Source organism: Bacillus arachidis (assembly GCF_030285945.1).
GTDB classification, from domain to species: domain Bacteria; phylum Bacillota; class Bacilli; order Bacillales; family Bacillaceae_G; genus Bacillus_A; species Bacillus_A arachidis.
The window spans coordinates 982,057-1,097,399 of record NZ_CP127376.1; the positions used below are offsets into that span (position 1 = coordinate 982,057).

Sequence of the window (115,343 nt, forward strand, 5' to 3'; positions counted from 1 at the left end):
GAAGGAGAACTGATTAAGGAGTGCCGCTTGACTGAGCAGCACTTTTCTACGGCTGTGCACCGAGCTATATTCAAGGTGATTCGGGAAGTAGAGGAAGATATGCAGCCGCTTGATCTTGTTACGCTTGTTTCAAGAATGGATGCTGCTTTTTTGGCGCAAATTGGGGGGATGGAATACTTAGTTAATATGATTGAGGGTGTGCCTACTACTACCAACTTCTCTTATTATGAGGGGCTTGTTCGGAATGCTTGGAAAATGAACCAGGCGGGAAGTGTGGCACACAGCATGTGCGAACGGCTTCTTGCGGAGAAGGATGAGAAAGTAATTGGAGAAACGATTACGAGACTTTGTGAACTGGAAGAGGTGGATTGCACACTCGATTTTGATTTGAAGGATACGTTAGTCGATCTTTATGAGGAGCTTTATCAAGATACAGAAGAACTTACTGGCATTGAGACTGGTTTTCCAGCTTTAAATAAGATGACGTGTGGCTTGCAGGAAGGGGATTTTGTTGTGATTGGGGCGCGGCCTTCGATGGGAAAGACGGCGTTTGCTTTAAATATTGCGCTTCATGCAGCAAAATCGGATGCGGCAGTTGGGTTGTTTTCCCTGGAGATGAGCGATAAGCAACTTTTGAAACGAATGGTTTCTTGTTTAGGTGAGGTATCTGGAAGACGGCTGAAAAACCCGAAGCATCGTTTTACGATAGAGGACTGGGGAAAAACGAGCCGCGCATTTGCGGAAATTGGGGATCTGCCGCTAGAGATTTATGATAAGGCAGGCGTTACAACGCAGGAGATTTGGGTGCAAGTGAGGAAGCTGAAACGAAAGCATGGGGATAAGAAATTGCTTGTTATTGTTGATTACTTGCAGCTTATTACAGGCGATTCGAAATATCGGGGAAATAGGTTTCAGGAAATGAGTGAAATTTCTCGTAAGCTGAAGCTGCTAGCGCGTGATTTAAATGTGTGCGTCGTAGCGCTTTCGCAATTGTCTCGCGGGGTAGAGTCGCGTCATGATAAGCGCCCGCTACTTTCTGATTTAAGAGAGACAGGACAGATTGAGCAGGATGCGGATGTGATTATGCTGATGTATCGGGAGGATTATTATGATAAGGAGACGGAGCATAAAGATATAACAGAAATTCAGATAGCGAAGCATCGGAATGGACCTGTTGGGATGCTGAATCTGCGGTTTCTAAAGGAATTTGGGAGGTTTGTGGAGAGGTAAGGGTTAAAAAAAGACTAGTAAGTCCCCCGCCTAAAATGATCTTGATTCTTTTTTCAGACAGTCTGGATAAGACTAAGGAGCTGCTAATCGAAAATTTCTTCAAGCAGTAGGGAATAGAATCGAATTGAGGTCTACATTAGGAGTATAAAAAAAGGCACTTCGCCGAGTGTCTTTTTTATTTCAGGTTAATTCGTTATAAAATAGTGGCGATGACTGCTCATACCAGTGTTACAAGAGATGTGTAGGTACTTGCGTCTAATCATTCTTTTGTACCTGCACGGCTAAAAGTGTATAAAATACTTGGAAAACTCATTGTTGGTAATGCAACTGAAATTGCATCAATAACATACGCAACAAAAGAAGAATGTATATATTCTTGCATAAAGCTTTTAAAAGAGAAGAAAATCAAATCCTTGATGAATATGAATACTCCCCCACTTATCAAAAGTTTTGTTAGACAAGTATACAAACAAAAAAATATTTGTTTAATAAAATATACTATACTCTATTAAATGAAAGGAGAGAAAAATGTTTGGGACTAAAAAAATTTGTTGATTCCCTTCCGATTCCTTCCATAATCAAACCAAAAGGAACATATAAAGGAAAGCCGTTTTATGATGTACGCATGATTGAAACACTACACAAGTTTCATAGAGATTTACCTAAAACGAAGGTATGGGGTTATAACGGGTTAGTACCTGGTCCAACATTTGATGTTGAAAAAAATCATCCTATATATGTGAGATGGACAAACGATTTACCTAAAAAACACTTTTTACCAGTTGATAAAACCGTTCACGGAGCCCATGATAATCCAGAAGTACGCACTGTTGTTCATCTACATGGAAGCCCGAGTGAACCAGATAGTGATGGTCATCCTGAAGCATGGTTTACGAGAAAGTTTCAACAAACAGGCCCGAAATTCGTGAAAGAGATTTATTATTATACGAATCGAGAACGAGCAACTGCCCTTTGGTATCATGACCATGCGATTGGGATTACTCGTCTGAATGTGTATGCAGGTCTTGCAGGTCTTTACTTGATTCGCGATAAGGAAGAAAGATCACTTCCGCTTCCGAGGGGGAAATACGAGATACCGCTTATCGTTCAAGATAGATCCTTTAATCCAGACGGGTCCCTCTTTTATCCTGCTCAACCAGATAATCCATCCCCTAATTTACCATGTCCTTCTATTGTTCCTCTGTTTTTAGGAAATACAATTACAGTTAACGGAAAAGTATGGCCATTTTTAAAAGTAGAGCCCCGCAAATACAGATTTCGTTTATTAAACGCTTCTAATACTCGAACATATCAGTTTCAATTTAGTGACCTTAGTTCATTCTTTTTAATCGGAACTGATGGTGGTCTTCTTAAACGGCCAATTAGAGTACAAAGTTTGGATGTTTCACCTGCTGAACGTATGGACATCATTGTTGACTTCTCAGGTTTAGAGGGGAAGAAAGTAGTATTACAAAATGGAAGTGATTTAGAAAATCCAACTGGCGAGGTAATGGAGTTCCAAGTAACTAAGCCGTTGTCTTGCCCTGATAAAAGCGAAATTCCATGCCTCTTAAGCAACATTGAATTTATCCCATTAAAGGAAGTTGAGGTAAGAAAAGTAAGACGGTTAACACTAAGTGACTCAGAAGATGAATTTGGGCGTCCTATGCTTTTATTAGATGATAAAGAATGGGACGATCCAGTGACAGAAACACCATTACTTGATTCTATCGAAATATGGGAGTTAGTGAATTTAACCGTTGGAATTCATCCTATCCATATACATCTTGTTAATTTTCGTGTCCTTGATCGCCACAATCTGAATGGGCAATTGTTAGATCCTCTCCCGGCCGATTTCGGTTTAAAAGACACCGTTCTAGTAGGGGGTGAACAAATCGTTCGAATTATAATGAAGTTTGAACCGTATTCTGGAGACTATGTATGGCATTGTCATCGTTTAGAGCATGAAGACCATGACATGATGAGACCATTAAAAATCATACCTTCCAATCCCAATAGGCACAAATTAAAATGATAGTTAAAATGAATTGAAAAAGAACTTCCAATAACGCTGATGATATGAATGAAAAGTCCCTTCATTTCTGAAAGGGACTCTTCGAGGTTCTGGGGTACTTATTATTTTTGCACATCTACGACTGTTTTTTACCAGTTTAATACTCTTTTCTATAGTCTAAAACATTTTTATCTTATGAATTATTGTGCCTTAAATTCAATCACCTGATCTTGATTGATTGTTTTTCCATCTAAAAGGCCTTTTGCTGTTATATAAATAATTGTTTTTTTGGAGTCTTCAAGTTGACCAATTGCATACGTTGCGGTGAAGCTACCTGTGCTTAGTTTCCACTGCTCACCATTCCATCTGCCAGTTATTTTTTGGGCATCGGAAGCTTCGACTTTACCATCGTAATTTAGTGTACCAAACTCTGTTTTTAATGTATTGCTAGCAAAATCAATTTGAACTTTGTTTAATAATTTGATTGGAGAGTTAGCTTGAATCTCGTATACATTGTTATTGATCTTTTTGAAGTGAATTTTTCCTTCTTGTCCTTTAACAAGTTTCATATATTGATCTGATGATAGGAACAATTCATATTCTTCCTGTGTAATTCCCATATTTTCATGATATGCTAATCTTTCTCCAGGCTGTGCTGCTTTTATATACTCCATGTACCATGTATAGTTTTTTTGAAGACTCGCTTTCATTTTTTTATTAATTTCCTCAAGTTTTTGCTTCATATCTTCTTGTATTTGTATTGTCATAATATCAGCAGGTGTTTCTGATTTTACTAATAATGGTGTGATGAAATCTTTTGTACTCTGATTGGTAGGTGATAAAACTTCTTCATCTTTTTTCGGATTCGTATCCTGTTTATCCTCATTTTTTGTAGATTTCGTTTCTTCTTCTGCCGCGGTCTTTTTTGAATCAGCTGGTTTACTTTCAGTAGAATTATTACATCCAGCCAATAACAAGAACGTTGTAAGTGTCCCTAGTATGATTTTTTTCATTAAAAATTCCCCCGTATTATTTTCGTAAAAACAAACAATACCATAATTATACATTGGAAATCTTACCATAACAATTTGCTGTTTTTGAAAGCATGTTACATTCTTCAATTTTTAGTTATTCGTATTGATTGTTTGCATATTACTACAGGTAATTCAAAATATAGAGGAAACAGGTTTCAAGAAATGGGTGAAACCTCTCGTGAATGGAAGCATATATGGTGAACGAGTTGGTCCGCCATGCTCAAATTATTGCAATTACAAGAGAAAGTGATCGGTTGAGATATGTGTTTTCTTCTGATACTTCGGACGTAAATCTTTAAGGAAAAGAAAATGGTAAGCGTATACACCTTTTGCTTGCAAAAAAGATCTATCTGCAAGAAAATAAAAGAGGTGAGAGTTATAAATAATGGTATAAAACCCAATTATTCTCTTTTTAGTAAAAAACCCCTTGTAAATAAGGTTTACATATTACTGTATAAAAAGGTGGGTTTTTATACTTCCTGCTTAGGTGAGATCATATCAGTTCATAGAGAATGTATGGCGGTCTTTTAATCTCGTTTCATGACTGTGTTAATACTTGAGGCTATTGACGACAACAGTAGAGTATTCATATATAACGAACCAAAGAAAGGAAACTAAATATGGGGATGAGTACGATGAAAAAAATAATTGGTTTAATCTTCTTAGGTATAGTACTAATTGTTTTTGTTATTTACTATCAGAATCATTCTAATTCAGATCGAAAAGAGAAGATATATGTTGAGGATTTTAAAGGAACAAGTGATTCTGATAAAATTCAATCAGCTATTAATAAAGCAAAGGATAGTAAAATAAAGACGGTTTTGCTTGATGACAAAAAGTATAAGATTACTTCACCTATCGTTGTGAAGCAAGGTGTTAAGTTATTATTCGGGTATGGAACACAGTTTATTGTGAATGGTAACTTCAGGGTAATTGAACTTGAGAAGAATGCTTCAATGGAAGGGGCCTATATTGCCATTGATGATGCGAATTTTAATTCGGAAGTGATCTATTTAGATGGTAAACATAAATATTATAACACTTGGAACAAAACACATATAAAGGATATAAATATTATCAATTGGTCTGAAACGAACAAGGGTACAGGGATATCGTTATACGCTGGTGGAAAAGAGCATGAGATTTCTTTTGTTAACTTCGAAAACGTTAAGGTAGTAGGAATGAAGAATGGAGTAAAGTTAAAAGTGGATAAACCGAATTCTGGATATGCGTGGATCAATGCTAATCGGTTTCTGAATTTTTCTTTAGAGGATTGTGTAAACATGATTTACATGGATAGTCATTCAACGATACCGAATGAGGCTAGTGGGAATCAATTTACCAATTTACAGATACAACCTTCAAGTAAAACAAAAAGTGTTTTGAAGGTGAGCGGACAACATAATGAGTTTCATGGGATGTTGTGGGATTTGAACCAAATCAATCATGGAAACACGATTGTTGAGCTTACGGATAAGAGTGTGGATACGACTATTGATATTTCTTCTGTGCCTATGAGCAGAATCTCCGATAGTGGACAAGCAAATAAAGTGAAACAGTAACTGTAAGGTTCTCTCAATCGGACGTGGCTTTCTTAGGAGAAGCCCCTAGATTCATGTAGAGAAGGGGACAATTATTACGTATAAGTTGAAATTGATCTTCTAGGGGCATGATGATACAAGTGGAATTGTTAGAGTATTTTGTTTTTTTGTATGGTTAACATTTGAAGATATCGAAGGGGAGCATTTTAGTATTTACTAATGGAAGTAAATGAATCTTAATTTGTATGATTTTCATAGTTTAGATGTGCTAATTTGCCCTTGATCATTTATACTCAATCTCCATTTTGTTCCATTTGGGGAAGTTAACGTCACAGCATTTCCTTTTTGAAATTCTAAATCTCCATATAAAGTACCACCAGTAGTTGGTAACCATGAGGAGCCATGTTGCAGAGATGACCTTGCGAATATTCGATTTATCCGAAAGCGTTTGTGATCTTGTGTATATCCGCTTAGTGTGAACTTAACTTTATACAATATAGTTGACCTTACTTCTGAAAGCACAGTATTTCCGGCATTAAACGGAAGATCTTTAGCAACCTGCCATGGTCCGTTTAGGCTCTGTTGATATTCAATTAAAATGCGACTTGGGCTTTCATTCCATCCAAAATAGATACCAATACAATTCAGCATGTTAATAGGCTGCTTAGAAAAATCTAACTCGATTACAATTGGCTGCGTACTCGGAACATCCACGTAATTTACACTTTGCTCATCAAGCAAGTTAAAACAATTATTAATATGTCCTCCGTAGGGGGCTTTTCCAGAAAGTTGGCGCACTGCGTAACGGATATTTGCATTTACTAATATATCATCTTGATTCCCAACTATCTGTGCTTTTCCTAATGCTAGAGGAGGGTATACAGGAAGTGATTCTTCATGTGGTGAGGTATACCGATTGTATAGGCCACGATCGATAACCGATGTGGAGACTTGATTTGAGAATAGGTAGTTATGATGAGAGGTGGAAGAGAATTCGATAACGAGGGGAGCGGCATCCATACGAAAGACGTCCCATATGATTCCTTCAAATATATTATAGGCACCTGAACAGCGGATTACTTTTTTTGTTTGTTTCCGGCATTGAACTTGGATTCCCGTAAAGGTGTTTCCTGAAATTTCGTAAGGTAATTCACCATTTCCTATAATCTCGATACCATACTGACAACCATCTATAAAAATAGAATGGAAGGAGTTTGCATTAATCCAACAAGGATTGTTTATATCCTCAAGCTTTTCTGTTTTTAAATAGATAGCCGTATTAAAGTTTGTGATTTGGATGGAGTATGCTTTAAAGAAGCTTATGAAATCCCATGCCTTCTTACAGGATAAATGAATTGCGATACCTTGGTAAGTTGTTGTACGGTTTATAATATTAATATTTGATATAGAAGTATGATTATGAATTTCTATTTGATTGGCACCAGAAAGAAAAAGAACGGATGAGTTAAAGCTATTATCCACGATTTCAATCGAACCACCAGAGATGGAAGTGTTTTTTTGAAGCTCAAACACTTGGAAATTTCCTTTAACGATTAATGTTACAGTCGGGTCCATTTCAAGATGTACATTGGACTTCATAACAATAGGGGAGGAGATCGTATATTGTTTCTTCCCGGTGATAACAACTTTGGAATAATTGTTGACCACGCAGTAGTTAATGGCTTCTTGAATGGCTTGGGAATTATCGAGTAAATCTGGACTGGCACCAAAACAATCAATATTAACAACATTTTGATTTTGGCAGTCTTCAGTAAAATTAAGAGGTTCTGTCAACTTATAACACTCCTTATATGTGAGATATTATATAATATGCATGTTTGAAAAAATGCATATATATAAAAGAAAAAACAAACGAGATCATCGTTTGTTTTTTAATATTGATAGGTTTCAAGTGTAGAATGAATCATATTTGAGAGGGAAAAGGATTTTTCTACTTTTTCCCTTGCCGCTTTTCCTAAACATTTTCTTAGGTTTTGATTGTCATGAAGTAACTGGATTTTCTTTGCGAATTCTTTTTCAGAATGATGGGAAACGAGAATTCCGGTTTCATCATCTATGATGGCTTCTTTGATACCGCCAACATCTACAGAAATAATAGGTGTTCCAGAAGCCATTGCTTCAATGACTACCATTGGAAACACTTCTCTAAGGGACGTTAGAAGCAGCAAGTCCATACTGCAAATAAATTCATATGGATTAGATGTATTACCTAGAAGTTTCACCTTATGATTTAACTTGAAATCATGAATCATTTTTTCAATAAAGTCCCGTTCAGGTCCATCCCCAGCAATATAAAACATTACGTTACGTACATATTTTAACTCATTTGCAATTTTTAAAAAAAGTTCATGGTTTTTCTCTTTTGATAACCGGGCTAAAATCCCGATATTGAGGGTTTCTTTAGGTTGTATTTGTTGAAATGAAAAATGCTTTACATCGACACCATTGTAAATCGTTCGAATAAGGTCCTTTCTTATACCCAATTGCAGTAAGCTCTCTTTCTCGAAGTTACTCACTGCGATAATTTGATGAACATGTTGATTTAACACTTTTTTAAATAGCGCGGGAAACTTATTTTCAAGTATTGTAACATTATGTTTTGTATAAATGAGCTTCATTCTTTTTTTCGTGATTTTTTTAATTGCGATAGAATACAGCAACATTCTGAGACTATTTGCATGGATAACATCAATGTCCAATTTCATCACTTGTTTACTTAATGTATAGAGGTTAGCAGGATGATTTTTTAAACTTAAAGGAATAAAATGATGCTTATTATGAATTTGATGATACAACTCACCTGTGGCAGCTGCTGAATAAAACGTCATGTTTTCATCTTTGAGATGGTTTTCTAGTTTGCAAAAATACATCTCAGCGCCGCCCGTTATGAGTTTATCGGTTAATAGTAGAATATTGTTCATTTTTTATTTCCCTCCACTGGTCATAGAAGAAGGTCGATCTCCTCTGTTTTTCTTGTACGCATGATAGGCATATTGACTAAAATAAAAGTTGGTTTTGACAAAGGTTAACTTTTCTTGGTTTCGTAATAGTTTCCAATATCGGTAGGCAGCTTTTAATTTATTCCTTGAAGTAGAGTTACTTACAATACGATATTTAGATAAACTCTTTTGTAAGCCATATGCTTGATATCCTAACCGTAATAATACTAACCATAGGGCAGTATCTTCAGGCTGGATAACGGGCATTTCAATTTGTTTAAATTGATGCCTATCTAACATCACGGTTAAACAGCCAATCGTCGTATTTCCCAGCAGATATTTATAATCGACAACTTTCGGTGCATGAACTTTAATATTCATTGCATTTCCTTGTTCGTCAATTAAAGAATAAGAGGTAAAAGAAAAAGCAAGATTATCTTTTTGCATAAAAGCGACTTGTTCTTCTAGTTTGGTAGGTAACCAGAGGTCATCGCTGTCTAAAAAGGCAATATAATCTCCTTGAGCTTCTTTTAATGCTATATTTCTAGCTCTAGCAGCACCAGCATTTTGAGTTAAGGTAATCAGTTTAATTCGCGGGTCTTTATCTATATATTGTTTGATGACATGAACGGAGTCATCTCTCGACTTATCATCAACGATAATCATTTCCCAGTTAGCATATGATTGGGCCTGAACGGATTCAATGGTTTCTTTTATAAAAGGGGAGCTGTTATACGAGGGGGTTATCACAGAAACCAATGATTCGCTATCTTTTTTCATGTATATCATAAAAACCAGCCTCTTTTCTTTCATATACAGAAATATATTTTAAAGCAATTGCTAAAAAGGAGAAAAGCGCTTCATTAATCATGAGAGAAAGGGATACCATCTGCAATAAAAAAGCAAAAAGTGTAAGAATAATAAAAGGTTTTTCAATATGTAATTTAGTCTTAAATAGCTTGATAATGAACAGTAACAAAAAAGAAAAGTAAAACAGAAAACCAATAATTCCAGCTTCTACTAAGATTTCTAGATATGTATTATGAACATATAGTTTTTCATTATGTTCAAATGCGTAATAATCCGAAAAATTAAAGGCGCCGATTCCCAAAAGGGGATGAGACATAAAATAGGTAATGGCCTGTTTCCATAATTCAAATCGACCACTTCCTTTATCAGAAGAAAAGTCATTGATACGGCTGGAAATAATCTGATTCAAATCGATTTGAATAAAAGAACTTGCGGCGTACATTATAACTAGGCATAACAGAGCAACAAGTATCATTTTTACCTTTTTTTGAAAATCCGCTAATATTATATACAAAATGATAACGAGTATTAGGGCAACAATACCGCCTCGAGAAAAAGTAAGAAGGTTAGTAATTATACATAAGATAAATCCAAAGGAGTTTTTAAATCCTTTTAAGTGTGTTAAATAATACGAAAAAAACAATGTATTATAAAAAATGAAGATGTTTGGGTCATCAAGTAGTCCAATTAACCTTGGATAATCTCTATCTAATAATAATCCGTAAGAAGTAATCTCAACGCCTGTTGGGGATCCCCCGATTATTTGTAGTCCAATTATGTATAGTAATAAACTAATCACGTTAAATAGTATCCCGACATTTGCAATGGAAGTTTCAATAGAATGAATGGAAGCTTGCTCCAGCATATACCTCATGATGAAATAGCAGATAAGGACAAGGATTACTCCTAGAATGACGCGAATACTTGCTTCTGGATACTGTGAAAAAGCACCGCTTAGACAATAGGTAAAATAAAATAAAAGCAATAAAATTTCATAATGATAAAGGGGACGAAAGTAAAAGTCTCGAAAATAAATACAGAAAAAAACGGCTAGAAAAATCATGTAAATTTTTAATGAAAAACCGATGGACACATTATATTTACTAAGTGTAATAAAAAATAACAAAAGAAAGACTTCTAAAGTAGAAGTATTTCTTTTAATTTGTAATCTTTCCATTCCCTCGTTGTCTCCCGTCTTTTAAATGGTTGATATTCTGTTGTTTTTTCTTTCTTATAAAATCTTTAATCAAGTCCCGAGTAGCTTGATCAAATAGTAAAACCATCGTAGACATTAAGATAATGGTAGAAAACATGGCGATAAAAGGAAACTTATATAATAAGTAGTGTAATAGGATAAAGCTTATTGAAAAGTAGGATCCGTATGGAATAACGACTTTGGTTAATACGGTTCTTCTGATTGGATTCGCTAATACATAACCAATAAATGATACGATTTCCATCGCTAAAGCAGAAAAAGCTGCCCCCGCTATTGCATAAGTAACACTGAGATAATAAAAAGACAGTAAGCCAATAGAGATGGTTATAAACTGAACAATCGTACGGCGATTTTGCAGTCCTTTTGTTGTGAGCCCGTCAGCGATAGCGATGTTAAATCCTTGTAAGACAATAATAAAGGATAATATTTTTAAAGGTTCAACCGCGGATTCCCATTTATCTCCAAATAAAATCGTGATCAGATAGGGGGATAAATAGAATAAAGCTATTGTCATACACATTCCAATTAAGGACATAAATTTCATTTGCAGGATATTTAATTCTGTATGTTTCTTTATTTCCCCATGACTATAATGCTTAAATAACAGTGGGAAAAATGCACCTGCAATAACCCCTGGTATTTGATAGAGAGCTGAGGGGATTCGGTAAGCTACTGCAAAGAGACCAACAAGCCCTAAAGGAAGTGTTTTTTCTAATACTAATGGACCTAGTTGAGGGGTTAATATAATAAATAACCCACTAATTAAGAACGGGCTAATATTGATCAATAATTCTTTTTGAAAAGGGACTTTCCATTTGAATTCCACGTTTTTTCTGAGTAAATACAGGGAGTAAAGGCCTCCAGCTAAATAAGAAAAACCATATAAAAAAGCTGTTACATGTATATCCACTTGTAAGGTTATACACAAAATGGTTAAGGTGACTAATACAATGGCCGAGAAGATTCTTATGGATGCAATAAATTGCATTCTTTCAGATAATTGAAAGTAGGTTATGCCTATACTTTGCAGCACTAGGCCGATGATTAAAGGAATCATTAAACTATACATCATATAAAGAATTTGTTGTTCATGATAGAAGATATGGATACCGAAAGAAAAGATAATAAATGTGAAAAGTAAACATATGACTCGAACTTTTATATAAGAAAAGAATGTAGCGCTTGAGTTTTCTTTTTTTGCTCCTTCTCGAAGGAACGTATTACTGACTCCTAAATCTGTAAAAAAGTGCATGACCATGGAAAGAGCTAGTGCTACACTAAATATTCCATAGTTCTTTGAGTTAAAGTAATTTGCCAATAGTATGAGCGTACCTGCATTTAAAACATTAGCTAGAATCGTGCTGTAAAGTAAGTGGAATATATTTTTAATAATTGAGTTTGTTTTCTTATTCACTTATTTCTCTCCCAATTCACAACTGTAAAGTCACTTAAATACAGATGTAGTTTCTTTTTGCTTCAGGTAATAATCATATGTATTCGCAAGACCTTTTTCCAATGCATATACAGGTTGCCAGCCTAATTGTTGAATGCTCTTTTTATTGCAGAGCAAACTTTCTTTGACGTCACCGTCTTTTGCAGGTTGGTAAATGGGGGGGATATTTTGTTTCCCAATCGATTGAATCATCGAGAATACTTCATTGATACTTGTACAAGTTGCTGATGATATATTGAAAGTACCACTTCCATTGTAGTTCAATGCCTTAAGATTGGCGCTTGCTACATCGTCTACATAGATAAAATCTCTTGTTTGTAAACCATCCCCATAAATAATAGATTGCTCCTGTTTAATGAAATGATTTATGAAGATTGAAATAACTCCGCCTTCACCGCTTGCTGTTTGCCTTGGACCATAGACATTGCTGTAACGAAGAATGACATAGTCTATATCATATAATTCTTTTGCGAGTTTTAAATAATCCTCAGCTGTTTTTTTGGAGACGCCATAAGGTGATAAGGGGCGAGAAGGATGTGAGACTGAAATAGGCATGACTTTAGAATCGCCATATACAGCTGCTGAAGAAGCAAATATGATTTTTTTAACACCATATTTCTGAGAGAGTTTTATGATATTTGTTGACCCTATTATATTGATTAGCGCATCATTTGTTATATTTGAAATGGAGTTTTGTACACTAATTTGCGCAGCTTGGTGAACTACAAAGTCAGGTTGAAACGCCTCCATCGCTTTTTCTAATGATCTTTCATCTTCTACATTATCAAAGAAAGCTATACCTTTCGAATGGACATTATTTACGGATCCAGTGGATAAGTTATCATACACAGCCACTTCATAATTATTATGAATTAATTTTTCTACAATATGGGATCCGATAAATCCGAAGCCTCCCGTTACTAGCACTTTCTTCATTTTTTATTCTTCCCTTCAATATTTATCTAGCACCATTTCCAGTAAATACAATGGCCAATGTTCGACATAAAATCTTGATTTCCATAGCGAATGATCTGTGCTGGATATAGTATAAATCGAATGCTAATTTTTCTTCGGGAGTTAGATCATATCCACCATTCACTTGCGCCAATCCTGTTATTCCAGGCGTTACAAGTAAACGATGTTTAAAATTAGGCAATGACTTATCAAACTTTTTATAGAAATATTCTCTTTCAGGTCTAGGGCCAATGAGTGACATATCTCCTTTTAGCACGTTAATAACTTGAGGGATTTCATCAATTCTAGTTTTTCTTATAAAGTTACCTATTCTTGTAACCCTAGGATCCTCTTTACTTGCCCATTGAGGACCATTTTTTTCGGCATCTAAAAACATGGAGCGTAACTTTATTAATTTGAAATCTTTTCCGTTTTTCCCCAAGCGCTGTTGATAAAAGAAGGGAGAACCGGTTGATTCGATTGGGATAAGAATGCAAAAAAGAACTAAGATGGGTGATAAAAGTAACAGCATGAAAAGCGAAAAAATAAAATCTATAAGTCGTTTAACAAGAAGGTAGGATGAAGTTGATAGAGGCGTTACTTGTAGTTCTACCTGTCTATCAATCTTTATTTTTGGGTCCAAAAGTTACTCCCCCTTTATGAAATAATGACTGTACCGATTATTTCATGTTTGCTATGTTCTAGTTGTTTTTTTACATTCGCAATCTTATCTAACTTATCACGGCCTTCCTGTATCATTAAAACAGTGCCATCACAATGTTTTGTGAGGATCTGTGCATCTGGTGTGTTTAGGAAATCGGATGTGTGAAATAGAATGATATCAAAATGCTCTTTCCAATCCTCAATTAGAATTGGGAAGGTCTCTAATGTTAACAATGTCACTGGCTCATAAAGATCTTCGCCTGTAGGTAAACAAGATAGATAATCTGTTATTTTTATTGGAGTATCCTTATTTTTCTCTCTTAAGAGTAAGCTGGTTAGGCCAAATGAATGATCGATATGAAACACATGATGTAAAGAAGGTTGACGCAGATTTGCATCCACTATCAACACTCGTTTTCGTTGTTCTGAAAAGGCTAGGGCCAAATAAGCAGTAGCATGGGTTATATTTTGTGTTTGTGCAAGAGAAGTAATCATTAATATTGACGTTTCCTTTTGAAGGCTCGGTTCAATATGGTTACATATGCTATAAAATCGTTCTTTGATGGTGATATCGTCTGGATTAAAGAAATATTTCCTCTTAAATTTAATAGCCATTATGTTCACCTCGTTTCATAGAAGGTAAGCTCTTATAAGCTGCTTTTTGCTTGTTGTTTCTTTTTTTTGTATGTAACTTCACTCTTCCTAATAACGGGAGACCAAGGTGTTCGAGCTCTCGACTGTTGTAAGTTGAATTATCAAAGTGTTCTCGTAGAATTGCTAAACCAATTCCGGCAAAAAAGCTGATTATGATTGAAATGGCTATAATGAATTTTGGTTTTGGAAAAAGTAATTCGGCTTCTTCCATTACCTCGGAAGCATTAAGAATATTAAGTCGGTTTACATTTGCATAGTCTTTAAATTTAGATATGGATTGCTTTGCGACAGATTGTGCAATTTTTTTAGCTAATTGTGGGTCAGAGTCTTTCACTGAAATCGTAATAATCTGTGAATCATTTCTATTAGTAACGGAAACTTGTTTCAGCAAATCATAGTTTGAACGAGTTAGGTGTAACTCTTCTTTTACGCCTATCATGATATATGGGCTTTTTATAATATCCATATATGAAAGAGCTAGCTGTCTGTTATCTTGTACCTTATTTACTGGATTTTCCTCTTTTTCTACACCTAAAGATCCAGCAAGAACTTGGGTGGAGTACTGGTAAATCGGTTTCATAAGGTACAGGGATGAAATAATAATGAACCCGCTTGTACAAATTGTCGTAAGTATAATGATTAAGAGTCGCCTTTTTAAAATTTGTATAAACTCTTTTATCTTTACTTTTTCATTCATCTCGTTCACCACTTTTTCAATTTAATAGTAGAGTTTTGGCGTGATTTTCCGACTAGGAATTATCACCCTTGATTTAGAAAAAATCCTTATAACATTTATACTGGGGTGGAAAAATTATAAACCTAGCATCTGAACAGAATGCTTCTTCCTAAATTTTTACTATGTAGGGAATAGCCACATCATCATTAAGTTAAGAGTGCCAGGAGAGTATATGTGAGTATGTTTTTTGAAATTTCTATGACTACAAGAAAGGTGTGCATAACAAATATATGAATAGGACGGATATTTAAATGAAGAAGTTAATAATTGTGTGATTGTTCTTATAAATCTAAATAATAAGTGTTTTTTCTGAAAATTTATGGTAATATTTTGATGTTAATTGTATTTTCTTGAAAATAATAGAATTTTTAGGTATATTTAACTCTTCATAAATCTATTTATAAATCCACAAATGTATTACATAAATGTATGAATTAAAATGTTTGGTTTTTTATATGAAGCTTTATAATCTTATCTAGTTAAAAGGAGACTATAATGAATCATTCTATGGATATACAATATTTGTGTGATATTTTATATAAAACATTTCAAGTATCTATTCAATTTTTATCTGCAGATGAAAAAATCTTATATAAATCTACTTCTAATGATATTTGCAGTCCTTTTTATTCTTCTAGGGAAGAACAACTGAGTGAGCTTTTTCAAGAAAATGATCTCTATAATTTTCCGCTTATGAGGGGAAACAGTTATCTAGAAAATTTCGTTTTCATTCGCATAGTAGATCATGAATCTATAAAAGGAACCTTTTTTATTGGACCTTCTACATATCCCAAGGTATCAGAAGACATGGCCATTAGACTTATGGATGAATTTGGAGAAAATGCTAGAATCCAAGATGGAATTGAATACTATCATTCCGTACCTGTGATAAAAAAAATAACTTTAATTGATATAGGGATTTTATTGCATTACATAATTTTTAAAGAAAAGTTAGATGTAGGTGCTGTTTGGAGAGAAAATAAATTATTAGAGAAAACCGCCTATGAAATTGCGAATCCTGACTTATATATTTCAGCCCGTCGTCAAAATAATCCTGATCATTACGATATATTATTGGAACGGAATTTTTTCACATGCATTAAAGAAGGGGACAAAGAAAAATTAATAAAATATGCATATGCATTCCCGCAAGAAGATGCTGCAATTTCATCAAAAAGAAATCAGCTAAGAAATCAAAAAAATAATGGGATAATGGCCATTACTTTAGCTACTCGTTATGCAATAGAGGGGAATCTTCCGCCAGAAATTGCTTTTTCGCTTAGTTCTCTCTATATGGGAACCATTGAACAACTAGATAATATGTATTCCGTCAATAGATTAATTGAGGACGCTTTATGTGCTTTTGCTGATCGTGTTAAAGAATATAGCGTTCAAAGCTATTCGAATACAATTACTACATGTTTAAATCATATTAGCAAAAACATTTACCATGAAATAACTCTCAATAATCTCGCTACGCTGCTTGATATTAATCCTACTTATTTATCTAAATTGTTTAAAAAAGAAGTAGGAATTCCTTTAAGTGAATATATTCAAAGGGAACGAGTAGAAGAAGCAAAAAAACTATTAACATTAACTACATATCCATTATCAGATATTTGTGCTTGGCTTAACTTTTATGATCAAAGTTATTTCACAAGAGTTTTCAAAAAAATATGTAACATGACTCCTAAGCAATATCGTGAAAAGTATACCGTGATATAGGTTCGATATCTTAACAGTTAGGTGAGATATGTGTAATACTTAGTCACATATAAATGCATCGATTCAATTTACCCCAGTATTTATGAGTAATAATATTCTTACCTCAAAAAATTTCTCTGTTTACCTTTTTAGCTTGGATGAAATGAATGTTCGAAATAAAAAAGAATCCCACGGGATTCTTTTTTTACTTTATTTTCCTATTAAAGAATAATCATTTCGTATTTTCATTTTTTACCAACGCGTGTTATATTTGGTAGCATAAAATATTTTGTGTAAATACATCTGTCTTATGAATAGGGGAAATATAGGAGATTCTTAAGTTTGCGACGAAACAAATTAAGAGAGGAGTACCTTCCTTGATGAATGAAGGTGTACTACAAATGAACTTATATAAGCAGCTAGGAAAAAGTATCACAATTTCTTTCGCGTGAGTAGGAAGACATAGCGAATAATCGATATAAAATATGGGGAAATGTAAGCTTTCTCTGTTCCTTGTAATCGAAACGGAGCCTTTCAAACGCAATCATTCGCTCCATATCATCGTAGAAATGGATGGCTAGTATTCGTATGTATCAAAGGGAAATAAGTATATATAGAACGCATTTTAAAACTTTATTATTCTCCTGCAACTGTAAGTAACATGATAATTTTGTAAACAAAAAGATTGAAGTCAACTTGTATTTTAATAAAAACCTTTTTAGTAGGTGTAATATGATGAAAAGATATGAGGAGTTTGACTCTCTAAGAGGATTAGCAGCACTTCTTGTAATGATCGGGCATCATATGATGCTATTGCCTGCGTACGAAAATTATCGATATGAGTTAAATAGTCCTTTCATAGTTTATTTATTCAAGGAAACTCCTTTACGCCTTTTTTTTAGTAGCGGCAACGAATCTGTTATTCTCTTTTTTGTATTGAGTGGTTTTGTTTTGTATTTATCTATTCATAATGAGAAATTTCATTATGATACATACATAATAAAACGGATTTGCCGAATTTATATACCATATGTAGTAGCAATCAGCATTGCTATTATTACTAAAATGCTTTTTATTCGTAATGATATGTCATATATTAGTGATTGGTTTAGTAAATCATGGACCACTACAGATACGCTAACTTTATTATTACAACATTTTGTTTTTATCGGTGAGTATAACACGGACGCATATAACAATGTTATATGGTCTCTTGTTCATGAAATGAGAATTTCGCTTGTATTTCCATTTCTGACTTTCTTTTTTATACGCAAAAGGCTCAGATATTCCTTATTGTGGTTTATTGTTTTAAGTTTTTCTTCGACTATAGGTTTGTATTTCTTTGATCCTAGTGGAAGCATAACTAGTGTTTTTTTAAGTTTTCACTACATCACTCTTTTTTTTATGGGAGCTCTATTAGCCAAGTATCGTTCTTTGATTTTTCATTACGCTTTCAATATGAAAAAAGTAGTGAAAATTGCATTGCTACTGATTGCGATTATTTGTTTTATGTATGAGGGAATGATTGGCGAAGTAGATTTTTTGAACAATTATATATTGAGGGACTACGTTGTCTCATTTGGGGTTTGTATAGTAATGATTATGAGTGTCGCTTCATGGACATTTAGTGCGTTATTAAGAAGAAAAGTATTTGTTTTTCTTGGAAAGATTTCTTATAGCCTTTATTTATATCATCTTATTTCTTTATTCTCAGTTATGCATTTATTTTATGATAAACTACCTACCATATTAATAGTGTTTCTTTCCTTTTCTCTTTCTTTTTTACTATCTTCATTCGGGTATCTATTTATTGAAAAACCTTGCATAAACCTTGGGCGGCATTTAACTAGGGAAGGTGAAGAAAAATATAGTCGTTCTTTATAAGATTCTTCAGTAAAATGTTTCTTATGTTTATCCCGCTATTTGCGGGCAGTAATACCACCTCAAAATTCAGCGAAAGTATTGTCCAGTTCCGGTGGCTTCGCTTCTTCCTGCGAGGTAAAAAACACCTCTACGTCAGAAGCTCCATCCCCCTCACATTCTGGACGAGCCACGTTAAGAAGTTAGGTAGGGGATGAACTGCCTGTAAAAGCTCGATTGGTCGTGCTAATAATCAGTGGGGGATGAAGAAAACTCCCACTGATTCAAGTTTCACCTTATTGCACACCACTCTCCAAAATCGAAAATGTCTTCCTCTCACAATCTATCTCCGCCATCACGCCATAAGGTAAAATAAACTTAGGTTCGGTATGACCGAAATTTAAATTATAAAGAATCGGTAAATCCTCTAAACCATATTCTTTCATGACTGTTACAATTTCTTGTTTATATTCTTCATAATACTTCTCGTCTTTCGGTTTGCCGAAAATGATTCCATTTGTGTTTTGTAAAATGCCCTGCGCTGCATAATTTCGTAACCAATATTTGATATAAGTTGGATCTGGTTTGTCTTCAGATGTTTCAAAGAACAGAATGCTGTTTTCCCAATATTTTTTCTCAGGCCAAAGCTCTGTTCCTTTTGCGAATTCCAGTACCTCTATGCAACCTCCGATTAAACGGCCTTGTCTGATACCTGAGCCTTGAAGTAGTTCATATCCAGTATTTTGCTGCATGGTACGTCGTTTATTTTTGTTCGATTCAATCCATAGTAATCGTTCACTCGTCCATTCTGTAGCCGGCTCAATTTCACCAATCATTTCATTTGAAAAGAGCGTTCGATTCACCATTTCAATTGTATATGGATCCATCTCAACGTTTTCAGCAAAATCAGTCAAAATAGCTGGACCGTAAAAAGAAGAAATACCAGCTTTATGACAAAATAAATGTGGAATGGTCACATCAGAGTACCCCATAAAAACTTTTGGATTTTCACGTATGACATCAAAATCAATATAAGGAAGTAAGCGAATGCTATCTTGTCCGCCAATATTCGCAAAGATCCCTTTAATGCTTTTATCTTGAAATGCTGTCATGATATCTATCGCACGGGCCTCTGGATTCTCATAAATATAATCAGAGCCTTTCAAACTATTTGGCATAGGCACAACCACAAGACCAAACACTTCTTCTAATCTTTTTACCCCTTGTTCATAACGCCATCTTAGTTCAGGATCGCCTGCGCCTCCCCAAGAAGGACTAATTGTTGCAACGCGATCACCTGGTTGTAATCTTTCTGGTTTTCTTAACACCCTAACTCCCACCCTTATATCATTCGATTCACTATATGATTCGCATAGCTGGAAAATATAGCATATGACTTTTTTCTACATCATCAAGAAATTCCCTGCTATTCTGCTAGAGAGGGGAATTCAATTGTTTGTCTTTTTTCCTATTTTTCACCTGGATTGTGAAACGGAAAAATATTATGTAATTCAAGTAACAGTCGCCCTGTCCGTTCTACATTCATTGGATTTCCGTTATGTGGTGAGTATTCTTCTAGTCTCCAAGAGGGTAGCTCTTCTCCTTCATTTGGTAAATCATAATCTCCGCCGCCTGCATCTGATAGACGATATAAAATTTCATTCATAGCGGACCTAGCTATCCAGTACGCAAATAATCCAATCTTTTCAGGTGGGATTCCTGCTTGCACCATTTCTTTTATAATCAAGTTGTTTGTATCGGGTGTTGCTTGTTCATTCGCACGCTGAATCGAGTTTTGAACCCAGCTTTCATGATTATATAAATACATATCCAATATTTCTTGGAATGGCCTTAAAAAACGAAAGCTGGCAAGAACAGCTTCTTTACCTTCTATCTCACCTTTAGCCCAATGTTCAGGGTACTGTACGCCGAATTCCTTTAATATTTCGGTTACATTTTCTTTCGTTGGTTCTTTTTTAAAGTCGTCTAAAAGGGGCATTAAATTATCCTTCATATAATCCATATGTTTTCTCCTTTGTCTGTATTTTCTGGTAATCCTGTATTCATTATAATATTTAAAATTAAGATTCGGTTAAAAGAGTAACAGTAATTCCTGTAAAAACTTTTGCAAATACTTGGCTGCCAAGGGAACGGGTTATCCCGCTATTTTAGGACAGTAACATTCCCACCTCAAAATTCAGCGAAAGCGAAGAATTTAGGTGGGAGATGAACTGTCCGTAAAAGCCCGATTGGTGAGGGCTAATAATCAGTGGGGGATGGAGAAAACCCCCACTGATTCAAGTTTCACTTTATTGTTAGCTTCGTGACAATAGGGTACTACTAAATAAGAAGAAACAGCTTGTTTACATACGAATGTTAGAGTGGGGATGCCGAAAACAACTTATGGAGGGACAACAATGACTAATTTTCGGAAAAAGATGATGGGGCCAACATTAGCGGGAACAATAGTGCTAGGTTTATTAGGTGCAGGAAGCATGATGAATGATAACGAGGTAAAAGCTGAGGTGAAAAAAGCAAGGCAGCAACCCAAAAACGTAATTATGATGGTTATGGATGGGACAAGCTCTTCAGCAACAACGTTGGCCCGATGGTATAAAGGTGCACCTCTTGCGCTAGATCAAATTGTATCAGGAGGGGTTCGTACTTATTCGGCGGAATCAGCTATTACGGAATCAGCGCCGGCAGCAACAGCTTTAGCGACAGGAAATAAATCAAATTCGAGCTATGTGGGCGTATTACCTTCTGTTGTGAATTCACCTGGCTTAGAACCAATCAAAGAAGAAGACAGGTTTCGTCCAGTTGCCAACGTCTTAGAAGGCGCAGAACGTTCAGGCCGCGCAACAGGAATTATTGCTACATCAGAAATTCAGCATGCCACTCCGGCTGCTTTCTCTGCTCATCATACGAACCGCAAAGATTTTGAAGTACTTGGTGAACAACAGGTTTATCAAAATATGGAAATTGTATTAGGCGGAGGAAAGGCAGCGCTGCAACCTGTGGGAAACAATGGAATCCGTAAAGACAACGAAGATTTAATAAAAGTGATCCAAGACAAAGGGTACGACTTTGTGGAAACGAAGGATGCCTTATTACACTCTAAATCCGATAAAATTTGGGGCTCTTTCTCAAATACTGCACTTGCGTTTGATATGGATCGTGAAGCAACCAATCCCAAGCAGCCAACACTTTCCCAGATGACGGGGAAAGCAATTCAAACATTATCAAAAGATAAAGATGGATTCTTCTTATTTGTAGAAGGCAGTAAGCCCGATTGGGCAGCGCATGTCAATGACCCAATCGGGATGATTAGCGATATATTAGCATTCGATGCTGCAGTTGCAGAAGCGTTAAAGTTTGCGGAAAAAGATGGGAACACGATGGTCATTGCTGTAACGGACCATGGTAACAGTGGTATTTCCATCGGTAACAAAAATACCACAAAAGGATATGATACCACACCGGTATCTGCCTACATCGCTCCACTGAAAAAGGCAAAAATGACACTTGAAGGTGCTACAAATAAACTAAAAGATGATTTATCTAATGTAAAAGAGATAGCTGCACTTTATGGTTTAGGAGATTTAACTAATGATGAAAAAGCAAAGTTAAAAGCTGCACAAAAGAAAACGGATGTAGGTCCAATACTTACTAAGTTATTGGCCAACCGTGCGAACATTGGTTTTACAACGGGGGGGCATACGGGTGAAGATGTATTCTTATACTCTTACGGCCTTGGGAAGCCATATGGTTTCGTCCAAAATACAGATATTGCGAAGGTAATGGCCAAAGCAATGGGCTTTCACTTAGAAGAGTTAACAAACAAATTATTTTTAGATGCTGAATCAGCCTTTAAACAAATTGGTGCAACTGTAAAAATCGATAAAACAGATGTAGCAAACCCGGTGCTCGTAGTAAAACACAATAAAGGGGAAGCTCAATTGTTTGTTAATAAGAATATAATCCGTATCGATGGAAGAGCTTATGAGTTAGGGAGTATCGTTGTAGAGAGTAATGGGAAATTTTATATACCTGAAAAGGCAGTTCATCTATTTACAAAGCATTCTCGGTGAATGCTTTATAAATAGCATTAGCCGGGGGAGGAAACAACCTCACCCGGCTTTTATTGTGGCTTTATTTCGGTAATGTGAATTTCACTTGTTTCCCTTTTGAAATATCTTTTGCGTCTTTATTTCTCATAGGTCCTAATTCGATCTCGAAGCTTTTGTCTTTCCAAATCTTTTCATACTGCTCCTGATCTAAGGTGAAAACCTGTAATAACTCGCCAGATGTTCCGGCTTTAATCAAATCATTATATTTATAATTCAGCAACATGCCTTCGCTTAGCGTATACTGCGCACCATCATTCACTCTTAGTGTAGAACTTAATGAAGACAACCCAATATCTTCAGGCTCTTTGTTATCGAGTTTAAATTTGACTGTCATTAAAACAATGCCATTTTTGAAATTTTTAAATCGAGGAGCTTCAACGGAATTTGGCGTGAATTTGGTGAATTGGTATCCCTCTAATGTAACATTGGTATTACCTAATTGTTCACTTTTATTAATGTTTGATTTCTCACTTAGCATTGTTTTCTCGCCCATGTTATCAACAGTTACTTTATCTTGATAAAAAGCTTTATCTGCTGCAGTCTTTTCACTACCTTGTTGATTTAAACTTAACGCAAATTTCCCCGGACTTCCGATTGGAGCATCAAATTTTCCTTTATTAGCCTGCGCTTCAGGAACCATTACTGATACCGTTGATAGCCCTAAAATTTTTGTTAAATCATCTTTACTAAATGGGTAAGCAACATAACCAGAAACGCTTTTCCCTGCTTCTACTAAATAATTATTCTTTGGAGACAATTTCTCAGTTAATTGTTCTTCTGTTGGAATTAAATCTTTATAGTTACTGTAATCCTTTGTAGCGCCTGTAAATGTTATGTTTAAAGTTGGCATATAATAAGCATCTTTATTTGAACTGTTCTTTACAGTATAGTGTGCAAGAATAACCCCACCATTTGTCTGCCTGTTAAAAGGAATATCAAAATTGGTATGAAAATCATTCAATTCAACTAATGTGTAGTTATCAAGTGATACGGAAACATCTTGTAATTTATGTAATTGCGGTTCTTTGTTTTCATAAAGAACTTTCGTTTTACCTTGTGTTTCTTTCTCCATATAGGAGATAAGCTTTGAATAATCACTTGCGTTAGCTGCCGTATCTTTCGTGTTTGTATCTTTAGATTCTTTCTCTTTTGACGTATCCGTTTTTTCTTCTTTCTTTTCTTTTTGTGTATCTTTTTTCTCTTCTTTATTTTCTTTTGTCACATTCTCTTTTTGTTCATTATTTGCTTTATCACTTTGACCACAGCCAGTTATCATAAGGGCTGCAACCATCATGACAGAAAATAAAGACATTAATTTTTTTGACATTTTTCTTCCCCCTGTTTTTTCCCTTTTAAACGTTTAATCTAGGCAATCAAATAGTTGAATATAACCCATCCTGATCGCCTCTACGTTTTATTATAGAAAAAAAAATTATCGTTTACCAGCTTTTTCTATTTCTCTATAATGTTTAAAGAAAAATGATGTATGAGGTCCAGTTGTAATTCCAAAATCTCAATAAAAGCGGAACTGAAATGAAAGGACATTATGTAGAAAGAGAAATTAACAATTTAGGCAGTTAATTTTGGGAATAAGTTTGATGCAAAAAGGCAATATACAAAAAGTATCTCGTGTATTTTATATATCATCCTACTATTCTAGTTTCATTTATAAACATTTGGTATAATTATACTGATATTATTAAATTTTTATATATTAAGATTTGAACGTAAAAACTTATTGCTCATGAAAGAAGAGAGGTACAAAATGATGAGTACTAAAAAAACAGTAGCGATATCCACACTAGCTTTAGCGATGATAACAGGAGCTGATACCATTAATGCTCAAGTTCCTGATACCATCAAAATACATGATTCTATCAAGCAAGATGTAGAAGAGAAGTTATCCGAATTAAAGCAAGCGAAACAACATGCAGAAGAGAGAGTATCTGAATTAAAACAGACGCAGCAAAATGTGGAAGAGAAAGTATCTAAAGCGAAACAACATGCAGAAGAGAGAGTATCTGAATTAAAACAGACGCAGCAAAATGCAGAAGAGAAGGTATCTGAATTAAAACAGTCGAGGCAACATGTAGAAGAGAAAGTATCTGAAGCGAAGCAACATGCAGAAGAGAGAGTATCTGAATTAAAACAGACGAAGCAAGATGCAGAAGAGAAGGTATCTGAATTAAAACAGTCGGGGCAACATGTGGAAGAGACAGTATCTGAATTAAAGCAGGTCAAGCAAAATGCAGAAGAGAAATTAACTGAATTAAAACAGTCGGGGCAAAATGCAGAAGAGAAGTTATCTGAATTAAAGCAGATCAAGCAAAATGCAGAAGAGAAACTAACTGAATTAAAACAGTCGAAACAAAGTGCAGAAGAGAAATTATCTGAGTTAAAACAGATCAAGCAAAATATAGAAAATAAATTAACTGAATTAGCACGTACGCAGCAAACGATAGAAGAAAAAATATCTGAGTTAAAACAGATCAAGCAAACGATAGAAAATAAATTGATTGAATTAACAGGTACGAAGCAAAATGTAGAAAAGAAAGTAACTGAATTGAGACAGACGAAGCAAAATATAGAAAATAAATTAATTGAATTAACAGGTACGAAGCAAAATGTAGAAAAGAAAGTAACTGAATTGAAACAGACGAAGCAAAATGTAGAAAAGAAAGTATCTGAATTAGAACAGACTAACAAGGCTCTTCAAATGAAAAACGATAACAGAGAACTTCCTAACGCTGGAGGTATAGAATCCAATACAATGCCTCTAGGGGTGTTATCAATCTTAGGTGGAATGATATTAATCGTACGAAATAGAATGAAAAAGGCATTTGATTGATTATTACGAAACACCCGAAGAACTCATATTCCTATTTAAACACACACCGATCCTACCAAGATTTGATGGGGAAATTCATCATAATAAAACGGAAAAAGGAGTTCGTACAAATTCAAACCGTTTTATGATAATAGCTAATAATGCTTAATCCTTGTTACATGAACAGGGGATTCAGGAAAAGTCGTTCTCCATCATTTATAGGAGAACGGCTTTTTTTGCATGGTACTTGTGATTAGGATTTCACTAAACGAATTTATACATAAGAATGTCATCTACATATTCATTATCATTCATTTTAAATTCTTTCATTTTACGCCCTTCCTCAATGAACCCCATCTTTTTGTACAAAGATATTGCGCTATGGTTTGTTGAAAAAACTCCTAAACTTACTTTCTCGATGAAAGGATTTTTCTCTGCCCAGTCTAATAAAGCTTGGAGTAGCATTTTTCCAATTCCTATTCCTCTGTAATTTTTACTAATCATTATTCCAAAGGAACCTGTATGAGACAATCGCTTTTTATTCTCGTTCATAAATACAATCCACCCAACAACTTCACCATCTTTTTCAGCTACAATTAATGTTTCTCTTTCATTCTCCAATACGCTCTGCGCCCATTCTCTTTGCTCGGATGATGTTTTTTTAAACTCTTCTGGTAATGAAATAAGAAAGTGGCCTTCGGAAACAATTGATTTCTGTATGTCTAAAGTTGCTTCTGCATCTTCTATTTTTCCAGTACGAATCATGTAACTAGCAGTATCTTTTGAAATTGGCAAGGATATTCCTCCCTTATAAAATATTTTGATAATATTCTATCTTCCCTTCATAATCTCCTACCTAAACGAAAAAGCTTCATTCTTTTTAGAAGGAAGTTTTCAGTTATTGTCGTATTTATTAAGTTGTCGCTAGGGTATCAGAAACTTTGGCGATGGAAAGGGTTAGGCATTTATTTGTATAGAGGAGTGGAAAGTCTATGATTCATAAAGTCGGTCAAATTATGTTGTATGTAAATAACCAAGATGAGGCAGTGAGTTTTTGGACAGAAAAAGTAGGATTTCGTGTAGTTTCTGAAGAAGATAACGGTCAAGGAATGCGATGGATTGAAATTGCTCCGGCAAAGGGTGCAGAAACAAGCATTATTTTGCACAATAAGGAATTCGTTGCGAAAATGTCACCGGGATTAAATCTTGGTACACCTTCTTTAATGTTTTTCACGGAAAATCTCGATGCATTCCGTGGCGACCTAGTAAATAAAAATATCACAGTCGGAGAAATTGTAAATATGCCTTCCGGTAGAGTGTTTAACTTTGCGGATCATGAAGAGAATTACTTTGCTGTGATGGAGAAAAAATAAGTTATCAGGAACAGAGGTTAAAAAGGAATTCGAATGTTTCATAGAAGATAATTTGAATAAAATATTAATTTTCTCAATACAAATTATGTTGAAGTGTAGTAGAATGTAATTGGATGAGAATCCAAATGCAATTATATTATTAAAATTAAAGTGGTTATCAAGTCGGGGAAAAAGCACTCATAAGAGTGCTTTTTCTCTTTATATCATATGAATACTTTAAAGCTAAGTATTCTCCGTACTTTGCTAATCCGACGAGTCCCCACCATCGAATGAATCATTATGGCTTGCTGAATCTGAGACATGGCTGTCATTTCCTAAATCATGATCGATATTTGAATCTTCATGGGCACTTTTCATAGCTGCAACAACAAAAGATGTTGTCATTACCGCATTCATCCACTCTGCTTCAGCATCTTTGGTAGTGATTTCTGAATCTTTATATTGCCCTGTGTCTTTTGCCGGAGAATGTACTTTTCGTTCTTTTTCAATAGAACGACGATGATTCGTTTTCTTCCCAGAAAGCTTCATGAATACTGATAAAATTAAACATATGATGGATATGATGATGATAAACAAAATGGAGTATAAAGCTAAATTCACTATATCTGTCATATTTATACCTTCTTTCCTATCTTAAGTGATCATTCATGTTCTAAACAAAATATCATCTTAAATATTTCGATATCTATGTCATCACCGCTTATTTACTATGTAAAGTTAAACAATAACAAAAAATTCGTCACGATGAAACACCAAATATATAAACAAACAGGAATGAAATCGATTTTGAACACAATACAAAAAGCCTCAGATGTATTTATAGGTCCACATTTGAGGCTAATCCTATCTACTAATGAAGTCGATGTCTTTAGACAAATCGTTCATTTTGTCCATTTACTATAAAACGCTTTCATTTTACTATAGTTAGTGAGAATATGCTTTCAAATATATCATAATTCAGAAGGGCATGTGTCATGTCAGCTAGGTGGAAGTGTGGATACGAATAGGCATATAAAGAATGTAACAAAACGTGTAGAGGAGAAATAAGAAATGAAAAAAATTATAAATCAACCTGAAACTCTCGTTATGGAGATGTGCAATGGAATGGTTATGGCTCATCCAGAACTGGAGTTGTTAAAGAAGTACAAGGTAATTAAGAAGAAAGAAATGAACGAAAATAAGGTCACTTTAATTAGTGGTGGCGGTAGTGGACACGAACCAGCGCATGCGGGGTTAGTCGGAAAAGGAATGCTAGATGCGGCGGTATGCGGAGATGTGTTTGCGTCTCCTTCACAAATTCAAGTATATCAAGCGATTAAAGCAACAGCTAGCAAAAAAGGTACGCTTCTTATTATTAAGAATTACAGTGGAGATATCATGAATTTTAAAAATGGTGCTCACTTAGCTACTGAAGACGGCACTCAAGTTGAATATGTCCGTGTAGATGATGATATCGCAGTAGAAGATAGTCTGTATACAGTAGGGCGCCGCGGCGTTGCGGGGGTTTTGTTAGTACACAAAATAGCTGGTGCCGCAGCGGAAGAAGGTATGGATTTAATGCAGGTGAAAGATGTAGCAGAAAAAGCAGCGGCGAATGTTCGTACAATTGGTCTCGCATTAACTTCTTGTACGGTTCCGGCCAGTGGATCGCCTACTTTTAAACTGGGTGAAGATGAGATGGAATATGGTGTTGGTATTCATGGAGAGCCAGGTAGAAAACGTGAAAAAATTGCGACTGCAGACGAACTAGCTTTACGCATGACAAATGACCTTGTGAAGGATTTAGGGCTAGAAGACGATGCTGAAATTGCTGTTTTAGTAAATGGTTTCGGCGGTACACCGCTTCAAGAACTGTATCTATTTAACAATGCTGTTACGAGAGAGTTAAGTAAAAGAAATATAAGAATTAATAGAACGTTTGTCGGTAATTACATGACAAGTATTGATATGGCTGGGGTTTCTCTAACTGTAATGAAACTAGATGATGAGCTGAAAACATTACTATCGAAAGAATGTAATACACCTGCGTTTAAGGTAGATGGGCCAATTGAGAGTGTGGAATACATTGATATTAACAACGATGTAGAAGAGAAGCCAGTTTTCTTTGAGATGGAAACAGCGGAAGAACACGCTATTATCAAGGATGAGGTACTTACATTAAATAATATGATTTATCTTGTAGATAAAATGAGCGAGGTTATTATTAAGAACGAAGTACCATTCTGCGAATTAGATACGCATGCAGGCGATGGTGACTTTGGAATGAGTGTCGCGAAAGGATTTAAACAATTAAAGCGTGAATGGAGCTCGATTTTAGATCAAGAATATTTAAATATTGGGACTTTCCTTGATGCGTGCTCTATGGTGATTATGGAACATTGCGGAGGAGCTTCTGGTCCCATTTGGGGCGGGGCTTTCCGTGCTGCAGGTAAGGCGATTGAAGGAAAAGTGGAATTAACAGTTGCAGAGTTTGCCGAAATGCTAGAGGCTGCACTTAAAGGGATACAGTCTATTGGTGAGCGATCTTTCGGAAGAGGAGCAGAGGTAGGAGATAAAACGCTTGTGGATGCGCTTGTACCTTGTGTAAACGCTTGGTCAGAAAGTGCTGCAGCTGGTACAGACTTTAAGACTGCTTTTGAAAAAGGAGCAGAGGCTGCTGTTAAAGGAGCAGAATATACAAAAGAGATCGTTGCTCGAATGGGCCGCGCTGGTACGGTTGGTGAAAGAAGCTTAGGTTATCCAGATGCAGGTGCTTATGCACTAGGGGTTATCTTTACAGAGCTTTCTCGTAGTTTAAAATAATGGTAGTTTGGTGTTTCTGGATACTGGAAATTCCGCGGTGTGTAGATGAATAGAGGGAAATGAGAAAGAAGCAGCGTTCAATACACGTTGCTTCTTTTTCACTTTTTTTGCATGCAAGAGCAAAAGGTGTTTCGCCGTGGTATTTAATTTTCAAATCGGCTCCAGGTGCGGGAATACAAAATTGGATGTCTAATTGGGAAAATAATGATCCTATAAATCAAGTATGAAAAGCTCTTGGTAAACAAGCTTCATATAAACAATTTGACAATAGAATAGGCATAAACTTTCATAATTTAGAAATAATATCAGGGTCCGTAGTAATTACTAAATGAAAGAGGAGAGATCAATATGCCTACTAATAAATCAAATAATCCAAAAGAAAGCTTAGCGCTTCAAAAAAATAAAAATATGGATGGATTGATTAATGCAGAAGATGCAAGTGAAGAGATTCAAGCTGCAGTAGAGCCAAAGGTAAGTATGCAAGAAGGAGATAGAGTTTCAATATATTGGGGTGATGAATGGAATATAGAAAAAGGAGAAAAGAGAAAAAAATAATATAACATGTTTTTAAAATAAGGAATATCAAGGATAAAAAAGCTAATTTCAAACAACAAGAAAAGGTTTATTCAGTGGCTTTTCTTGTTGTTATTCTAAAGATCTCGCTTTTTATCTCGCATGAACTGTCTGTAAAAGCACGATTGGTGAGGGCTAATAATCAGTGGGGATGAAGAAGACCCCTACTGATTAAAGTTTCACTTTATATATTGTATTTAAATAAAATGTCGAATTTATAAGAAATTTGAGATTTTTTGTTGATTTATATTATTTTTCATGTTAAACTCATAACAACAAAGAAAGAGTAAACAAAAACCCTTAGCGAATAAATTTTCTGAATTTTTAGTCTTATTGGTCGGTTTACTCCATTTGATTTACATGTTTGAGTATTGTTTTTCCACTCTTTCTTTGTTATACCCTATAAAAGAAAGCAACTTGTTTTTATCCAAGTTGTTTTCTTTACAAAAGTTACTATAGTTTACAGGGGGGATTTTCAACAGCTAATAGATTGGACATTTCATGTAGAGTTTACATTACAATGGCGTGGAGCCAGAAAGGGGCGAAAACCAAGAAATTTGAATGTCAGTTTTTTAATTTTAGAAAAGGAAGAATAGAAATATAGTGGACATACAATTAAAATAAGGGAATGCAGTATAGATTAGTCTATAGGCATTCCCTTTCTAATATCCTGCAATATAAAAGTTATACCAAATTTCCACTTATGTTTTCAGGTGAAACGAATCCCCAATGATATTTGTAATGACTCCCTTTTTCCGCATATGTATTCGCTCCTAATCTGTTGACGTTTTATAGTTTTTCTTGATGATATCTCGCATGTCTCTGACAAAGAATAGAAGGAACATTATACCTATGATGCCACTAATCCAAAAATATGTATTTCCGGCTGTGAATTTATTATAGAAGGTATAGGCATTCCAAATAATAAGGATTACTGAACATATAGTAGAGGTTACTAATGAACCTAAACTTCTCATAATTGTCACCTCGATTCAAAATGTTATAACTTTTATATAATTATACATTTAAATAAAAGGATTTAGAAGGAGATCAGGTTACATTGGCTAGGATAATTGTTAGAAAAATATGCTTAACGTTGTAAAAGCGCAGAATCCTGACGCTACCCCATGCCCATCAACTTAAGAATTTAGAATTACCCCAAACGAAAAAAATATGTATCGTAACATATATGTTTTTTACCTGTATTTATGAATAACTTTAGATACTTACATGATAAGCATCCAAATAGGATGCTTTTATTATGAGCTAAACATGCACTTACAATTGAGTTTATTTTAATGCGTAAAGACGGTACTACAGCTGGTTCATGGAAACTAGAAAGATTCTTTGTCTTCGCCGATCCTCTTTAGAGCTGTCGCTTTGGTTAGGGCTTTTTGTTCATTTGAATAAAAGGATATTTATGGTTTTAGTTGAATGAATAGATTGGGAGAGGTGGAGAAATTATGCAATATGGAGAAATGTTGAAAGAATTAGCGGTAGGGGGAATATATATCGAAAAACAAATTTCTAATTTGTTATGCAATAATAGAAAAGAATTAACTATTTTATGCGATTCTGTAACAAAATTCGGTGAATCTGAAACAGAAAGATTTCAAGTGATAGGTAAATATGAAATGTATGTTCATAAAAATCAAGGTTACTCTTATCATGCACCATCAAAAAAGACAATGGTTTATGTTATAGAAAAGATTTAAAAGCATCCAAAACGGGTGTTTTTTTCTTTGTTATATAGAAATTACACATTAAACTAGTAAAACATTGAATGAGACGGGCATATATTAAAATATGACACAACGCATTCATTTTTTATAATCGTATTGGGCGAGCACATTGTAGTGCTCTTTTTTATTGAACCAAATGGACATTTGAAGAGATAGTACTTATACTTCCTTTTCTTAAAATATCCTTAAATGTATCTAGATTTAAGGGTATAAAAAAAGAAAATGGTATAATTTTCTAAAACAGACTAAATAAAGTTGATTTTAGAAAAGGGGTAGAGAGAAAATGTTTCAAAAATTTAAATTTTATTTAATCAGCATTGTGGTCAGTTCGATATTAGGGGGAATTATCTTAGGAGCTAATTTCTTGTTCCAAAACATATACGGATTAATTACAGGTAAAGGATTCTATTTTAATATGTGGCCCTCTGTTATTATATTTTGCATAGTGTTTATTTCTAGTTTTGCATATATGTTGAGGAAGGGTCCAAATATACTTATTAATGATTAATTCTATAGTTACTTCGTTAGGCGCTGCCGAGATCGGTTTAGCGTCTTATTTGTTGTTAAGGGGTGATAAAAAGGTAACAAAACAAACGAACACAACGAACGAAAATAGAGATAGTTAACAAATGTCTGTTTTTATAGTTTATAGGTGGGCATAAATATACTTTCAGTTTGTATGTATAAATTATTGTTGAATATAAATATATGTTTCTCTTTAAGAATGCTCATTCTTCTCGATTTATCTATGCATATATTTTTTATAATTTATTATCATATCGATGTTGATTTTATGTGAAATGAAAGATTGGAATTTTTAAGAATAAAAAATACAATTAATTGTTTTGTTTAATGAATTCACACAATTCTCAAAATTTAAATCTTTAGTTGTTAATATTTGTTATATAATGAAATTGTCAAATCAGTCATTAAATAGTGTCCCTTATGTTTCTGTTGAAACAGTTTGATTGTCCCGTGTATTAACCTTTTAAGTTACAACGCACATGCGTATATATGATTTTCGGTCTATCCATGAATGTATATAAATAGCTAAAAGAATGATAAAGGATTAAAATTATTTTACTTTTGTTTATTGATTCTTGTACAAGAATCAATAAACAAAATATCATAACATAAAAAAAGAATTGCAAGTCATGTATTCTCTGAATATAATGAATATAAAATATACTAAATCTTTCAAAAATAAAGACGGGTGTTTTGTGAAGGTAAATTGTATAGAAAAAACATTCATTTAATAGGCGGATTGTTAAATTTATTTATGTTTAAATACATAGATTTAAATTCTGAAAATTGATTTTTCGAATTAGTTTTTAATAGTATAGAATAATATTTACGCCCGTACAGTTAGTTAAGTAAGTAGTGCTTTTAACAAACATTGTAAATCTAATTAAACGATAAAGATTATAAGAAAATATTAAATTATAACACAAGCATTATTTATACCTATAAATATCTGAAAAATCAAACTAATATTCTTTTACAGCAAATACAATCAGCATGTAAGGTTTTTCCTAAAAATTTGATGAATGGTGGGAATGAAATGAAACGCAGGATATTAACAAAATGGTTTGGAATTATAAGTTTAATCATTATACTGCTAGGGGTTTCTATTCCGCAGGCAGCAGCCGAGGTAATACATCAAGAAAAGTTTCAAATGAACTGGAATTATATTAAATTCAAAGGTAATAAAGTAAAGATAAAGGCAGACTTACTAAGAACGTCATCAAAAGATGTTGCATATTGTTTATCACCTGATCTGGATTCACCTAACGGAGATACTCTTCCTGAAATTGGAAAAGAAAGTGATTTAGTATATCGTGTCTTACTTTATGGATACCCTCAAAAAACGCCGGCTGAATTAGGGGTTTCTACAAAAGAGGAAGCCTACTATGCAACTCAACTAGCTATCTGGATTGCATCTAAAAAAATTGAATTTGCCGATTCAAAGCCAGAAAACCAACAGGTATATAACCTTGTAAAACATTTGGTAGAAAAGGCTTCTAAAGGTACTGAAGTTCAGGAAATATATTTGAACGTAATACCTACTGGAAAACAAACTGTAGAGCAAAATGGGGAATTTTTTGAAACAAATTTATATACAGTTCAATCAAATTCATTATCTGGAGTATACTCAGTTCAAATGGAGGGCGCACCAGAAGGAGTTAAAATTATAAATGAACAAGGTGAAAAAAAGAATGAATTCTCTATAGAGGAAAAATTTAAAGTGATGATTCCCAAAAACGCAACAAGTGGAAATTTCAAGATAAGAGTAAATGCAAAATTGCAGAGCTTACAAGCAGTTACCTTTGATGGCAAAAAAAGGGTTCAGAATACAACAGCTTTATTACCAAGAATGAGTGAAAAAAGCAGTACAGATATAGTAGTAAGATGGGAATTTTTAGGATCGTTAAAAATTATGAAGGTAGGAGAAAATAGAGAAGCTTTAAAAGGGGCAGTGTTTGAGGTTGTAAGTGAACATGGGGATTTTAGACAAGAAATCACTACAACTGAGAATGGGATTGCTACATTAAATAAACTTCCTACTGGTACATATGTTGTAAAAGAAATTCAGGCTCCAGAGGGTTATGTACTTGATCCTACAATAAAAAAAATGGAAGTAAAAACTGGCGAGATAGCAGAAATAGAAATAAAGAATCAAAAAATAACAAGTGGCCTGGAAATTAAAGAAGTGCATGCTACATATGGAAATACTAAACAATCTTATGATATACAAAGTAAAGAGCATACAATGGAAAATGATATTGCAAGTAAGGAAAAGCATCACCTGCCATCAACAGGAACGAAGTTTCCAACTGTCCCGTTTGTAGGACTAGGGTTTGTTATTCTAGGAATCTATATATTGAAAATAGGGAAAAATCATAGTTAAAAACTATAAACAATAAGGGTTTTGTTACCAATGTTTAAAGTTAAATATGTTAAGAAATGTTTTGTGAAAAAATGTAGATTATAACAATTCCTATAAATGAAAACGCTTGCAATAAATGTAATTATGAAAAAACTATACGATATACCTAAAGGCAGACAAGAAATAGTCTAAAATCTTACTTAAATAATAAGAAGAAAAAGGGTTCTAGAACAAATATATAAAGAAGATTACAGATAGGGGTAGCGCCCCATCGCTATCAAGCTAACAAAATAAAATATCCCCTAAAATGAAAAAATACGCTATTCTTTCTGTAGAATCATAGGAAAGGATGGCGTTTTTGTATGTCTATTTCTGTATTGAATAAATAATGTTACGCAGATTATTGCTATAAATAATAGTATTAAAATATTTCTTTTTTTTGATTTATACATTTTTTTCTCTTGAAAAGTTTTATTATTAATAATAATAAGTTATTTTTTAAAAGGAGAAAACTATGGAAAGTCTATCAAGCCAATTTATGATGATGGGGCCAAAATATTAGAAATAGAAATGAATCATCAAATTTTTAGTGAAAAGGAAGAATATATAATATGGTTTTAGGAGTCTCGTATTTTGATATTTTTTGCATGGTAATTATTGTCTCATTTTTTTTCACTTTTTGGAGATTGAATGTCTGGTATAACAAGAAATATAATGTTCCTAAGGTTTTTCAATGGTTTCCGAGAAGATGGGGAAAAAGAAAAGTTTCAGAGCATTTATCGCAACTAAATAAAAAGTTAGAAGCTGAAGGAAAAGGTATTTGGGTTACAATCTATGCGATAGATTTATATATTGTAACGATTCCTTGTACAGTAAAAAAATATAAATCTTAATACATATATGTTTCTAAAAAAGACAAGGGAATCACTCTTGTCTTTTTTCGTTAGGTTGTGTTAAATTTTAATGTTGCTTTTTTGATATATTTTAGGGGAATCTCGTAAATGTGAGTCATATTTCTGAAACCCAGCCGTACTTATGCAAAAAGCTGCTTCGTATGTAACAAGCAGCTTTTGTATTTCATCCCGCTTTTTCTGTAACTGATTTCATATATTTGACGTTCTGTGTTGTAAGTGCTTACACAATTGCTTACATCCTATACAATAAAGCCATCAAATAGAAAGAGGTGGCAAAAATGAGTGCAAAAAAAGTATACGATTTTTTAACACATTGTATTGCGGATATACGAAACGTCGTTAGACGATTATTGAATAGAATTGAAATGAAAAGAGAGGAGGGGATGGCATGAAACGATCACCTGTTAATCCATGGCTTGTTGTCCTCGGCACAGTCATTGTACAAATGGGACTTGGAACGATATATACATGGAGCTTATTCAATCAGCCTTTAGTGAGTAAATACGGATGGGGTCTTAATGCTGTTGCTATAACCTTCTCAATCACTAGCCTTTCTTTAGCATTCTCAACTTTGTTTGCGAGTAAATTGCAAGAGAAATGGGGACTTCGTAAACTCATTATGATAGCCGGATTAGCATTAGGAATTGGATTAATGCTTAGTTCACAAGCTTCCTCATTAGTAATGCTTTATGTACTAGCAGGAGTTGTTGTAGGTTACGCAGATGGTACAGCATATATCACTTCACTATCTAATTTAATTAAGTGGTTCCCAGAGCGTAAAGGTTTAATCGCAGGTATTTCTGTATCTGCATATGGTACAGGTAGTTTGATTTTTAAATACATTAACGCAATGCTGATTGACTCAGTTGGCGTATCACAAGCATTTATTTACTGGGGCTTAATTGTTACAGCTATGATAGTGATCGGTGCTTGTTTAATCCATCAAGCTGCTGAACAAGGTGCAGTACATGAAACAAATAGCAAGGACTATACAACAAAAGAAATGTTAGGCACAAAAGAAGTATATCTGTTATTTATTATGTTATTTACATCATGTATGAGTGGCTTATACTTAATTGGCATGGTAAAAGATATCGGTGTTCAACTTGTAGGGCTTAGCGCAACAACAGCAGCTAACGCAGTCGCTATGGTTGCAATCTTTAATACAGTTGGTCGAATCATTCTGGGACCGTTATCAGATAAAATTGGCCGTTTAAAAATTGTTACCGGTACGTTTGTCGTTATGGCGATGTCAGTCTTTGTACTCAGCTTTGTTGATTTAAATTATGGTATATATTTCGTCTGTGTAGCAAGTGTAGCGTTTTGCTTCGGTGGAAATATCACGATTTTCCCAGCCATTGTTGGCGATTTCTTCGGTATGAAACACCATAGTAAAAACTACGGAATTGTGTACCAAGGCTTTGGTTTTGGAGCACTTGCAGGTTCATTTATCGGTGCAATTTTAGGTGGATTTAAACCAACTTTCATGGTGATTGGCGTATTATGTGTCGTGTCATTTATTATCGCAGTTTTAATCCAAGCACCTAATCAGAAAAAAGAAAAACAAGAAGAGTATCGCAGTGTAGCGTAAGCACTTTAAATTTTTATTACATTCTAAAAGTAAACGTAAAGTAACTCCGAAATCTACAATAAAAGTTGATTTTGGAGTTATTTTTTGTTTCCTTCACTTTTTTTCAGCCAGTAATATGGCCGATGAACCGATAGATTCTGTTTTTGACACCAGGCAACGTTTGAGAATCCACTGTTTTTATAGTCTTGAATATAAGTTTCTTATTTTTTAATAGGGTGTCTTTTCATAAAAAAACCTTCACATGTAGTATGGGAGATTATTTAATGGGTTATTTACAAATAGTAGGTGGGGAATATTTGACGCTTACGAAAAAAGAAAAGTAGTCTTTTGGAATAAAAGGGGTACTGCCACATCGCTATCAAGCTAGTATTTTGAAGTGACTCCAAAATGAGAAAATTGACATCCCCAGGTAAAAATGTACACAATTTTTGTTTTGAGGTGTTATAAATTTATTAAGTTGATGGGTGTGTGGTGAGACCCTATACTTAGTACATTTGAACTTTATAACTATTGAAGTTACAGATTAATAGTAGATCCAAAAAAGTAACCTTACATTTTTGTAGGGTTACTTTTCTGTTCCATATCCCCCGTTACATCGTATTGCTTCGTTGTAATAGGGATTAGGTATTTATTTTTAAACTTCATTTACTTATGATACGGTTCATCGTATCCTTTTCATCGATTTAGTGCATTTCAACAATTGTACCATCTTCAAATACCTTGAATACTCCAGTAAATCCTGATCCAGCTGCGCCTTCTATTTTATATGTCGTACGCACTCTAATTTTATAATATTTCTTTCCATTTTCTACTTGAGTATCCTCAAGAGTGTAAGTGTATTCTTCATTATATTCTTTTTTGATATATCCTATAGCTTTCTCAAAAGTAAATTCATCGTGATTCTTTCCTGTCTCCACCTTTTGGTTCTTCTCTGTCTCCACCTTTTGGTTCTTCTCTGTCTCTACCTTTTGGTTCTTTCCTGCCTCTACCTTTTGATTCTTCTCTGTCTCTACCTTTTGACTCGTTACTGCATCTGTTTTTTGTTCCTTCGCTGCTACTGTTTTACTCTTTGTATTTTTTTCTTCTTCACCAATTTTAGTGATTAATCCTGAGGCTTTTTTATTATATTCTTCAAGGTTCTTGTTATCTTTTGTTTCTAAAACTAGCTTATTTAAAATCTCCTTCGCTTCTGAATAATTTTTCTTACTTATTAACTCTTCACTTTTCACCAGTTGCTCACTATACTTCTTTTTTTGTTCTAAGATGGCTAGTAATGCTGTTCGTTCTTCCTTTGCTTGTTTTATAAGCGTATTACTTCCATTCTTCATGTTCTCTACTTTTTCAAATGACTTAATTGATTCTTCTACCTTTGTTTCTTCTTTTAGCTTCACTGCTTCAATCATTGCTTTCGTTTGTTCTACAAACACTTTTGCATCTGAATCATCTTTTTTCTCATCTAGTGCTCGTTCAAATGATGATAAGGCATTTTTATATTCTTTATTCGTTAGCGCGGTCTTCCCCTCATCCATTGCTTTTTCAAAATCTCCATTACTACATCCAGCTAGCATTAAAAACGTAAGTCCAATTAGTGTTAATAACTTTCTCATTTTCTCTCTCCCCCTATATATTCCTAAAACAATAACTTCATATGTATAAAAGTTTGTGTAGTAATTAGACCGAAAGTAGAATATGTACTACATTGTGTGTGGGAAAGGAAGTACATTTCATTCACTAACATTACTTAAAAACTCCTAAATAGTTGGTAGTCTTCTTCTTTCAAGACAGAAAGGATTTTTAATAATGGGCATAAAGCTCTAACTCAGACTCTTTACTACACACACTCTTATACACATAGAAAAATTATTTTTAGCTTATGTTTGCTATTTCTTTAGTTTTAAATAATCTCAGTTGATTGGATACGAACTATAAACCGTAACATACCAAAAACAAAAGAAAACAAAATATAACAAAAGTTACATTCAGTAATCATTTTGTAACATAAATGTAACACAAGGGATTTAAACATACAATAGTTTTTTTACATTATTTTCCCTTGTCTACATTTTAAGGAACCAATAAGATTCCAGCCCTTAGTATTCTTAAGTTGATGGGCATGTATGGAGACCCCTTGTAGAAGAAACATTTTCCATCTGAGAGCTTATGCTCTCTTTTTTTATTTATGTTCGACATAATCTGACAAAAAAGTTGTAACCATATTTGTTATGATAGTTCAGGAATCATACATTTTACATAATTGGAGGAAACCAAATGTATAAGAAGATGGGTACACTCGTTATAACTGGAGCGCTTGCTATAAGTCTAGCGGGATGTAGTGATACAGAAGAAACTGCCAAGAAAGTATCAAATGATACAAAAACAGAACAAACAACTGAAAAGAAAGAAGAGAAAAAAAAATTTAAAGTTGGCGAAACAATTAAACTTGGAAATCACAAATTAACTGTTACAAATGTTGAAAAGTCTCCAGGTGGAGAATTCGATAAACCTAAAGAGGGTCATGAATTTTTAATCGCTAATGTAACTATAGAAAACGGCGGCAAAGAAGAAATACATTATAATGCTCACGATTTCAGTTTACAAAACAGTGAAGGAAATATTGTAGATCCAACGTTAACTATGATTAACCAAGATACTCAATTGAATTTTGGAAAACTTGCACCAAATGGGAAAATAACTGGAACTATTGCTTTCGAATCAAAACAAGGAGATCCTAAGCTTCAATTAATCTTCAAACCAATTTCCTTATCAGAAGAAGAAGTTCGAGTAAATCTTCAATAATAATATCTACAAAAAGAAAAGACACTCGAATTGAGTGTCTTCTTTTAAAATTTCACATACTATATCTAATTAATGGGGTATCGCCACATCGCTATCAAGCTAACAAGACAAAATACCCCCTAAAATGAAAAAGGCGTTATTCTTTCTGAGAAATCATAGGAAAGGATAACGCCTTTATATCAATATGACGGTATCCTATATGAAAAATTAACATCGTTCCAAATGTATATATTGTATATATTGTACACATTGTATATAATGTGTTCATAAGCATTTAAGAGGCAAGGAGTTGAATCATGAAAATCTTACTATCTAATAAGTCTAAGTCACCTATTTATCAACAAATCATTGATCAGATTATATTACAAATATCAAATGAAACATTGAAAGTAGATGATTCGTTACCTTCTATGCGTTCATTAGCAAGGGACTTGAAGGTAAGTGTTATTACTTCAAAAAGAGCGTACGAAGAACTTGAAAAAGCGGGTTACATCTACTCTATAGTAGGGAAAGGCTCGTTTATTGCAAAACAAACAAAGAAACAACGAGCGGATGAACTAAGTGATCCAATACGTGAAAAGTTCAGTACAATCGTTCGAGAGAGTAAGGCTAATCATTTATTAAGGGATGAGTTAATACAAATTATTAATCGTATTTATGAGGAGGAATAAATATGGAGAACATTGTAGAAGTGAAAAATGTTTCAAAAACATATAAGGGATTTTCTTTAAAAAATGCATCGTTCAACATCAAAAATGGGTTTGTAACGGGATTTATTGGCGCAAATGGTGCTGGGAAAAGTACGACAATTAAACTTATTATGGATCTTATTAGCAAGGATAGCGGGGATATCACAGTTTTTGGTAAAAATCATCAAAAGGACCAAGTTTCTATTAAAGAGCGTATAGGATTCGTATACGATGACAATATCTATTATGAAGATATGACAATTCATCAACTGAAAAAATTCATTGCTCCAGCGTATAAAAAATGGGATGAGAATCAGTTCCAATCCTACTTACAGCGCTTTGAGTTACCGACTAACATAAAAATGAAAGAGATGTCTACAGGGATGAAAATGAAGACTTCCCTAGCGTTTGCACTTTCACACCATGCCGAATTTATACTTATGGATGAACCGACATCTGGACTCGATCCTGTATTCCGAAGAGAACTTTTAGACATCCTTTATGATTTAATGGTTGATCAAGATAAAACAATTTTTTTCTCCACACATATTACCACTGATTTAGATCGTATTGCTGATTATATTGTATTTATTCATAATGGTGAGATTGTGTTTGAAAAAGATATACATAGTATTTCTGAAGAATATGCAACTGTAAAAGGGGATAAATCCTTGCTTACGCCTAAAATCAGAGAACAATTAATCGGGATTCGTGAAACGAACGTGGGATTTGAAGCACTCACAAGTAACGCCAGCCGTTCACGTACACAATTAGGGAATGATGTATTAATTGAAGAAGCGACATTAGAAGATATTATGTACTATACAAAAAAGGGGAATGTTCAATATGTATAATTTAATATTAAAGGATTTTCGATTGCAAAAATTATTGATCTTACTCTACCTACTTGGTATATGCTTTTTTATAGGGACGTTTGGGGATTTTTGGTTCATAGTCGTTTTGGTGGCTGGTTCTTATATGATAAATCTACATTATTACGACGAAAAGAATAATAGTCACAAGTTTATTAATAGCCTGCCTTATAGTAGAAATAAAATTATTATGTCAAAATATATTGGTGCAGTGTTGTTTACGATTCTAGTAGTTCTATTCTCATTATTGATACAAGCAGTAATTCAAGTTGCATCCCCGACTTATGGAGTTGAAATTGAAAATCCACAGACCATTGTGGTTAGTGTTCTTACTGTCATGTTGTTTACGTCTATCTACTTACCATTTTTCTATCGCTTCACCAATAAATATTTGATGGCTGCTGTCAGCATTATTTTCCCTGTATGTGTTGTTTTATGGAGACCAATTGAGGCATATGTAAATATTACTGACCTTGCATATAGCGTTACTACACAATTTACTATTAATCAACTAATTACACTTGCTTCAATCTTTACCATGCTTATATTTATCGGATCTTACTTCTTAACGGTGAGAATTTATAAACGTACTGATTTTTAAAAATTCTTTTTAACTGAAATATAGAATACCTAACAAATAACTGTTGTACAGTTTTTTCTTAAACGCTTTGGTGCTACTCAATCGCTATTAAACTAATAAAACAAAGTTCTCCCCTCAAATGAAAAAATGCGCTATTCTTTCTATAGAATCATAGGAAAGGATGGCGTTTTTCATGTCTGTTTCTGTGTCTGACGAATTACAACTATTTGCTCAAGAGATTCAAAGTTTTTTATCTCCAACATGTAGAACAGCTATCAATTGCAAGGGGATCCACAAGAATTATCTTATTAAGTAGTACAAATAGAATAGAAGCACATAAATTCTTTTCTAAAAATGGCTATGATGGCACTATAAGTAAGGGATTCAAGAAGTATATACCAATTAATTAAATTTTCGTTATGGGGATAATTCAAAACCTTAGATTAATAGTAATTGTGTGTGTTTTAAATTGAATTTTTTGAGATATAATCGGAGGGGAAAAGACATGATAAATTCAGCTGAATTACTATGGAAACGTATAATTAGTAGAGGTTCAAGCCTTGAAGTGAACTTTCAAAAAACATTAAACCTCCAACCGGGTGCAAGTGATGAAGATTTTCAGTTAATTGAATCTACACTGGGTATTACACTTCCTAAAGAAATGAAAAGTTTTTACGAGATATATAACGGACAAATTTGGGAACCTGGGGTTGAATCTTTTGTAAGAAATTTGGTCCTTTCCCCAACTTCTCAAATTATAGACAACTGGACATTTCTACAGGATGAATTCGATTCAGATGATTTAGAGGCGCATATTGAAAATGAACTTAAACCTGTTCTTTGGAATTCTAAGTGGATTCCAATTGCAGAAAATGGTGCTGGGGATTATCTTTGCATTGATACAGATCCATCAGAATCTGGAGTAGTAGGACAAGTGCTATATTTTTGGCATGATTGGGGAAAACGTTCTGTTGAGGCAAAAGGTTTATTTGAATTCATAGAATCTGTTTGGAAGAAGATAATAGAATGCAGTGTTCTAATGAAAATTAGAGTTACAAAAGAGGATGTAAATTATTATTTACATCCTCTTTTGTTTTTTTATGACATCATCAGAATTGCACCAGTTAGAGTAATAGGATTGTAGATGGATTTACATCAATTTAAGAGATTGAAGTAGACCCTAAACAAAAATTTTTCTTTCTTTACAGCTAGTTATTTATAAGAACACCCCTTATTTAAACCTATATTTTGATGTAATTTTACATATCCAAATAAAGGGAACCTATATACAGAGTGTGATTAAATTATATGAATAACATTTAAATTGTATTGAATTTTATTTATGGATTAAAATTGTTATTTTTTTATCAGTTATATTAAGTTCTAACTATTATAATTACTAAAATAAAATAAAACAGTCATTTTAGAAGTATAATATTTTTACTCGTATTAATACGTAATAACTAAATTAATGAATATAATCGACAAAATTCTACTATTTACGCAATAAAAATCTAATGTTTTAATAAAGGTGTAATTGGTATGACCACTAAGAAAGGAGAAGGCTACACCAATAAAAATGCGGTAAAATTGCAGGTAACATTATGTCGAGTTAATTATCCGAATGATCAGTTAGTTTGGTTTGGAAGTAATCCAGAATCACAAAAGTATCATATTTGTAAAAAATAGCATTCTAAGTTTCTACATAGCCAACATTATTTTATTCTGCAGTAAAAGTATAAGCAATGTACAGTATAATTTCATCTTTCGTAATCTTGTAGAAATTATAGAAGAAGAGGAGAGATAGGATAAAATCAATATTAAAAAAAGTCACGGCAGGGCTAGCTGTAGGAGCAATGAGTTGATCTATCTAGGCTCCTGCAAGTCAAACAGCTCCAGCGAATAATGAATATTATTAAAAGTAATATAGCATTACCGAAAGACTTTTGTAACATCTATGAAAGTGTAATGAAAGATATTTAAACTAAACTAAACGTAGCAAAAGTTATTTTATTCTTCAGTAAAAAGTATAAGCAGCAAATTGTACAATTTCATTTTTTGGTAGTCTTGTAGAAATAATAAAAAAAGAGGAGAGATAGTATGAAACGTATGAAAAAAATGATTCCTGCAGCATTTGTATTGAGTACAGCTTTACTTGTAGCACCAGGATTTTCTTCGGCAGCTACTGATACTTCAACGAATGTAGGAAATCTTCCGATTGTAGTAGATTCACAAGGACCAAAAGCACCTATGACAGCAGCTCAGGTTGCTAAAAATGGTACGCAACTTCCTTACATTCCTACAGGTCCTTATGAAGAATTTCCTAATGAATGGCATGTGTCTACAGAAGATGGAAAGTTAATTGATTATGTATATGTAGATGTTGTTGCTAAGAGTAATGGAGCAAGAGTTTATGGATTAAAAATGGATGCTAATTCTAAACATAAGGTTTTAAAAGCTGATGGTACTTGGCTTAAAGTTGGAGAAGAATATGAAAAAACAGGTAACAAAGGAGAAGTATTATATACAATAGCAATTCCTAAAAATGATCCAATTTTAGAAGATACGAAATTGAAGAAAGAAGTAAATTGGAAATTGATTGATTCAAATGTAGTAGATAAAAATTCAGGTTATCATTGGAGCAAAGCGGTTACAAGTGGTATTTCGCATAATGTAACTGTAGGGTTATCTTATACAATTGGGATGGAAGTAGGTCTTGAAGGGGTTGCAAAAGTAAATCAATCATTAACTGCAAGTTTTGGTTATGGTGTTACTTTAAATTCAGAAAGTACAGTTACAAAAACATTTGACTTTAATCCAAAGACTGATTATGCATATGATCAATATAGAACTGCATTATATCAACAGGTAGCAACATATTCAGTTACTCCAGGAGAAAAATTACAAAAATGGATGTCTGAACAAAATGGTATTTGGGATAATATTTTTGGTCAATTTGGTGATCAATTTAAGGGTCTTACAAGTCCGACAGAATATAAAGTGAAAAACTCAGTTGACTATCCAGTAGATGTTTTAGTGGCTCTTACATCTAAGTAAAAAATTAGGTTCAGTTTAATTCCCTCCTAGCATATGAAGATAGCAACTATTAATCTGTTAGGTCCACACAGATATGATATTGTTGATCTATATGATTACAAAGAACCTGATTGTAGTGATTCTATCGGTTCAATGAATTGACAAAAGGCTCAAATCATTTAATGATGATATATTACATTTTCGATCTAATAAAAAAATAATGTTATAAACCACTAAAAAGGCATCATACATGCTTCGCAACTTAAGAGATTGTAATGCCCTCAAATACAAAAAACGTTATCCTTCCTAAACAGGCTAGATTAGAAAGGGTAACGTTTTTTATGCTTTTATTACCGTAAGCGCCTGTATTGATATCAATACATTTACATATGCAAAATTGCATATTCATATATACATTATTGAATAACTGATCTATGAAGCTAATGAACATGCAGGTTTCCTTTCTTACGTGTTAGTTTTATCAGTAAAGAGGTTAGACCTTTGAAAGGATTTTGTAACATTTATGAAAGAGAAATGAAAGACTTGTTAGATAGTCTGAGGCTTATCTACTGGTAGATGATGCGCGCAGATAGTAAAACCATTATTGAAAATAAGAAAGGATTAAGGCATGTTTATGAAAAGAAAACTACCAATGGTTACATTCTTAGCATTCATATTTAGTTTGATTATTACTGTTTTTCCAACAAATTCTGCTTATGCAGCTGAGGACGATCGTATACTAGATATTTATGGTGATCCAATTACCACAAATAAAGATTACATACTAGTAGACAAATACTTGTGGGTGACAGGTATTCCTTTTGAAAAACGAGTAGCACCTGTAGGTCAGAATAGACTTGGAATAACTTATGAGAAGTTTGCGGGTTGGCATTATGTAATTCAATATAAAAACTCGTCTTATTACGGTGCTGCTGAAAAGCATAAGGATACAAAAGGTAATGAGTATTATGGTACACCTATCAATTTTGAAGTGCCGTCTGGAGTAGAGAGTGATGGATATATAAGAAATAATACTCCAATTACCATGTCAATGTGGATTGGGGGACCAAATGCTGATGCAGGAGGAACCAAAAAATATGTAAATGCAGGCAATCGAAGCTGGATCTATTTTAGTGACCAATCAAGAAGCACTTTAACGGTTAAGAAAAAAAATTCGAAGGAAATAGATTTAGTTACAGGTAAAACGGATTATCTTAGAGATAAACTTGGTAGACCTACCGACTGGTATAATGCAGATTCACAGCAATCTAGTTATGGAGTTATAACAACCTTCCAGCTAGAGACTTCAGAGCAACCATTTGCAAATCAAGATAAATTGTGGGGAAGATCTGCGCCTGAAGACTATGCTGGCTATGAATTGGTACCTTTAACATAAAGCATCTATTAAACCTATCTAACTATACATCAAATGGAGGAATATTTATGAAAAGAAAAATTTTAGCTTTAGCTTCTGTAATTGCTTTAACAGCTCCTATCCAAAGTGTGGCGTTTGCACATGAAAATTGCCACCAAGATCCACCAATTGCTCTAAAGTGGTCAGCAGAATCTATACATAATGAAGGTGTAAGTTCTCATTTATGGATTGTAAACAGAGCCATTGATATTATGTCCCAAAATACGACTGTTGTGAAGCAAAATGAGACAGCTCTATTAAATGAATGGCGTACGGATCTAGAGAAAGGTATTTACTCTGCGGATTATGAAAACCCATACTATGATAATTCTACATTTGCTTCACACTTCTATGATCCTGATTCAGGAAAAACGTATATTCCATTTGCTAAACAAGCAAAGCAAACAGGAGCAAAATATTTCAAATTAGCTGGTGAAGCTTATCAAAATAAAGATCTGAAAAATGCATTCTTCTATTTAGGATTATCACTTCATTATTTAGGGGATGTCAACCAACCTATGCATGCAGCAAACTTTACTAATATTTCACATCCATTTGGCTTTCACTCAAAATATGAAAATTTCGTTGATACGGTGAAAGACAATTATAGGGTAACAGATGGAAATGGTTATTGGAATTGGAAAAGTGTAAATCCAGAAGAGTGGGTTCATGCTTCAGCTACTGCTGCAAAAGCTGATTTCCCATCAATTGTTAATAGTAATACGAAAAATTGGTTCCTAAAAGCTGCTGTATCACAAGACTCTGCTGATAAATGGCGTGCGGAAGTAACACCGGTAACAGGAAAACGTTTAATCGAAGCGCAGCGTATTACAGCTGGATATATCCATTTATGGTTTGATACGTACGTGAATAATAAATAACAAATCTATTTACACATTGCAAAAGTTAAAGCATCACTTACTTCAACATTTGCAATTAAAACAGACGATTTGAAAATAATTCGCCTAGATGTGGTAGAGAAAATTGATTAAACAGAGCTTCCCAAAGCTTCTTTAAAATGATAAAATCCCAAGACAGTGAAAATTCCTTTTCTCTGTCTTGGGGTTTTGTGGTTCTGGACAGGCTTATCCGATAAAATGAGTTGCCCTTTTTTCGTCCTATGCACGGCTTTAACACCACTTATGTAATGACTTAAATCCAAACATAGAAAGAACCTACCTTTTAATAAACCAGATGAATGTACGGTTTTAATGAGAGCGCTTAAAATTATATATTTAAAAATGGATTCGATATTAAATCGGATCCATTTTTTCTAGGGAATCTCATCTATTTTTGATAGATTAATAGTTAAGAAATACAAATAAGGGGTAGGGATGTAGAAATGGAACTATTTGATTATTATAAGCGGAAAGGGAAGTTTAAACTTCTTATTGGAACAGGTATTTTTCTGTTTGCGCTATGGTGTGTATACGGGACTTGGGGATTTGTGAATTGGGGACAGATTATCTTTATTGTTCTTGTTTCTTCTGTTTTTTTCGGAATTGGATTTTGGCAATTACGAAAAGGAAACTTGATAGAAAAGAATACGGTGAAAAGCAATGTAACGTTTTGGGATGTCGATACGTTTGTCGTATTAGAATTGCCTAAACAGAATAAACAATTTGGCCTATATCATCCAGATGGGGGATATGTTGCTGGAACAAAGATCATTTCATCTAACATTCTTTTTTCAGTGATACCTTTTTTGAGAAATAAAGATGTTTATGGATTAGAGACGAGTGGCGGGGAAATTCTTGCATATTTTCATACTGGAGCTGACGGATATGATTGGGTAATCTATGATTCGAATTATAACCAGCTCGGTATGTTTAAAGAGAAAATGATACAAAGTTTTGGCTCGATACGTGGCTCTTTGATGACGGATAAAGAAACGAAGTTATCTGATGTAAAAGTTGAGGTTGATTTTATTCAAACAACTCTCCGTACAACAGATGGACGTACATTAGCAATCGGTAAGCAAGGGTATATGCCTATAGAATGGAGTGAAAGGTTTATGGGGTTAAACGTACCTACTATTACACTAGGTCCTAATGCGTCTAAGAATGAAAAAATTCTAGGGCTAGGAGTGCTCCTATATAGTTTATACATAATTGAAATTAGGAAAAGTAGAGAGAGCGTTTAATAGGAAAAATAAAAAGAACAGAGTCCGCGAAAGTGACGCTGTTCTTTTTGCTTATAATTCTTACAAAAGTGTCACCTTTTTGTAAGGTTATTAAATAGTTTATTTGTTTTTTCCATGTAATAATACAGGTATAAGAAACGCAAATACATTTTTATAAATTATAGGAGAGTGTCAGTAATGATTGTAACAACAACTTCTGGAATTCAAGGTAAAGAAATTATTGAGTATGTGGATATTGTAAATGGTGAAGCGATTATGGGCGCAAATATTGTACGTGATTTATTTGCTTCTGTTCGTGATGTTGTCGGTGGCCGCGCTGGCGCATATGAAAGTAAATTAAAAGAAGCTCGTGATATTGCGATAGAAGAAATGAAACAACTTGCGAAGCAAAAAGGAGCAAATGCAATTGTTGGCGTTGATGTAGACTATGAGGTTGTTCGTGACGGAATGTTAATGGTTGCTGTAAGTGGTACGGCTGTACGTATATAAAATACATATTAGATAAATGAATAAACTATCTCTGTAAAATGGATAATTTTATAAAGAGATGTTTAAAAGATGGTTTCGATATTGTATCGAAGCCATTTTTTTATATCCGTTTATCGTTTTTATCCTTATTAAATGTACGTGCAGATGTGCTGGCTAAACAACAGAAGAAGCAATGTAAAGGGGATGAAAATGATTGTTCCTGCAAAAGGAAAGGACAGTGCTTATCAAGTTGTAATCATTGATGATGTTTTAAATGAGACTGAGTTAGAGAAAATTATGATTTCCTTGTTGAAATAAAAACGGCATGATAAGAAAAGGGCCCTGAGAGTAGAATAGTGTGATTCATACAAAATGATTGGAGATTGCATAGTTCCTCTCTTCGTATAAGGTATAAGTTTTAAGTATTCGTATGAAACGATAGCTAATCAATTAGAAAAGTTCTATTTGTTATGTAATTGACTGGAAGAAAAGAAGCAACGTCAAAAAACATTGCTTCTTTTCTTGTATTAAGCAGATTGTCTCTTTGCTTTTTCAAGCAAACTTGCCAAAACATGCGTACGATAAGATTCTAGTTTTTTACCTTCATAAGTACGGATACCTAATTTTTTTAGTTCTTTTACGTACCAACCTTTGCTACCGAAATACATGTAATCGCTCCCCTTCAAATTTGTTTTTGTAATTTATTCTGATTTTGGAGGTTCAGGATGTAAATGAAGGAAATGAATTTCGTGTGAAAATGGTTAACTTTGATGCAAAAGACATATATACTAAAGGTAGTATATAACGAGGTGGGCGCGACGTGATTATAGAGAAGCACGAAATTCAAATTGACCAAATTACGAGCGGAAAGGTGAATATATTTACTTTCTACCGAAATAGAAAGCAAATTGACGATCCGTTTTTAAAATTGCAGGAACCATCGCTTACGGCGAACTACTATTTCCATTTTCATTTGGATGCGGAAAGCCTGAGTCTTCTGCAGGAAGAGTTTCTGAGCATATATCCGTACGACGGGAATGGGACCATTCACGACTGGACAGAAAAGATGAAAGATGAACTGCAGCGCCAAATTCAAACTGGAAAGTGGAATAGACGCGTGCGTATTGGTAATCGGATTCTAGATGTGGTATTTACGTGGTGTGATGAAGAAATAGAATGAAAAAGAAGCGGATGACGCTTCTTTTTTTAGCGTTGGAATAAAACGAGTTTTCCTGCTGAAGATGTGCAGCGATGTGTTTTTTCATGCAATCCTTTTTCTTGTAAAATGGATGCCCCTTTTGATTTCGCTTCTGCTTCTGTTGTCGCCTCGAATGATTCGTCTAGCATTTTGGAACCATCTTTTTCAAAGACTGTTAGAATGTATACTCCCATGAAAATTCCCTCCAAAGATTAAAATCAGAATCTTATAACTATTTTGTCATAAAACGATAGAATATGCAAAGAAATATGTGACATGATTGGTAATAAGTAAGGACGCTTTTGTATTTACTTTATTTTTGAGGAGAAAGGAGGGGGATGGGTAAAAAACACCCCATATGTAAAATTGCATGAAAACATCAGGTAACATAGTGCTATTATTTTATTATAGATCTGCTCTATATTTTTTCATTAATCATGTTGAAACCCTACAGAAAAACAATTGGTGAACTAAAGAATTGAAGGAAGGCACTCATTGAGTGCCTTTTCTTTATGAAAAAATCCCCATACAATGTGCAGGGGTCAAGCGTAAATCGTAAACCGTTCAGTTGGGTGAACAACATCATAATGATACATAAATTCCCCACTAGCAAAACAGTAAAATCTCTTTTTCTCCTTAGTAAAATGTAATTTTCTCATGTATTTTTATATGATATATCCGTTATATAAATTGATTTTTAGAGATAGGAGCCTACCCAAAATTTTTAAATCAATTATTTACTGATAATGTACGAATATACACAAGTGCCGTTACCTAAAATGGACAAGCTGCATCTATTAATAGTAGTACACCATTTGTACAACCTATTCTATATATGGAGATGATGAAATGCCTTGTGTTGTAATCGACTTTTATATTGCACCTGGGTCAACTATAACAGATGCTCAGTTTAGAGAACATGTACGCTGGGTAAATCGGATTTGGAAAGCAGGGGCTGGTATTGATATAAGATATCGTTTTCGAGATCCTGCAGACAGCAGTAGAATCGTAAGAGTACCAGTAGATGGTCCAGTAGTTCTTCCTGATCAAACTTTTCCTTGTGAATTTACTGTGTTTGAAGGCCTCCCTGAAAACTTCCAAGCGGATTTAGATAGCAGACCTTATGGTACAGGACCATGGCCAGAACCAAATGAAGTAGATATTGCTGTATTCTATATAAATGGGCCAATAACACTTGATAACGGTACCATAGTACAAGGATGTGCCCCTATTTGGAGTCCTAACATTTATAGTCCGAGTATTCTTATTGCAAACCCTAGAGATAATGTACTTTCTAATAGCCCACTAATCCTTGCACATGAACTAGGACATGTTTTTGGTCTAGACCATTTTTTTGACCAAGAACATGTTAATAATATTATGCACATTCCATTAATAAACAATGTATCCACTCAATTAACCCAAAAACAAATTAATGATGCGTATAATTCAATTAGTGATCTTCCTGATTGTTAGTAAAAAGATTAAATTAAAACAAAAAAGAAGAGGTGATTAAAATAAAAGAGAAACACTTTCTGCATAAAAAAGCAAGATACCGTTCATATACAAAAGATAATATAGCACCTGATAAAGTGCAATCTTCTAAAAGCGATTGCGGTTGTAGTTATGGGAATGCACCAGATGATTTACCAGTCGATTTCCCACCAAACACTTGCAAAGAAAATCCTTGGAAAGTAACTCCCCCAGCCGACTAAATCCTCTCATTATCAGGTCATCTTTACATAAAATTAGTGAAGGTGACCTGGTGGAAACCAGCTTGTTTGTTTTACCTTTTGAATTTACTTTCGTTTTAATCATAGCCTCAAATGATCTAGCTAGTACTTTGAACCATCTTTTTCGAAAATGGTTCGTGTATATAACCATGAAAATCCCCTCTAGAATAAACAGTCAGAATATTAAATCTATTTAACTGTAAAACGAACAATTATACAAAAGAAATCTGTGATATATCGTGCTAAAATAAGACTGAGTATCACGGAGAAAGGACGTTACATTGTGAAAGAAGTAAAGTTTATACATGCGGCAGATTTACATTTGGATAGTCCGTTTAAAGGAATGGAAATGAATGTGTCGTCATCTGTTTGGGAGAGAATGAAGCAAAGTACGTTTCAGTCATTTGAACGTATTATCGATAAAGCAATTCAAGAGCGCGTTGATTTCATGCTGATTGCGGGAGATTTATATGATGCGGAAACGAGAAGTCTTAGAGCGCAAGTGTTTGTGAGAGAGCAAATGAAGCGCCTTTCGCAGTATGACATTCCTGTTTATATCATTCATGGTAACCATGATCATTTAGGAGGAAGCTGGGCGGCAATTGAGTTTCCTGAGAATGTTCATGTGTTTACAGAGCCATATGTAGAAGCGAAGCCGTTTTATAAAGATGGTGAACTGCTTGCATCTATTTATGGGTTTAGTTATTTACAACAAGCTGTCACGGATAATATGACAGCGCAGTATGAAAAAATGAGCGATGCGCCTTTTCATATTGGGATGCTTCACGGAAGTGTGGAAGGTGGCGATGCGGAGCATAATCGCTATGCGCCGTTTCTAATTCGTGAGCTGAAGGAGAAAGGGTTTGATTATTGGGCACTTGGTCATATACATAAACGCGAGATTTTAGCAGAGGAGCCATATATCATTTATCCAGGTAATATACAAGGGCGCCACCGGAAGGAAACGGGAGAAAAGGGAGCGTATCTTGTTGAGATTACAGAGCGAAAGGCGAATTGTTCTTTCTTTAGTACGGCAGATGTAGTTTGGGGAGAAATGGAGATTAGTATCGATGAACTACAGACAGTTGATGACCTTATGACGGCTTGTTCCAAAGCGCTGAACGAATGGCGTAAAGAAGAGGAGGGAACTCTTCTGACAGCTGTGTTTACTGGCCAAGGCCCTCTAGCTTCTTATTTACGTGATGAAAAACGTGTGGAAGAGATTTTTCATATTTTAGCAGCGGGAGAAGAGCGTAGAGATTTTGTATATGTAATGAAGTGGAAGAATGAGACGATTTCATTTGCTGAAACCGAGCGTTTAAAAGAGGAAAATCATTTTGTTGGTAGTGTATTGCAAGAACTAGAATCCTTTACGAATATGGATGCGGTGCTGCGAACGATTTGGACATCTCCTGTCGCGCGTAATGTGATTGAGTCTTTTTCAGAAGAGGAGAAAGCAGAGATTCAAAAGGAAGCGGAAAATATTATATTAGAGCAATTATTCCGGCAAGAGAGGGATAAAAAATGAGAATTGAGAAACTCCATATTTATGGCTATGGGAAATTAGAAAATGTGGAAATGGATCTTTCATTGCTGACGGTGTTGTACGGTGAAAATGAAGCGGGGAAATCAACGATTCGTTCGTTTATGAAGAGTATTTTATTTGGTTTTCCAATGAGAGGACAAAGACGCTACGAACCGAAAGAAGGCGGGAAGTACGGCGGCGCGATGACCGTTATGACAGAGCAGTATGGAAGACTCAAAATCGAGCGTCTTCCGAAAACGGCTGCTGGAGAAGTGACGGTTTACTTTGAAGATGGAAAAACAGCTGGTGAAGAAGTACTGCAGACTCTGCTAAGCGGGATGAATGAGAACCTGTTTGATTCTGTCTTTTCGTTTGATATGCATGGTCTCCAAAATATTCATCATGTTGGAGAAGCTGAAATCGGAAATTATTTGTTCTCGGCGAGTGCAGTTGGAAGTGATGCGCTCTTGCAGTTAGATAAAAAGTTAGAAAAAGAAATGGAGCAGCGATTTAAGCCGAATGGCCGTAAGCCGGAGATTAATGTGTCGCTTCAAGAAATAAAGAAACTGCAAGAAAAGCTTGGGGCGTGGCAAGGGAAAATTGGTACGTATGAAAAGCTCATGGGGCAGTTAAAAGAAAGTGAAGGGCGCCTTGCTCACATTCGGGATGAAAAAGAGATGGCAGAGAAACGTAAGCAAGACTATGAAGTGTTGGCCACGCTGCAACCTCTTGTCATTGAAAAACAAGCGTATGAAAAAGCGCTAGAAGAGCAGAAGAATCCGTTTCCAGTTCGAGGTGTAGAACGTTATGAAACGATAAAAGCAAAACTGGAGCCGCTTTTGGTGCAACTCGATTCAATCCAGAAACGGATGGAAATGGTGCAATCGGAATTGGATGGGATAGAAGTACAAGAAGAACTGTTGCAAAAAGATAGTTATGTAGAAGAACTTCGTATGCAGCATATGTCATATGAAAATGCGCGCCAAGAAATGCGCGATATTACAGTAAGCATCGGGAATATGAAAGAAGAGATAGAAGAGCTCGAGCAGCAAATTGGTACTACTTTTGAAAAAGAAAAGGTGCTGTCATTTGATACAAGCCTTGCCGCAAAAGAAATGATAACGCAAACGGTGCAAAAGGCGAGAGAGTTAGATAATCGGAAAGAGCAGCTTGATGAGCGCTTTAAAGTGGCGCAGGAGCAATTAGAAGAACAGGAAGAAAACGTAGGGCATATTCGGAAGCAGATGTTATCGGATGAAGAGCGGCAGAACCTTGTAGAAAAAGAAAAGTCGTTTCAAGATACAGTCTTGATAGGTACTGGTGCGGAGCGCATTAAGCGTAAATATGAAGAAAGAATGAAAACCGCGCGGGAAAAGAAAAAGCGTTGGCAGACGATTTGTTTCCTTTTGTTAGCTGTTAATACAGTGATATTGCTGACAAGTGTATTTCTAGATAATCGTGCGTTGTTATTTACGAGTGTTATCTTTTTTGTCTTAATTGTACTTGCACTTGTTTTGTATAAAGATAATTCTTCAGATAGCTTACAAGAAGAACTGCTCTCGCTGCAGCAAAGTGCAGGTGGAAGGCAAAATGAAGAGGCACTATCTATTCGTTATCAAGTAGAAAAAGATGAAGAAATACGTAAATTATTTGAGAGGGAGTCTTATAAGTTACAACAAATTGAAAGAACCTATGAAAGAGTGGTTTCTGCATATGAAGAATGGGAGCGAGATACGTTTCATGTGGGAGAGCAAGTCGATACATATAATGCGCGTTATTCGTTCCCAAGTTTTTATACATATGCGCATGTATTGCCAGCATTTGAACGTGTGGAAAAGATGCAACAGTTATATCGCGAAGTAGGAAAGATGGCAGAGCGAAAAGAGATATTATATGAAATGATTTCGCAGTTTGAACATAAACTAGAGAACGTTATGAAAAATACAGAATGTGATCATCTTCATATGATTCGTGATCGCATTCAAAAGGAAAAAGAAAAAGGGCAAAAGAAGGAGCAACTTGTAGGAAAGCTTGCTGATTGGAAAGAAGAGCGGGAAGTACTGCAGCACCAAGTAAAACAACTTACAGTAGAACGAGATGCGCTCTTAGAAATGGCAGCAGTTGCTAATGAAGAAATGTTTTTAGAGGCTGGTAAGAGAGCAGAAAAGCTTGAAGAGGCAGAGAAGCAAGTAGAGCGGCTATCACCACAAATTGATATGTTAGAAAAGCGTTTAACAAGCTTATCATTAGTGGAACACTACCAAGTGAAAGGATATGAAGAAAACTTAAATCAAGAAGTACTTCGTATACAAGGCTTTCTTTCAGAAGAGAAGAAATTGACCGAGAGTATTGCGGAGCATCGCGTGGAGATTGCGAATTTAGAAGAAGGTAGTACGTACGGTGATTTATTACATGAATGGGAAATGAAAAAATCGCATGTACGTGAGCAAGTGAAAAAGTGGGCTGCATACGCGACTGCTAAAACGGTGTTAACAAAAACAAAGCAATATTATCATGAAGTACAGCTGCCCCGTATTCTACAAAAGGCCGAGGAGTATTTTGTATACTTAACAGGTGAGAAGTATAGTAAGATTTTTTCGCCATCAGAAAGTGAGCCGTTTATTGTAGAACGAAGTGATGGTATGCGTTTTTATAGTCATGAACTAAGTCAGGCGACAGCGGAGCAACTGTATTTGTCACTAAGATTTGCACTAGCCCGGACGTTTGAACATGATTATCCATTTATTATTGATGATAGCTTTGTACATTTTGATGCAATAAGAACAGAACGAACAATCCAATTAATAAAAGAAATTGCGAAGGATAGACAAGTGATTTTCTTTACATGTCATGCCCATCTATTATCATTCTTTACAGAAAAACAGATTATAAAATTAACACATGAACGTAAAGAAAATAAGGTGTAGTGTGCTATACTAAAAGTACTTAAGTTGGTGGAGGAATCAGGATGAAAAAGAAAATTGCAGAATATGAAGTTGGTGAACAAGTCGATGTCTTTTTGCTAATTAAAACAGCAACAAAAGGTATCGCAAGTAATGGGAAGCCATTTTTAACAGTAATCTTACAAGACCAAAGCGGGGATATTGAAGCGAAGCTATGGGATGTATCACCAGAAGTAGAGAAGCAATATGTAGCCGAAACGATTGTAAAAGTAGCTGGAGATATTCAAAACTATAAAGGGCGCATTCAACTTCGTGTGAAGCAAATCCGCGTTGCAAATGCGAATGAAATAACAGATATCTCAGACTTTGTAGAAAAAGCTCCAGTGAAAAAAGAAGATATGGTAGAAAAGATTACACAGTACATATTTGAAATGAGAAATTCGAACATTCAGCGTCTGACAAGACACTTATTGAATAAACATCAAAATGAATTTTTAGAATATCCAGCAGCAACGAAAAATCATCACGAGTTCGTATCAGGACTTGCGTATCACGTTGTGTCGATGCTTGATTTAGCGAAAGCAATTTCTACGCTATATCCATCTTTAGATAAAGATTTACTATATGCAGGCGTTATTTTACACGACCTTGGTAAAGTCATTGAATTATCTGGTCCGATTTCAACAACATATACACTAGAAGGAAACCTACTAGGTCACATTTCCATCATGGTAAACGAAATTGGAAAAGCCGCAGATGAACTGAAAATTGAAGGCGAAGAAGTACTAATTCTTCAACATATCGTCTTATCTCATCACGGAAAAGCCGAATGGGGTAGCCCAAAACCACCATTAGTAAAAGAAGCAGAAATCCTGCATTACATCGATAATTTAGATGCGAAGATGAACATGATGGATCGTGCCCTTGGCCGCACGAAACCAGGTGAATACACAGAGCGTGTCTTTGCCCTTGATAATCGTTCGTTTTATAAACCTACTTTTCACAACTAAATAGTACTTATGAGGCAAGTGATTTTAGCAAACTTCTAACATTGCTTGCCTACAATTTGCCCACGAGATTTTAAAAACTCGTGGGCAAATTGGTTTACGGCTGTTTCCTCTATCATATCTTTCGAGAGGACTCCCACCTGTATGACATTGTTGAGAAAAAGCTGTGTAAAAAGTCAGGGTGTCCTGCCTCATAGAAAAATACATCTACAGAAAATCCTACTGTCATTTTTTATCAGTCTTTTTTACCTTGTTTGAAAGTACTAGTAGGTAAGGTACTTTAATAGTCTACGTTTATCCAAATAATATCTAGAAAGAAAGCATAGCTCCTCTGTCATCAAAGATAGAATCAGAATTCCATGCTACTTCCCAAAGATTGTTTTCTGGATCGGCAAAATAAGCCGTTCTTCCTCCCCAAAAAGCATCGCTTGGTTCCCTTAAAATTTTTCCGCCTACATTTCGAATTTCCTCAATTGTTGAATCAACTTGTTCAGGCTTATCTACATTGATAGCAAACGTTACACCACGAAAGCTGTTTACGTCTTGAGTAATGGAAACACCAGCATCTCTTGCTAATTCCTCAATAGGAAATATAGAAAGAATAACACCTGCCGTTTTAAATGCCGCATAAGTATCTGAACTGATTTCTGTCTCTTCCCACCCTAGACTTTTATAAAATGCACGAAGAACAGGTAAGTTAAAAGCACCAATTGTTATTAGACTTACTCTTTGTAGTACCATCCGTATATGACCTCCATAATTTTATATCTTTATAAGTTCAATATAAGATTTAAATACCCTTTCTTTCACTCAATTCGTAATTGTACTGGTAAAAATCTGAAAATTATTTCTCAACTTATGCAGAAAAGAAATTATATACAATTTGTGGAAAAGTGTTAATATTTAGATAATTACAGAAAGAAATGAGGGGAGAAATTCTATGAGTGCACATGTAGTAACGAAAGAACAGATTAAGCATTCATTAGACGCTTGGTATCAATCGATGCTGAAGCAGCAAGTGGAGAAAGCGACAGAATTGAAAGAAGAAATTGAATCAAAAATTAATCATATGGAAGAAGATCAAAACATATTGTTTTATTATTCATTATTAGATTTTCGCTATCAAGTGTTAGCAGATCGTTTAAGTATTACAAGCGATAGCTTCGATAAAATAGAGTCCTTATCTATTCCGAATGATTTGCTTTTAACACATTATTATCATCTCTTTAAAGGTATTCATCTAATGTTCATTTCAAATTACAAAGAATCTGAAATACACTTTGAGAAAGCTAAAGAATTATTAAAGCAAGTTTCTAATCCGATAGAACAAGCTGAATTTCATCAACACTTTGCGGTATTGTATCACCATACTTACAAAATGTTATCTTCTATTGAATATATAAATAAGGCGAAAGCAATATTTTTAAATCAAGAAGGATATGAAGTCAAAGTTGCATCCTGTGAAAATATTATAGGGACAGCCTGTATATTTTTAAAACAATTTGAACAAGCCGAAGAACATTTAAATCGTGCAATTGACATTTTACAGAAAGCTAAAGAGGATAAGCTAATTTTAGTAGTTAGACATAATCTAGGCTTATTGTATGCAACCCAAAATCTATCTACTTTAGCTATTCGTCATTTATCAGAAGTAACAGAGAAACTTCCTAATCATATCAAAGCCATTTTCCTACAAGCAAGGGAGCATTATAAATTAGGTGAAATAAATATTGCACAAAAATTAATTGAAGACGGTTTAAATATTTGTTCTGCAGTAGGAAACAAAGAATATATGTATCACTTCAACATTTTGAAAACGTTAAATGAAAGATGTTCAATGGATTTAGTGGAAAAAGAGGTAAAAGAGGGAATATTTTACTTTGAAAAACAAGGATTATGGGATTATGTTGAAGAATATGGTGAGTTGTTAGCTGTCGAGTTTCGTAAATTGAATAATCATGAAAAAGTAAGTGATTATTTTAATATCTGTTATGAAGCGAAACAAAAATTATTAAGTAGAGGAGCATTAAAATAATGAAAAAATTGGGTGTTATTACTGTTGGTTTATCTGTTATCGGAATTTTTTCCTTTGGATTAAATCATTTTTCTGAAACACAACAAGCTACTCATGCAGATCATTTCATAACAAAGCCTGATTTAGCATATAGCGTTAGCGATACACCTGTATATTCATATGTTGATGGAAACACAGAGGTAAGTGCTTCGGAATAGATTACGAACAGCTATAATGAATACTCGTGTAGACCTATAACCAAAAGAAGAACGTTTACCCTCACTAATAGGCGTTCTTCTTTTATTTGTTTTCTTCATCGTCTATACCATCTAAGTTTGGATTATATTCATAAATATCTTGCCTCAAACGAAAATCCGCAACTGAAAATAGATCCATAAACCGATTAAAAAACACCCTATCTTATCTAGCATTAACGGACAGTAAGGCCCCCATCTCAAAGTTCAGTGAAAGTAAAGAAGTTAGGTAAGGGCTTAAGTCCGCCGCTGATTAAGGTTTCACTTTATAAAGCTTATACAATAAACTCAAGGTATTCCGGGAAATCTATCTGATTCATATCTTCCATACCACCATTTTCTCTTACGTGAACATATATTTTGTGAATACATTTATACAACAAGGAAATATGTTTTTTCGGCATATCATCTAGACAAACAAACGCTTCATTAGGGTTAGTTTCATTCTTTAAAACTTTAAAATTCCATCTACTATAAAGATCTGGATATAACATACAAGATTTAGTATCTGGACCAAAACTGTAAATTACATTTTCTTTATTCTCATACTCTTTCATTATTGCAATCAGTGGATATCTTCCCATTGTTTTAAACACTCCTTTTTTCTTTGTTAAGGGGGAAATTGAAGATATTATACGTTTAGTTTCAGGTTAGTCCTATGGTCACCTAAAGTCATGTTTTATCATCTGTTTTGAAAATTCTTTCAAATCAAGGTATAGAGTATGTATATCTAAGTAATTTTATATCTTTTTCTAATCCTCTTTAGGATAGATTGTATCTTTTAGTATGGAGCGATTTATCCCGTATTAACTGCCTGTAAAAGCCTGATTCGGGAGTGGGACAGTTCGATGTTGAAGTTGGATTTTGTTAATGGCTCCAATATGTGTTTATATTTAAAACATCATTTGTTCAACAATTTCAACAGAAGGTTTTATTGTTGAATTAGGGAATTTTTTCACTAAACGCTTTAAACAGTCAATGTATTCTCTATTTTTCGTATCGTAATCTATATCTTCAAATACTTCACTAATCCATTCTATTTCTTCTTCTGAAGCGCTATCTAAAAATTTAATAGTATGTTCGATATCCTCGCTTAATAGTTTCGTAAGTTGCTCCCAATATTTTTCGATTAAAAAGCTATTTTCATGATGAACTGTTTTGCGTTCTGCTATAATTTGTTTAACTTTTTCTTCAAACATTATTTACTCTCCTTTAAGTTTCGTCGTTTATGTAACCAAATATCTATTAGGTTTCGTAATGTAATAGTCTCTATTTCAAGCGAATCTTCAATTTCATCTTCATCATACTTATTAAATATAAAAGTTATATCTTTTCGGACATCTGCGCTAAAAATATTCGCACTGATTTTTTCATAATCACTTTTTTGGTTTAAAACTTTATCTACAGTTTCTGCTATCCAATCACCAAATTCAGATACCTCTACATTTAAAAATGCTTCTAAAACATCGAATTCCTTTGGCAATCTAATCATTAAACTGCCTGTGCTAAGTATTTCAAATTTATAATTCATATTATTTTCTCCTCCAAATGGAAAAAACTTAAAATCGCTACTAAGAACAGGTTCCAATAGTTGTTTAGCTTTCTCACTAACCATTGGTGTACCGACCTCTACCCAAAACTTAGGGAAATCACTGTGGTGATCGCCTTCTACACATTCAACAAGTATATCATCCCCCCACGAATCAGATAATCTTATGGCTGTGTCAAGTTTTTCCTCTATGTATTTTTGGGAATATTCCTCGCAATGTAATAGTTGAAAAGATTCATAGTTATCGAACGAACTCTTTAATTTCCAGATTTTCATTCTGATTTTCCTTTAAAAGTATATACAAAGCAAGCCCCAATAATTTTATCCTGCAGTAACAGGCAGTAAGATCCCCCGCTTCAAAATTCAGCAAAAGAAAAGAAGTAAGGTGGAGGATGAAGAAAACCCTACTGATTAAAGATTCCCTTTATTAAAATGAGGATGTATGTCTTGCCCTAATTTCACTAGAGGAGTAAGTTAGTTAAAGAGGGATAAACGTTTTCATTTAAAATAAGGAGGAGTCTGTACCCTATGAATTATTTTATTATAGGCGATGTCCATGGGTGTTATTATACATTTAAGAATTTGCTCAATAAATATTGGGATAAAGAGAATGAAATGGTTTTCTAATTAGGTGATTTAATTGATAGAGGAAAAAACTCACCTCAAATGGCCCAATTTGCAATACAATTAAGTGCTGATTTTCCTGATCAAGTCAAATTTTTAAAGGGGAATCATGAGTTTGAAATAATTAGTCATTTTGATAATCCACCGAATAACAATTGGCTAAGACAGTGTGGGGAAGAGACACTGGATCAATACAGGAAAATGAATAGAGATTATATGAATGATGTTAGATGGTTCAGAAATCTTCCGCTATATTGGGAAAATGAACACCTGTTTCTAAGTCACGCAGGAATTTCTGAACAATCAGCAAATCCATTCATAGAGGAAGATGAGTATGGCGTTTTATGGAATCGCAGTCCGTTAAAGAATATTAATAAATTGCAAATTATAGGACACACACCTTGCGAAAATCCGCATTATGACGTTGAAAGTAATACATGGAATATAGATACAGGTGCTGCTTATTTAGGGTATTTGACAGGTGTGAAAATTAAACCTAATGGAGAAATATTAGAATTTATTAGGGAAGATACAGACGTAAGAGATAAATAGAATCATTTCAAGCTTTTAGTAGAGTAGAATATAAATTTCTCTGAAAAGAATTGACTTACTTTTTATTTGTAACTAAAATGATTATAGTTGGGTTAAATAGTATAAAGATAATCAAGAAATATTCCAATGCATTCTTATTTAGAGAGAAAGCATATTTTTTTGTTACAGTTGTAACTTAATTCGTTACAACTGTGATGGCTATAAAATACGTACAAAATGTAAAAGCTTATTTTAAGTGTATTCGTTCATGATTCACAGCAATAGAAAGGAGACAGTCAACTTGAAACAATTAAAGTTCTATATAATTAGTGGTCTTGCACTTGTATTATTAGTGGTTTGTAACGTTGTGGAAAAGCCTACAGCGAAGGTACAGGAAGTAAAGGATACAATGGTAACAAAACTGAACACAGAAGAAAAGATGGCGGAGATTGATGGACAAACGATATATTTTAAACAAATTGGTGAAGGGAACCCGCCGCTGCTTATGCTTCATGGCTTTGGTGGTTCTTCTGATGGATTCGGTGATATTTATCCAGAATTAGCGAAAGATCATACGATCATTGCGGTTGATATTTTAGGATTTGGTCGTTCTTCTAAGCCGGTGGATTTTCAGTATTCATTTCCAGCACAAGCAAATTTATATTATAAGTTAATGAAAAAATTAGGCTACGATAAGTTCGCTGTTCTCGGTCATTCCATGGGAGGAGAGATTTCTCTTAATTTGACGTACTTATATCCTGAAGCGATTACGCACCTTATTTTAGCGGACTCGACAGGAATAGAATCCTTCCAGCAAAAAGAAGGTTTCCAAAAGCCGAATTTATCGGTTGATGTAAATACGGTATCTACCATTACGGATTATGATAAAAATGCGGTGAAAAATAGAAGAGATGATAAAGAGCATTATAGTGAATTGACGAAAATGAGAGAGCGCCGCATTGCGATGGATGCGAATGAAATCAAGGTGCCAACCTTAATTATTTGGGGCAGAAATGATAAAAGCGTTTCATGGAAAAATGGTGAAACCTATCATCAACTATTGAAAAATAGTACATTCCATATGATTGAAAAAGGGTATCATGCTCCGTTTCGTCAAGAGCCGGAAGAGTTTATGAAATATGTCCAAGCTTTTTTTGAAAAGCATGCTGTATCTACCAATAGAATTTTTTAATTATAAACCCGTTTCTTCTTTCTTAAGAAGATGATTCGAACGAAGGTTCTGTTATTTAGGGCAGAACCTTTTTATTTTGCTGTCTTATGTGTTTCATCCTGCATAAAAAAATATTTCTCAACATTTTATTTGTTGAAAAATATTGAATATTCGTCATAATACGAATATTATGTTGTTATTGGCAAAAAAAACAGATAATTTGCAAACATGGGGAGGAAGTACATTGAAAAAGAATGGGAAGAGAAAACCTTTATCAGTATTAGCAACAGCGGCAGTATTAAGTAGTACTTTTGCATTTGGGGGGCAATCTGCATATGCTGAAACGCCATCATCATCTCTACCAATCGATGAACATTTAATACCAGAGGAACGTTTAGCAGAAGCGTTAAAAGAACGAGGCGTCATTGATAAATCTGCATCACAAGCTGAGACATCAAAGGCTGTTGAAAAGTATGTTGAGAAAAAGAAAGGGGAAAACCCTGGGAAAGAGATTGTTCCTGGAGATAGTTTGACGCAAGAAGCATCTGATTTTATGAAAAAAGTAAAAGATGCAAAGATGCAAGAAAAGGAACAAGCAGATAAACCGGCTGAAGGAACAGTAGCTGGACAAGCATCTGGATTTACCCCTGGTAAGTTAAATGGAAAAGTTCCGACTGCACCAGCGAAGCAAGAAGGATATAACGGTGCTGTTCGAACAGATAAAGTGCTTGTTTTACTCGCGGAGTTTAGTGATTTTAAACATAATAATATTGATCAAGCGCCAGGATATATGTATTCTAAAGACTTTGATCGTGAGCATTATCAAAAAATGTTATTTGGTGATGAGCCATTTACGTTATTTGATGGATCGAAGATTAACACATTTAAACAATATTATGAAGAACAATCTGGTGGTAGCTACACAGTTGATGGAACTGTAACGGAATGGCTAACTGTTCCAGGGAAAGCTTCCGATTACGGTTCAGATGCTGGTACTGGTCATGATAATAAAGGACCTTTAGGACCACGTGACTTTGTGAAGGAAGCATTAAAAGCAGCAGTAGCAAAAGGAATTAACTTAGCTGATTTTGACCAATTTGATCAGTACGATCAAGATGGTGACGGAAATAAAAATGAGCCAGACGGCATTATTGATCATTTAATGGTTGTTCATGCGGGTGTAGGACAAGAAGCTGGCGGCGGTAAATTGAAAGATGATGCAATTTGGTCTCATCGTTCAAAACTTGGATCAAAACCATATGCAATTGATGGCACACAAGCTTCTGTTCCGAATTGGGGCGGAAAGATGGCTGCATACGATTATACAATCGAACCTGAAGATGGAGCGGTTGGTGTGTTTGCGCATGAGTACGGTCATGATTTAGGTTTACCAGATGAGTATGACACAAAGTATACAGGACAAGGTGAACCTGTTGAGTCATGGTCTATTATGAGTGGAGGCAGCTGGGCCGGAAAAATTGCAGGAACAGAGCCAACGAGTTTGTCACCACAAAATAAAGAGTTTTTCCAAAAGAATATGGGCGGAAACTGGGCGAATATTTTAGAAGTAGATTACGATAAACTTCGCAACGGCATTGGCGCTGCAACATATATCGATCAAAGTGTTACAAAGTCAAAACGACCAGGAATTGTTCGTGTTAACTTACCGGACAAAAATATTAAAAATATTGAAGCGGCATTTGGTAAGAAGTTTTATTACAGTACAAAAGGAAATGACATGCATACAACACTTGAGACACCAGTATTTGATTTAACAAATGCAGCGAATGCTAAGTTTGATTATAAGGCATTCTATGAGCTTGAAGCAAAGTATGATTTCCTTGACGTGTACGCTATTGCAGAAGATGGAACGAAGACACGTATTGATAGAATGGGAGAAAATGATGTAAAAGGCGGTATGGATACAACTGATGGTAAGTGGATTGATAAATCATACGATTTAAGCCAATTCAAAGGGAAAAAAGTAAAACTACAGTTTGAATATTTAACAGATATCGCAGTAGCTTATAAAGGATTTGCGTTAGATAATGCAGCGTTAACTGTAGATGGCAAAGTTGTTTTCTCTGATGATGCTGAAGGTCAACCAGCAATGACGTTAAAAGGATTTACTGTATCTGACGGATTTGAACAGAAAAAACATAATTACTATGTAGAGTGGAGAAATTACGCTGGTTCTGACATGGCGTTACAACACGCACGTGGTCCAGTATTTAATACAGGAATGGTTGTATGGTATGCAGATCAAAGCTTTACAGATAACTGGGTAGGCGTTCATCCAGGTGAAGGATTCCTAGGCGTAGTAGATTCTCATCCAGAGGCAATCGTAGGTACATTAAATGGACAACCGACTGTGAAGAGCAGTACGCGTTATCAAATTGCGGATGCTGCATTCTCATTTGATCAAACGCCAGCATGGAGAGTAGATTCACCAACTCGCGGAATCTTTGACTATAAAGGATTACCAGGCGTTGCGAAATTTGATGATTCTAAGCAGTACATCAACAGCATCATTCCAGATGCAGGACGTAAATTACCGAAACTAGGCTTAAAGTTTGAAGTAGTAGGACAAGCTGAAGACAAATCTGCAGGTGCAGTTTGGATTCATCGTTAAGAAGTGAAATGAGAAGCAGTACTCTTATAGGGTACTGCTTTTTCATTATTATAAAGAGAGTTAGTTTAATGAAATGAAAATCGAGATAAATATGTAAATTTTGTATAATTTTTGTAAGGGGTCTCTATTTTATATTAAGTATGTTGTTTTTGGTAAATGAATCATGAGTTCGTGGGGTTGGGAGAAAAATGATGCAAGAAGCGAAAAAAATGATGTCTATGCCAGAGTTAAGAGAAGTAGCAAAGCACTATCGGAAAAAATATTATGCAGATGTATTTATTTTATATGAAGAAACAGTAGAACTGTGGAGTGTATATGAAGAAAATGGTGAGAAGTACGTTCTGTTTGTATTTTTTAGAGGTTCAAAAGGGGGCTGGAAGGGAACGCTTGTGATAGACGAACATGGACAAGTTATTTCAAGGAAAGAAGCAGAGAGAATTGGAAGTATCGTTCTAAGTCATAAGTTTTATTTTGCTACGCCTACACCTGACCTTTACTTACAACCTCTCTGTATGAAATTGAAGCAGCATCTCGTTACATTGATCATTATGTTACAGGAAGAAGGAAAAAAGGATCCTGTCATTACGGAAATAGTAAAGAGTACTTTAAATATCATCATAGAATTTGATCAGTTTCTAGATTTTTTAGAGGCAAGAAAGGCATTTATATTTAAGCCGAATGAGCCAATTACCTCTGAGACTTATCATACCGCAAAAGAATTATTAAAATATTATGCTCATTCTTTGTTTAAGATGGAGAAATTGTATGTTTCAGCAAGAAAAGAGATAAAGGGCTATAAAAAGAAACTGAACAAAATGAATTTGAAAAACAAAAGGGGAGCGCTTAGCTGTATATCTAAATTTAATAGTGGTATTACATATGCAAAGTGGCGATATCACATGATGAAGTACAGAATGGAAATTCAATATTATAAAACATATAAAGATATTTTACAAAGAGATGAAATTGCTCAACATATTATAAAGGTAAGTGAAGAGCATTTTGATAAAATGCATAAAAAGATATTTCGAAACTAGTGTGAGGGATAAAGATGGGATCTATTGTTGGAATGTTATGGAAAGATGTAGAAGAGTACGATTCGCTTGCAGATGCTATAAATAGTGAAAAAATAGAAAAACTATTAAATGTAATACAGCAGTACGGGAATATCTTTATACCAAATCAAATTAAAACGGAGTTTACTGCGATAGATGTATGTAGCCCTTTCGAAATGCAAGTCGAACATCTTTTACAAGAAAAAGCTTTTGTTAAAGGATTTGGTACGTCGGAATGGATAAAAGTAGATGAAAGTGGCAAAGAAGTTTTTCGAATGTATCATAAACGAGACGCCATCTATTTTATAGCGGATGCTAGTTATGTCATGCAAGCTGAAAAGAATAATCTGGAATGCTTTTTTCAGATGTTTAAAGAAGTAGCGGTGCAATTAGATTTTCAAATTGGTGTTATAGGGTATAATGCGTTTTATCTTTTCAAGTTTTTTTGGAGGCGACAAATTCCGAAGTTAGAGCATTATATTTGGGCGCATAAAGATTCAAGCATAGGTGGAAGGTTGGAGACTCATTTTTACTATAACTATGAAGAAATATGCGGAAATCTATCTTTTAGGGTGAATAAAACAGATTCATATTATGAAGTTTTTTTATCAGATGATATAAATTCCCCTGTGAGTCATATGGTGGAGCAAGAATTTGTATATGAAGTACTTTATGATAAAAGCAGAGTACTAATCCCGTATACAGTAACAGGGAATTTAATGGATAAAAATTTAGAAAGAGTACTCAAGAGAAAATAAGTAAATAGATATAATGGGAATTATCTAGTCATAATCTTGTCTTTCCTCTCATACAGTGAAACTAACAAGGCTTGTCTTAGGAAAGGAAGGAAATCAATTGGAAACTTTACCATGGTGGGTTTATCTTGTTATTATCGGGATTGTCGTAAGTGGCTACATGGTTTTATATACTTCAAAAAAAGAGCAAGAGATGGATAATGAGTTTATTGAAAAAGAAGGAGAAGTATATATGAAGCGTTTAGAAGAAGAGCGCGAGAGACGTAATCAAGAGAGTGATAAGGATTCTGTGTTGCTGTAATGAGAGTAAGTGGTGAATAACGAGTCGGTTATTCACCTTTTTTTATGATATCGACTGCTCGACACGACGTGACAAGAAAGTAGGCTAAAAAATTCTTCTACTAGCTTTTATTTTTCCTTAATTTGTGTACTATAAAGAATAGGATGATGTAAAAAAGGGGACTTTTTGAATGGAATTTCATGAGCAAAAGATTTTGCCAGCTGTTCGGCAAATAAAAGATTTGGAAAAATTATTACATAGTTATTATGAGTATATTGTTATTTTAGACATTCATATCGGTCAATTGAAGAGTGTTGTGAAACTTGCGAAGCAGCATGGTAAAAAGGTGTTTTTACATGTCGATTTAATTCACGGGTTGCAAAGCGATGGCCATGCGACAGAGTTTTTATGCCAAGAGTATAAGCCATATGGACTATTGTCGACAAAGGCAAGTGTGATTATGAAGGCGAAGCAAAAGGGTGTTGTCGCGATTCAGCGTATCTTTTTAATTGATTCGAGTGCGATGGAGAAAAGTTGTAATCTGTTAGAGAAGACAAAACCAGATTATATTGAAGTGCTTCCAGGCGCTTTAACAGGTGTGATTGCCGAGATGAAAGAACGGACGGGCGTACCGATTTTAGCAGGCGGCTTTATTCGTACGGTTGATGATGTAGACAGAGCGTTAGCAGCTGGTGCAACAGCGATTACAACATCGAAAAAAGAACTATGGAAACATTTCCAAAAATAGTGTCGAAAATGTGAAAAAATTTGTTGACACCGCTTTCATTTACAGTTAACATTATAGACAAGTTAATAAACGTGACGGAGAAAAAAGAGATCCACATTTCATTGTTTCTATATTGTTATATAGAAGCGTGCCAGGTGTGGATCTTTTTCTTTGGGAAAAAATGAATATCCATTCATTTTACCTCTATCACATTGAAAGCGTTTAAATTGATTATGGGGGGATTTTATGTCAGCATATTTAGGGGAGCTAATAGGGACAGCGTTGTTAATCTTACTTGGTGGCGGCGTTTGTGCGGGTGTAAGTTTAAAGAAGTCATTTGCTAAGGATTCTGGATGGATTGTAATTACAATGGGCTGGGGTTTAGCGGTTGCTGTCGCAGCGTATGCAGTTGGATCAATTAGTGGGGCGCATTTAAACCCGGCAGTAACAATTGGACTTGCATTTAAGGGAGCGCTTCCATGGAGTGATGTGCCAGGTTATATCGCAGCGCAAATGATTGGGGCAATCATCGGTGCAATTATCGTATATTTACATTACTTACCTCATTGGAAAGAAACAGAAGACCCAGGTACAAAATTAGGTGTTTTTGCAACAGGACCAGCAATTCCTAACACATTTGCAAACCTTTTAAGTGAAATGATTGGAACATTCGTTTTAGTATTTGGTATATTAGCAATTGGAGCAAATAAATTTGCGGATGGTTTAAACCCATTTATCGTAGGTTTCTTAATTGTAAGTATCGGTTTATCATTAGGTGGAACAACAGGTTATGCAATTAACCCAGCTCGTGATTTAGGACCTCGTATTGCACACTTCTTCCTTCCGATCCCAGGAAAAGGCGGATCAAATTGGAAGTATGCATGGATTCCGGTTGTGGGACCAATCTTAGGTGGATCACTTGCAGGTTTATTCCATCAAGTTGTATTTGAAGGAAAACAAAATGCAGCACTTATTTATGTGATAATTGCAACTGTGATTGTACTAGCAATCTCTTATATGACAAGCAAAAAGAGCGAAAACAATACAAATAGTAGAAAAGTAGCATAAGGGGGAACCGAGTATGAAAAAATATATTCTTTCATTAGACCAAGGAACAACAAGTTCACGCGCAATTCTTTTTGATAAGGAAGGAAAAATTGTTCATTCAGCTCAAAAAGAGTTTACACAACATTTTCCAAAGCCAGGCTGGGTAGAACATAACGCGCACGAAATTTGGGGATCTATTTTAGCGGTTATTGCAACTTGCTTAAGTGAAGCAGATGTAAAACCAGAGCAAATCGCGGGCATTGGGATTACAAACCAACGTGAAACAACGGTTGTATGGGATAAAGAAACGGGTAAACCAGTTTATAATGCAATCGTATGGCAATCACGCCAAACAGCAGAAATTTGTGATGAGTTAAAAGAAAAAGGCTACAACGACATGGTTCGCGAAAAAACAGGTCTTTTAATTGATGCATATTTCTCTGGTACGAAAGTAAAATGGATTTTAGATAACGTTGAAGGTGCAAGAGAAAAAGCGGAGCGCGGTGAACTATTATTCGGAACAATTGATACATGGCTTGTATGGAAATTGTCTGGTGGTAAAGCGCACGTAACAGACTATTCAAACGCATCACGTACATTAATGTTTAATATTCATGACTTACAGTGGGATGATGAGCTTTTAGATATGTTAACAGTACCAAAGAGTATGCTTCCAGAAGTACGTCCATCATCTGAAGTATATGCTCATACAGTTGATTATCATTTCTTCGGTCAAAATGTACCGATTGCAGGTGTAGCTGGTGACCAACAAGCAGCATTATTTGGACAAGCTTGCTTCGGTGAAGGTATGGCGAAAAATACATACGGAACAGGTTGCTTCATGTTAATGAATACAGGTGAAACAGCAGTTGTATCTGAGCATGGCCTATTAACAACAATTGCATGGGGTTTAAATGGTAAAGTTGAATACGCATTAGAAGGAAGTATTTTCGTAGCAGGTTCAGCAATCCAGTGGTTACGTGACGGCATGCGTATGTTTAAAGATGCAAGTGAGAGCGAAGCATATGCATCTCGTGTTGAATCAACAGATGGCGTTTACGTTGTTCCGGCATTCGTAGGACTTGGAACACCGTACTGGGATAGTGAAGTACGCGGAGCTGTATTTGGTGTAACGCGCGGAACAACGAAAGAGCACTTTATCCGTGCAACGCTAGAATCATTAGCATACCAAACGAAAGATGTATTATGTGCAATGGAAGCTGATTCAGGTATTGAGCTGAAAACATTACGCGTTGATGGGGGAGCAGTTAAGAATAACTTCTTAATGCAGTTCCAAAGTGATATGTTAAACGTTCCTGTAGAGCGTCCAGTAATCAATGAAACAACAGCTTTAGGTGCGGCATATTTAGCTGGTCTTGCGGTTGGATATTGGGAAAGCCAAGAAGAAATTAAAACGCAGTGGCATATGGATAAGAGCTTTACACCAGCAATGGAAGCGGAAACAAGTGAAGAGCTATATGCTGGCTGGAAAAAAGCAATTGAAGCAACAAAAGCTTTCAAATAATCATAAGCAGTGTTATAATGATGATAAGTTAATAATTCGGTAGGAGATTTGGAGAGACCACAACACGCTATAGATTGATTTCTATAGCGGAGTTTGTGGTCTCTTTTTTCGTATAATAGGGAGGAATTACCATGAAATTTTCAAGTAAACAACGTAAAGACGTATTAAACGGAGTAAATAAACAAGAGTTAGATGTGATCGTAATTGGTGGAGGGATTACTGGTTCTGGTATTGCATTAGATGGAGCAACACGTGGTTTATCAACAATTGTATTCGAAATGCAAGACTTTGCAGCAGGTACATCAAGTCGTTCAACGAAACTTGTACACGGTGGTTTACGTTATTTGAAACAACTTGAAGTGAAAATGGTAGCAGAGGTTGGGAAAGAGCGTGCGATCGTATATGAGAACGGTCCCCATGTAACAACACCAGAGTGGATGTTACTACCGTTCCATAAAGGCGGCACATTCGGTTCATTTAGTACATCAATCGGTCTTCGTGTATATGACTTCCTAGCAGGAGTAAAACGAAGCGAACGTAGAAAAATGTTTAGCCGCGAAGAAACAATGAAGAAAGAACCGCTTGTAAAACAAGAAGGATTAAAGGGCGGCGGCTACTACGTAGAATATCGTACAGATGATGCACGTTTAACAATTGAAGTAATGAAAGAAGCAATCAAGCGCGGTGCAAAAGCAGTTAACTATGCAAAAGTAGATGGATTCTTATATAAAGATGGAAAAGTATGTGGTGTACGCGTTATCGACTTATTAGATGGCGAAGTATATGAAGTGTACGGTAAGAAAATTGTAAACGCAGCTGGTCCTTGGGTAGATACATTACGTGAAAAAGATAATTCGAAAAAAGGAAAAGTACTGCAATTATCTAAGGGTGTTCACTTAGTTATCGATCAAAAACGTTTCCCGCTAGAGCAGGCGATCTATTTTGATACACCAGACAAACGTATGGTGTTCGCAATTCCGCGCGGCGGGAAAACATATGTAGGTACAACTGATACATTCTATGATAAAGACGCAGCAGTACCACAAATGACAACAGAAGATCGCACATATATCATTAATGCAATTAACTATATGTTCCCAAGCGTGAAAATTACAGAAAAAGATATTGAATCAAGCTGGGCTGGTGTTCGTCCTTTAATTTATGAAGAAGGTAAGAGCGCATCTGAAATTTCTCGTAAAGATGAAATTTGGACTTCTGAATCTGGTTTAATTACAATCGCTGGTGGTAAGTTAACAGGATACCGAAAAATGGCAGAGATGGTAGTAGACTATGTAACGTCTCTATTACAAAAAGAAGGCCACGGTTCTTATCCGAAGAGCGAAACAAAGCATATGCCGATCTCTGGTGGGCATGTAGGTGGCTCTAGTGGGTTACCGGCATTTATTACGAAAAAGGCTGGGGAAGGAACAAAATATGGTTTAACAACGCAGCAAGCAGAAGAATTCGCGAAATTCTATGGTTCTAACGTTGATGTTCTCTTTAGCTTAGCAAAAGGATTGAAAGCAGATGCAAAAGAATATAACATGCCGTTAGACGTGCTTGTACCGCTTGTATACGCAATGGACTATGAAATGACAGCAAAACCTGTTGACTTCTTCGTACGCCGCAGAGGAGCTGTATTCTTCAATATTCACTGGGTATATGAGTGGAAAGAAGCAGTAATTGCATATATGGCAGCAAAATTAGGCTGGAGTAAAGAAGAACAAATGAAATACACAGCTGAATTAGAGAAAGCATTAACGGACGCTGTCGTGCCTGTAGATCAGCAAGAGCAAGCGGCAGCGTTAGCGTAAGTGTTTATTATACGTATATATAGAAAGAAAAAGAGTTGTTCGATGGAACAACTCTTTTTCTCTTACATCATTTACATTTTCCAAATATAAATGATTAGTATACTCGTATTGACGATAAGAGCAAATAGTATAAACCGTTAAGATTTAAATTCATTCCTTGCAAAATAAAAAAAATCTAATTGAATAAATTCTTATTTCAGCTTCCTCTAATGACAATAGGAAAGTCTTTCTAAGGCACTTTTTTTAGTTAGGCAAAATGATAGGTAAGGTTCATTTGATATGAAGAAATAGAAGCATGAATGATTCGGAGAACGTAGGAAGAGAAGGGAGAAGGTGAGTTAACGCTTCAACACAATTGCTTTATTCCTGAAAAAACATTAGTAAGGTTTGAAAAATAAAAAATAATATTTTTTATGCTTTTTCATGTTTTTTTGTTATAATAGCATACGGGTTAAGGGAAGATTTTTTTATCTTCTCTTGTGTTTTTATCTGCATCTAGCTATTTGCTAGATGCTTTTTTAGTTCCATTCCATAAAAAGAGCTGTCAGGTTTCCCTGACAGCTTTTTTTTATTACGTTATTTTTTTTCTTTTTCTTCTTTTTCAGCTTTTGGCGTTTCGAAAGTATCTTTTAAATCTTTATCTTGGACTTTCACATCAGCCTTTTTAAGTTCGTCTTCTTGAAGTTTCATCATGAATTCGCCATCTTGCATCTTTTTCGCAACAAGTTGTTTTTTGATGTCAGCTTTTGAATCTTCAAATGATTTCTCTTGTTTTTTAATGTCTGTTACTTTAATGATGTGGTAACCGTGCTCTGTTTTAACAGGCTCACTTATCTCATCTTTTTTCAATTTATATGCAGCATCTTCGAATGGTTTTACCATTTGACCAGGTCCGAAATAGCCAAGGTCTCCACCTTTTTCTTTTGATCCTGGGTCTTCAGAGTATTGTTTTGCTAACTCTTCAAAAGATTTACCTTGATTAAGTTCTTCTTTTACTTTTTTCGCAGTTGCTTCATCTTTTACAAGAATGTGGCTTGCCTTAATTTCAGGTTTGTAATTTTCTTTTAATTCTTTTTCAGTAATTGTGCTTTCAATTGCTTTTGTCATTGCTAATTCAGCACGAACGCTCTCTTTGAATGATTTCTCTGTAAAGCCTTGTTGTTTTAGAGCAGCGTCAAATTGATCGCCAAGTTGCTTTTTGTATTCGTCGTATTTTTTGTCGACTTCTTTATCATCGACTTTATGGTTTTTAACAAGTACTTGTTCTAGTACCATACCACGTAACATTTGTTTACCAACTCTGTCTTTCATTTTGTTATAAAATTCTTCTTTTGAAATGTCACCAGCTTTAGAGGTAACGACTTTATCAGATGATCCACATGCTGATAAGGCAATCAAACTTGTTGCTGCTAAGGCAAGCATAGCTTTCTTCATTCAATAAACACTCCTACTATTATGTATTTTTAATTCATCCCGCACAAATGAACGCTTGCCTCATGTGAGGTTATGTTTGTTCATAAGAGCCCGATTAAGTCTCATCAGTTTTTGCTTTCTTATAGAGTGAAAAGTCTGCTTAACAGGGCTTACCGAGGCTAAGGATGAAATTTAGCTGAAAGTCAATTTATTCTATAGTATAAGCAATATGTACAAAATTTAATATATCATATTTCGACGTCTTTTCCTATTGATAAAGAAAAATTCTCCATTTGTTTATCGTGATTGTCAGATTATGTAGAGGGTACCATATTGGGCGAATGTGCATATAAAGGAAGGGGAGGGGTGGGCGAATGAATGCATCACTTATTATTTTATTGCTTGTACTGTTTATTTTATTAGTTATTATAGGTATAATTTGCTTATAGAGGAAAAAAGTGAGGAAGGGGCTTTCCTTCCTCACTTTCCATGAAATATAATTTCTATATAACTAGAAATTAATAGAATCGTAATACATACATTAATCACCCGAAAAGCGTTCGTTTGACGGTTTTCGGATAGTTGTTTTCGCACGCACAGTGTATGCGTCAGGAAATTCGTGTAGAATAGAACAATAAGTGCGAATGTGACAAAAACAATTTCTATAAGAGTCACGAGGAGATACCTCCTTTTGGCCAAAATACATATACTTTTATATATTGTATCATACGATATTTTGTTCGTGTTATAAAATTCAGAAATAGAAGACATTGGGTTAGAAAGTGAGGGTGAAAATGGACGTTGTAAAGCGACTAGAGCAAGCTGAATATTATGTAGAATTACTTTTTCAAATGATCGATGAAGATAAGTGTCCATTTTATTCTTTAATTATAAAGAAAAAAGCACGTAAAAAGGATATTGAACGTATACTAAATCTTTGTGAACAATTGAACGAACAATACATAGCAGAGAAACAAGAAGGTTTACTTTTGTTTGATGCTCTTTTGGAGCAATTTGAAAAAGCGCTTCCACATCAGCTCGAAGTAAACGAGACTGCGGAAGCGCTACATAGACAAGGCTTATTTCAGCCAATTATGCAAGAATTTTTAAGTATGAAAGCGAAAAAATAACCGGTATTATTTTTTAACTAATTTTTGATCGTGTTCTGTAAAGTTTTCCTCAATATTTTCTAATGATTTCTCAAAAATATCGATAAAATCTTGTCCGTAAATATTTCTTAAAATCGCGATCAATTCGATATTTTCTGGGAACTTACCATAAAAATTGCGAAGAGCAAGAGCTCCGTTAAAGACAGAATTGTTTTCAGGGTCATACTCCTCCATTAATTGCAGCAGCAATTTTTCCCCTTTTTCTGTAATTTCAATATACGTATTTCGCTTATCATCCTCTTTTTTTGAGAATACAAGATAGCCACGCTCTTCAAGCTTTTTAGAGAAGTTAAATGCGGTTGATACGTGCATCACACCAAACTTTGCAATCTCAGAAATAGAAGCCCCTTTTAAATGATAGGCAATAGATAAAATATGGTGCTCGTTAATGTTTAAATCATACGGTTTGATCCACTGTTGCCAATCTTTCTCTACACATTTCCATAATGCCTTCGATAATTGAGCAATGCGTTGGCTAAAAATCATTGCTTCTTTGACCGAATACTCTTTTTCTCCACTTTTCATATACTCACCCACTTTTACATTCTTATTCATTAGTATCTATTATGCCAGTAAAATAAAAATTAATAAAGTCTTTTTGTGAGAATTGTGAAAATTTTTCGGAAAAATTATAATTTTGTACAAATCATGCATAACTGTGGAAGCGTTTTAGATGTCACAACTATAAGTGTTATCTTCACGTAGTAGAGGATAACATATATTGTAAATGCATAAAAACACGACATATCTATGTGATATGTCGTGTTAGGAGAAATATTTATAAAAAATATTTGTTATATGCAAAAACTAAGAATGGAACATCATTTATGCTTTTTCTGGAACTGTTTTTTGTAGTTTTTCAATTGATTTTTGAATGTCTAAAATCTCTCGTTCAATATGACGTTTGTTTTGAGAAATATCTTGTTTCCATGTGGAAAGCGTGTCCTGCATATCAACTTTCAATTCTTGAAAAACTTCTTTACCTTCTGAAGCTGTTTCAACAATTTGACGTTTTAATAATTTTGTATCAGCTGCAATATCTGAAAACGTCTTTTTTACATCATTTCCTTTTTCCTTTAGTTTGTTGCGCATAACTTTACCTGAAGAAGGAGTGGAAAAAAGAACGGCTAGTCCAGCGACAGCTCCGCCGCAAATTAAGCCTGTTACAAAGGATTTAGCTTTTGACATAAAAGGAAACCTCCTTATTTTTTGTTCATATTCATGATGTACAAAACGGTGCATATGCTTAAGACAAGGGGGGAGAAAAGTGAAACTCGTGACAACTATTTGTTTTATCGTAAGTCTTTTCTTTCTTGTACGTGCTATGCATTTACTGTTATTTATAAAACAAAAAAGATCGTATCCTCCAGCATTTTGGGTTAAGAAACAAGCCAAGCAGTATATCTCTTTTGGAGGAGTAGGCTTGTTATGTACAATCTTGTTTTATATGCTACTATAGTCCATTTTATAAAGCGTGTTCTATCCTTATTTTACACTATTTGCAATGGTACTTGCGATGTTTTGTAAATTTTCTGCCGTATATTCATTTTGGTGTGATTTCCAAACAGCGCCAAAACCATCGTTTTCACCGTAGCGTGGAATTAAATGAAGGTGGAAGTGGAATACAGTTTGTCCAGCTTTTTCACCGTTGTTATTTAGAAGGTTAAAGCCGACTGGGTTAAATTCAGATTTAATCGCATTTGTGATTTTTGGAACGACAGAAAAAATATGTGATGCAATTTCTGGCGTTAAGGCAAAAATGTCTTGTTTATGTACCTTTGGAATGACAAGTGTATGACCTTTTGTCACTTGGCTAATATCTAAAAATGCAAGCACATGTTCATCTTCATATACTTTTGAGCAAGGGATTTGTCCCTCAATAATTTTACAAAAAATACAATTGTCCGCTGTGTGATTCATTGTCCTCATCCTTTCAAGTAGGTCTTAGCCGTATTTTACCATACTTACATAGGAGAACAAATACGAAAAACAGGAAGCTGACTCAGCTTCCTGTTTTCTGAAGAGGGATTGAAAAAGCATTTCATAATAATCTACCGTTCGCAGACACCTCATTTATTTAGGAAATATGTGACAATTCGGCTCGTATTCTGCCTTAGACACCCCATTTACAATGAAATGATAATCCTTTATAAAATGAACTTGTTTATTTTATAAAACAGTATATACTCTCCTCGAGACACCCCGTTTCTAAAATTAAACAAATTATCTGGTTTCGTGTAAATTTTCTTTGTCCATTATGGACACCCCATTTCATGATGATTTCGCTAGGCTGTATTCATCAATTTGGTGGTTGCTTTTTCAATGTGTTCCTTCTTCACTAATTATGATGTCCCGTTTTGCAAGAGATATGTAAAGAAATTAAATTTTTTTTGAAGAAATTTAGGTACTATGTAGTATCCTTTGTTTTTTGATAAGATGAAGGTATACGTTCTGATGAAATACAAGCAAATGAATATAATGAAGAAAGTGGTGTCATATGGGACAGTTATTACGTGTAGAAAACGTCACAGGAGGATATACGAAGCGGCCGGTGCTGCAAGATGTTTCATTTTCTGTTAATAAAGGCGAGCTTGTTGGCTTAATCGGTTTAAACGGAGCTGGAAAAAGTACGACGATTAAACATATTATCGGTTTAATGGAACCGAAAAAAGGTAGCGTTACAATTAATGGAAAAACAATTCGAGAAGATATGACAGCGTATCGATCTAGTTTTTCATTTATTCCTGAAACACCTGTATTATATGATGAATTAACATTAGAAGAACATTTAAAGTTAACAGCAATGGCATATGGAGTAGAGGAGAAGCAATATGAAGAACGCGTAGGGCAACTATTAAAAGAATTTCGAATGACGAATCGTTTAAAATGGTTTCCGGCTCATTTTTCAAAAGGGATGAAGCAGAAAGTAATGATTATGAGTGCTTTTCTTGTTGAACCGTCCCTTTATATTGTCGATGAACCTTTCGTTGGACTCGATCCATTAGCGATTCAATCGCTACTTCAAATGATGGACAAGATGAAAAAGAGTGGTGCTGGTATTTTAATGAGTACCCATATTTTAGCGACTGCGGAGCGCTATTGTGATTCCTTTATCATTTTACATCAAGGTGAAGTGCGAGCGAAAGGAACATTATCTGAGTTGCAATCGCAATTTAATATGCCGGGTGCAACGCTAGATGATATTTATATTGCATTAACAAAGGAAGAAGATTATGAATAGCAAAGCATTGTGGAAAGAACGGTTCAAGTATTTCTTAAAAGAAGTTCGTACATATAGTAAGTATGTTTTTAATGATCATTTAAAATTTATTTTCGTATTTATCATTGGTGCCGGTGCATATTATTATCAACAATGGTTGCAGACACTAACACCTTCATTTCCGACCGCACTGGTAATGGCAGTATTACTAGGGCTTGTGTTAACGGCAGGATCCATTCAAACGTTATTAAAAGAAGCCGATCTTGTGTATTTGCTTCCAGTTGAAGAGAAATTAAAACCATACTTTACAAAAGCGTTTCTCTTTACGTTTATGATTCAGCTATATGTGATAGCAATTGCAGCAGCAGCGCTTGCTCCGCTATATCTTCAGCAGATGAAGCAAACAGGAGAGGCTTACATATGGATTGTGGCCGCACTTATTTTCGTTAAAGCATGGAATTTATTTGTAGCGTGGGAAAAATCATTTTTAACAGATCCAAGTATGCAGCGTGCGGATTGGTTCATTCGCTTTATATGTAACGGATTATTTGTGTACTTTCTTGTAGAACGTACGCCTGTAATTTATATAGGAGTGATTCTCTTTGTAATGGTTGTATACCTCGCATTCATGTATCAAACAGTAAAGGGAAAACCGTTAAACTGGGAATACTTAATTGCAGAAGAAGACAAGAAAATGATGCGCCTGTACCGCATTGCCAATATGTTTGTCGATGTACCAGCATTAAAAGAGCGAGTATCACGCCGAAAATGGCTTGATTTTGTGCTTTCAATGATTGGGGAAAACCGTACATATTTATATTTGTATACACGTACATTTTTAAGATCTGGCAACTACTTTGGTCTTTATATGCGCTTACTTACTATTGGCGGTGTGATTCTTTACTTTATACCGTTTTTATATGGACGTTTCATTGTAAGCATCGTATTTCTATATTTAATTGGTTATCAATTATTAAGCCTTTGGAAACACCATCGTTTAAAACTTTGGCTTGATTTATATCCAGTGAACGCTGAAGAAAAGAAAAAGGATTTTCTGAAACTGTTAAATGCGATTTTATGTATAGGCAGTGTTGTATTTACCATCATTTTTGCGGTCGCAACAAAAGATATGATCATGACTTGTATTGTATTTGCCGTTAGCATAGCTTTTAGTATTGGTTTTGTATATCAATACGGTGCAAAACGTATCGAACGCTTAAACTGAAAGGAATGAAATTATGACTGAATATGAAGAGAAGGTCATAAAAAAATTGCAGCAGTGGAAACTTACAATCATGAAAGATTCTTCTATAATGAATCGTTTTTCAAAAAAGGTACAAACGAAAATGCAACAGCTAATTCCGGAAAAAGTGCAAAATGTATTAACAGAAACGATTAAAAAGATGGTCCAAGGTATTAGTGCAGGATCGAATTTTATAAAACCGAAGTTAAAAGAAACAGATTGGTCGCTTGAAAGAAGAGATGCAGAGGTTTTAAAGAAGATGGATGAGTATAAAAAGGTTGCGGCCGCAGAAGGTGCCGGAACAGGAGCAGGTGGTTTTCTTTTAGGGCTTGCAGATTTTCCGCTTTTACTCAGCATTAAAATTAAGTTTTTATTCGATGCAGCGACAATGTATGGATTCGATACGAGTAAAGAAGAAGAGCGCCTCTTTATCCTACACGTCTTTCAGCTTGCTTTTTCCAGTGATAATCATCGCAAGGAAATATGGAAAGCAATCGAAACGTGGGACACAGAGAAAGAAAATCATATGGACTGGGAGAAATTTCAGCAAGAGTATCGAGATTATATCGATTTAGCGAAGATGCTACAACTTGTACCGATTATTGGTGCCCCGGTCGGTGCCTATGCAAACTATCAATTGTTGCAACGGCTTGGTGAGGTGACGATGAATTGCTATCGCCTTCGTTTCCTTCAGCAGAAGGGAATATCGATTTGATATGTCGCTTTGAAATGAAGTCATGGAGTTTCAGCCCCTTTGGTTATCTTACCAAAGGGGGTTTTTGTGTCTAAGAGAAGAATAGTTGAAATAGGAATGTGGATGAGACTGTAGTAAAAAAGGTATTACCTCAATCGTTCGAGCTGAACGTAGTCGTTATGAATACTCCCCAACTTAACTTCGTTTGAAGTAGGGGTACTCTTTCGGTAAAATCTGATAGAAAAACGATTGGGGGAAGGGGATGGTGTTATGAGTGATAGTATGAATATTTTTATCGGTTTAACTGATTACGATCAGAGCCCGTTTTCGCCCTATGTCATGTGAAAACAGTGCAGGCCCTATTTTATTTTCTTTGAATGTTGAGAATCAATGAATCGATAGAGAGGAGAGGGGAATATGAAATTTCGAAAAGACTGGTGGCTAGGTTTCCTCGGGTTTATTGGAGTGTATAAAATCCCGAACGTAATAAATGCATTTCAAGGTGAACAGGACTGGACGGCATTGATTAGCCTGATTTGGTTCATTTGGTTCGGTTATTTCATTCCGGAGAAGAAAGATGATGAAAAGAAAGAATTGTAATAAAAATGATTCTCTTTCTATGTAATTTTCTGTAAAATAGTAAGATGAAAGAATTCATATATTAGATTACTAAATTTGGAGTGATTCGATGCAGCCACTGGAAAATGAAATTCATCCTGATATGGTCAAAGTTTGGAAAGCTCGTGTTGTAATGGAGCTGGGCATAAGTGTGTTAGTTATCCTTGCTTATCTCTTTTTCATGATTAAGTTTAATTGGTGGGCTTGGCTGTTTTATGTCCTAATTGGACTAACGGTTGTGTATACACCGCTTGATTATTTTGTCTTTCCAAAAATACGGCAGCGTTATTACAGCTACCGCTTAAATGAAGAAGAATTAGAAATTCAGCACGGCATGTTTACAGTTAAACGTGTATTAGTTCCAATGATACGTGTGCAACACGTTACAATTGAGCAAGGTCCAATTATGAGAAAATATGATCTAGCAGAATTACAAATTTCAACTGCCGCTACTTCTCATAGTATTCCAGGTTTAAAGATGAGAGAAGCAGAACAATTAAAACGACAAATTGGAGAACTTGCGAAGGTGAGTGATGAGGATGTATAAGAGGCAGCATCCAATCACGATGTTACTTGAATTAAAGATAACAGACTTTATACCATTCATTATTTTTCTGTTTAGTTTAAAAGGGAAATTTCCATTTTGGTATTTAGTACCGATAGGTTTCTTAGTGATTTCAGTTATCTCTATTATTGTTGAGTGGTACTATAAAGTATATTGGGTTGAAAATAATGTACTGCACATTAAACAAGGGTTATTTGTGAAGAAAGAAAGTTACTTGAATAAAGAGCGCGTCCAAACAATTAATACAAGTTCAAGTATGTTATATCAAGTATTAGGTTTAACAAAGCTGAAAATTGAAACAGCTGGCGGTGGTAATGAGCCTGAGGTCAGTTTAGCAGGTATTACGATGGATGAAGCAAAATCATTAATTACAATGTTAAATGAACAGGCAGGAGAAGCTGTAGAAATACAAGAGGACTCTTCACAAATTCGTGTGGAAGAGGAGAATAAGACGGAATATAAGTTGACTTGGAAAGAGATCTTATTAGCGTCGGTTACATCCGGTCAATTTGGTTTGTTGTTCTCTCTCTTATTCTTTGTTTATTCGCAAGTAGATGAGTATATCCCGAAATGGATGAAAGACAAAGCAGAAGCATATGTGATGGATCATGATGTGTATGGCTGGATTTATCTAGTTGCGATGTTACTTGTTGTTTCTTGGATCGTATCTACAATTGGCTACGCCTTAAAGCATGCGAACTTTACCGTGCACCGAAAAAATGATGAAATTCGCATTTCACAAGGGCTTCTTGAGAGAAAAGAACTTGTGTTAAAGTTACACCGCATTCAAGGAATCACGATAAAAGAAGGGATATTCCGTCAACCATTTGGCTACTGTTCTATTCATGTAGAAGTCATTCAAAATAATGAAAAAGGTGAGGAGAACGTTATACTTCATCCAGTTATTCGGAAAGACCGCGTCGCAGAATTGCTTGCTCATTTGCAGTTGCCATATGAACTAAATCCTACTATTACAGCCTTGCCAAAAACGGCACTGCGTCGCTATTTATTAGACAGTTTTATTTTCTTTTGTATATTAGCAGTTCCGGTTACAGGCGCAAGTATATATTTTGAAAAATACTTTATTATTTGGATACTGTTACCTCTGTTTGTATTACTGATGTCACTTGGTTATGCGACATTCCGTGCAGGTGGTTACAGGGTAGAAGAGGAACAGTTAACAATGGTGTATCGTAATATTGCTAAATATACGGGACTCGTGAGAAGAAGACATGTACAATCAATCGAGAAAACACAGTCTTATTTTCAGCGTGGAGCCCATTTATGTTCGCAAACTTTCTCTAGTGCATCCACAAATTATAAATTAGAGCATATGTGTTTGGAAGATGCAGAGCGTATGGTGGATTGGTATAAGGATAAATAGCATCTATATAACAGTAGCGCAGTTCAATTGATTTGAACTGTGCTATTTGTATTTGTAAGAGTAGGATCTTGATAGGAAATGAATAGAATAGACGATATTTTTTTATGTTTTGAGGTATCAGATGAACTTACTTCTTTTTCCTCACGAGCTCCCCAATAGCTGGCCAAAAAGGTAGAGAGTAAGTAGCAAGATAAAAGCTTCATAATGTTAAAAAATGACCTGTTTCAGGTTTGTTATGCCACTTTGAAATTAATTTGTACAAGATTTTATATTAAAAAAAGAAACGCTCAAGCCCTCCAGAATTTGTGTCCAATCACTCTTTTTATATAATTCATACATTAATGTGAGAGGGGGGGGAATCCTATCGTAACGTTACTACAATTAATTAGACCGTCCGCATTTAGAGCTATAAAAGCATTTAATCAGAATATACCTACAGCACAATTTAAACAGATTACGTATGAAACGAAACAATTCGATTTAAAAAATGAGTATAATATATCCGACTCAACCTTTGTTCCTGCAAGAAAGGGAGTATATGCTATTACTGCAGGTGCAGCATTTCTTGCTACTTATCCTTTTGATATTTCTCGTACTATAACAATGTTAATACGTGTAAATGATATCGATATTGTTAGAGAAGATCACTATTTTGTGCCAAAATTAGTTGGGCGACCTCATGCCGTAAGAGTAAGTACGATTCTACAATTAAATAAAAGGGATAAAGTTCAAGTATGGACAATGATTAGCGGAGGAAATATGACTATTTTGAATAACGAAGGAACACGTTTTGAAGTAGCTAGATTTTCATCGCCATAAAATTGCATCAGTATAATCAAAAAAAGAGCTTTTTGGAAAGCTCTTTTTTTCATCTAATTATTCAATTCGAAGTGCTAAAATATCCCCACAATCTAAAACAAGTATAGTTCCTGGTTCTGTTTCATTATCTACAAAAGTTGCACAAAAATTGTCCGCATTGAAATTAACAAAAATAACATCTTCGAGTGTATTTCCACTTAAATAAATATCTACTTCTGTACCCAATGGTAAAGTTACTAACTGTTCACATACGCATTTATCATGATTATTAGCCATTTAAAAGCACCTCCTTTTAGAAATATTTTATGTTTAAATGCAAGAATTGCTTGTTTAATAGTCTATATTTCAAAGAAATGGTGGTTTAGTCTCGTATACAAAAAAGAAAATAGGAAAAAACAGTTTACCCTATAATTTAAATGTGGAGAGATAACAGTTTCGTTTAGGTATGGGATGCGTTCTACATATTAAGAAAAAATAATAAATTGTACTTTTACAAAAACTGTTTATTTTACCTTGTTTTGTATGAGAATGACATATTAAAATGAGGGATAAATAGTATATGTATTCAATAGATTTCTAAATTTGGAGTGATTACATGCAGCCATTAGAAAATGAAATTCATCCGAATATGGTGAAAGTGTGGAAAATCCATGCATTAATTGGTGCCGGGGTACTTGTAAGCATCGTTTTAGCATATCTCTTTTTTATGATTCAATTTCATTGGTGGGGCTGGTTGTTTGGTGTATTGGTCACCTTGACGATTCTGTATGCACCGCTAGATTACTTTATTTTTCCGGCATTACGCCAGCGGTACTATAGCTACCGGCTAGATGAAGAAGAGATTGAAATTCAAAAAGGGATGTTTGTTGTAAAACGTGTACTTGTTCCGATGATACGTGTTCAGCACGTTACGATCGAACAAGGGCCGATTATGAGAAAATATGAGCTAGCAGAATTACAAATTTCAACGGCAGCGACTTCTCATAGTATTCCAGGATTAACAAAGAGAGAAGCAGAAGAGTTGAAACGACGAATTGGGGAACTTGCGAAAGTGAGTGATGAGGATGAATAAAAGGCAACATCCGATTACGATATTATTTGATATAAGGATTTCTAGTTTATTTCCGCTTATTATCGTTGTTTTATTTGGTTCTAAAGATGAAAGAGAGCCTTGGTATTGGTTTCCCATTTTCATTGTAGGTTTTTTATTGATATTGGCTGTATTTTCATTTGTGAAATGGTACTTTAAAGTGTATTGGATTGAAAACAACATTTTACATATAAAACAAGGGGTATTTGTTAAAAAGGAAAGCTATCTAAATAAAGAGCGTGTGCAAACAATTAGTACGACTTCAAATATTATCTATCAGTTATTTGGATTAACGAAGCTCAAAATTGAAGCGGCTGGTGGTGGGAAGGATCCAGAGGTAACGTTAGCTGGTATTAAGGAAGAGGAAGCGAAAGAATTAATCACCTTATTAAATAAAGTAGAAGACGAGAAGTCTATAAAAGAAGAAGAAAGCTTGCGACAAGAAACAAACACAGCTGTTTATCAGTTAACAGCAAAAGAAATTTTGCTAGCGTCTATTACATCTGGCCAGTTTGGTTTGTTATTTTCAGGATTGTTCTTTCTTTATACACAGTTTGATAACGTTCTTCCGAAATGGTTAATAGATGAAATAGAATCATATGTGAAAGACAATAGTGTATATAATTTGTTATACATGGGCGCGATTTTAATCGTAATCTCATGGATCATCTCTACAATTGGCTATGCTTTCAAACACGCGAACTTTACCGTGCAGAGAAACGGAAATGAAATTCGCATTTCACAAGGGCTACTCGAAAAGAAAGAGATTGTTTTAAAATTGCACCGGATTCAAGCGTTGACAATGAAAGAAGGAATTCTTCGTCAACCGTTTGGCTATTGTTCTATGGAAGTAGAAGTCATTCAAAGCATAGATACAAAGAATATGAATGTCATATTGCACCCGCTTATGAAGAAAAAGGATGTACAAGAGCTATTGACCTATTTAAAGTTGCCATATGAAATGGAAGAGGAAATTGTACATTTGCCAAAAGCTGCGCTGCGTCGTTACTTGATTATGGGCTGGATTATTTTTGGACTTGCATCGGTACCGATTATAGGGGCAAGTGTGTATTTCCAGCAATATAGTGCTTTATTAACATTAGTGCCATTATTTTTGTTCTTTACGATTCTTGGATATGGAAAATATAAAACGGGTGGATATGCGATAAAATCTGATCAGTTAACGCTTGTATACAGGGGTATCGCCAAGTATACAGGATTCGTGAGAAGAAGACATGTACAAGCAATGACAAAAACGCAATCGTATTTTCAGCGTAAAGATAGGCTGTATACGTATATTGTAGCGGTAGCTTGCAGCGCTATTGGGCGTCATTATGAATTGAAGCATGTGCGTGAAGAGGATGCCAATTATATACGAGATTGGTATAAGCAAAAAGGATAAGTAACGGCTTTCGTTAAAAGATAAAAAAAGAGCTTGGGTTATCTCCCAAGCTTTTCTCCTATTAAAATCTCAAATAGGGAGGCTGAATCTTCCTTACTGAGTTGAACGTACTCACGACCACCTCTTACAACTTCTACTTTATCTTTATTGGGACTGATCCAAAGTTCATATAAAACAGCTTTTGCTTCTATTGCAGGATTTTTAAATTGAAATGTGAAACGGTAATCAGCAGGCCGTGTCATATCTACTTTTACATTTTCCCAATTCGCTTTATCAAATATTTTTCTCACTTTACGAACTTGCCCATTATTCGTAATTTCATTGAAATCTTCATAGTTATTTTCGTTACCGATACATTGTTGAACTTTTATATTCTGTTTTTCGTTTTCTATGCCGATTGAACAACCTGTCATCACTAATAAAATCAGTGCGAACAAAAGGAGAAAATACTTTGTGAATTTCATATCCAATCCCCCTTTACTCTACAAATATAATGAAAAAGACGAAATCATTGGGATTTCGTCTTCTGCTGATGTTGTTTGCATCTTTGAAAAGGATAAGGGTATTTTTTACGCTAACACATCAAATGTTGTCACAAAAGATGGTCTTGAAAAAATACTTTTTTGCGGCTCTGCACTTGCTTGTGCAGGGCGTTTTTTATGTGCATTTTCGAAAGAACGTGATTCCGTCCAATCTTTAAAGTTTTGCTCTGTTTCCCACATTGTCATAATGATATATGTATCGTTACTTAATGGGCGAAGAACGCGGATTGCTTGGAAACCGGGTTCGTTTTCAATAAGACCTGCGCGGTTTTTGAAACGATGTTCAAAGACAGTACGGCCTTCATCTGTAACAGAAATGTTGTTACAAACAATAAAGCCAGGTTGTCCTTTAAATTCTCCGACTGCGTCTAGCACGTCATAGCTAAGTGAACCTTCTACAGTTTCTTCCGTATCTTCTTTATAAAACATATTTTTTTCATCATTCTTTGCAGTGAAATGCGGTTGTTCTAGAGGTGTTTCGTATGAAATGATTGCTTTCATTTATAATGCCCCCCTTAATGATTTTGCTTTCATTATAGCAACTCTTGCCAAAAACTTCGAAGATTATATACATAAAGATTATTCTTTTTCAAATAATAAATGTACCATCATTTGGAAAGAAGGACGATGAATGAAGAAAATAATGTGGACCTTAATGGGCGGCGTGGCGGTGTTTGTAGTCGCAATTGTATTCTATAAACTCATTGTGTTAGCTGGTGGTTATATGATGGATGAAAAGCAGCTGGTTTTCCACTCTTCATCACGTATTGTTGATCAACAAGGAAAAGAAATTACAAAATTATATGTAGAAAATAGAGATCTTGTATCGATTGAACAAGTTCCGAAACATGTACAACAAGCATTTATCGCTGTAGAGGATGCTCGGTTTTATGACCATCATGGGATTGACTATCCTTCTGTGTTTCGCGCATTGTATAAAGATATTTTAGCGAGAGAAAAAGTCGAGGGCGGTAGTACCATTACGCAGCAACTTGTTAAAAATGTTTTTTTAACTCATGAAAAAACATTTACACGTAAATTAAAAGAAGTGGCAATCGCACTTAAATTAGAACAAAAATATACGAAGGGGCAACTTCTCGAAATGTATATGAATCATATTTATTTTGGTCATGGTGCCTACGGAATTCAAGCAGCAGCAAAATTGTATTTTAATAAAAATGTAGAGGAGTTGACGGTTGAAGAAGGAGCGATGCTTGCGGGTCTTCCGAAAGCACCAAACGGGTATTCACCGTTCTTATATCCAAAAAAGAGTAAGGAACGCCGTGATTTAGTATTGTCACTTATGCATAAACAAGGCTATGTATCAGCGGAGGAAAGTGTTCGCTACCAAGGGAAAACAATTGCGCTTTATAAAAATTTAGATGAGCGAGAACTAGCTTATATGCCCTATGTAGATATGGTAGTAGATGAGGCGGCACGCTTATATGGTTTGTCGCATCAAGAAGTTCTGCGCGGTGGTTATACATTTGTTGTTTCAATGGATGAAAAAATTCAAAAAGTCGCTTACGATCAATTTCAAGATGCGCGCAATTTTCCAGGAAAAGAGGGCGGAGCACAAGGGGCCTTTTTATTAATGGATAATGTGACAGGAGGAATTAAAGCAGCGATTGGCGGACGAGAGTATGTGCCAAGAGGATTTAATAGAGTGTTCGCGAAAAGGCAGCCAGGGTCTGTTTTAAAACCGCTCATTGTGTACGCACCGGCGCTAGAAACGAAAAAGTATAATCCGTATTCTTTATTAACAAATGAACGAGTCTCTGTTGAAGGATATGAACCAAGAAATTATAATCATCGGTATTCAAAAGAAGTAACAATGTACGATGCGCTCTTAGAGTCAGCGAATGTACCAGCTGTATCTTTATTACATGAAATGGGGATAGAAGAAGGAAAGCAATATTTAGAGAAGGGGAATATTCATATTGCAGAATCTGGTTTAAGCACGGCACTTGGCGGGCTGAAAGAAGGGGTTTCTCCATTTGAACTTGTAAAGATGTACCGTTCGTTTTTAGCGAATGGAAACATTATTGAGCCACATGTGATTGAAAAGGTACTCGACCGACACGGAAAGGTGATTGGAGAATCACCGAAAAACGAAACGAAAGTGTTTTCAAAACAAACAGCATGGTATATGACAAAAATGCTAGAGGGTGTCGTAAAAGAAGGTACGGCAAAAGCGGGAGAATATAAAGGCGCACTAGCAGGAAAAACAGGTACAACGTCTCTTCCGAATCAAAGCGAAGGCGCTAGAGATTTTTGGTTTGTTGGATACACGCCGAGTTTAGTAGGAGCGGTATGGATTGGGTACGATCGTACGGATAACGAGCATCAACTGCATGATGAGAGTGCGTCTGCAACACAATTATTTAAAAAGATTTTAACGAAGGCGAACGTACAAGATGATTCAAATTTCAAGAAGCCAAAAGGTGTTGAAACGATCGGAACACCAATCCGCTTAAGTAAAATTGAAAATATAGAGGCGAAATTATCGTTTAGTCCGTTTGGTTTATTTACGATGAAATTGAACTGGAAACCACTTCAAGATAAAAGAGTTATCTATCGAATCTATAAGGTTGAGAACGGAATCCATACTCATGTTGGAACAGTAAAGGGAATTGGTGAGTACGAAGAAAAGTTTATTAACATATTCTCTAAACCAAGTTTTTATGTTGTTCCGTATAACTCACAAACAAATCGAGAAGGTGAAAAGACAAAAGTAGCTAAACCGTAGTTTTTGCTTGTGATATAATAAGAATGTTGTGAAAATAGTAAGCGGTTTTATGAACGTTTGTGTCAATTTCATGAACAACGTATATAATGTTATGCATTTTGTTTTACAAGCTGTATAGTAAAAAAAGATAAATAAGTAGGATAGGATTCGCTAGAAGCATTGGTAAGGAAGGGAGCAAGGGTCTTGGTAAGAACTATAAATGAGACATTTTTAAAAGCATGCATGGGGGAACAAACAGAATATGTACCAGCATGGTATATGAGACAAGCAGGTCGTTCACAACCTGAATATAGAAAAATAAAAGAGAAGTATTCTTTATTTGAAATTACACACAATCCGGAGCTATGTGCATATGTTACAAAGCTTCCAGTTGATCAATATAATGTTGACGCAGCGATTTTGTATAAAGATATTATGTCACCACTTCCAGCAATTGGTGTCGATGTTGAAATTAAATCTGGAATTGGACCGGTTATTGATAATCCAATCAGTTCTTTACAAGACGTAGAGAAGCTTGGTGAAATTCATCCAGAAGATGATGTTCCATACATATTAGATACAATTCGTTTATTAACAAATGAGATGTTAGATGTTCCGTTAATTGGTTTTTCAGGGGCGCCATTTACATTAGCGAGTTACATGATTGAAGGAGGACCTTCTCGTAATTATCATAAAACAAAGGCGTTTATGTATGCAGAGCCGAAAGCTTGGTTTGCCTTAATGGATAAGCTTGCTGATATGGTAATCACATATTTGAAAGCACAGATTAAAGCAGGAGCAAAAGCAGTACAAGTCTTTGATTCTTGGGTTGGAACGGTGAATGTAGCAGATTACCGCACATTTATTAAACCTGCTATGGAGCGTATTTTCACGGAAGTTCGCACAATGAACGTTCCGATGATCATGCACGGCGTTGGAGCAGGGCATTTAGCAAATGAATGGAATGACTTACCTCTTGATGTAGTTGGGCTTGATTGGCGCTTGTCAATTGAAGAAGCGCGCGGGCGCGGTATTCATAAAGCGGTACAAGGTAATATGGATCCTTCATTCTTACTTGCACCATGGGACGTTATCAGAGAACATGTAAAAACAATTTTAGATCAAGGGATGAAACAACCTGGTTATGTATTTAACTTAGGTCACGGTGTATTCCCGGAAGTAAATCCAGATACATTAAAGCGTTTGACGTCATTTATTCATGAGTATTCTAAAGGACAGTTAGCGAAGTAAAGGAGAATAGGTGTATGAAAAAGAAAATTGGTTTGCTTGTGATGGCATACGGAACACCATATAAAGAAGAAGATATTGAACGTTACTATACACATATTCGCAGAGGACGAAAGCCAAGTCCAGAAATGTTAGAGGACCTGACAGAACGTTACCGCGCAATTGGTGGTATTTCTCCTTTAGCTACTATTACATTAGAACAAGCGAAAAAGTTAGAAAAACATTTAAACGAGATGCAGGATAACGTAGAGTTCCATATGTATCTTGGATTAAAGCATATTGAACCTTTCATTGAGGATGCTGTAGAAGCTATGCATAACGATGGGATTGAAGAAGCAATTGCCCTTGTTCTTGCTCCACATTATTCTACGTTCAGCGTAAAATCATATGTCGGCAGAGCACAAGAAGAAGCAGAGAAACTCGGAAATCTAACAATTCATGGTATCGATAGCTGGTATAAAGAACCGAAATTTATCCAGTACTGGGTAGATGAAGTGAAAAAAGTATATAGCAGTATGACAGAAGAAGAACTTGAAAAAGCAGTGTTAATTGTATCTGCGCATAGTTTACCAGAGAAAATCATCGCTTTAGGTGATCCTTATCCAGAACAGTTAAATGAAACAGCTGATTATATTGCACGTGGTGCAGAAGTTCCTAATTATGCGGTCGGTTGGCAAAGTGCGGGCAATACACCGGACCCATGGATCGGGCCAGATGTACAAGATTTAACGAGAGAACTACATGAAAAATACGGCTACACTTCATTTGTATATGCACCGGTTGGATTTGTAGCTGAACATTTAGAAGTGTTGTATGACAATGATATTGAATGCAAAATTGTTACAGAAGAAATTGGAGCGAAGTATTATCGTCCGGAAATGCCAAATGCATCAGATGCATTTATTTCTTGCTTAGCAGATGTCGTGTTAAAGAAACAAGCAGAAGTTTCGTGAGACAATGGGAAAGGAGGAGCCATTTTGAAAAAGAAAGTTGTTATCATCGGTGGTGGAATTACAGGTTTAACAACAGCGTATTACTTACAAAAAGAAGTTCGCGAAAAAGGATTGCCGATTGATACATTGTTAATAGAAGCGTCGGGTAGGCTTGGCGGCAAAATTCAAACCGTTCGAAAAGATGGATTTACAATTGAGCGCGGTCCAGATTCTTTCTTAGAAAGAAAAGAAAGTGCAGCCAGGTTAGCCAGAGAATTAGGCCTTGGAGATGCGCTTGTAAACAACGCAACTGGTCAGTCATTTGTTCTTGTGAACAACCGATTACATAAGATGCCGAGTGGATCCATGATGGGAATTCCAACGCAAATTACGCCCTTTCTATTTTCAGGATTGTTCTCTCCGATTGGTAAAGTAAGAGCTGGTTTTGATTTTGTATTACCACGTTCAAAGCCTGTTTCTGATCAATCACTTGGTCAATTTTTCCGTCGACGTTTAGGAAATGAAGTGGTTGAAAATTTAATCGAACCATTGTTATCTGGGATTTATGCGGGGGATATTGATCAAATGAGCTTAATGGCGACATTCCCGCAGTTTTATCAAGTAGAGCAGAAATATCGTAGTATTTCACTCGGTATGCGTAATTTGGCTCCGAAGAAAGAAAGGGATGCAGCGCCGCAAGGGATCTTTTTAACATTGAAAACAGGGCTGCAATCTATTGTAGAAAGAATAGAAGAGCAGCTAGAAGATGGAACTATTGTGAAGGGGACTCGGATTGAAAAAGTCGCAAAAATGGGCGATGGTTATATGATTACGCTGAGCAATGGAAAAGAAATTGAGGCGGACTCTATTGTGGTTGCTGCATCTCACAAAGTATTGCCGTCTATGTTTGCACAGTATAAGGAGTTTCGTTTCTTCCGCAATGTTCCATCGACGTCGGTTGCTAATGTTGCATTAGCATTTCCAAAAGAAGCTATTAAGCGTGATATTGATGGTACAGGCTTCGTTGTATCCCGAAATAGCGATTTTTCCATTACAGCATGTACGTGGACACATAAGAAATGGCCACATACAACACCGGAAGGTCAAGTGCTTCTTCGCTGCTATATGGGGCGTCCTGGTGATGAAGCAATTGTCGAACAAACAGATGAAGAAATGGTTCGTTTTATATTAGAAGATTTACAAAAAACAATGGATATTACAGCAGAGCCGGACTTTACGGTTGTCAGCCGCTGGAAAGATGCCATGCCGCAATATACTGTGGGGCATAAAGAACGTATGACAAAGTTAAAAACATTTATGGATAAAGAATTACCAGGCGTTTATTTAGCTGGTAGCTCTTACGGCGGATCAGGCCTTCCAGATTGTATCGATCAAGGTGAGGCAGCGGTAAAGCATGTGCTGTCTTATTTGGAAAAAATAGATGAAGCGGAATTAATTGCGCAATGATAAAAGTGATAGTACAACGACAAAAAACAGGAGTCTGCTGGCTCCTGTTTTTTGTCGTTGTTTATCGAAACGTCGGTATATTGAAAAGATCACCAATAAAATTTCATTTGCTATTTCTCTATCAACTTAATCTATTGTTGAAAATTCTTTTTCACCTTCTCCAAGAAGCACTCTTGGCTTAGTAAATAACCAAGCTGTTATCGTAAGCCTGTAAACATACTAAATCAATAATATCTTTTTTATAAAGAGCTTAGTAATATATTATGGTTTCCATAAAATCCTTGGAAGATCCTTTATATCCTCTCCATGTATATGCCACTTATCATCGCCTTTATTATACATGCCAATCCTTAGTGATTCTTCCGTAGAAGATATTTCTGCTTCAAGTAATATTGAAGATGAATAATTATATAGTTGCTTTATTAATTCAGGATAAGGTATTGATGGGTCTTCACTTAATATTCTTTTTTGCTCATCTTCAACTTTTGTTCGCAGACTTGATACCAATATTGGCTTTGATTTTATTTCCACTTCTGCAGTTTTACCTTCTCCATTTATATGTACAACATTCGTTTCAAATTTCACTTTTTGCCGTATTACTTCTTTAAAATTTTTAAAATAGTTATCTACAGATTCTTCTGTAATACTAGATAAGCCTTCATAATTATATAGGACTGCTTTTCTAACCTTTTCCGCCATCGCTTCATTAAATTGTTTTCCATCTTCACCTGTTAATTTACTCATTTTGTCTATATCTTTATCATAGAAGCCCGCATTCATGTAAGCTGTTAGAGCTTCAGCTGGTTTATTTGCATTTTCACTCTTTTTAGATGCACTATCTTGTTTTACTTTCGTTGAATCTACATATGTATTACAAGCACTTAGCCCCCCTATTGTAAGCGCTACGAGTAGACTTATACATACTAATTTCTTGAAATACAATATCCTCTCCCCTAACATATTTTATTTATCACTAAAATATGTAATATTATACCATTATATCATTGTATTTTTATAGATTTTTTTATTCCGCTATTTGAGGGCAGTAAGACCTCCATCTCAGGATTCAGCGAAAACCAAGAGGTTAGGTGGGGGATGAAGAGCACCCGCTGTTTAAAGTCTTACTTTATAACTCTCGCAAAAAACGAATGAATTTCTTTAAGCCTTGCGGTTGCTGTTTTCTACGTTTAATCACAAAATCAATTTCGACTGTCTCGGGCAGTTCTTCATAATGAATTGTTTTTGGCTTATTTCGGCTATATACAACATTAGTAGGTACGATCGTAATACCAAGCCCATCGTGAGCAGCTTGCATAATCGATTCAAGCGAATCAAATTCCAGTATCGCCCTTTGGTCAAAGTTATTCATATGACAATAATCTAATAGCTTCTTTCTATATATACAATTTGGATCACTGTTTACAAGTAGAGTTTGATTTTCGGGTAGAGTATCTTTTGGTAAAACGAGTATCATATTTTCAAAATAACTGTACACACTTTCGAATTGTGAATCATTATATGCACCGCTTAAAAAAATCCCATCAAGTTCTCCATACAAAAGCATTTCTTGTAACTTTGCGTTATCATTCGTTCTTAGCTTCATATCAATATTTGTATGTGACTCCAAAAAAGAAGAGAATAGCTGAGGTACTTTCACCGCAGAAATAGTTTGAGATGCCCCAAGTGTTAAAGAATCTCTCCATTTCTCAGGGTTTATTTTTGATTTCGCTTCATTCATTAAAGACATAATTTCATTTGTGTAATCTAATAATACTTTTCCTTCTTCCGTTAATGTTACTCCTCTGTTATTGCGCTTTAATATTTTAACGCCGAGTTCATCTTCTAAGTTTTTAATTCGCTGACTTATATTGGGTTGTACATATCCCAACTTTTCAGCGGCTCTAGAGATTGATTGTAGTTCTGCAACATGCTTAAAAATCCATAAGTCATGGCTTTCCAAGAATAGATCCCTCCACCTAGGTATTATTTAAAATGATACCATAGTCATTATTCAGTATTATACTCCTCAAACGAACGAAGATAAAATGAAATCAAATCAGATACAGTGAGGAGATTTTAAAATGAATATAAAAGATAAAGTAGTCATTATAACAGGCGGTGGCACAGGTATTGGAAAGGCTGTTGCGTTGAGATTAGCAAGTTTAGGAGCGAAAGTTGTGGTGAATTATAGCCGTTCCGAAAAAGAAGCGTTAGAAACTGTGAATGAAATAAAGCAGCGAGGAGGTACCGGGGTGGCTTTGAAAGCGAATGTAGCCAAAAAAGAAGAAGTAGAGGATATGGTATCTCAAACTGTTCATTTTTTTGGAACAGTCGATTGTTTAGTGAATAATGCGAGTATAACAGCTCAAATACCTATGGATGATTTAGAGTCTGTAACGGATCAAGTGTGGGATGACCTTTTTAGTGTGAACGTGAAAGGGATGTTTCATTGTATACAAGCTGTTGTTCCTTATATGAAGGAGAAAAAATCAGGTGCGATTGTGAATATGGGAAGCGTTGCAGGGATAACGGGATTAGGATCATCCATACCGTATGCCGCAACAAAATCAGCCATTCATACGATGACAAAATCGCTCGCAATTGCATTAGCACCTGACATTAGAGTAAATAGTATTTCTCCTGGTGCAGTCGATACAAGGTGGTGGGCAGGTAATGAAGAGAAAATGTACCAACTGGCGGGGAACCTACCACTTCAAAGAATTTCAACACCAGATGATATTGCCGAGGCGATTCTTTTTCAATTGACTCAGGAATCTATTACGGGGCAGGTATTTACGATTGATAATGGACAGACGCTGTAATATTGTGGGGCATTGTGCAGTAAGATTATCAATTTAATCCTAAGAGGCGGAATGATGAAAAGCGCTTTTAACGTATTTATATAATTAGAAGAGGATACTATGTCCAACATGAGGACATAGTATCCTCTTTTTTGCATGACATATCACATAGTTTAATAAATAAGCTGTCATATGTATAACATTTAGGAAATCTACCGTCTTTTTTAAGGATTTTGTTTTGGGTTTTCCGTGTGATTTTAGAAATGTATTGGTTAAGCACAGTTAAATAAATAGCTTTCTCCGTTTATTAATAACAAGAAATTCAAAGCTAGTAATTTAAATGTTAATAAAATCTTTATAAATACCTATTACCATAAAGATAAGTTCACTAAAAGGAGTTGATTGATGATGGATGTATTATCAGCGGTGAGTTTAATAATTTCCATGGCTAGTTTCATTTTTTCAATAGCTTTGCTTATTTACGAGGTCGTTTTTAAGGGAGTAAGGAAAATCAAAGAAATGAAGTTAAGGCCAATATTTATACTTTTTATTACGTATTTCGTATTTTTTGTGTTGTTCCTCGTGTTTCAAAATATGTAAGCAGCAGAAGTGATTTGAAACTTAATGTCTTAGATGATATAAGGGTGTATATGTGTCCTTACTTAAGCTATGGTGAAAGTATGGACACATACTTTAGGGTATCAATTATCATGTGATATAGTTTAGTTAAGGATTGATTTTGAGAAACAATAATTTATACTATACAAGGATTGTTGAGAAGATACATTTATTATTATATTGCATTTTAAGATATTACTATTCAAGCGTTCAATTCAAAGAGGTGATTTGATTATGAATGGATTTACAATCTTAATTATCGAGGATGATCACGCCATTGGTTCAATGTTGCAGGAGATATTAAAGGGAGAAGGGTATCATGTACTTTGGATAACTGATGGTCAAAGAGTCCTAAAAGAAATAAAATACGCTGATCTTATAATAATCGACATCATGTTACCAGGTGAAAATGGGTATGAAATATCAGGGAAATTGAAGGCGAATGGATATTCACTGCCGATTTTATTTCTTACAGCCCGAAGTGATATAGATAGTAAATTAAAAGGACTATCTCTTGGAGAAGATTACTTGGTTAAGCCGTTTGACCCACGTGAACTATTAGCAAGATTGCACTTGATACTTAAGAATAAATACGGTTTATTTACTCAAATTCAAAATATATACGTTGATGCAGTTGGTTATAAAGTATTTAAAGAAAATATACATTCTGAAATAAAATTGACAGCAACAGAAAGGAAATTGTTCTTTTACTTATATGAAAATAGAGACAGAATTTTAACTAGGGAACAGATATTCAATTATTTATGGCCATTAGAGTATTCTAAAAATAGTGTATTAAATGTTCATATTAAAAAAATTCGAGAGAAAATTTCGGATAAAAATAATACCATTATTGAAACGGTTCATGGAGAAGGGTACAGATTAAATACCCTTAATCGCGTATGAGTCTTAAGAAAAAGTATTACTTGTTACTCGCAACTATAGTCTTTTTTGTACCAATTTTATATTTACTAACCAACTTCATTCTGTTTGTACTTTATTTAGTCATATCAACAACCTTTCACTTAGAACAGCCGTATAATCAAACATTAATTTATTCAAGCATATTTGGAGTTTTCTTTGGATTACTGATTTTATTAATCGTAATATCCTCTAAATCAATTAATCATATTTTGCACCAAATTGACGAAATAAATAAAACAATCAAAAAGATATCTCGAGACAAAAAATTACCTGAAAAGTTACCTGTACGAAAAAATGATGAGATTGGTTGGCTAGCTGAATCAATCAACATACTAATTGATCGTTTAGCTCATAAAGAACTCATGTTAAACACAGAGTTATCTTTTAAAAAGGAGTATTTAAATAAATTATCCCATGATATTAATACACCTTTAACAGCAATGAGATTAGAGTTATTTTTACTTGAGAGGAATGGAATCTTGGAAGAAAAATCAGTTTTGTCACTCTATCAACAAATTGAATATATTTCAAAGTTAGTAAATCAATTGAACCAAGAAGATTTAGAGTCCGTCAAAAACTCCTATATAATTTATGAAAACGTTGATATAGCAAACCTAGTAGAAAAAACAATTAAGAAATGGACGTATATCTTTAATAATAAAAATATAGAGATTAATTATATGGTTAATGATGAGAGACTTGTTTGGCACAGCAATGAACTATGGGTAGAAAGAGTACTTGATAACGTGTTCCAAAATACACAACTTCATTCGAAGGCTAGTTCTATTCATGTAATGATAGAAAATGGTGCTATCGTTATACAAGATAATGGAATAGGGTTCAATGTGAAGGACTCTCATCAAGGACTAGGCGTTTTAATAATTAAAGAAATATGCGAGATATTAAATCTTAAATGTGAGTTGTCTTCAAATAGTAAGGGTACTAGATATGTATTTAAAAGATAATTATATAGAAATAATATAGAATTTACATATTTCCAAGTTACACGTAAAAGGGCATCGCATAATAATCAGGGCTATTATGCGATGCCCTTTGTTTTTCATGACTATTTACAATTTAGGTTTGGATAAATCTTCCAATGGTATTTTTGCTGTTATAATATTCTCGCTCATATTCACGAGGTTGTCTCGTAGGTTGATCATTCAGTGCAAGAGCTGGTAATAAAGTAGCATCAAATATAAAATCGTAGAGAAAAGATAAGAGCAAAACGCTACAGAATATATAGATTAACAATTTCCTTCACTTCTTTCTGTATGATTCTTACTTATATTGTAAGAAAACAAACTACCAATAAAATCCATAAAAGGAATGGGATACTGTAAGAAAATAGTAGGGGAATTAAAAAATTAATCTCATACGGAAGTATGAGATTAATTTTTTGTAAAATTTGTCGAATTTTAAGTTCTTTATAAAGAATTTTTTGTTATGATAATACATGCTAAGAGAATATTAAAATTAGGGGAGGACGATGAATTTGAAGAAACTAGTAAGTATCTTGCTATCATTTATACTACTGATTTCATTTACTGGAACTTTAGTAAAAGCAGAAGAACGTTCTGTATTGTCTGTGCAGGATGCAATTCAACTGTTTAAGCAGCAAGGAAGCAGTAAAGGGATAGTGGAAGGGTATATTGTTGGATATACAGAAGGGCCTTCTAAGTACACGAAAGATCCTGCGAAATTTGGAGATACGAATGTTGCAATTGCAGATTCTCCAAATGAGACAGACCCTGCGAAAATCATGCCTGTTCAGTTACCAAAAGGTGACGTGAGAGCAGCAGTGAATGTAAAAGATCATCCTGAAAATGTTGGGAAGAAAGTTCAATTAACAGGGACGCTTGAGCTTTATTTTGGTAGCCCTGGTTTAAAGTCCGTAACAGCATATAAGTTTCAAGGACAAACGGAAAACCGTGTAAGTGATGTGACTGCATCACCAAATGGTGGGGAAATTGAAAAAGGAACAGCAGTAACATTAACAACAAGTACAGAAGGAGCAACAATCTACTATACATTAGATGGCTCTGTTCCAACAGATAAAAGTATTCGTTATAATGAATCGATTGTTATAAATGAAAACAGTGTGATAAAAGCAATTGCAGTGAAAGAAGGACTTGCACCTTCAGCAGTTTCGACATTTTCTTTTATAATTATAAAAGGTGAGCAAGTTCGTATTCATGATATTCAAGGGAAATCACATGTTTCTCCTTATAATGGGAAGAAAGTACGAAATGTAGAAGGTGTCGTAACAGCGTTAGATAAGAATGGTTTCTATATGCAAGACACACAGCCCGATGAAGACATAGCAACTTCAGAAGGAATTTATGTCTATAAGAAAGAAGCGAATGTAGCAGTAGGAGATCTTGTGCACGTTGATGGTGAGGTAGAAGAATTTATTGGAGCTGGATATGCTGACAGATTTGATACAGATTTAGCCATCACAGAAATTAAAGCGAGCAATGCCTCAGTGAAAGCAAATCATCAACAGTTGCCAGAGGCAACTGTATTAGGTGAAAAGGGTGTAAAGATTCCAAATCAAATTATTGATAATGATGCATTTGGTGTATTTGATCCAGAGGAAGATGCAATTGATTTCTATGAAAGTTTAGAGGGTATGCGCGTGACAATGCCAACTCCTCAAATTGTTGGACCGCAGAAAAATGGGAATTTATATGTAACAGTTGCAAATGGTGGAGATAAGGTCACTACAAAATATGGAACACCATTGTTAGGCGAGAATCAATTCAATCCAGAACGTCTTTCTTTAAAAGTACCTCGTGATTATGTAGCAAAATCAGGGGATACATTTAATGGGGATATCACAGGTGTAGTCGGCTATGACTATGGTGCATATCGTATTTCGCCGGTAACAGAATTACCATCTGTAACGGATGGCGGATTTAAACAAGCAGGCGCAAATATTCAGCCTCGTCTTGGAAAATTAACAGTGGCAACATATAACATTGAAAACTTTTCAGCGAATGCAAAAGAAACATCTGATGAAAAGGTAAAAGCAATGGCATATGCTATTAAATATAATTTAAAGATGCCAGACATTATTGGTGTACAAGAAATGCAAGATAATAATGGATCAACGAATGACGGAACAACAGATGCTTCATTAAGTGCAAAGCGTATTATTGATGCTGTGCAAGAAATTCATGGACCTAAGTATGAATATGTAGAAGTTGCTCCGCAAAACAACCAAGATGGCGGGGCACCGGGAGCGAACATTCGCGTTGGTTTCTTCTATAATCCATCACGTGTGAAATTAGAAAAGAATCCAAAGCTGTTAGCAACAAACCCGACGCGCATTGGACAAGATAATCCGGTATTTGATAATACTCGTAAACCGCTAGCTGCGGAGTTTAAATTCCAAGGGCAAAATATTGTTGTTATTTCAAGTCATTTAAATTCAAAACTTGGTGATGCGACGCCGTTTGGAAAAATTCAACCTCTTGTATTAAAGAGTGAAGAGAAACGCGTTCAACTGGCGCAGGAAGTGAACAGCTTTGTAAAAGATATTCAAAAACGAGATGTGAATGCACCAGTTGTTGTAGTTGGTGATATGAATGACTTTGAATTCTCGAAACCACTGCAAGCATTAAAAGGCGATATCATGCAAGATATGTTAGAAACGGTTTCGAAAGAAAATCGTTACACATATATTCATGACGGCAACGCACAAGTATTAGATCATGTTTTAGTAACAAATAATATGGCACCACATACAGTTGTGGATCCGGTACATTTAAATTCCAACATTATGAAGGAACATGGCCGTATGAGTGACCATGACCCAGTGCTTGCACAAATTGATTTGAAAAAAGCATCCTAAGTAAAAGTATCCCTCAGCATAATAGCTGAGGGATATTTTGTATTACATACTAACTGATTTTTGAATCGATTTTTTACATCGCATTCTTTTTTGAAGTCTCCGCATATATTGCTTCCGATCTTTCTGTATACCTTTCATATACATAAATAAACTAATTCCTAAAAACAAGGTGCATTGCACGATTCCAATGTAAGGCGACATTCCTTGGAGCGGTTGTTTTGGGTCGTATAAATGAATAGGTGCTCCGCCAATTGTAGGGAATACGACATTTAAAATAATATAGGGTAGAGAGGTGATAGCAAAAGGGAATAGAATTGCCATGTAATCTTTTCTAGACCATATGGATGCAGAAAGACCCAATACTGCCATAAGACCAGCAAATAAAAAATTAATCCCGATATATAGGGAAATATAAGAAATTGGAGAAGAGAAATATAAAGATGAAAACATGCTGTTGTCCTTAATAATACCTAAGTCGGTTGTCGGAATACCATCTGGAATTGTCAGTTTACAAAACAGCAATGAAAATACGAATGGGAGAATATAAAGAAGCCCCCCAATTAGGAAGGTCACGATATATTTTGTAAATACATAAGGGAAAAAGGGAATTTCTTTACTTACAAATGATTTGAATTTATCAACTTTATCAGAGTTATAGCTCGTGCTAAAAGGGAGTGCTGCTAGTACAGGCATTAATAGTAAATACACATCCATCCCATTATCACGAAAGCCAATCCATTTATAAGCAGTTATTAAAAGCCCGTCAGGCAATCCTCCTAAATATCGTAAAACATAGTAATAATGATAAATTGAAACAAGAATTAACCAACTCAATAAGAGAGTGAGAGAAATCTTATTTAAAAAGGCTTGTTTTATATGTAAGTTAAGTGCACGCATCATGATTGAAATAGCCCCCACCATTTTTAATAAATATGTATATGTTCTATATTACTATTTATTGTAAAAAAATTCTTGTTTTTTGAATTGATAATTTAAAAAAGATGGGGAATTCATAAAGTGAAACTTTAATCAGTGGGGATTTTCTTCATCTCCCACTGATTATTAGCCCTCACCAATCGGGATAAAAAAGTATGATTTAGAAGAGAATCAAAGATTCAACCATGATTCACATAGTAGTTATTCATTTTTAAATAAGCGCTGCGAAAGCGGTGTTTGATAAAATGAAAAAAGTGTTCTGAAGATCGAAAATCCAGAACACTTTTTTGTATTTTTCTTCAATTGGTTGATTAGGTTAACTGAACAGCTAAATCTTAATTTGAGTTGCTAATAGCCTATGCTTCTAGCGGTTGACCATAGCCTAAAGCAATGGCTTGATCATAGTAATATTGAGCAATTACAATATCAAAAGTAGCCATTCCCATTGGATGGAACATGACAACTTTATCTTCTGTAATCTCTTTAAATGCATTATTACAAACAATATCTTTAATATCAAGAGTGTCTGATTTTTGTAAATTTCTTTCATTATGCATGATTTCTATATCTGTATTTGCACGACATACCTCTTCCCAATTGTCAACTACAATTACTGGTGAATAGTCTAGTATATCAGTTTTAAAATCACGTAGTGATACGTTTAGTAGCAGTGCATTTGGTTTTGGAGGACCATCAATATATCCTTTACTTGATACAGTACACGTAATAAATATATCTGCATCACGGTACACATCTTCCCATGACGAGCATATTGTGACTTTTTCTCTAAGTTCTACTGGGATTTTATTTTTATCGATTTCCGATATATCAAAAAGACGTATATTTTTAATTTTATCTCCTAAAAGGGTTGTTGCCATTTGTAAATGTAATTGACCTATTGGGCCCAACCCGATTATTCCGAGTGTTACATCATTTAGATTATGTACTTTATCAAACTCTTGAATCATAAGACCTGATACAGAAGCAGTTCGTATACCACTCACAATTGGTGTATTAATTGTTGCGAATGGTACACCAGTAGTCGCATCATTTAATATTGTGATTGAATTTGCTCTAGGTATACTAACTTCAAGATTTTTAGGAAAGCTAGCGATCCACTTAATACCTGCTACTGAAAACTCTCCCCCAGCAAACGCTGGCATTGCTATAATCCGATTGTCTGGATCATTAAATTGTAGATAAGGCTTTATTGGTTGTGAGAAATCAGAATGATTCATAACGTTGACAGCTTTTTTAATTATTTCAACTGTTTTTATCCAGTTGATTCCAATATCAGTAATATCTTTAGAATTTAAGTAAAGCAATTTTCTACACCCCTAGTTAAAATGTATTAGTCTAAAATTTTCAGGCTTAAAATAAAACGTTTGTTTTAAAAAGTAGAATGAATATAAAGAGTAGAACACATCCTTTCAAAAATCCCTAATCTATAAACACTTATTGCTATTGTTTTTGAGATTGATATTTTAAAGTAGAATAACCATTTGTTTAAAATAACAATAATTAAGAATGCAAATGAAAGTTTATAGAAGTAGTATTTAGATATAAAGTTGTAGTTTTCTGAGTTGATTGACAATTATGTAAATTATTGTATCATATTTGCAGATAAAAAAATATTCTAAAAATGATTAGCTGTATTTTAATCTAATGATAGAGTGCTTTAGGAATATTAAACGAAGATGATTCAACGCTATCTATGGGAAGGCTATCTTGAAGAAGTGAGCCATCTTCGGCATACGGAAGAGAATAAAAAATGGTATGCGTTGGACAATCCTTCGGCGATTGAAAAATTTGTTCATGTAAGCGATACTTACATTTTTTTATTAATTTGAATGGGGTTTGTCGACAGTCTGACAGGTAGAAAGTAGATTCTACCTGTTTTTTTATTATACAAATTTTACTTGAAATAGAATTGGTAGCCACCCAGCATATTAAGTTTATAGGATCATAGACATGTAAAGGTCTTTCTTATATATAAAATGAGCAATGACAGAATTTTTACTATGTAGGAGTTTGCCATTCCTGTTATTCCTAAATATAAACTGAAGTACTGTCATGATTTCTCTTCATCGCAAATATGTAAAATAAAGCAGTGAAAACAAGAAATGAATTGCCGGATTTTTCGTGAAATTTTACTGATTGTTATTAACATAAATTGACACGTATATTTTAGATACAGAAAGTTAAACAGCAAGAAGGTAGTGAATCTGATGCTAAATACAAAAAGTGCCATAAATTATCAATTGGATAATAGTGGGGAATCATCAATATGTACCGCCCTTTTCAAATGAATATGAAGTATCGCTATATCATATTTACAACCACAATACTTTAGATTAAAGAGCATTAAAGTTACTATCATAACCTATTCATCTAATAATTCAGGGAGTTGTTCAAAAGTGGATCAATTATACAAACCAGCCCGTCATTGGAGAGATATAGAAATGTGGAAACATGTTACTGAAGACCAATGGAATGATTGGGTTTGGCAACTTACGAATACAATCAGTACCTTAGAAGATTTAAAAAAAGTAATTCATTTAACACCAGATGAAGAAGAGGGAATAAGAATATCTACAAAAACAATCCCGCTTAATATTACTCCGTACTATGCTTCACTGATGAATCCAGACGATCCGCATTGTCCAATTCGGATGCAATCTGTACCGATTTCGAATGAAGTATATAAAACAAAGTACGATCTTGAGGATCCATTAGAGGAAGATGAAGATTCTCCAGTTCCTGGTTTAACTCATCGATATCCAGATAGAGTGTTATTTTTAGTTACCAATCAGTGTTCAATGTATTGCCGATACTGCACACGTCGACGTTTCTCTGGCCAAGTGGGTATGGCGGTTCCGAAAAAGCAGTTAGACAGAGCTATTGAGTATATAAGAGAAACTCCTGAGGTTAGAGATGTATTAATTTCCGGTGGAGATGGTTTGTTAATTAATGACAATATATTGGAGTACATACTGAAAAGTTTAAGAGAGATCCCTCATGTTGAGATTATTCGAATAGGGACACGTGCGCCAGTCGTTTTTCCACAAAGAATTACAGAGAATCTTTGTAATATCTTAAAGAAATATCATCCTATATGGCTGAATACTCACTTTAATACATCAATTGAAATTACAGAGGAAGCAAAAAAGGCGTGTGAAATGCTTGCTGATGCAGGTGTGCCATTAGGAAATCAGTCAGTGATATTAGCGGGTATCAATGATAGTGTAACAATAATGAAAAAGCTAATGCATGATCTAGTAAAGATTCGTGTTCGCCCTTATTACATATATCAGTGTGATTTATCAGAAGGCATTAGTCATTTTAGAGCCCCTATATCGAAAGGTCTTGAAATTATTGAAGGACTCAGGGGGCATACGTCGGGTTATGCAGTACCTACATTTGTGGTAGATGCGCCGGGCGGGGGAGGTAAAATTGCTATTCAGCCAAACTATATCATTTCACAAAGTCCTGATAAAGTGGTTTTACGTAATTTTGAAGGTGTCATTACATCGTATCCTGAGCCGCAAGACTATAAGGCTGATAGGGCATTAGACTATTTCAAGAAAATCTATCCACAATATATAAATGAATCTTCAACTATAGGGGTTGCAGGGGTACTCCAAGATAAACAGTCTAGCTTAATTCCAGAAGGTTTGTCGAGGTATAGTAGAAGAAAAGGGTATGAAGAAAATCCTGGTCATATTTCATTGAAGAATAATAGGGATAAAAGGGATAAATTAAAAGAAAAGAAGTATCAATCTCAGCTTCAAAAAATGGCAAGTAATCATGAACTCAATAAAGTGTAATAGTCTTTTTAATCTGTATTTTTGAATATTCATCTTAATAGTTATAATTAGAAAGTTTCTATTCAAAGGGGGGAAATGCATGCTATTATTTTGTCTACCTTACGCTGGTGGTTCGGAGGTAGGGTATTACAAATGGGGGAATCATTTAGATAAATCTATTTATTTACATCCTGTTCCGTTGAAAGGAAGGGGACAAAGATTTAATGAGGGCTTCTATATGAGTATGAAAGAAGTAACGGATGATATTTATAATATGATTCAAGATAAGATCGACCAAAATCAGTATGCATTATATGGACATAGCATGGGAAGTATATTAGCTTACGAGCTATATCATAAGATCCGTTCTGAGGGCAAAAGATTACCAGAACATATATTTTTTTCTGGTTGCAAAACACCGGATCGGATGAAAGATAAAGAAAAATTACATCATTTTTCTGATCAGGAATTGCTAAGTAAATTGAGTGCTCTTGGAGGCATCCCACAAGAGTTGGTTGATAGTAAAGAATTAACAGATTTGTTTCTACCGATAATAAGGAATGATTTAAAGATACTAGGAGAATACGAATATAATCCTAATCAGCATAAAATCGAATGTGATATTTCCATTCTTATAGGAACTGAAGACACAGTAAAACTAGAGGAAGCTCTAGAATGGAATAAATACAGCGAGCGTGAAGCGATAGTTTATACATTAAATGGTAACCATTTTTTCATTAACAATAACGTTGAATATATTAATAGCATTATAAACAAATCATTAATTTATGAAAAAAATAACAAGAATCAAGTGGGAGTAAATTATGAGTATTTATAATAGTGTATTAGATTTTGTTGGAAAAACGCCAATGGTACAACTAACAAGTAAAGACTTATGTAATGTGAATTTATTCGTTAAATTAGAGGGAAACAACCCTACTGGTAGCGTTAAAGATAGAGCAGCTGCACACATTCTTGAAACTTTGCTTCAGAAAGGTGATATCGACAAGGATACAACAATTATTGAATCTTCGTCTGGTAATTTTGGTATCGCTTTAGCAAGTTATTGTAAAAGGGTAGGTTTGAAATTTATTTGCGTGGTTGATCCGAAAATTCTACCTGTGAATGAAATGATCATTAGATCTCTAGGAGCAACAGTAATAAAAGTAACAGAGCCCGATAATTCAGGTGGATATTTAATCACAAGGTTAGAGAAGGTTAATGAGCTAAGAAATTCAATAGCAAATTCATATTGGATTAATCAATACGGTAATAAATTAGTTGCAAATGCATATTACGAGACCGTAGGGAAGCAAATATGTAACGAAATTGAAGTGGATTATATTTTTTTAGGTGTAAGTTCTGGTGGGACAATTACTGGCATTTCTAATTGTGTCAAAGAGAAGTTCCCGAAATCAAAAGTTATCGCGGTAGATATGGAAGGTTCTGTTATTTTTGGTTTGCAACCTCAAAATAGATCCATCCCAGGGATAGGCTCAAGTATTGTACCGGATATTCTAAAAGATTCAATCATTGATGATGTTGTGATAATCAGTGAAAAAACGAGCATAGAAATGTGTAAAGAACTCTTAAGTGAACATGCAATATTTGCTGGAGGTTCTTCGGGTGCTGTATACGGTGCAGTGAAAAATTATTTTAAAGATAAAAACTATGTGAAAAAGCCTAATGTAGTAACGCTGTTTGCAGATAGGGGAGATCGATATTTTGATACGATTTACAATGAGGAATGGTGTCACAAAGTATTGAATCTTCATTCTGAAAAAGAACTCAGTTTGATATAGAGTTTTAAATATTTGTATCAATCAGATAGCACTAAGGAGTAATTAGGTTTTCTAAATGATGGGAGCTCATCATTTCTATTTTATAAAAAAGTACTTTGTTACTTAAACTACTGATACTTAGGGTGGGATCAAAAATGAATAAAGAATATAAATTGTCAGAGGGCCAAAAAGGATTATGGAAAATACAAACGGCCAATCCGCAATCAACGGCATATAATACTTACTTTTCTGCAAAGGTTGAAAGTGATATAGATGTATACGATTTACAAAAGGTTAGTGATTTAATTTCTGTGAAACATCCTATTTTATGTGCTCGTTTTATTGAAAAAAATGGTGAAATACTACAAACAGTTAACGAAAATAATCGTGTATCTTTTGAAACCTACACTTTTATAAACGAGCAGGAAGTACGTGATTTTTTCAATATTGAAGCAAATAAATTGATTGATTTAAAGAATGGACCACTTTCTAGATTTATAGTTGCTACTACTGATGATAATAATAAATATGTATTGCTTATTACACACCACATCGTTGTCGATTATTGGTCACTTATTGTGATATTGAAAGAAATCGCTTCTATTTATAAGCAGATGAGGAATAACGAAGATTTTTCTCTAGTAGCAAATGACTGTTCTTTTTTTGATCATATTGAGATGTTAGATGAGTATAAAACAACAGATAAATATAAGAAGTCATTAGATTATTGGGAAGAAAGGTTACACAAAGGGGTAGAGGAACTTCAGCTGCCATTCGGAAAGTCTAGGGATATGTTGAAAAGTGAAACAGCTGAATCCATTGTTTTGCAGTTAGATAAAGATGTAACTGAAAAAATTTATTCGGAGTCCTTTAAGATGGGTGTTACTCCTTTTAGTTTTTTATTAGCAAATTACCATATAGCACTATCTTATTATTTTGATAATAACAATATCGCTACAGGAGTTCCTTTTTTAGGACGGCATTCAAAAAAACATCTAGATAAAATTGGTTATTATGTGAATACATTACCTGTAAACTGCTTAGTAAATGACACGCAATCTTTTGCTGAGTATGCCAATTTGGTACAACGTGATGTAAGAAAAATATTCTCAAATCAAAGGGTATCTTATCAAGAATTGATAGAGAAGTACAATGATCAAGGTAATTCCGCTAACCAGCCTTTATATCAAACTATGTTTGTACTAGAAAAAGCAAGAACTTCTGATTTTGAAGGTGCCTCGTTATTTTTTGCAGGTGTGGAAGGCATTACATTAGATATGGGAGAAATAAAATTTTCTTCATTCCCTCTTCTAAAGAAATTTGCGCAATCTGATCTAACGTGTATATTTGAAAAAGTTAATACTTCATTACATGGGGTTATTCAATATAATGCTTCTCATATGACGAAAGAGTTTATGGAGAGTTTTTTGAATTTTTATAAAAATATTCTTGATGTTACTACCTCACAGCCAGATAAGCAAATAGCAGAGCTTAAAGTATTATTAACAAAAGATGTAGAATTGATTGATCGAACAAACGAACATGCTGATAATCCAATGGGTGATTTGTATCATAAAGGTGGAGTTTCTTACTACTTAGAAAAACAATTCAATAAGGTCCCAGATCAAATTGCAATCATAACAGAAAATCATTCTGTGACTTATAAAGAACTTAATTATAAAAGTGCATCCATCGGAAAGGTATTGTTATCTCATCCTGCACAACAAACAAGGCGCCGTGCACTTATTTGTTGTGATAAAGCGATTCATTCTATTTATAGCATAATAGCTGCCACGCGTTCAGGATATTCTTATATTTTATTAGATAAGGGAACCCCTCTTACAAGAGTGAATGAGATTATCCATCAGACTTCACCGGAGGTAATCCTATTTGATGAAGGAAGTTCAAATGTTTTAAAAGAGTTACGTATTCCATCAGATATTTTAACTTTAAATATAAGTCGAATTGAAGATTCTACAGATATGTTATTCAAAAGTGTTTATGCGGATGATCAAGATGAGTTATATTGTGTCTTTACTTCTGGTTCGAGTGGAAACCCAAAAGGGATCAGCATTCCTAATGATGGTGTTCTGAGGTTAGTATTAAACCCTAATTATTGCAAGCTGTCAAACCAAAATGTTATTGCTCAAATGAACAACTTAGGTTTCGATGCTACAACGTTTGAAATTTGGGGAGCTTTTCTTAATGGAGCTAAACTCGTTTTAATCGAAAAAGAAGATCTGTTATCTCCGGATGTATTAAAGGAAAAGATTAGCCATAACGGTGTTGATACGTTATTTATTACAACATCTTTATTTAATCAATATTCTACTGCAGAAAGTAGCCCATTTAAGGGGGTAAGACAGATTCTTTTTGGTGGTGAAAAAGTTAATTTAGATTGTGTTAAAAAGTTCTCTAAGAATCTTCCAGGATGTCAATTTATTCATGTATATGGGCCGAGTGAAACAACTACATTTGCTACTTTTCATAAAATTCACGATGTAGAATCATATGAAGAAGATTTACCTATAGGAATTCCTATTTCTGATACCGTTATTGATATTCGAAGTCAGGATGGCACTCATAATCTTCCTATTGGAGTGGTAGGAGAGATGTATATTGGAGGTAAAGGTCTTGCCAATGAATATCTGAATCTTGAGGAAGAGACCCAAAGGAAATTTATCTCTATTAAATTAGAAAATGGGGATATAACTCGGTTATATCGTTCGGGTGACTTAGCATATCGAAATACACAAGGTGAAATTGTTTATTGTGGTAGAAAAGATATGCAAGAAAAAATCAGAGGTTTTAGAGTTGAGTTAACGGATATAAAAAAGAAGATTGATAAAGATATAACTGTAGAGGATTCATATATTACAACAGTTCAAGATGAATTTGGCCAAAAGCAAATTGTGGCTTATATAAAACCGTTTGAAATAAATAGATTTGATCTATCTATTACTAAGGATACATTAAAGGGATTATTACCTGAGTATATGATTCCATCGTATTTCGTGATTGTAGAAAAATTCGTGCTAACAAAAAATGGGAAAATAGATAAAAATAATCTTCCTAAGCTTGTTATACATCAAGAAAACGTAAAGTATGAGGCACCTATTACTGAAACAGAAAGAATTATTTCAGAAATTTGGTGTGATATTTTAGGGCGAAAAAAGGTAAGTTGTATTGCTGAATTTTTTGAAGTAGGTGGCCATTCTTTGCTCGCTATGAAAATTAAAATGAATATGGAAGAGCGATTTTCTATCAAGGTTGCATGGGAAGAATTTTATACATTAACTACTATTAGAAAAATGGCAGAGAATATTGATAAGATATTGCTTTCTGGTCAAAATGAACAGTTAAGTATGCCGAAAATCAAAAGAAGAGCAAGAAATAAGGTGTAGGAGGTTATTGATGGATATCTTAAAAAGTTATGGTTTGAATCTTCACTGGGAAAACGAGTTTAACAAGAATACAAGTTCACAATGTGAAATCGCAAGAGTAGTTACTTGTTTTACTAGTAAAGATATACTAATAGCCACACAATCAGGTTTGAGGAGATGTATGACCTCTCAGAAACTATTAACATCTAATGCAGCGAGTCTACCGGTTCCTGGCGATTGGGTAAGGGCTAGAAGCATAAAGAATGATGAATATATTTTAGAATCCATTTTAGACAGGAAATCTATTTTTTATCGTAAGAAGCCAGGAAGCCTTTATGAAGAGCAAGTAATCGGCGTAAATCTAGATAAGCTATTTTTAGTGACATCAATGAATAAAGAATATAATCCGAGACGACTTGAAAGATACATTACTCAGGCTCAGAAATGTCGTATTGAACTTATTATTGTTTTATCTAAAGCGGATCTAGTCACTGATCCTGATTCTTATGTAGAAATAACTCGTAGAATTCATCCTGATGGTAAGGTCTTAACAGTATCTGCCCTTGAAGGCGTAAACGGCATACAGTCGTTAATTCCACATTTAATCCCTGGTGAGACAGTAGGATTTGTAGGGGCAAGTGGTGTTGGAAAAAGCACAATTATTAATACTCTAATTGGAACTGAAGTGATGAAGGTTGGTCATGTTAGTGAAGCTACCTCAAAAGGCCGCCATACAACTACACGTAGAGAATTAATTTTATTTAATAACGGGACTATTTTGCTTGATACACCTGGAATGAGAGAGTTTGGAGTTTTACTTGAAGAAAATGATAGTAAAGCAGGATTTCCAGAAATATTGGAGTGGGCGAAATATTGCACCTACTCCAATTGTCAGCATAAAAACGAAAAAGGATGTGCAGTTAATCAAGCTGTAGAGAACGGGATCATTTTGCGTAAACGCTTGGATAACTATCATAAAATAACGTATGAGCAAGATTTTCTATGGGTAAAAGGCAGAAGAATAAGTAAGGAGAAGTTGAATTATAGCAAAGGTGCTAAAGATAAAGAAAAATATAAAAGAAACAAATATAACTATTTTAAAGATTAACGTTATCAAAGTAGCTATTTGAGGAGTCTCTGAACAAAAATTAAAGGAAATGTGAGGTAATCTATTTTGAATGATATTTTTCAGATGTCTGCTTCGAAAGCCCAACAAAGGTTATGGTATTTCGAGCAAAAATACGCTAAGACGCAACTATATCATGTTCCCTTAGAATTTGAAATGAGCGGAGCGTTTCATGAAAATGCTTTTAAAGAAGCAATTAAAACTCTAGTTAAACGACATGAGCCGTTAAGGACATCGTTAAAAGAAATAAATGGAGAAGTAGTACAATTTATCCACGAAGATATTGAAATACATGGAGAATCAAGAGAATTTAGTCAATTGGAATTTTCGGAAAAATTATATTCTGATGAATACAATGAAATATTCGTGCCAGTTTTTGATTTCCATACAGCTCCTTTATTTAGGTGGAAAGTTATCCATTTTAAAAATAATGTTCACAGAGTAATATTCGTATTCCATCATATTATTGTAGATGGTTGGTCGCTTGAACTATTTTTAAAGGAGCTGTCACAAGCATATAATGCATATTCAAAAGGAACCTGTTATCAACCAGATGAAATAGAAGCTCAGTATGCAGATTTCGCAGAGTGGCAAGTAGAATGGCTTAATAATGGTGAAAGAGAGAGAGTTAAAGAGTTTTGGGATGGTATGTTCGCAGATGGATATGAGAAAACAGATATTGATTATCCTGCAAATGATAAATCACTCATTAACTTTTCTGGTGGTTATCATGAACTGAAAGTGGACAACGAGACAAAGGAACAGATGAATAATTTTATTCAGAAAAATGGTGCCTCTTTATTTTCAGTATTGTTGACTACATATATCGGAACTTTGTCATATTTTTCAGGGGAAAATGAAATTGTATTAGAAACAGTAGGTTCTGGAAGAGTTAGTAGTGATCTGATGAACATGATGGGGTTCTTCGCAAATGTATTACCGTTAAAGATTAAGGTTGGTAGCAAAAGCTTTAATGATTTAGTGCAAGAGGTACATCAACTATCTCAAAAGTTAAATGAAAATCAATCGCTACCATATGAAGAAATAATCAATCACTTTGCTAGTCCAGAGTATATTGAAGATTACTCACCTTTTTCTGACTTCATGTTTCTATTTCAAGATACATCTATTTCAGAAAATTTATTTAATGACTCGATCTGTAAACTGCATAAAACATATGGACCGTTGGCAAAGAAGGATATGACTATTATCGTTGATAAAGATAATGATGGATTATCTATTGGATTAGAATACTCATTACAAAAATATGATAGGAAATTTGCAGAGACATTTTTATCTACCTTTTTTATTTTGCTTAATCGCTATCTGAGAAAGCCAGATGCTGAAATAGTAAACATTTCACCTTATTCTCTAAGTGATTTCGATAGCCATTATGAAAAAATTAATCCAGTAAGAGAAACGGATTCTATCCTTAATGCTCATGCTATGTTGGAAGGTGCGATATTAAAACATAGTCAATTAGTCTTTACAAAATATAAAGGCGTTAATTATACATATAGTGACCTTAGTGAGCAAGCAGACTTAATACTAGGTGAACTCATTAGCAA

General features: G+C 34.7%; 104 protein-coding genes and 7 pseudogenes (2 of these 111 only partly in view). 72 read left to right on the plus strand and 39 right to left on the minus strand.

Going from position 1 to position 115,343, the window contains the following annotated elements:
• Together dnaB and QRY57_RS06610 are read left to right on the plus strand one after the other, a co-directional pair.
• Positions 1-1,230, plus strand: partial view of a replicative DNA helicase gene (dnaB, locus tag QRY57_RS06605; RefSeq protein ID WP_286016985.1) — the 3' portion only. 54 nt of this gene lie to the left of the window's left edge; the window shows 1,230 of its 1,284 coding nt (coding positions 55-1,284); its start codon lies off the left edge, out of view; the stop codon is at positions 1,228-1,230.
• Between the two features lie 532 nt (positions 1,231-1,762).
• Positions 1,763-3,265: a multicopper oxidase family protein gene (locus tag QRY57_RS06610; RefSeq protein ID WP_286016986.1), complete on the plus strand. Its 1,503-nt coding sequence runs from the start codon at positions 1,763-1,765 to the stop codon at positions 3,263-3,265.
• A 179-nt stretch (positions 3,266-3,444) separates the two neighbouring features.
• Here QRY57_RS06610 and QRY57_RS06615 read toward each other — a convergent pair whose 3' ends face one another.
• Positions 3,445-4,257, minus strand: a complete 813-nt coding sequence (locus QRY57_RS06615) for a hypothetical protein (protein ID WP_286016987.1) — start codon at positions 4,255-4,257, stop codon at positions 3,445-3,447.
• Between the two features lie 641 nt (positions 4,258-4,898).
• Between QRY57_RS06615 and QRY57_RS06620 the strand changes: the two genes are divergently transcribed.
• Positions 4,899-5,840 carry a hypothetical protein gene (locus tag QRY57_RS06620; protein WP_286016988.1) on the plus strand — a complete coding sequence of 314 codons (942 nt, stop codon included), beginning with the start codon at positions 4,899-4,901 and terminating at the stop codon, positions 5,838-5,840.
• A gap of 231 nt (positions 5,841-6,071) precedes the next feature.
• Here QRY57_RS06620 and QRY57_RS06625 read toward each other — a convergent pair whose 3' ends face one another.
• The 9 genes from QRY57_RS06625 to QRY57_RS06665 all read right to left on the minus strand — a co-directional run bounded on the left by QRY57_RS06625 (position 6,072) and on the right by QRY57_RS06665 (position 15,226).
• Positions 6,072-7,613: a hypothetical protein gene (locus QRY57_RS06625; RefSeq protein ID WP_286016989.1), complete on the minus strand. Its 1,542-nt coding sequence runs from the start codon at positions 7,611-7,613 to the stop codon at positions 6,072-6,074.
• A gap of 98 nt (positions 7,614-7,711) precedes the next feature.
• Positions 7,712-8,761 (minus strand): glycosyltransferase family 4 protein, encoded by a 1,050-nt coding sequence (locus tag QRY57_RS06630; protein WP_286016990.1) that lies wholly within the window; start codon positions 8,759-8,761, stop codon positions 7,712-7,714.
• A 3-nt stretch (positions 8,762-8,764) separates the two neighbouring features.
• Positions 8,765-9,568 carry a glycosyltransferase family 2 protein gene (locus QRY57_RS06635; RefSeq protein WP_286016991.1) on the minus strand — a complete coding sequence of 268 codons (804 nt, stop codon included), beginning with the start codon at positions 9,566-9,568 and terminating at the stop codon, positions 8,765-8,767.
• Positions 9,546-10,766 carry an O-antigen ligase family protein gene (locus QRY57_RS06640; RefSeq protein ID WP_286016992.1) on the minus strand — a complete coding sequence of 407 codons (1,221 nt, stop codon included), beginning with the start codon at positions 10,764-10,766 and terminating at the stop codon, positions 9,546-9,548. The genes QRY57_RS06635 and QRY57_RS06640 overlap by 23 nt, the downstream gene beginning before the upstream one ends.
• Entirely contained in the window at positions 10,747-12,219 is a 1,473-nt protein-coding gene (locus tag QRY57_RS06645) for an oligosaccharide flippase family protein (RefSeq protein WP_286016993.1), read from the minus strand. Before QRY57_RS06645 ends, QRY57_RS06640 begins: the two co-directional genes overlap by 20 nt.
• A gap of 30 nt (positions 12,220-12,249) precedes the next feature.
• The gene (locus tag QRY57_RS06650; RefSeq protein ID WP_286016994.1) at positions 12,250-13,194 is read right to left on the minus strand and encodes an NAD-dependent epimerase/dehydratase family protein; all 945 of its coding nucleotides are present in this window, start codon (positions 13,192-13,194) and stop codon (positions 12,250-12,252) included.
• A 22-nt stretch (positions 13,195-13,216) separates the two neighbouring features.
• Entirely contained in the window at positions 13,217-13,855 is a 639-nt protein-coding gene (locus QRY57_RS06655; protein ID WP_286016995.1) for a sugar transferase, read from the minus strand.
• 14 nt (positions 13,856-13,869) lie between these two features.
• The gene (locus QRY57_RS06660; RefSeq protein ID WP_286016996.1) at positions 13,870-14,490 is read right to left on the minus strand and encodes a CpsD/CapB family tyrosine-protein kinase; all 621 of its coding nucleotides are present in this window, start codon (positions 14,488-14,490) and stop codon (positions 13,870-13,872) included.
• Complete coding sequence (locus tag QRY57_RS06665) at positions 14,480-15,226, minus strand: YveK family protein (protein ID WP_286016997.1); 747 nt, start codon at positions 15,224-15,226, stop codon at positions 14,480-14,482. Before QRY57_RS06665 ends, QRY57_RS06660 begins: the two co-directional genes overlap by 11 nt.
• A gap of 534 nt (positions 15,227-15,760) precedes the next feature.
• Here QRY57_RS06665 and QRY57_RS06670 point away from each other — a divergent pair.
• Positions 15,761-16,990, plus strand: a complete 1,230-nt coding sequence (locus QRY57_RS06670; protein ID WP_286016998.1) for a helix-turn-helix domain-containing protein — start codon at positions 15,761-15,763, stop codon at positions 16,988-16,990.
• Positions 16,991-17,701: 711 nt separating this feature from the next.
• Positions 17,702-18,853 carry an acyltransferase family protein gene (locus QRY57_RS06675; protein ID WP_286016999.1) on the plus strand — a complete coding sequence of 384 codons (1,152 nt, stop codon included), beginning with the start codon at positions 17,702-17,704 and terminating at the stop codon, positions 18,851-18,853.
• A 272-nt stretch (positions 18,854-19,125) separates the two neighbouring features.
• Here QRY57_RS06675 and QRY57_RS06680 read toward each other — a convergent pair whose 3' ends face one another.
• Both QRY57_RS06680 and QRY57_RS06685 read right to left on the minus strand, forming a co-directional pair.
• A complete protein-coding gene (locus QRY57_RS06680; RefSeq protein WP_286017000.1) occupies positions 19,126-20,157 on the minus strand; it encodes a S66 family peptidase in 1,032 nt (343 codons plus the stop codon).
• Positions 20,158-20,297: 140 nt separating this feature from the next.
• Positions 20,298-20,852: a hypothetical protein gene (locus tag QRY57_RS06685; protein ID WP_286017001.1), complete on the minus strand. Its 555-nt coding sequence runs from the start codon at positions 20,850-20,852 to the stop codon at positions 20,298-20,300.
• A 394-nt stretch (positions 20,853-21,246) separates the two neighbouring features.
• On the opposite strand from QRY57_RS06685, the gene QRY57_RS06690 reads away from it, so the two are divergent.
• Positions 21,247-22,920 carry an alkaline phosphatase gene (locus QRY57_RS06690; protein WP_286017002.1) on the plus strand — a complete coding sequence of 558 codons (1,674 nt, stop codon included), beginning with the start codon at positions 21,247-21,249 and terminating at the stop codon, positions 22,918-22,920.
• Positions 22,921-22,981: 61 nt separating this feature from the next.
• Here the strand turns inward: QRY57_RS06690 and QRY57_RS06695 are convergent, their stop codons facing one another.
• Positions 22,982-24,286 (minus strand): DUF5068 domain-containing protein, encoded by a 1,305-nt coding sequence (locus QRY57_RS06695; protein ID WP_286017003.1) that lies wholly within the window; start codon positions 24,284-24,286, stop codon positions 22,982-22,984.
• Between the two features lie 438 nt (positions 24,287-24,724).
• Here QRY57_RS06695 and QRY57_RS06700 point away from each other — a divergent pair, with 438 nt between their 5' ends.
• Entirely contained in the window at positions 24,725-25,807 is a 1,083-nt protein-coding gene (locus tag QRY57_RS06700) for a coiled-coil domain-containing protein (RefSeq protein WP_286017004.1), read from the plus strand.
• A pseudogene (locus QRY57_RS06705) lies at positions 25,806-25,955 on the plus strand (SAM-dependent methyltransferase); the annotation flags it as partial. The gene QRY57_RS06700 and the pseudogene QRY57_RS06705, both read left to right, overlap by 2 nt.
• Positions 25,956-26,050: 95 nt before the next feature.
• Here the strand turns inward: QRY57_RS06705 and QRY57_RS06710 are convergent.
• Positions 26,051-26,581 carry a GNAT family N-acetyltransferase gene (locus QRY57_RS06710; RefSeq protein WP_286017005.1) on the minus strand — a complete coding sequence of 177 codons (531 nt, stop codon included), beginning with the start codon at positions 26,579-26,581 and terminating at the stop codon, positions 26,051-26,053.
• Positions 26,582-26,778: 197 nt separating this feature from the next.
• On the opposite strand from QRY57_RS06710, the gene QRY57_RS06715 reads away from it, so the two are divergent.
• Positions 26,779-27,159, plus strand: coding sequence for a VOC family protein (locus QRY57_RS06715; protein ID WP_090691530.1), 381 nt, complete (start codon positions 26,779-26,781; stop codon positions 27,157-27,159).
• A gap of 243 nt (positions 27,160-27,402) precedes the next feature.
• Here the strand turns inward: QRY57_RS06715 and QRY57_RS06720 are convergent, their stop codons facing one another.
• Positions 27,403-27,771: a hypothetical protein gene (locus QRY57_RS06720; protein ID WP_286017006.1), complete on the minus strand. Its 369-nt coding sequence runs from the start codon at positions 27,769-27,771 to the stop codon at positions 27,403-27,405.
• A gap of 438 nt (positions 27,772-28,209) precedes the next feature.
• Between QRY57_RS06720 and dhaK the strand changes: the two genes are divergently transcribed.
• Together dhaK and QRY57_RS06730 are read left to right on the plus strand one after the other, a co-directional pair.
• A complete protein-coding gene (gene dhaK / locus QRY57_RS06725) occupies positions 28,210-29,961 on the plus strand; it encodes a dihydroxyacetone kinase subunit DhaK (RefSeq protein ID WP_286017007.1) in 1,752 nt (583 codons plus the stop codon).
• Positions 29,962-30,309: 348 nt separating this feature from the next.
• The gene (locus QRY57_RS06730) at positions 30,310-30,516 is read left to right on the plus strand and encodes a hypothetical protein (RefSeq protein ID WP_286017008.1); all 207 of its coding nucleotides are present in this window, start codon (positions 30,310-30,312) and stop codon (positions 30,514-30,516) included.
• 791 nt (positions 30,517-31,307) lie between these two features.
• On the opposite strand, the gene QRY57_RS06735 is transcribed toward QRY57_RS06730, so the two are convergent.
• A complete protein-coding gene (locus tag QRY57_RS06735; RefSeq protein WP_286017009.1) occupies positions 31,308-31,511 on the minus strand; it encodes a hypothetical protein in 204 nt (67 codons plus the stop codon).
• A 486-nt stretch (positions 31,512-31,997) separates the two neighbouring features.
• Here QRY57_RS06735 and QRY57_RS06740 point away from each other — a divergent pair, with 486 nt between their 5' ends.
• The 5 genes from QRY57_RS06740 (at position 31,998) to QRY57_RS06760 (ending at position 37,668) form a co-directional block, all read left to right on the plus strand.
• Complete coding sequence (locus QRY57_RS06740; protein WP_208017912.1) at positions 31,998-32,249, plus strand: hypothetical protein; 252 nt, start codon at positions 31,998-32,000, stop codon at positions 32,247-32,249.
• Between the two features lie 310 nt (positions 32,250-32,559).
• Positions 32,560-32,784, plus strand: coding sequence for a hypothetical protein (locus QRY57_RS06745; RefSeq protein WP_208017911.1), 225 nt, complete (start codon positions 32,560-32,562; stop codon positions 32,782-32,784).
• A 1,053-nt stretch (positions 32,785-33,837) separates the two neighbouring features.
• On the plus strand, positions 33,838-35,184 hold the full coding sequence (locus QRY57_RS06750; RefSeq protein WP_286017010.1) for a SpaA isopeptide-forming pilin-related protein: 1,347 nt from the start codon (positions 33,838-33,840) through the stop codon (positions 35,182-35,184).
• Positions 35,185-35,774: 590 nt separating this feature from the next.
• The gene (locus QRY57_RS06755) at positions 35,775-36,056 is read left to right on the plus strand and encodes a hypothetical protein (RefSeq protein ID WP_286017011.1); all 282 of its coding nucleotides are present in this window, start codon (positions 35,775-35,777) and stop codon (positions 36,054-36,056) included.
• Between the two features lie 409 nt (positions 36,057-36,465).
• Positions 36,466-37,668, plus strand: a complete 1,203-nt coding sequence (locus QRY57_RS06760) for an L-lactate MFS transporter (RefSeq protein ID WP_090691540.1) — start codon at positions 36,466-36,468, stop codon at positions 37,666-37,668.
• A 77-nt stretch (positions 37,669-37,745) separates the two neighbouring features.
• On the opposite strand, the gene tnpA is transcribed toward QRY57_RS06760, so the two are convergent.
• Both tnpA and QRY57_RS06765 read right to left on the minus strand, forming a co-directional pair.
• A complete protein-coding gene (gene tnpA / locus QRY57_RS27090; protein WP_432804079.1) occupies positions 37,746-37,859 on the minus strand; it encodes an IS66 family insertion sequence element accessory protein TnpA in 114 nt (37 codons plus the stop codon).
• Between the two features lie 492 nt (positions 37,860-38,351).
• A complete protein-coding gene (locus QRY57_RS06765; protein ID WP_286017012.1) occupies positions 38,352-39,275 on the minus strand; it encodes a hypothetical protein in 924 nt (307 codons plus the stop codon).
• Positions 39,276-39,936: 661 nt separating this feature from the next.
• Here QRY57_RS06765 and QRY57_RS06770 point away from each other — a divergent pair.
• From QRY57_RS06770 to QRY57_RS06825, 12 genes and pseudogenes are all read left to right on the plus strand, one after another.
• Positions 39,937-40,464, plus strand: coding sequence for a DUF4352 domain-containing protein (locus QRY57_RS06770; protein WP_286017013.1), 528 nt, complete (start codon positions 39,937-39,939; stop codon positions 40,462-40,464).
• 296 nt (positions 40,465-40,760) lie between these two features.
• On the plus strand, positions 40,761-41,135 hold the full coding sequence (locus QRY57_RS06775; protein ID WP_286017014.1) for a GntR family transcriptional regulator: 375 nt from the start codon (positions 40,761-40,763) through the stop codon (positions 41,133-41,135).
• A 2-nt stretch (positions 41,136-41,137) separates the two neighbouring features.
• On the plus strand, positions 41,138-42,007 hold the full coding sequence (locus QRY57_RS06780; protein ID WP_286017015.1) for an ABC transporter ATP-binding protein: 870 nt from the start codon (positions 41,138-41,140) through the stop codon (positions 42,005-42,007).
• Positions 42,000-42,626, plus strand: coding sequence for an ABC-2 transporter permease (locus QRY57_RS06785; RefSeq protein WP_286017016.1), 627 nt, complete (start codon positions 42,000-42,002; stop codon positions 42,624-42,626). Before QRY57_RS06780 ends, QRY57_RS06785 begins: the two co-directional genes overlap by 8 nt.
• Before the next feature lie 233 nt (positions 42,627-42,859).
• Positions 42,860-43,015: pseudogene (locus tag QRY57_RS06790) on the plus strand (GNAT family N-acetyltransferase); the annotation flags it as partial.
• A gap of 95 nt (positions 43,016-43,110) precedes the next feature.
• Positions 43,111-43,655: pseudogene (locus QRY57_RS06795) on the plus strand (SMI1/KNR4 family protein).
• Positions 43,656-44,147: 492 nt separating this feature from the next.
• Entirely contained in the window at positions 44,148-44,294 is a 147-nt protein-coding gene (locus tag QRY57_RS06800; RefSeq protein WP_286017018.1) for a hypothetical protein, read from the plus strand.
• A gap of 411 nt (positions 44,295-44,705) precedes the next feature.
• Positions 44,706-45,662 (plus strand): hypothetical protein, encoded by a 957-nt coding sequence (locus QRY57_RS06805; protein WP_286017019.1) that lies wholly within the window; start codon positions 44,706-44,708, stop codon positions 45,660-45,662.
• Positions 45,663-46,269: 607 nt separating this feature from the next.
• Complete coding sequence (locus QRY57_RS06810) at positions 46,270-47,037, plus strand: hypothetical protein (RefSeq protein ID WP_286017020.1); 768 nt, start codon at positions 46,270-46,272, stop codon at positions 47,035-47,037.
• A 47-nt stretch (positions 47,038-47,084) separates the two neighbouring features.
• Complete coding sequence (locus QRY57_RS06815) at positions 47,085-47,936, plus strand: phospholipase C (protein ID WP_286017021.1); 852 nt, start codon at positions 47,085-47,087, stop codon at positions 47,934-47,936.
• A gap of 461 nt (positions 47,937-48,397) precedes the next feature.
• Positions 48,398-49,198, plus strand: a complete 801-nt coding sequence (locus tag QRY57_RS06820; protein ID WP_286017022.1) for an ABC transporter ATP-binding protein — start codon at positions 48,398-48,400, stop codon at positions 49,196-49,198.
• A gap of 177 nt (positions 49,199-49,375) precedes the next feature.
• Entirely contained in the window at positions 49,376-49,687 is a 312-nt protein-coding gene (locus QRY57_RS06825) for a heavy metal-binding domain-containing protein (RefSeq protein ID WP_026590607.1), read from the plus strand.
• 506 nt (positions 49,688-50,193) lie between these two features.
• On the opposite strand, the gene QRY57_RS06830 is transcribed toward QRY57_RS06825, so the two are convergent.
• Positions 50,194-50,334 (minus strand): YflJ family protein, encoded by a 141-nt coding sequence (locus QRY57_RS06830; protein WP_286017023.1) that lies wholly within the window; start codon positions 50,332-50,334, stop codon positions 50,194-50,196.
• A gap of 152 nt (positions 50,335-50,486) precedes the next feature.
• On the opposite strand from QRY57_RS06830, the gene QRY57_RS06835 reads away from it, so the two are divergent.
• On the plus strand, positions 50,487-50,846 hold the full coding sequence (locus tag QRY57_RS06835) for a hypothetical protein (protein ID WP_286017024.1): 360 nt from the start codon (positions 50,487-50,489) through the stop codon (positions 50,844-50,846).
• A 26-nt stretch (positions 50,847-50,872) separates the two neighbouring features.
• Here QRY57_RS06835 and QRY57_RS06840 read toward each other — a convergent pair whose 3' ends face one another.
• Positions 50,873-51,058: a YhzD family protein gene (locus QRY57_RS06840; RefSeq protein WP_026590603.1), complete on the minus strand. Its 186-nt coding sequence runs from the start codon at positions 51,056-51,058 to the stop codon at positions 50,873-50,875.
• Between the two features lie 655 nt (positions 51,059-51,713).
• Between QRY57_RS06840 and QRY57_RS06845 the strand changes: the two genes are divergently transcribed.
• From QRY57_RS06845 to yhaM, 4 genes are all read left to right on the plus strand, one after another.
• On the plus strand, positions 51,714-52,340 hold the full coding sequence (locus tag QRY57_RS06845; RefSeq protein WP_286017025.1) for a zinc metalloprotease: 627 nt from the start codon (positions 51,714-51,716) through the stop codon (positions 52,338-52,340).
• A 540-nt stretch (positions 52,341-52,880) separates the two neighbouring features.
• Positions 52,881-54,125 carry a metallophosphoesterase family protein gene (locus QRY57_RS06850; protein ID WP_286017026.1) on the plus strand — a complete coding sequence of 415 codons (1,245 nt, stop codon included), beginning with the start codon at positions 52,881-52,883 and terminating at the stop codon, positions 54,123-54,125.
• Complete coding sequence (locus QRY57_RS06855) at positions 54,122-57,049, plus strand: ATP-binding protein (RefSeq protein WP_286017027.1); 2,928 nt, start codon at positions 54,122-54,124, stop codon at positions 57,047-57,049. The genes QRY57_RS06850 and QRY57_RS06855 overlap by 4 nt, the downstream gene beginning before the upstream one ends.
• Before the next feature lie 41 nt (positions 57,050-57,090).
• Positions 57,091-58,035 (plus strand): 3'-5' exoribonuclease YhaM, encoded by a 945-nt coding sequence (gene yhaM / locus QRY57_RS06860; RefSeq protein ID WP_026590593.1) that lies wholly within the window; start codon positions 57,091-57,093, stop codon positions 58,033-58,035.
• A gap of 127 nt (positions 58,036-58,162) precedes the next feature.
• Here yhaM and QRY57_RS27290 read toward each other — a convergent pair.
• Both QRY57_RS27290 and QRY57_RS06865 read right to left on the minus strand, forming a co-directional pair.
• Positions 58,163-58,261, minus strand: a pseudogene (locus QRY57_RS27290) (Imm70 family immunity protein); the annotation flags it as partial.
• An 80-nt stretch (positions 58,262-58,341) separates the two neighbouring features.
• On the minus strand, positions 58,342-58,773 hold the full coding sequence (locus tag QRY57_RS06865; RefSeq protein ID WP_286017028.1) for a VOC family protein: 432 nt from the start codon (positions 58,771-58,773) through the stop codon (positions 58,342-58,344).
• 199 nt (positions 58,774-58,972) lie between these two features.
• On the opposite strand from QRY57_RS06865, the gene QRY57_RS06870 reads away from it, so the two are divergent.
• Both QRY57_RS06870 and QRY57_RS06875 read left to right on the plus strand, forming a co-directional pair.
• Entirely contained in the window at positions 58,973-60,067 is a 1,095-nt protein-coding gene (locus QRY57_RS06870) for a Rap family tetratricopeptide repeat protein (RefSeq protein ID WP_286017029.1), read from the plus strand.
• On the plus strand, positions 60,067-60,264 hold the full coding sequence (locus tag QRY57_RS06875) for a Phr family secreted Rap phosphatase inhibitor (protein ID WP_286017030.1): 198 nt from the start codon (positions 60,067-60,069) through the stop codon (positions 60,262-60,264). The genes QRY57_RS06870 and QRY57_RS06875 overlap by 1 nt, the downstream gene beginning before the upstream one ends.
• Before the next feature lie 82 nt (positions 60,265-60,346).
• Here the strand turns inward: QRY57_RS06875 and QRY57_RS06880 are convergent.
• The 5 genes and pseudogenes from QRY57_RS06880 to QRY57_RS06900 all read right to left on the minus strand — a co-directional run.
• Positions 60,347-60,463: pseudogene (locus QRY57_RS06880) on the minus strand (SMI1/KNR4 family protein); the annotation flags it as partial.
• Between the two features lie 112 nt (positions 60,464-60,575).
• Complete coding sequence (locus QRY57_RS06885) at positions 60,576-60,884, minus strand: hypothetical protein (protein WP_286017031.1); 309 nt, start codon at positions 60,882-60,884, stop codon at positions 60,576-60,578.
• Between the two features lie 309 nt (positions 60,885-61,193).
• Positions 61,194-61,499 (minus strand): hypothetical protein, encoded by a 306-nt coding sequence (locus QRY57_RS06890; RefSeq protein ID WP_286017032.1) that lies wholly within the window; start codon positions 61,497-61,499, stop codon positions 61,194-61,196.
• Positions 61,499-61,831, minus strand: a complete 333-nt coding sequence (locus QRY57_RS06895; protein ID WP_286017814.1) for a hypothetical protein — start codon at positions 61,829-61,831, stop codon at positions 61,499-61,501. The genes QRY57_RS06890 and QRY57_RS06895 overlap by 1 nt, the downstream gene beginning before the upstream one ends.
• 44 nt (positions 61,832-61,875) lie before the next feature.
• Positions 61,876-62,125: pseudogene (locus QRY57_RS06900) on the minus strand (imm11 family protein); the annotation flags it as partial.
• A 363-nt stretch (positions 62,126-62,488) separates the two neighbouring features.
• Here QRY57_RS06900 and QRY57_RS06905 point away from each other — a divergent pair.
• The 10 genes from QRY57_RS06905 (at position 62,489) to glpD (ending at position 74,010) form a co-directional block, all read left to right on the plus strand.
• A complete protein-coding gene (locus QRY57_RS06905) occupies positions 62,489-63,025 on the plus strand; it encodes a metallophosphoesterase (RefSeq protein ID WP_286017815.1) in 537 nt (178 codons plus the stop codon).
• Between the two features lie 247 nt (positions 63,026-63,272).
• Positions 63,273-64,196 carry an alpha/beta fold hydrolase gene (locus tag QRY57_RS06910; RefSeq protein WP_286017033.1) on the plus strand — a complete coding sequence of 308 codons (924 nt, stop codon included), beginning with the start codon at positions 63,273-63,275 and terminating at the stop codon, positions 64,194-64,196.
• A gap of 223 nt (positions 64,197-64,419) precedes the next feature.
• Positions 64,420-66,807: an immune inhibitor A domain-containing protein gene (locus tag QRY57_RS06915; RefSeq protein WP_286017034.1), complete on the plus strand. Its 2,388-nt coding sequence runs from the start codon at positions 64,420-64,422 to the stop codon at positions 66,805-66,807.
• Positions 66,808-66,995: 188 nt separating this feature from the next.
• Positions 66,996-67,844, plus strand: a complete 849-nt coding sequence (locus QRY57_RS06920) for a hypothetical protein (RefSeq protein WP_286017035.1) — start codon at positions 66,996-66,998, stop codon at positions 67,842-67,844.
• A gap of 14 nt (positions 67,845-67,858) precedes the next feature.
• A complete protein-coding gene (locus tag QRY57_RS06925; protein ID WP_286017036.1) occupies positions 67,859-68,620 on the plus strand; it encodes a hypothetical protein in 762 nt (253 codons plus the stop codon).
• Positions 68,621-68,717: 97 nt separating this feature from the next.
• A complete protein-coding gene (locus QRY57_RS06930; protein ID WP_026590583.1) occupies positions 68,718-68,918 on the plus strand; it encodes a sporulation YhaL family protein in 201 nt (66 codons plus the stop codon).
• 169 nt (positions 68,919-69,087) lie between these two features.
• The gene (locus QRY57_RS06935; RefSeq protein WP_286017037.1) at positions 69,088-69,645 is read left to right on the plus strand and encodes a glycerol-3-phosphate responsive antiterminator; all 558 of its coding nucleotides are present in this window, start codon (positions 69,088-69,090) and stop codon (positions 69,643-69,645) included.
• A 225-nt stretch (positions 69,646-69,870) separates the two neighbouring features.
• A complete protein-coding gene (gene glpF, locus QRY57_RS06940; RefSeq protein WP_286017038.1) occupies positions 69,871-70,692 on the plus strand; it encodes a glycerol uptake facilitator protein GlpF in 822 nt (273 codons plus the stop codon).
• A 13-nt stretch (positions 70,693-70,705) separates the two neighbouring features.
• The gene (glpK, locus tag QRY57_RS06945) at positions 70,706-72,196 is read left to right on the plus strand and encodes a glycerol kinase GlpK (RefSeq protein WP_286017039.1); all 1,491 of its coding nucleotides are present in this window, start codon (positions 70,706-70,708) and stop codon (positions 72,194-72,196) included.
• Positions 72,197-72,327: 131 nt separating this feature from the next.
• Complete coding sequence (gene glpD, locus QRY57_RS06950) at positions 72,328-74,010, plus strand: aerobic glycerol-3-phosphate dehydrogenase (RefSeq protein WP_286017040.1); 1,683 nt, start codon at positions 72,328-72,330, stop codon at positions 74,008-74,010.
• A 576-nt stretch (positions 74,011-74,586) separates the two neighbouring features.
• Here the strand turns inward: glpD and prsA are convergent.
• Complete coding sequence (prsA, locus tag QRY57_RS06955) at positions 74,587-75,444, minus strand: peptidylprolyl isomerase PrsA (RefSeq protein ID WP_286017041.1); 858 nt, start codon at positions 75,442-75,444, stop codon at positions 74,587-74,589.
• A 322-nt stretch (positions 75,445-75,766) separates the two neighbouring features.
• On the opposite strand from prsA, the pseudogene QRY57_RS27095 reads away from it, so the two are divergent.
• Positions 75,767-75,872, plus strand: a pseudogene (locus QRY57_RS27095) (YjcZ family sporulation protein).
• A 31-nt stretch (positions 75,873-75,903) separates the two neighbouring features.
• Here QRY57_RS27095 and QRY57_RS06960 read toward each other — a convergent pair.
• A complete protein-coding gene (locus tag QRY57_RS06960) occupies positions 75,904-76,098 on the minus strand; it encodes a hypothetical protein (RefSeq protein ID WP_035414548.1) in 195 nt (64 codons plus the stop codon).
• Positions 76,099-76,217: 119 nt separating this feature from the next.
• Here QRY57_RS06960 and QRY57_RS06965 point away from each other — a divergent pair, with 119 nt between their 5' ends.
• A complete protein-coding gene (locus QRY57_RS06965; protein WP_026590577.1) occupies positions 76,218-76,553 on the plus strand; it encodes a DUF1878 family protein in 336 nt (111 codons plus the stop codon).
• A 6-nt stretch (positions 76,554-76,559) separates the two neighbouring features.
• Here the strand turns inward: QRY57_RS06965 and QRY57_RS06970 are convergent, their stop codons facing one another.
• Both QRY57_RS06970 and QRY57_RS06975 read right to left on the minus strand, forming a co-directional pair.
• On the minus strand, positions 76,560-77,117 hold the full coding sequence (locus tag QRY57_RS06970) for an HTH-type transcriptional regulator Hpr (RefSeq protein WP_026590576.1): 558 nt from the start codon (positions 77,115-77,117) through the stop codon (positions 76,560-76,562).
• Positions 77,118-77,417: 300 nt separating this feature from the next.
• Positions 77,418-77,780: a YtxH domain-containing protein gene (locus QRY57_RS06975; protein WP_286017042.1), complete on the minus strand. Its 363-nt coding sequence runs from the start codon at positions 77,778-77,780 to the stop codon at positions 77,418-77,420.
• 79 nt (positions 77,781-77,859) lie between these two features.
• Here QRY57_RS06975 and yhzF point away from each other — a divergent pair, with 79 nt between their 5' ends.
• The gene (gene yhzF / locus QRY57_RS06980) at positions 77,860-78,051 is read left to right on the plus strand and encodes a membrane protein YhzF (protein ID WP_026590574.1); all 192 of its coding nucleotides are present in this window, start codon (positions 77,860-77,862) and stop codon (positions 78,049-78,051) included.
• A gap of 26 nt (positions 78,052-78,077) precedes the next feature.
• On the opposite strand, the gene QRY57_RS06985 is transcribed toward yhzF, so the two are convergent.
• On the minus strand, positions 78,078-78,512 hold the full coding sequence (locus QRY57_RS06985) for an HIT family protein (protein WP_286017043.1): 435 nt from the start codon (positions 78,510-78,512) through the stop codon (positions 78,078-78,080).
• Positions 78,513-79,089: 577 nt separating this feature from the next.
• On the opposite strand from QRY57_RS06985, the gene ecsA reads away from it, so the two are divergent.
• The 7 genes from ecsA (at position 79,090) to QRY57_RS07020 (ending at position 85,135) form a co-directional block, all read left to right on the plus strand.
• Positions 79,090-79,833: an ABC transporter ATP-binding protein EcsA gene (ecsA, locus tag QRY57_RS06990; protein WP_026590572.1), complete on the plus strand. Its 744-nt coding sequence runs from the start codon at positions 79,090-79,092 to the stop codon at positions 79,831-79,833.
• Entirely contained in the window at positions 79,826-81,037 is a 1,212-nt protein-coding gene (locus QRY57_RS06995) for an ABC transporter permease (RefSeq protein WP_026590571.1), read from the plus strand. Before ecsA ends, QRY57_RS06995 begins: the two co-directional genes overlap by 8 nt.
• A gap of 13 nt (positions 81,038-81,050) precedes the next feature.
• A complete protein-coding gene (locus QRY57_RS07000) occupies positions 81,051-81,770 on the plus strand; it encodes an EcsC family protein (RefSeq protein WP_286017044.1) in 720 nt (239 codons plus the stop codon).
• A 396-nt stretch (positions 81,771-82,166) separates the two neighbouring features.
• Positions 82,167-82,349, plus strand: a complete 183-nt coding sequence (locus QRY57_RS07005; RefSeq protein ID WP_090691635.1) for a hypothetical protein — start codon at positions 82,167-82,169, stop codon at positions 82,347-82,349.
• Positions 82,350-82,437: 88 nt separating this feature from the next.
• Positions 82,438-82,914 carry a PH domain-containing protein gene (locus QRY57_RS07010; protein WP_090691639.1) on the plus strand — a complete coding sequence of 159 codons (477 nt, stop codon included), beginning with the start codon at positions 82,438-82,440 and terminating at the stop codon, positions 82,912-82,914.
• Positions 82,907-84,316 carry a PH domain-containing protein gene (locus tag QRY57_RS07015; RefSeq protein WP_286017045.1) on the plus strand — a complete coding sequence of 470 codons (1,410 nt, stop codon included), beginning with the start codon at positions 82,907-82,909 and terminating at the stop codon, positions 84,314-84,316. The genes QRY57_RS07010 and QRY57_RS07015 overlap by 8 nt, the downstream gene beginning before the upstream one ends.
• Before the next feature lie 654 nt (positions 84,317-84,970).
• Entirely contained in the window at positions 84,971-85,135 is a 165-nt protein-coding gene (locus tag QRY57_RS07020) for a hypothetical protein (protein ID WP_243765210.1), read from the plus strand.
• 57 nt (positions 85,136-85,192) lie between these two features.
• On the opposite strand, the gene QRY57_RS07025 is transcribed toward QRY57_RS07020, so the two are convergent.
• The gene (locus QRY57_RS07025; RefSeq protein WP_026590565.1) at positions 85,193-85,411 is read right to left on the minus strand and encodes a hypothetical protein; all 219 of its coding nucleotides are present in this window, start codon (positions 85,409-85,411) and stop codon (positions 85,193-85,195) included.
• 319 nt (positions 85,412-85,730) lie between these two features.
• On the opposite strand from QRY57_RS07025, the gene QRY57_RS07030 reads away from it, so the two are divergent.
• Positions 85,731-86,207, plus strand: a complete 477-nt coding sequence (locus tag QRY57_RS07030; protein ID WP_208017742.1) for a PH domain-containing protein — start codon at positions 85,731-85,733, stop codon at positions 86,205-86,207.
• On the plus strand, positions 86,200-87,627 hold the full coding sequence (locus tag QRY57_RS07035) for a PH domain-containing protein (RefSeq protein WP_286017046.1): 1,428 nt from the start codon (positions 86,200-86,202) through the stop codon (positions 87,625-87,627). The genes QRY57_RS07030 and QRY57_RS07035 overlap by 8 nt, the downstream gene beginning before the upstream one ends.
• A gap of 38 nt (positions 87,628-87,665) precedes the next feature.
• Here the strand turns inward: QRY57_RS07035 and QRY57_RS07040 are convergent, their stop codons facing one another.
• Both QRY57_RS07040 and QRY57_RS07045 read right to left on the minus strand, forming a co-directional pair.
• Complete coding sequence (locus QRY57_RS07040; protein WP_286017047.1) at positions 87,666-88,091, minus strand: YhfM domain-containing protein; 426 nt, start codon at positions 88,089-88,091, stop codon at positions 87,666-87,668.
• 105 nt (positions 88,092-88,196) lie between these two features.
• The gene (locus QRY57_RS07045) at positions 88,197-88,670 is read right to left on the minus strand and encodes an antibiotic biosynthesis monooxygenase family protein (RefSeq protein ID WP_286017048.1); all 474 of its coding nucleotides are present in this window, start codon (positions 88,668-88,670) and stop codon (positions 88,197-88,199) included.
• Between the two features lie 130 nt (positions 88,671-88,800).
• On the opposite strand from QRY57_RS07045, the gene QRY57_RS07050 reads away from it, so the two are divergent.
• The 4 genes from QRY57_RS07050 to hemY all read left to right on the plus strand — a co-directional run bounded on the left by QRY57_RS07050 (position 88,801) and on the right by hemY (position 94,544).
• Positions 88,801-90,918: a transglycosylase domain-containing protein gene (locus QRY57_RS07050; protein ID WP_286017049.1), complete on the plus strand. Its 2,118-nt coding sequence runs from the start codon at positions 88,801-88,803 to the stop codon at positions 90,916-90,918.
• Positions 90,919-91,101: 183 nt separating this feature from the next.
• On the plus strand, positions 91,102-92,148 hold the full coding sequence (hemE, locus tag QRY57_RS07055) for a uroporphyrinogen decarboxylase (RefSeq protein WP_286017050.1): 1,047 nt from the start codon (positions 91,102-91,104) through the stop codon (positions 92,146-92,148).
• A 14-nt stretch (positions 92,149-92,162) separates the two neighbouring features.
• Entirely contained in the window at positions 92,163-93,098 is a 936-nt protein-coding gene (hemH, locus tag QRY57_RS07060) for a ferrochelatase (RefSeq protein ID WP_286017051.1), read from the plus strand.
• A gap of 24 nt (positions 93,099-93,122) precedes the next feature.
• On the plus strand, positions 93,123-94,544 hold the full coding sequence (gene hemY, locus QRY57_RS07065; protein ID WP_286017052.1) for a protoporphyrinogen oxidase: 1,422 nt from the start codon (positions 93,123-93,125) through the stop codon (positions 94,542-94,544).
• A 261-nt stretch (positions 94,545-94,805) separates the two neighbouring features.
• Here the strand turns inward: hemY and QRY57_RS07070 are convergent, their stop codons facing one another.
• Together QRY57_RS07070 and QRY57_RS07075 are read right to left on the minus strand one after the other, a co-directional pair.
• On the minus strand, positions 94,806-95,486 hold the full coding sequence (locus tag QRY57_RS07070) for a DUF5105 domain-containing protein (RefSeq protein WP_286017053.1): 681 nt from the start codon (positions 95,484-95,486) through the stop codon (positions 94,806-94,808).
• A 184-nt stretch (positions 95,487-95,670) separates the two neighbouring features.
• Positions 95,671-96,504 (minus strand): LysR family transcriptional regulator, encoded by an 834-nt coding sequence (locus tag QRY57_RS07075; protein WP_286017054.1) that lies wholly within the window; start codon positions 96,502-96,504, stop codon positions 95,671-95,673.
• Between the two features lie 121 nt (positions 96,505-96,625).
• Here QRY57_RS07075 and QRY57_RS07080 point away from each other — a divergent pair, with 121 nt between their 5' ends.
• The 4 genes from QRY57_RS07080 (at position 96,626) to QRY57_RS07095 (ending at position 102,743) form a co-directional block, all read left to right on the plus strand.
• Entirely contained in the window at positions 96,626-97,366 is a 741-nt protein-coding gene (locus QRY57_RS07080) for an SDR family NAD(P)-dependent oxidoreductase (protein WP_286017055.1), read from the plus strand.
• An 831-nt stretch (positions 97,367-98,197) separates the two neighbouring features.
• Entirely contained in the window at positions 98,198-98,869 is a 672-nt protein-coding gene (locus QRY57_RS07085; RefSeq protein ID WP_208017752.1) for a response regulator transcription factor, read from the plus strand.
• Positions 98,870-98,889: 20 nt separating this feature from the next.
• Positions 98,890-99,852: a HAMP domain-containing sensor histidine kinase gene (locus QRY57_RS07090; protein WP_286017056.1), complete on the plus strand. Its 963-nt coding sequence runs from the start codon at positions 98,890-98,892 to the stop codon at positions 99,850-99,852.
• Between the two features lie 524 nt (positions 99,853-100,376).
• Positions 100,377-102,743 carry a DUF6359 domain-containing protein gene (locus QRY57_RS07095; protein WP_286017057.1) on the plus strand — a complete coding sequence of 789 codons (2,367 nt, stop codon included), beginning with the start codon at positions 100,377-100,379 and terminating at the stop codon, positions 102,741-102,743.
• Between the two features lie 42 nt (positions 102,744-102,785).
• Here QRY57_RS07095 and QRY57_RS07100 read toward each other — a convergent pair whose 3' ends face one another.
• Positions 102,786-103,643, minus strand: coding sequence for a hypothetical protein (locus tag QRY57_RS07100; protein WP_286017058.1), 858 nt, complete (start codon positions 103,641-103,643; stop codon positions 102,786-102,788).
• Between the two features lie 392 nt (positions 103,644-104,035).
• Positions 104,036-105,004, minus strand: a complete 969-nt coding sequence (locus QRY57_RS07105; RefSeq protein ID WP_286017059.1) for a 2,3-diaminopropionate biosynthesis protein SbnB — start codon at positions 105,002-105,004, stop codon at positions 104,036-104,038.
• A 372-nt stretch (positions 105,005-105,376) separates the two neighbouring features.
• On the opposite strand from QRY57_RS07105, the gene QRY57_RS07110 reads away from it, so the two are divergent.
• From QRY57_RS07110 to QRY57_RS07140, 7 genes are all read left to right on the plus strand, one after another.
• On the plus strand, positions 105,377-105,529 hold the full coding sequence (locus tag QRY57_RS07110) for a hypothetical protein (RefSeq protein ID WP_286017060.1): 153 nt from the start codon (positions 105,377-105,379) through the stop codon (positions 105,527-105,529).
• 612 nt (positions 105,530-106,141) lie between these two features.
• Positions 106,142-107,506, plus strand: a complete 1,365-nt coding sequence (gene kamA, locus QRY57_RS07115; protein WP_286017816.1) for a lysine 2,3-aminomutase — start codon at positions 106,142-106,144, stop codon at positions 107,504-107,506.
• 79 nt (positions 107,507-107,585) lie between these two features.
• Positions 107,586-108,323: a thioesterase II family protein gene (locus tag QRY57_RS07120; protein ID WP_286017061.1), complete on the plus strand. Its 738-nt coding sequence runs from the start codon at positions 107,586-107,588 to the stop codon at positions 108,321-108,323.
• The gene (gene sbnA, locus QRY57_RS07125) at positions 108,310-109,287 is read left to right on the plus strand and encodes a 2,3-diaminopropionate biosynthesis protein SbnA (RefSeq protein ID WP_286017062.1); all 978 of its coding nucleotides are present in this window, start codon (positions 108,310-108,312) and stop codon (positions 109,285-109,287) included. The genes QRY57_RS07120 and sbnA overlap by 14 nt, the downstream gene beginning before the upstream one ends.
• Before the next feature lie 134 nt (positions 109,288-109,421).
• Entirely contained in the window at positions 109,422-112,670 is a 3,249-nt protein-coding gene (locus tag QRY57_RS07130; RefSeq protein ID WP_286017063.1) for a condensation domain-containing protein, read from the plus strand.
• A 10-nt stretch (positions 112,671-112,680) separates the two neighbouring features.
• Positions 112,681-113,757, plus strand: a complete 1,077-nt coding sequence (gene rsgA / locus QRY57_RS07135; RefSeq protein ID WP_286017064.1) for a ribosome small subunit-dependent GTPase A — start codon at positions 112,681-112,683, stop codon at positions 113,755-113,757.
• Between the two features lie 66 nt (positions 113,758-113,823).
• Positions 113,824-115,343 carry the 5' portion of a non-ribosomal peptide synthetase gene (locus QRY57_RS07140; RefSeq protein ID WP_286017065.1) on the plus strand. It continues 7,957 nt past the right edge of the window, so the window shows 1,520 of its 9,477 coding nt (coding positions 1-1,520); the start codon lies at positions 113,824-113,826; the stop codon falls past the right edge of the window.

Bases quoted from the DNA above. Each gene is read 5' to 3' on its own strand.
- QRY57_RS06615 (WP_286016987.1), bottom strand. From the start codon at position 4,257: ATGAAAAAAATCATACTAGGGACACTTACAACGTTCTTGTTATTGGCT.
- QRY57_RS06620 (WP_286016988.1), top strand. From the start codon at position 4,899: ATGGGGATGAGTACGATGAAAAAAATAATTGGTTTAATCTTCTTAGGT.
- QRY57_RS06630 (WP_286016990.1), bottom strand. From the start codon at position 8,761: ATGAACAATATTCTACTATTAACCGATAAACTCATAACGGGCGGCGCT.
- QRY57_RS06635 (WP_286016991.1), bottom strand. From the start codon at position 9,568: ATGATATACATGAAAAAAGATAGCGAATCATTGGTTTCTGTGATAACC.
- QRY57_RS06640 (WP_286016992.1), bottom strand. From the start codon at position 10,766: ATGGAAAGATTACAAATTAAAAGAAATACTTCTACTTTAGAAGTCTTT.
- QRY57_RS06650 (WP_286016994.1), bottom strand. From the start codon at position 13,194: ATGAAGAAAGTGCTAGTAACGGGAGGCTTCGGATTTATCGGATCCCAT.
- QRY57_RS06660 (WP_286016996.1), bottom strand. From the start codon at position 14,490: ATGGCTATTAAATTTAAGAGGAAATATTTCTTTAATCCAGACGATATC.
- QRY57_RS06665 (WP_286016997.1), bottom strand. From the start codon at position 15,226: ATGAATGAAAAAGTAAAGATAAAAGAGTTTATACAAATTTTAAAAAGG.
- QRY57_RS06670 (WP_286016998.1), top strand. From the start codon at position 15,761: ATGAATCATTCTATGGATATACAATATTTGTGTGATATTTTATATAAA.
- QRY57_RS06675 (WP_286016999.1), top strand. From the start codon at position 17,702: ATGATGAAAAGATATGAGGAGTTTGACTCTCTAAGAGGATTAGCAGCA.
- QRY57_RS06685 (WP_286017001.1), bottom strand. From the start codon at position 20,852: ATGGATTATATGAAGGATAATTTAATGCCCCTTTTAGACGACTTTAAA.
- QRY57_RS06690 (WP_286017002.1), top strand. From the start codon at position 21,247: ATGACTAATTTTCGGAAAAAGATGATGGGGCCAACATTAGCGGGAACA.
- QRY57_RS06695 (WP_286017003.1), bottom strand. From the start codon at position 24,286: ATGTCAAAAAAATTAATGTCTTTATTTTCTGTCATGATGGTTGCAGCC.
- QRY57_RS06700 (WP_286017004.1), top strand. From the start codon at position 24,725: ATGATGAGTACTAAAAAAACAGTAGCGATATCCACACTAGCTTTAGCG.
- QRY57_RS06715 (WP_090691530.1), top strand. From the start codon at position 26,779: ATGATTCATAAAGTCGGTCAAATTATGTTGTATGTAAATAACCAAGAT.
- QRY57_RS06720 (WP_286017006.1), bottom strand. From the start codon at position 27,771: ATGACAGATATAGTGAATTTAGCTTTATACTCCATTTTGTTTATCATC.
- dhaK (WP_286017007.1), top strand. From the start codon at position 28,210: ATGAAAAAAATTATAAATCAACCTGAAACTCTCGTTATGGAGATGTGC.
- QRY57_RS06730 (WP_286017008.1), top strand. From the start codon at position 30,310: ATGCCTACTAATAAATCAAATAATCCAAAAGAAAGCTTAGCGCTTCAA.
- QRY57_RS06735 (WP_286017009.1), bottom strand. From the start codon at position 31,511: ATGAGAAGTTTAGGTTCATTAGTAACCTCTACTATATGTTCAGTAATC.
- QRY57_RS06740 (WP_208017912.1), top strand. From the start codon at position 31,998: ATGCAATATGGAGAAATGTTGAAAGAATTAGCGGTAGGGGGAATATAT.
- QRY57_RS06745 (WP_208017911.1), top strand. From the start codon at position 32,560: ATGTTTCAAAAATTTAAATTTTATTTAATCAGCATTGTGGTCAGTTCG.
- QRY57_RS06750 (WP_286017010.1), top strand. From the start codon at position 33,838: ATGAAACGCAGGATATTAACAAAATGGTTTGGAATTATAAGTTTAATC.
- QRY57_RS06755 (WP_286017011.1), top strand. From the start codon at position 35,775: ATGGTTTTAGGAGTCTCGTATTTTGATATTTTTTGCATGGTAATTATT.
- QRY57_RS06760 (WP_090691540.1), top strand. From the start codon at position 36,466: ATGAAACGATCACCTGTTAATCCATGGCTTGTTGTCCTCGGCACAGTC.
- QRY57_RS06765 (WP_286017012.1), bottom strand. From the start codon at position 39,275: ATGAGAAAGTTATTAACACTAATTGGACTTACGTTTTTAATGCTAGCT.
- QRY57_RS06770 (WP_286017013.1), top strand. From the start codon at position 39,937: ATGTATAAGAAGATGGGTACACTCGTTATAACTGGAGCGCTTGCTATA.
- QRY57_RS06775 (WP_286017014.1), top strand. From the start codon at position 40,761: ATGAAAATCTTACTATCTAATAAGTCTAAGTCACCTATTTATCAACAA.
- QRY57_RS06780 (WP_286017015.1), top strand. From the start codon at position 41,138: ATGGAGAACATTGTAGAAGTGAAAAATGTTTCAAAAACATATAAGGGA.
- QRY57_RS06785 (WP_286017016.1), top strand. From the start codon at position 42,000: ATGTATAATTTAATATTAAAGGATTTTCGATTGCAAAAATTATTGATC.
- QRY57_RS06800 (WP_286017018.1), top strand. From the start codon at position 44,148: ATGACCACTAAGAAAGGAGAAGGCTACACCAATAAAAATGCGGTAAAA.
- QRY57_RS06805 (WP_286017019.1), top strand. From the start codon at position 44,706: ATGAAACGTATGAAAAAAATGATTCCTGCAGCATTTGTATTGAGTACA.
- QRY57_RS06810 (WP_286017020.1), top strand. From the start codon at position 46,270: ATGTTTATGAAAAGAAAACTACCAATGGTTACATTCTTAGCATTCATA.
- QRY57_RS06815 (WP_286017021.1), top strand. From the start codon at position 47,085: ATGAAAAGAAAAATTTTAGCTTTAGCTTCTGTAATTGCTTTAACAGCT.
- QRY57_RS06820 (WP_286017022.1), top strand. From the start codon at position 48,398: ATGGAACTATTTGATTATTATAAGCGGAAAGGGAAGTTTAAACTTCTT.
- QRY57_RS06825 (WP_026590607.1), top strand. From the start codon at position 49,376: ATGATTGTAACAACAACTTCTGGAATTCAAGGTAAAGAAATTATTGAG.
- QRY57_RS06830 (WP_286017023.1), bottom strand. From the start codon at position 50,334: ATGTATTTCGGTAGCAAAGGTTGGTACGTAAAAGAACTAAAAAAATTA.
- QRY57_RS06840 (WP_026590603.1), bottom strand. From the start codon at position 51,058: ATGGGAGTATACATTCTAACAGTCTTTGAAAAAGATGGTTCCAAAATG.
- QRY57_RS06845 (WP_286017025.1), top strand. From the start codon at position 51,714: ATGCCTTGTGTTGTAATCGACTTTTATATTGCACCTGGGTCAACTATA.
- QRY57_RS06855 (WP_286017027.1), top strand. From the start codon at position 54,122: ATGAGAATTGAGAAACTCCATATTTATGGCTATGGGAAATTAGAAAAT.
- yhaM (WP_026590593.1), top strand. From the start codon at position 57,091: ATGAAAAAGAAAATTGCAGAATATGAAGTTGGTGAACAAGTCGATGTC.
- QRY57_RS06865 (WP_286017028.1), bottom strand. From the start codon at position 58,773: ATGGTACTACAAAGAGTAAGTCTAATAACAATTGGTGCTTTTAACTTA.
- QRY57_RS06870 (WP_286017029.1), top strand. From the start codon at position 58,973: ATGAGTGCACATGTAGTAACGAAAGAACAGATTAAGCATTCATTAGAC.
- QRY57_RS06875 (WP_286017030.1), top strand. From the start codon at position 60,067: ATGAAAAAATTGGGTGTTATTACTGTTGGTTTATCTGTTATCGGAATT.
- QRY57_RS06885 (WP_286017031.1), bottom strand. From the start codon at position 60,884: ATGGGAAGATATCCACTGATTGCAATAATGAAAGAGTATGAGAATAAA.
- QRY57_RS06890 (WP_286017032.1), bottom strand. From the start codon at position 61,499: ATGTTTGAAGAAAAAGTTAAACAAATTATAGCAGAACGCAAAACAGTT.
- QRY57_RS06895 (WP_286017814.1), bottom strand. From the start codon at position 61,831: ATGAATTATAAATTTGAAATACTTAGCACAGGCAGTTTAATGATTAGA.
- QRY57_RS06910 (WP_286017033.1), top strand. From the start codon at position 63,273: ATGATTCACAGCAATAGAAAGGAGACAGTCAACTTGAAACAATTAAAG.
- QRY57_RS06920 (WP_286017035.1), top strand. From the start codon at position 66,996: ATGATGCAAGAAGCGAAAAAAATGATGTCTATGCCAGAGTTAAGAGAA.
- QRY57_RS06925 (WP_286017036.1), top strand. From the start codon at position 67,859: ATGGGATCTATTGTTGGAATGTTATGGAAAGATGTAGAAGAGTACGAT.
- QRY57_RS06935 (WP_286017037.1), top strand. From the start codon at position 69,088: ATGGAATTTCATGAGCAAAAGATTTTGCCAGCTGTTCGGCAAATAAAA.
- glpF (WP_286017038.1), top strand. From the start codon at position 69,871: ATGTCAGCATATTTAGGGGAGCTAATAGGGACAGCGTTGTTAATCTTA.
- glpK (WP_286017039.1), top strand. From the start codon at position 70,706: ATGAAAAAATATATTCTTTCATTAGACCAAGGAACAACAAGTTCACGC.
- glpD (WP_286017040.1), top strand. From the start codon at position 72,328: ATGAAATTTTCAAGTAAACAACGTAAAGACGTATTAAACGGAGTAAAT.
- prsA (WP_286017041.1), bottom strand. From the start codon at position 75,444: ATGAAGAAAGCTATGCTTGCCTTAGCAGCAACAAGTTTGATTGCCTTA.
- QRY57_RS06965 (WP_026590577.1), top strand. From the start codon at position 76,218: ATGGACGTTGTAAAGCGACTAGAGCAAGCTGAATATTATGTAGAATTA.
- QRY57_RS06970 (WP_026590576.1), bottom strand. From the start codon at position 77,117: ATGAAAAGTGGAGAAAAAGAGTATTCGGTCAAAGAAGCAATGATTTTT.
- QRY57_RS06975 (WP_286017042.1), bottom strand. From the start codon at position 77,780: ATGTCAAAAGCTAAATCCTTTGTAACAGGCTTAATTTGCGGCGGAGCT.
- QRY57_RS06985 (WP_286017043.1), bottom strand. From the start codon at position 78,512: ATGAATCACACAGCGGACAATTGTATTTTTTGTAAAATTATTGAGGGA.
- ecsA (WP_026590572.1), top strand. From the start codon at position 79,090: ATGGGACAGTTATTACGTGTAGAAAACGTCACAGGAGGATATACGAAG.
- QRY57_RS06995 (WP_026590571.1), top strand. From the start codon at position 79,826: ATGAATAGCAAAGCATTGTGGAAAGAACGGTTCAAGTATTTCTTAAAA.
- QRY57_RS07000 (WP_286017044.1), top strand. From the start codon at position 81,051: ATGACTGAATATGAAGAGAAGGTCATAAAAAAATTGCAGCAGTGGAAA.
- QRY57_RS07005 (WP_090691635.1), top strand. From the start codon at position 82,167: ATGAAATTTCGAAAAGACTGGTGGCTAGGTTTCCTCGGGTTTATTGGA.
- QRY57_RS07010 (WP_090691639.1), top strand. From the start codon at position 82,438: ATGCAGCCACTGGAAAATGAAATTCATCCTGATATGGTCAAAGTTTGG.
- QRY57_RS07015 (WP_286017045.1), top strand. From the start codon at position 82,907: ATGTATAAGAGGCAGCATCCAATCACGATGTTACTTGAATTAAAGATA.
- QRY57_RS07025 (WP_026590565.1), bottom strand. From the start codon at position 85,411: ATGGCTAATAATCATGATAAATGCGTATGTGAACAGTTAGTAACTTTA.
- QRY57_RS07030 (WP_208017742.1), top strand. From the start codon at position 85,731: ATGCAGCCATTAGAAAATGAAATTCATCCGAATATGGTGAAAGTGTGG.
- QRY57_RS07035 (WP_286017046.1), top strand. From the start codon at position 86,200: ATGAATAAAAGGCAACATCCGATTACGATATTATTTGATATAAGGATT.
- QRY57_RS07040 (WP_286017047.1), bottom strand. From the start codon at position 88,091: ATGAAATTCACAAAGTATTTTCTCCTTTTGTTCGCACTGATTTTATTA.
- QRY57_RS07045 (WP_286017048.1), bottom strand. From the start codon at position 88,670: ATGAAAGCAATCATTTCATACGAAACACCTCTAGAACAACCGCATTTC.
- QRY57_RS07050 (WP_286017049.1), top strand. From the start codon at position 88,801: ATGAAGAAAATAATGTGGACCTTAATGGGCGGCGTGGCGGTGTTTGTA.
- hemH (WP_286017051.1), top strand. From the start codon at position 92,163: ATGAAAAAGAAAATTGGTTTGCTTGTGATGGCATACGGAACACCATAT.
- QRY57_RS07080 (WP_286017055.1), top strand. From the start codon at position 96,626: ATGAATATAAAAGATAAAGTAGTCATTATAACAGGCGGTGGCACAGGT.
- QRY57_RS07085 (WP_208017752.1), top strand. From the start codon at position 98,198: ATGAATGGATTTACAATCTTAATTATCGAGGATGATCACGCCATTGGT.
- QRY57_RS07095 (WP_286017057.1), top strand. From the start codon at position 100,377: ATGAATTTGAAGAAACTAGTAAGTATCTTGCTATCATTTATACTACTG.
- QRY57_RS07100 (WP_286017058.1), bottom strand. From the start codon at position 103,643: ATGATGCGTGCACTTAACTTACATATAAAACAAGCCTTTTTAAATAAG.
- QRY57_RS07110 (WP_286017060.1), top strand. From the start codon at position 105,377: ATGATTCAACGCTATCTATGGGAAGGCTATCTTGAAGAAGTGAGCCAT.
- kamA (WP_286017816.1), top strand. From the start codon at position 106,142: ATGTGGAAACATGTTACTGAAGACCAATGGAATGATTGGGTTTGGCAA.
- QRY57_RS07120 (WP_286017061.1), top strand. From the start codon at position 107,586: ATGCTATTATTTTGTCTACCTTACGCTGGTGGTTCGGAGGTAGGGTAT.
- sbnA (WP_286017062.1), top strand. From the start codon at position 108,310: ATGAGTATTTATAATAGTGTATTAGATTTTGTTGGAAAAACGCCAATG.
- QRY57_RS07130 (WP_286017063.1), top strand. From the start codon at position 109,422: ATGAATAAAGAATATAAATTGTCAGAGGGCCAAAAAGGATTATGGAAA.
- rsgA (WP_286017064.1), top strand. From the start codon at position 112,681: ATGGATATCTTAAAAAGTTATGGTTTGAATCTTCACTGGGAAAACGAG.